This window comes from Bacillus sp. R45, assembly GCF_021729365.1.
In the GTDB taxonomy this organism is placed as follows: Bacteria; Bacillota; Bacilli; order Bacillales; family Bacillaceae; genus Bacillus; species Bacillus velezensis.
On the sequence record NZ_CP091421.1, the window covers coordinates 2,216,104 to 2,329,228 of the forward strand.

Sequence of the window (113,125 nt, forward strand, 5' to 3'; positions counted from 1 at the left end):
CTGTTTATCTTCTAAAACGGCAAGCGCTTTTTCAGATGCCGCCTGAATATCGCCGACTTCCACCAGAAAACCGCTTACTTGATCTTTAATCACTTCCGGGATGCCGCCAATATTTGTTCCGATGCACGGCACGCCGCAGGCCATCGCCTCAAGGAGGACGAGTCCGAAACTTTCTTTTTCAGACAGAAGAAGCTTAAGATCGCTGATGGAATACAGCTCTTCCACCCTGTCCTGATTTCCGAGGAGCAGCACTTGATCCTGCAGTCCGTATTTTTCGACAAGCTGCCAAGCGACGCACTTTTCCGGCCCGTCACCGACAAGCAGGAGCTTCGCCTTTGTGTTGGCTGCGATATTACGGAAAACGCGGATGACATCTTTAACACGTTTTACTTTTCTGAAGTTCGAAACATGGATGACGACCTTTTCATCCGGCAAAATACCATGTTTCTCTTTTATACTCTCTGTATTTTTCTTAAGATAAACACGTTCATCAATAAAGTTGTAGATGGTCTCAATTTTTTTATCCGGCTTGATTAAGTCATATGTTTCTCCGGCAAGCGCGGTTGATACCGCCGTCACTCTGTCGGACGCTTCGATGGCAAAACGGATTAAATCTTTTAATGACGGATCATATCCTAAAACGGTGATGTCCGTACCGTGAAGCGTCGTCACGATCCCGATGTCACGCTTGAGCATCTGTTTGGCTAGATAAGCGCATACCGCATGCGGCAGCGCATAATGCGCGTGAATGATATCAAGATTTTCCCTCGCGGCCACCTCGGCGATTTTGCTCGCCAGCGTAAGGTCATAAGGCGGATGTTTAAATACCGCGTATTGGTTGACTTCCACCTCATGAAAATGAATATTCGGATGATATGTATTTAATCTGAACGGGATGCTTGATGTGATGAAATGAACCTGGTGCCCTTTTTCCGCAAGCAGCTTGCCGAGTTCCGTCGCAATAATACCCGAGCCTCCGACACTCGGGTAGCATGTAATCCCTATTTTTAATGGTCTCATTGTCCGCCCCCAAAAACATCATCATTCAAAACGGGAAGCTGTTTTGAAAAGAAGCCTTCAGCATACCCCGTCCCGGCTTCTTTGCCATACAGTCTTTCCCGCGCTTCCACCATTTCGATATAACCGTTGGTCAGCGGTGTGTTCACTGACTGCGCCGTAGGAATAAACTGGCTTTGATAGGCGTGCAGGCTTTCTTTTTTCAGATCGATGGTTTCCGTTATGTCGATTACAAAGTCCGGACGGTGAAACCCGTTGATCATATAATAGTATACGCGCTGAGCCTTATGAGCCGGCAGTTCCTGATGATCTCTGTATTTATGAATTCCCGCCGAGAACACCGCCTCTTCGACCAAAGCCGCCGCATTGCCGTGGTCAGGATGGCGGTCTTTCGGATAAGGCATGAAAACGGTTTTCGGCCGGCAGGCTCTGATGACACTGACAATCCGGCGGATGCCGTCCTCACTTTTCAAAAGCCCGCGGTCGGGAAGCGTAAGCTGGATTCTCTCTTTTACGCCGAGAATTCGTGCCGCCTCTGCCGCTTCTTCTTTTCTTATCCCTACCGTTCCGTTAGATGATAGTTCGGCCTCGGTCAAATCGCATATCACCGCGGTTTTTCCTTGAGCCGTAAATTTTGCGATCGTGCCGCCCATACCGATCTCGACATCATCACTATGGGCGCCGAACGCCAGGATATCAACGTGTTCAGACATTCGGCTCTCCTCCGCGCACAAGATTGCGGAAATCAAATGCCCCGCCGTCCAGCGTCCGGACGAGGATTTCCGCTGTTCCCATATTTGTGGCGAGCGGGATCGCGTATACGTCACACAGCCGGATCAGCGCGGAGACATCCGGTTCGTGAGGCTGCGCAGTTAACGGATCGCGCAGAAAAATGACGAGATCCAGGGCGTTTGCCGCAATCAATGCGCCGATTTGCTGATCTCCGCCGAGCGGGCCGGATTGAAAACGTTCAACGGACAATCCGGTCGCTTCCTGGATTTTTAAGCCTGTCGTACCCGTCGCGTATAACTCATGATGGCTCAATATATCTTTATATGCGGTCGTAAACTGAACCATATCCTGCTTTTTTTTATCGTGAGCAATCAAAGCAATTTTCATTTGATGTTCTCCCCCTTGCCGATTCAGTCGATAATATTTTCGAGTCCGTATACAAGCTGGTCGATTTTCATCACTTGCTCCACTGACAGCTTCACTCCTGACATAAAGGAAGCCCGGTTATAGGAGTCATGGCGCAGTTTCAGCGTTTGGCCGTCCATGCCGAACATGACTTCCTGGTGGGCGATAAGGCCCGGCAGACGCACGCTGTGAAGGCGGATGCCGTTTAATTCAGCACCGCGGGCGCCCGGCAGAATTTCTTTTTCATCAGGATGGCCCTGCTGCTTTTCTGTACGGACGCTTGAAATCATTTCCGCTGTTTTCAGCGCCGTTCCGCTCGGGGCATCCAGCTTTTGATCATGATGAAGCTCAATGATTTCTACATCTTCAAAATAGTTGGCGGCCATTTGTGAGAACTTCATCATCAGCACCGCGCCCAATGCAAAATTCGGAGCGATGATGGCGCCGATTCCTTTTTCTTCAGTCAAGGCTTGAAGCTCTTCTAAATCCGCTTCAGAAAATCCGGTCGTTCCCACAACGGGGCGGACGCCGTGTTCAAGAGCGGCTTTCGTATGTTTTTTGCCGATTTCAGGCGTTGTCAAATCGATCAGCACATCCGGTTTTGTTTCTTGGAAACATGCGCGGATATCCGTATAAATAAGAGCGTCTGAATCAGCTGACATCACTTCCCGTAATGTTTGCTGATCGTATGTATGGTCAATGGCGCCGACAAGCTCAAAATGAGGCGTGCGGACGGCAAGTTTTACGGCCTCCTGGCCCATTCTGCCTCTCGGTCCGGCAATGACGACTTTAATGGTTTCATTTGACATGGTTTCTCCTACTTTCCTTCTTCTTTTCTAGTCCAGCGGTCTTTATCACGTGTATTAAATTTATGCATGACGCGGTTATGAGCTTCCTCCAATGAAATATCAAGGGAGTTGGCGAGGCAGATCAGAACGAACAGCACATCGCCCATTTCCTCTTCCATGCTTTTCTCATTTTCCGTCGTTTTCTTCGGCTTTTCCCCATAATAATGGTTGACTTCTCTTGCAAGTTCGCCCAGTTCTTCCGTGAGACGGGCCATCATGGCAAGCGGGCTGAAATAGCCTTCTTTGAATTGGCCGATATATTCATCGACCTCAGCTTGTAAGTCTTTCATCGTTTTGTCACTCACTGTGCGAATACCTCCTGTCATCTCTTCCATGTTAGCTAATTCAAGTACATTTGACAAATGTTAAAAACGGCAGTTTGCTGTTTTCTTTTGTATCCACTATAATATTTACGCAATCTTATGGAAGGAAAAGGGGTTTGATGCAATGCTTGGAGAAATCAGAATCAAAAACATTTGCTTTATTTTAATCGGCGCCGCTGTTTTTTCATTCGGACTGGTTCACTTTAATATGCAGAACAATTTGGCGGAAGGCGGATTTACCGGCATTACGCTGCTTTTATATGCGTTATTCCACATCAGCCCTTCTATTTCCAACCTGGTATTAAACATTCCTATCTTTTTCATCGGCTGGCGTATGCTCGGCCGGACGATGTTTGTCTATACCCTGATCGGCACCGTCTCTCTTTCCGTTTTTCTGAGTGTTTTTCAGCGCTACGAAATTCATATGCCGCTGTCGCATGATTTAGCGCTGGCCGCCTTGTTCGCCGGTGTATTTATCGGCGCGGGTCTCGGCATTATTTTTAAATACGGCGGCACGACGGGCGGGGTCGATATCATCGCTCGGCTGATCAACAAATTTTTCGGAATCCCGATGGGCCGGACGATGTTTGCCTTTGACGCCTGTGTCATTCTGCTTTCTTTGTTTACGTATCTTTCTTACAAGGAAGCGATGTACACGCTTGTAGCCGTTTTTGTCGCTGCGAGATTGATTGATTTTATACAGGAAGGCGGCTATGCTGCAAAAGGGGCAACGATTATTTCTTCGAAAAACGATTTGATCCAGCAAAAAATCATTGAAGAGATGGAGCGCGGCGTCACCGTTTTAAAAGGACAGGGATCATATACAAAAGAAGACAGGGACGTTCTTTACTGCGTCGTTCCGAAAAACGAAATTGTGCTTTTGAAAAGCGTCATCACTTCCGTTGACCCGCATGCCTTTGTTGCAGTAAGCGACGTCCATGATGTGCTGGGCGAAGGATTTACGCTTGATGAAAATAAAAATCCGATCAGACGATAATAAAAAGGCGGCTTTTGCCGCCTTTACTGTTCGTGTTTCCATTTGACAACCGGTGATTTTTTCTTTTTCAATCGGCGGGCGAATGCCGGACTGACATTGAGCGTCTGCTCGACGAAGCGCTGCGGCGTCAGTGCCAGCCATTGGTTTAAGGAGACATCTTCGAAACGGTCGCTTTTGAAGATTTCCAGAAAGCGCAGCACGGTGTCACCGGTATTCTGAACATAATGTCCCATTGCAACAGGAACATATCCTACGTCACCCGCTTGATAGTTAAATGTCCGCGCTCTTCCCTCCGCCGCAAACACCGTCATTTTCGCTTCTCCTGAAAGGTAATACTGCCACTCGTCCGTATTCGGGTGCCAATGCAATTCTCTCATGCCTCCGGGTTCGACCTCCACAAGAGCTGCAGCAATCGTTTTTGACACCTTAAACGTTTTTGAATCGACAATCTTTACTCTTCCCCCGCTGGTAACAAGAGGCTCCTGCCGGGAAAGCTTGTAGCTGAACGGCTCTAAAACGGGGCCTTCCGGGGAAGAGACTGCTGCCCGCTCAATTGGGGGCGGCGGTTCCAACTGGAACATATAACGCTCTTTCTTGTGAATGTAAGCCAGCTCATAGCCCGGAACACCGAAGTTCGCCTCCAGCACGCTGCGCGGGGTGTGGGCAAACCAGTCCGTTACTGAAAAGGTGCTGTTTTCTGAAAAAGAGCCGTCATCAAAGACGAGCAAAAACTCACTTCCCTGCTCTAATCCTTGAATGGAATGAGGAATGCCGGAAGGAAAATACCACAGGTCCCCTTCACTTACGTTATCAATAAAATTCCGCCCATTTTGATCGACCGCAGTTAAACGTACTCCTCCGTTAATCACATATCCCCATTCGGCTTCTTTATGCCAATGAAGCTCCCGCACAGCTCCCGGTTTCAGCCTCATGTTCACCGCCGCGATGTTTTTGGATACCGGCAGTTCCCTGACCGTCACCTCTCTGGACCATCCGCCGTCTTCAAGCCTCATATGCGTATCAGAAAATGAGAATTTCAAGTTTTGAACCGTTCCTGCATCCGTTGAAGGCGGAACGAGCATGTCAGGATTCTGGAAGTCACGCGCGAGGTTTCGCGGTCCTTCGTCAGTCGCCCCTTTTCTGCCTCTGATCGGCTGCGGGAGGTGTTTTGAAGCCAATTGCTGGATGAGTTTTTTCACTGACTTAGCTCCTTTACAGCAATTTGTGTTTATTTAGACTTAGGATACTCACGCTTTTTCTCTTTCTTTTTTTCCGCTCTGTATTTTCGGTAGCCGACATATGTCAGCGCAGTAATAATGATACCGCCTGTTGTCAGAATGACCCAGAGCAGCGAAGGGTCAGCGTCATCCCGCTCCACCTTGTCAAAAACCCGCTTTAAATCCTGCTGCAGGAGTGTCAGACGCTCAAGCTTTGTTCCTTTTGTCATCTGCTGAAACCCTTCCTGCTCAATCACCTCGATATGTTTCGCCACCGTATCAAGCTGGCCGGCCGACACATCCATTGTCAGGCTGGGATAAATTAAATCATATAATGATATAAATTCATTCCACTTTTCATTGAAATTTCCACTTCCGTTTCCGCTGACATCTTCTTTTAAGGCGCTGAATGTCGCCATAATCGGTCTTTCAAGCGAACCCCACAGCGGATCGGAGTGGTCTTCCATCGCATCCATTACCAACCTGAACTGGGCGGCTGCCCGGATTTTTTCGGTATCTGAGGCGTCTGCCTGTTTCAGGACGCGCACTAAATCATTGAAGCCCAGAGTCACCTGCCTGACTTCGGCGCCGCTCAGTGAGTTTACGTGTGTCATTTTTTTCTTAAAGTAGCCAAGCACTTGCAGAGCCTCATCATACTGCGAATGCCGCGTCATTTGGAAAACGGTATCCGAAAGGTCGTTCAGTTCCTTGAGACCGCCCTCATCTTCAGCTTTGGCAGTTGTGATGAAACACATAAGAGCAAGTAAAAGACAGATCGTCAGCTTTCGTTTCATAGAGGTCCCTCCCACTCCTTCTCTTTACAGAATATGAGGAGCGGGACAAGGTTAGACCAAGATTCTATCAGTGTAAGTCAAGCTTTATCCGTCTTTTAGAAATCACCAAATAGTATGCAAGGCCGAGTGAAAATATGCTCAGCCAGAATGTAGCATAGCCGATCTCTTGCATATAGTCATTGAGCATTGAGTAGCGGGGCATCATGCCGAAAAGATAATCAATGACGTCATTATGAAGCGTCCAAACAGCAGCAACGGCAAGATGCCATAACCGGAACCGAAAATACGGGCTGTATAAAACGCCTTGAACGGCCATGGCAAAATGTGAAGCAATCAGCATGTACCCTTCCCAAGGCATCTGCCCCATTTTGACCAGCACAAAGACATTCATTCCGACCGCCCACAGCCCGTATTTTACAAGGGTTACAAGAGCCAGCGCTTCAAACAGCGGCGCGTTTCTTCCCATGAGAAATGCCAGAAGCACAAACAGGAAGAAAAACGTCGCCGTCGGGCTGTCAGGCACAAATATCAGAAATCGGAACGGCGTGTCCGCAAGCTGCGGCACATACCAATAATAGCCGTACACCGTACCGATAAAATTAACGGCAAGAACAAGCAGAAGCATGCCGCGCAACCCTAAAAGATAAGAAATCCACCTCATACCATCAACTCTCAGTCCGTAAAAAGTATGTATCATGCAAAAAAAGCTGACATCCGGTCAGCTCTTTTCATAAAGTATATCCTGCTGTTGTCTACTTCACAATACGTTATTTCGCTGTCGTTTCAGAAATGAACTTCGCCAGCTGATCAAGCTGTTTGTCATTCCCTTTAAAAATACCGGCTGGCATCTGCCCTTTCCCTTTGACGGCGATTTTTTTAATTTCTTCCGGGCTCAGCCCGTTATCGACCAGGGACGGACCGGCGCCTCCCCCTTGAAGATTATCCCCGTGACAGGAAATACAGCCTTGTTCTTTAAATACCTTATAACCGTCTGATTCAGTATCAATGGCGGCTTCTTTTTTAATTTTCCCTTGCTCCTCCGCCTTTGCCCAGTCATGTGTCGCGACTGACTGCCACGTTAAAAAGACCGTAGCGCAAAGCGCCAAAAGCATCATCCCGACAGCAACCGGACGCTTCCACGGCCTTCTTTCAGACCCCCTGTCGAGAAACGGAGCCAAAAGCAGCGACCCGAAGGCAAGCCCCGGTATAATCATCGCTCCGATAACGGTGTAGCTCCCTGCGGCATATTCATATTTTAAAAGCTGGTATAAAAATAGAAAATACCAATCCGGCAGCGGAATATACCCTGTATCCGTAGGATCCGCCACCCGTTCCAAAGGCGGCTCGTGCACAATCGTTAAAACGAGAAACCCGACGAGGAAAACGGCCCCGACCATCCATTCTTTCAGCAGAAAGTTCGGCCAAAACGCCTCTGTCTTTCCAGGATACTCTGAATAGTCTTTCGGTATATTCGGTTTTTTTTCAGCCGGTATCCTTGAATCTCCTACAAACTTCATTCCTTTCCCCCGGTGCATGTCATCCCCTCCCTTTTATATCAGATTTGTATTAAAGCGGTCCTGAAATTCCCTGCTTGCGGATCATAACAAAGTGGGCGCCCATGAGCGCAAACAAAGCGGCAGGGAGAAAAAATACGTGAATCGCAAAAAATCTCGTCAGCGTTTGAGCGCCGACAATATCGTGGTGGCCGGCAAGAAGAGTTTTCACCTGCGCTCCGATCAATGGCGTCGCCTCGGCAATCTGAAGACCTACCTTTGTCGCAAACAGCGCCTTCATATCCCACGGAAGCAAATACCCTGTAAATCCGAGACCGAGCATCACAAAAAAGATCAGAACACCGACGATCCAGTTCAATTCCCGAGGCTTTTTATAAGCTCCCTGAAAGAAAACCCGCAGCGTATGTAAAAACATCATCACGATGACTAAACTTGCGCCCCAATGGTGCATACCCCTTACAATCTGCCCGAAAGCGACTTCATTCTGCAAATAATACACAGATTCCCACGCGTTTTTTATATCCGGCACATAATACATCGTTAAAAACATCCCGGAGAGCACTTGGATAACGGTTACAAAAAACGTCAAACCGCCGAAACAATAGACAAAAGCCGAGAAATGGTGAGCGGGATTTACATGTTCCGGCACTTCATGGTCGGCGATATCCCGCCACATCGGGGTAATATCGAGACGTTCATCCACCCAGTCATAAATTTTATTCAGCATGTCACCCTTCCCCCCTAGGCTTTGCTTTTCCAAGATACAAAAAGCCGTCCTTTACTTTTTGCTCATAACGGTCAAGAGGCGCGAGCGGCGGCGTGCCCGGAACGTTCGTGCCGTCTTTTTCATACAGCCCGTAATGGCAGGGACAAAAGAATTTGTTCGGATTTTTAGGATCATTGTTCCAGTTTACGGTGCAGCCCAAATGCTTGCAGATCGGAGAAAGCGCTATAATTTCATCCCCATGCTTGTAAACCCAGGCTGACCTGGATTCTTCCGATTCGTACCAGGCGTCGACTTGATGAATTTTAAAGTCAAACCGCTTCGGCTCCTTCGTCAGCTCATCCACACTGACAACCTGCACCATTTTTTGATCTCCCGTCGGTTTTAATACCGGATCCAGCGCAAAACGAACCATAGGCATAAGCGCACTGGCGGCCATAAATCCCCCCACGCCGGTGAGCGCATAGTTTAAAAATTGTCTTCTTGATATATCTTGTTTTCCGCCCATCTCTTCCCCCCCTAAAGATTGACCAAAAATTAACTAAAATAGAAAATAATTCTGAGATTTGACACCCTCATAATATATGAATCTTTCAGCAAGGTCAACAGAGGCAAAACGGGTGTTTTGCAGGATGCCTGGAGTTTTTAAGAATTGTTCCACTTCTGTAACAAAACGTTCAAAATTTCTCCGCACTTGTCATCCGCAATTTTTCTCTTTAAAGAGTCTTTCATATGTTCAAACGGAACGGCAGGTATGTATATGACATCAGACCCTATTTCAGAATCCTTCCATTTTTCGTCTGCCGTCAGGAACAAGGCGTGCCTGAAGTTGGTCATCACCTCTTCTTTGAGTTTTTGAAGCAGGGCGATTTGTGATTGGTCTATATCAACATATGTATAAGAGGGGAATAAATATACCCGTCCCTTCAATTGGCGCTCAAGCTCTTCAGAAAGCAATTGGGTGCTTTCCCCCTGTTCAACGGCCTCTTTTAAGCCTCCTGAAGACGTTATGGAAATTAACGGAATGACAGCGGTATCAATGTAATCCGCAGATTGTAAATAGGCATCGGCATCAGCGGCCCTCCATCTCATGTCTCGTTCCTCCTCTTTACGCAACAAGCCTTGCATATTCTGCAAGGCTGTCATTTATGTGAGCTGATTCAATTGGCGGGAAAGCTTTTCAAATGTTTCTTTGTCGTGGCGGTCCAGCGCCTCGTCGATATCTTTAAGCAGCTTTTCCCGCTGGAAAGTGGAAATGGCATGTTCTAATATTTTTTCAGCCATCCCCTGATCCTGTTTATTTTCAAACAGGTCTTTCGGCAGATGCGGATTTGATTCAAGAACAGCGGCATATTCCGGTGAGCTGTAGGCCGAACGGAAATTCAGCTGGATAAATAAATCCTGCTGTTTATTTAACCGGATGTCGTGAAAAGATTTTTCCGCGTCCGTAGTCATGACATTTTCTTTGTAAAACCTAAACGGCACCTCATCAACGCAATGAGTAGACATGATAATGCCTCTCGGGCAAAATTCGGCTTGTTCTACAAAATGGACTTTTTCCATTAATGAATCATGACTCATTAAATAATTTAAAATCCAGACGCACTCCCGGCGTTTAAGCTGATAATGATTTAAAAACCAACGGATAAAATCCTTTTTTTCATTGACAGAAACAGGGGTCTGCATGTAATTCCCTCCTCTATCGATCGTATAATCTGACATCACTTATACATTCAGCAAGCATGGTCCAAAATCCTGCTTATCTTAAAAATTCATCCTCTATCCGTAAGATTGTTTCTTCAAGCTCTTCGTTTGTTCCATCCATTGAAAGCACTTGTTTTAAAAGCGGCAGCGCTTCTTTCTGGAGACCCTCTTCCAATAAGAAGTTAGCGTATTCATATAAGAAATCCCGATCATCCTGATAATGGAGATACGCAGCTTCGAAGCTTTTTTTCGCTTCAGCGTATTGCTCCAGGCCTGTATAGGCCCCCGCCAAATACCAATTGTATTTCGGATCTTCTTCTCCGTAGCCGCGGACTTCCTGAATCAGATCAATAATCTCTTCAAAGCTTTCTTCTTTATGATAGACGGCTAAAAGCGTGTGGAGCGCTTCCACGTAACCCGGATCGAGCGCCAGCGCTTCCTGAAGAAGCTTTTTGCCTTCCTCTTCGCTGCCGAGCTTTAACGCCATTTTCGCCGCATAGAGAAAAAGCTCTTTATTGTATTCATCGTAAGTAATACCTTCTTTAGCGGTTTTTAATGCATCTTCATACATGCCTTCTGCCTCGTAGCTTTTTGCAAGCGGCATATAAAGCGATGAATAGGAAGGATCAAGCCCTTTTAAATCAGACAGCTGCTTGATGGCTGTTTTGACCATTCCCGCCTGATAGGCTGTGAACCCGTACCCGAAAATCGTATTCGGTTCTGTATGTTCTGCCGCCGCTTTTTCATACCATGAAATCGCTTCCTCAAATTCACCCGCCGCGCTCAATGACTCAGCCAGCCTCTGATGAACATTTACGCCGCCGATTTCGTGCCGTTCTTTTGCCGTCTCTTCATAGTAAGGAACGGCTTTTGCATATGATCCCTGAGTGAAGTATAATTCCCCCAGAGCGAAATCAATAACAGGTTCATCTTGTAACATCGCTTTCGCCTGTAACAGCTTTTGTTCACTTACTTCAAATAAGCCCTGCATCTGATACAGATCAGCCGTTAAAAGGAGGCTTTCTGCGTAAGACGGGTCTTCCGGAGAAATCGTCTCCAGCACCTCAAGAGCTTTTTCTTCTTCATCAATATCTATTAACAATTCGGCGTAAAAATTCGTCAGCTCAGACTCATCCGGATAGAGGTCATGCAGATCACTGATCAGCGCTAATGCTTTTTCGGCGTTTCCCCATTCATAGTAGAGCTGGGCTGCAATGGCTTTGTCTTCGTCATGAAGTTCTGTTTCAGCTTTTGAAAGCGCTTTGAGTCCCTTTTCGGTTTCACCTGCTTCAACTAATTTTATGGCTTCTTGAATCAATGTATTCAAATCAGACCGGTCCTTTCTTTTCCTATACCTCATCAACCAAATGAAAAGGGTTTTTATTCGGGTTATTCTTATCATAATTCAGACAGGGCCTGCCCGCAAATAAGATGCTTCACCCGGCATTATAGTTTATCAGAAAATGGTTAAGAGGAAAACGGCAAAAAAGGAGACGGCATCTTTATACGCAAACAGCGCAATTTGTTCCGGCTGTTTCTGTAACGAAAACGCATTCCCCCTTTCTTTTAGTTTTCTGTTTAAGACAAGCTATGTCAAAGCCCAAGATTTTATGACACATGAAGAAAAAAGCCCGAAGAATCGTCTTCAGGCTTTTTTGGCTAATTGATCTAAATGCTCAAAGAATGTCGGATATGAGACATGGATCGCCTCTGTATCACGGATGTCGATCGGCTCTTCTGTCAGGCATGAAGCGATACCGAGCATCATGCCGATGCGGTGGTCGCCGTGGCTTGACACATCGGCTCCGCCCGCAAGCGTTTTTTTGCCGTGTATTTTCATGCCGTCTTCAGTCGGTTCAATGTCTGCGCCGATTTTCCGGAGCTCTGATACGACGGTGTCGATCCGGTTCGTTTCCTTCACCTTCAGCTCCGCAGCGTCTTTAATGACAGTTGTGCCTTCAGCCTGCGTTGCCAAAAGGGCGATAATCGGGATCTCGTCAATTAAACGGGGAATGATTTCTCCGCCGATTTCTGCCGCTTTCAGAGCTGAGGTTTCAATAACCAGGTCTCCGTAAGGCTCCGCACTGTCCGCTTCTGAAGGAATCACTTCAAGTGAAGCCCCCATTTGCTTTAAGACATCAATCATTCCCGTGCGTGTCGGGTTCAGGCCGACGTTTTTCAGCACAATCCGGCTTCCGGGAACGACAGCGCCTGCCGCGAGGAAAAAGGCCGCTGAAGAAATATCGCCGGGCACGAAAATATCGGCTCCCCGAAGCTTCTGACCGCCCGTTACGGAAGCGCTCGTCTCCGTTTCCGCAAGCTCGGCGCCAAAAGCGTTCAGCATCCGTTCCGTATGGTCTCTTGATTTATGAGGCTCAGTGACGGTCGTCGTCCCTTCAGCCTGCAATCCGGCAAGCAGCACGGCAGATTTGATCTGCGCGCTTGCAACAGGGGAGACGTAATCTATGCCTTTCAATTGTCCGCCTCTTACGGATAAAGGCGTAAACCCTCCGTCCGCTCTTCCGTCAATCGCGGCTCCCATCTGTTTTAAAGGCTCCGTCACCCTCTTCATCGGGCGCTTTGCAATACTTTCGTCACCCGCTACCGTACTGTGAAATGGGCGTCCGGCTAAAATGCCGAGCATCAGGCGGATGGTCGTGCCGGAATTTCCGACATCAAGAAGGCTGTCAGGCTCACAAAGTGCGTCAATGCCCTTTCCGTATATCGTTACATCACTTCCGTTTTGTTCAATGGAGACACCCATTTTTCTGAAGCAGGCAATGGTGCTCAGACAATCGGCTCCGGGCAAAAAGTTTTTTACCGTTGTCGTTCCTTCCGCAAGCGCTCCGAACATAACAGAACGGTGGGAGATGGATTTATCCCCCGGAATATGAATTTCACCGTTTAAAGACGTCACTTTTTCTCTTTTCAATGTTTTCCACCTCAGTCAGCGTAAAATGTGTCATATTTGGCGCGGGATTGAATGCAGGTTTCCGCGCGCTTCCGGTCATCATCAGTCTGGAAACTGATTCTGAGAATTCCGTTAATATCTTCTCTTGTTTCGATAATGCGGATGTTGGTGATACTGATTTTTTCTTCTGCCAGTATCGCCGTAATTTCCGAAATGACCCCCGGATGATCGGGAACATCGACATAAAGGTCATAAAAGGACGGGATCGCTCCTTTTTGACGGAGCGGCAGGCCGTCGCGATAATCTTTCGCTTTTTTAAAATATCCGAACAGGCTGTCCGCATCTTCATTTTCTACATAAGATTCGATCGTGTCAATCTCCCGTTTCCATTCTTTGAAGCGGTCAAGCAGTTTATCTTTGTTATGAAGAAGTATGTCCCTCCACATCGCCGGACTGCTTGAGGCGATTCTGGTGATGTCCCGAAAACCGCCGGCTGCGAAACGCTTCAAAAACGGATAATTTTCTTCAGAATGATGAGCCTGATGGACGAGGCTTGCAGCAACGATATGAGGGAAATGGCTGATGACGCTCGTTACGCCGTCATGCTCCTCGGGAGTCATCTCCACAAAGTGGGCGTTTGCCGCTTTCAAAAGCTCCTTCAGATGCGTTACTGACTCTTTAGAAGTTGATTTTCCGGGTGTTAAAATGTAAAACGCATTTTCGAATAAAAATTCTTTGGCGGCAGCGGCCCCGGATTTATGAGACCCCGCCATCGGATGGCCGCCGACAAATTGATAATGAGCCGGAAGCACTTTATCGGCGTAGCTGACGACTTTCTGTTTCGTGCTGCCCACATCCGTAATCAGGAGTTCATGGGTGATGTCTGATGCGGCCAGCATATCGAGCATTTTCAGCGTTTGGGCGACAGGCGTGGCGATAATGACAACAGACGCTTGCTGCGCCCCTTCCGTCAATGAGCCGGCCCGCTCGTCAATAATTCCGAGCTTCAGCGCGGCAGTGAGCTGTTCTTCCGAAATATCCACACCGATAATCCGTTTATGCGGATGCTCCTTTTTGATGGCCAATGCGATCGATCCGCCGATCAGCCCGATCCCCGCAAGCAATATAGTATCCTTCATTTCACTCATTTCCTTTTTCAACTATTTTAATAGAGCAAAGAGGTGATGCTTGATCACCTCTTATAATATTTCAGCTAAGATTGTGAGAATTTCCTCATTCTGCTCTTTCGTACCGACCGTAATCCTTAACGCTGTCGGAAATCCGAGCGCCTGTCCTGAACGGACGATATATCCTTTTTCCAACAGGGCTTGGAACAGTTCATCCGCCGGACGGTTAAAATCAATGAGCACAAAGTTGGTTTGTGAAGGATAACAAGTTAATCCGTGAGTTTCCGCAAAATCATAATACTGCTTAAGGCCCGCTTTATTTTTCTCGACGCATTCCTGAATAAATGTGTGGTCGTCAAGCGCTGCCAGTGCCGAAGCCTGACCGATTCTGCTCGTATTGAACGGCTCTCTCGCCGGTTCAATCTGGCGGATCAGCGCTTCGTCCGCAATGCCGTATCCGACACGCAGCGCGGCAAGTCCGTACGCTTTAGAGAAGGTGCGGAGGATCATGACATTCGGATATTGCTTTAAAAGCGGAATGCTTTCAGGGTAATCGTCCGCCGTAACATACTCGTAGTACGCTTCATCAAGTACAACGAGTATATGCTCGGGAACTCTGTTTAAAAAGGCAATTAACTCTTGCTCAGAAGTATATGTCCCCGTCGGATTATTGGGGTTGCATACCCATATGACTTTCGTCTCGCCGTCAATTGCTTCCAGCATCCGGTCTAAATCATGAGCGCCGTCACTGCGGAGCGGCACCTCGCGCACCTCAGCGCCTTCAATCACCGCATTGTGTCTGTATTGCGGGAAAGTCGGGGCGGCGGTAATCGTGTTTGCCTGATCATTTAATAAAGAACGGCAGATAATCTGCACTAGCTCATCAGAGCCGTTGCCGAAAATGATCGAAGATTCACTGACCTGCAGATGCTCACTGAGCCGCGTTCTCAAAGCGGCACTGTAACCGTCGGGATACAGCGCAAGCTGCTCAATCTCCTGATGCAGCGCATCTTTTGCGGCCTGTGAACAGCCGAACGGATTTTCGTTAGAAGCGAGTTTTACTACTTTTTCAAGCCCGTATTCCATTTTCACTTCTTCTATTGGTTTGCCCGGCTGATACGGTTTCAGCTGCCGCAGCTGTTCTTTAATCTGCAAATCCAGTCACCTCATTTTACACTGTACAGTCGTCCGAACGTCTTCGCGTATTCTTCAAATTCAAGAAGCGCATCAGCTCTTGTGCCGGGATTCACAAGCTTTGTTTTAAGCTCTTCAACTTTTTTGACAAGCGCGCTCCCGACAACGACACCGTCAGATATTTCATTCATCCCGTCAACCTGTTTGCGGTTTGAAATGCCAAAACCGACCGCCACCGGAACAGAGCTGAATTCTTTCACCTTACGAATGAAAGAGTATACAGACGGATCGAATTCGCTGCGTACGCCCGTCACTCCTAAAGAGGATACACAATACACAAAGCCGCAGGCCTGTTCAGTAATTATTTTCAAACGGTCTTCACTTGTCGGCGCAACCAGCGAGATATAAGCGATGTTCTCCTTTTTGCATGTCATTTGCAAAAGGGCGCTTTCCTCTAATGGAAGGTCGGGTACAAGCAGGCCGTCTATGTCGTTTTCCCGCAGTAAAGCGAAAAAGTATTCTTTTTCTAATTGTAACACAGGATTATAATACGTAAAGAGGATAATTGGAATATGAACGCCGTTTTTTTTCATTTTGCCGCCAAGTTCAATGGCTTTTACGATATTCATTCCGTTTTCCAGAGCCCGTTTTGAAGCCCGTTGTATGACGGGTCCGTCCGCAAGCGGATCTGTGTAAGGAACGCCGATTTCAAGGGCAGAAGCGCCTGCATTCTGTAATGATATTGCCAGTTCAACAGAAATGTCAGGAAGCGGATCGCCCGCTGTGATAAAAGGGATAAACAATTTTTCAGAATCTCGCAGATTAAACATGTGTCTCCACCCCGTTTTCCAAAACATTCATCAGCGTATGAACATCTTTATCTCCTCTTCCCGACAAACTGACGAGAATGATTTTGTCTTTATCCATGTCCTTTGCCATTTCAAACGCTTTTGCCAGGGCGTGGGCAGATTCAATAGCCGGAAGAATACCTTCTGTTTCAGAAAGCAGACGTAACGCGGCAATCGCTTCATCGTCTGTCACGCTTTCGTACGTTACACGGCCGCTTTTGTGCAGATAGGCGTGCTCAGGGCCGATCCCCGGGTAATCAAGGCCTGCTGAAATGGAATACGGTTCGATAATCTGCCCGTATTCATCTTGTATTAAATAGGTCATTGATCCGTGAATCACCCCGAGCGTCCCTTTTGCGATCGTTGCCGCATGCAGCGGCGTATCAATCCCTTTTCCGGCCGCCTCGGCGCCGATCAGCTCAATGTCTTCGTCTAAAAAGGCCTGAAATATGCCCATCGCATTGCTTCCGCCGCCGACACATGCAACAACCTTGTCCGGGAGCGTTCCTTCAACCCGGCGGAGCTGTTCTTTCGCTTCCTCGCCGATGATTTTCTGAAATTCGCGAACGATATACGGATATGGGTGCGGACCCACTACAGAACCGATAAGATAGAAATGATCTTCACAATGCTGGACCCAATACCTGATTGCCTCATTCGTCGCATCTTTCAGCGTGCCGTTGCCGCTTGTGACCGGCACCACTTCCGCGCCGAGCAGTTTCATCCGGAATACGTTCAGCGACTGGCGCGCAACGTCTTCTTCACCCATAAAAACCGTACATTTAAAACCGAATTTTGCGGCGGCTGTCGCGGCAGCCACACCGTGCTGTCCCGCACCGGTTTCGGCGATGATTTTCGTTTTGCCCATCTTTTTAGCAAGCAGAATCTGGCCTAACGCGTTGTTAATTTTATGAGAACCGGTATGGTTTAAATCTTCTCTTTTCAGATAGATTTTCGCCCCTCCCAAATACTCTGACACCCTGTCTGCGAACGTTAATGCAGTCGGTCTTCCGGAGTAATCAAACAATAGTTTTTTATATTCGGCATGAAAAACAGGATCATTTTTTAATTCTGTGAAAGCCGTTTCGATTTCCTCAAGGGGCCGCATCAATGTTTCAGGGACAAATTTGCCGCCGAATTCGCCGTATCTTCCGATTTCATTTGGATATGGATACATAGTGGTTCATCCTTTCTTCTAAAAGCCGGATCAGTGTTTGATCCTTGTGTCCGTTTTTTTCAATTCCGCTGGCAAGATCTATACCGCACGGACGCGATCTCAGTAAGCCGGTAATCGTTTCAGGATTAACACCGCCCGCAATAAAACAGCGCTTGCTTGCATTTTGAGCCTGCTTTCGGTACAAGGGGACACGGGCCCATGAAAACGCGATTCCCGTCCCGCCTCTCATTCCTGTCACTGAAGAATCAATGACATAGCCGTCGACAGCAGGTGTAAATTGAGCCATCTGACGGAGCGTCCCTTCCCCGTGATGGAGCGCTTTCCATATTTCCGAGCGCACAAGCGGACGGAGGCGAAGGGCATCCTCAGGCGATTCATCACCGTGAAGCTGGATGACGTCAAGTGCCAGATCAGATGCGATTTGCGCGATGTTTTCTATCGTTTCATTTACAAATACTCCGACATGTTTCTTGTCTGTCCGGACCTGCTCTTTCCATTTCCGGACCTCATCCGGCGTTACTCTCCGTTTGCTTGCGGCAAAAATAAATCCCAGATAATCCGCTTCTGAAGCTGCCGCAAGTTCATAATCACGCTTCGATCGTATTCCGCAGTACTTTAACTCAGGCTTTTTCATATCGTCACTCTCCGAACAGTCCGCGGATCGCCTTTTGCTGCGAATCCTCTCTCATTAAGGATTCTCCGACCAATACAGCCTGCGCCCCGTGCTTGTTGACGAATTGCAGGTCAGCCAAAGAACCGATGCCGCTTTCGCTGACCAGCAGGCAGCCGTCCGGCACAAGCTGCGCTATTTTTTCCGTTTGCGAAACAGAAGTACGGAACGTTTTTAAGTCCCGGTTGTTTATGCCGAGAATGTCCGGCTGAAACACTTGTAAAATCCGTTCAAGCACAGTTTCATCATGGACTTCAACGAGAACGTCCATGCCCTTCCCGCGGGCTTCCAGATAAAGCTCATGAAGCTTTGAAGGTTCCAGCGCTTCCCCGATCAGCAAAATGGCATCGGCGCCGATCCTGAACGATTCCTCCACCTGAAGGGAATCAATAATAAAATCTTTTCTCAGCACGGGAAGAGACACGGTTTGTTTAACATCTGTCAGAAATTGATTTCTCCCCTGAAAAAAACGGATATCCGTGAGAACCGAAAGGGCGTCGGCTTTAGCCGCTTCATAATCCGCCGCAATCGTTTCCGGAACAAAATGCTCTTTAATCAATCCTTTAGACGGCGAAGCTTTTTTCACTTCGGCAATCAGCCCGATAAAACGGTTCGGGTTCAGGAGCGCTTCTTTAAAGGATCTCCGTTCAATTTGACAGGTTTCCGGCAGCACGATGGATTTGATTTCTTCTTTTTTCTGCAGAATGATTTGATCAAGCATACATTTCTTCCTCTTTCTGTTTCAGACGTTCGAGCTGCCTTATGGCATCTCCGTTTTGAATCGCTTCTAAGGCTGTTTTCGTTCCTTCTTTCAGATCGTTTGCAAGACCTGCCGTATAAATGGCTGCGCCCGCATTTAAGGCGGTAATATGCAGAGCGGATGACGGAGCTCTATTTGCAAAAATATTCTGAATGAGAAGCGCGCTTTCTTCCGATGAACTCACTTGAATATCCTTCAATGAACCTTCTGCAAAACCGAATTGTTCAGGTGAAACGGAATATTCCAGACGTTCACCGTTTTTCAGCTCAATGATATCTGTCGGTGCTGTGATGGACAGTTCATCTAATCCGTCACGCGCCGACACAAGCATGACGTGTCTGACATCAAATTGTTCCAAAGCGCTTGCCATCAGGCGCGCTTTATCAAATGAATAGACGCCGATCACCTGCCGCTTCACCTGCAGCGGGTTGCTGAGCGGGCCCAGCAGATTAAATACGGTTCGGAAGCCAAGCTCTTTTCTTGCGGCGGCGACGTGCTTCATTGACGAATGAAACAGCGGCGCAAACAAAAACCCCATTTGTTTCATTTCAATGCTGCGTTTGACGCTTTCTGGAGTGGCTTGAATGGAAACCCCCAGCTTTTCCAACACATCCGCGCTGCCGCTTTTAGACGAAACGGAGCGATTTCCGTGCTTGGCAACTTTAGCTCCGGCGGCAGAAGCTGTAATCGCCGCTGCCGTGGATATGTTAAACGTAGAAATCCCGTCTCCGCCTGTTCCGCACGTATCAACGACATCCGCCAAGCCACCCGCCGTCTGTGCCCGCGCCCGCATCACTTTTACAAATCCGGCAAGCTCCTCCGCCGTTTCACCCCGGTGGGCTAATACCGATAAAATCCCTCCGATCTCAGACTGCGACATGGCCCCGTTCATCATCATCTCCATCAGCTTTTCGGCTTCTCCGGTTTTCAGCGTGCGGCCATTAACGCACGATTGCAGAAATTTGTTCATCCGTCTTCTCCTCCCTGCCAGAAAAGATGTCTTCTGCGATTTGAATCGTTTTTAAAAGCGCCCCCGCTTTGTTACAGCTCTCTTCATATTCGGCTTCCGGGACCGAATCAGCGACTATTCCCGCGCCCGCCTGCACCGACGCCGTACCGTTTTTGACACTCATGGTGCGGATGGTGATACACGAATCAATTGACCCGTCAAATCCGATATAAGCGATACATCCGCCGTAGGTTTCTCTGGAAGTCGGTTCTAATTCATTTAAAAGCTGCATCGCGCGGATTTTCGGAGCGCCCGAGAGTGTTCCTGCCGGGAATGCCGACATCAGCGCATCAACCGGATGGACGCCCTGTTTTAAACGGCCGGTTACAACAGAGATGATGTGCATCACATGTGAAAAAGAAACGACCTTTGTGAATTCCGGAACGGCTACGGAACCGTACTCCGCAACTCTGCCGATGTCATTGCGCGCAAGATCGACGAGCATATAATGTTCAGCTTTCTCTTTTTCGTCATTCATCAGCTCTTTTTTGAGGCGATCGTCCTCTTCTTTTCCGGCGCCCCTTCTTCTCGTTCCGGCAATCGGATGAATTTCCAGGTGCCTGTCATCCACGCGGATCAGACGTTCAGGCGAACTCCCGACAATGTCTCTGTCAGGCAGTTTGATATAGTACATATAAGGTGAAGGATTGACGATGCGGAGCACCCTGTACAGCTCAAATGAATGTCTGGATACCGGAATGTCAAACTTTTGCGAAAGCACCCCTTGAAAAATGTCTCCGGCTTTTATATATTCTTTCAGTTTATCGACGCCGGCCATAAACTCTTCTTTTGTATAATTGGATGTCACATCGGCAAAACTTGGCGTTTCAAATGATTCTTTAGAAAAAAACGGCTCTTTCATATCTTTCGGTTCTGTCAAAATACCGATAAGCTTACGAAGCTCCGCGCAATTTTCTTTAAAAACGGCCCGCTTTTCTTCCTCCGTCTCCCGGCCGTTAAGCGCCGCATATTGAATGAAATGCACTTGTTTCGTTTCGTGGTCGTACGCGATGATTTTCCGGCAGACAAACAGCATGCATTTTTCGAAATCTGTTTCTTTCGCGTGGCTCGGCACGGAAGGCTCAATCAAAGGAATCATGTCATAGCTCAGATAACCGACCGCCCCTCCCGAAAACGGGATATCAAGCTCGGGTGTTTTAATGCGGAAGCTTTCATTCATCCAATCAAGCACGGCTTTTAATTCTCCGGCTTCAAACAGCGTATGCCCGTTTGGATCAGCGGCAGTGAATGTGTGATGACTCTCTTTAATCGTGATAAAAGGATCGAGGCCGATAAAAGAGTATCTCGACCAGCTTGACGACTCATCCTTGCTTTCTAAAAGATACGTAATGTTTCTGTCCAGTTTTTCAACCATCTGAATGGGTGTGATCGTGTCGACCGTAAAAGTCTCTGCGATTGGAATGGTGCGGTGTGTCAGACTGTCCTTTAAAAATAAAGAAACATCCGATTGTAAATTCATGATTCTCCTCCTTACGGTAAGGAGAATGAGATGAAGAGTGAGAGGAGTCTTGCGTATAAGAAATAAACCCAAAAGAAAGGCTTCTTTTGGGCAGAATAAAAACGTGTTTATCTCAGCTCAGCTAAACTCATTCTCTGCTACCCTATTCTAAACTCAACTGTTCAATATCTTACTTACCAGCTCTATACACACTCTTGTGTATTTCTAAGCTTTGTTTATCGTATTACATGTCAGTATTTTTTGTCAATGATAAATCCGGCCTTAACACAACGGCTTTTTCTAAATAGACATGCTTGATTTCATCCTGAGGCGTATCCGTCTGAACCGTCATCAGGACACGGATACACTTTTGCAGAGCGCCGGTGACATCCATTTCCTGCATGCACGTCACCGGGACGTACTGCCACCCGGAAAGGCGGCGGACCGCTTTTGCCGGAAATACGGAATGGATATCAGGCGTGGCGGATAACAGGATCTGTACAACGTCTTCCGGCTTGCATCCATTTTGTTCAATGATTTTTTCAAGCAGCTGCTGTGTTTTTTCTAAAATTTCTTGTTCGGTGTCTTGTTCCACCGTTGTTGCTCCGCGAATGCCGCGTATCATCATGCTGTTTCCTCCATTCGCCATTTGTTCAGCAAATTTTCGAGCTCATCTTTTGAAAGCATGCAGTCCCGCGCTTCGCCTAATTCCTTTAACACGATGAACTGTGTCATGCCTCCGCGCGTTTTTTTATCATTCATCATCCGGGCGGAGAGAACCGGCGTTTCAATATCTTGTCTTATACTTCCCGGGTAGCCGAGCCCAATCAGCCATTGTGTGAGTTCTTTCCTGTTCATCTTGCAACCCGCAACCTGTTCACTCACGTAAAGGGCAAACTGCATGCCGAGGGCGACCGCATCGCCATGAGTAATCCGGCCGTAGCCGTATTCCGCCTCAACGGCATGGCCGAGCGTATGGCCGAAATTCAGAAAAGCTCTTATCCCCTCTTCCTTTTCGTCCTCACGCACGACGGCCGATTTGATTGAAATTCCTTTATAAATCATTTCATTCAGCTCAGCGCTTGTCAGTCCTTGCAACGTGTCAAACGTGAGAAGTTTTTCTAAAAAAGCATGATCGGCGATAAACGCGTGTTTGATCACTTCAGCCATGCCCGATCTCAGCTCTTGTTCCGGCAGGGTTTTCAGAAGCTCCGTATCGTAAATCACCGCTTTCGGCTGATAAAACGCGCCGATTAAGTTCTTTCCGAGTTTATGGTTGACGGCCACCTTGCCGCCGACCGCGCTGTCATGGGCAAGCAGTGTCGTCGGCATTTGGATGAAATCAATTCCGCGCATAAAAGTCGCTGCGCAAAAGCCGGCCAAATCACCCGTCACGCCGCCTCCGAAGGCGATCATACATGAAGAGCGGTCCATATGGAAAGCGATCGCTTCCGTTTGAATCCGTTCATACTCTTTTAGAGACTTCGCTTCTTCTCCGCTTGGAACGATTACTTTTTTCACGGGCCATGTTTCGTTTAAAAGCCGGAACATCTCATCGCCGTAAAGCCGGTCAACTTCAGCATCGATGACGAGAAGGATCTTTGTCAGCGGCCTGTTCAGTGAAGACAAAAGAGCAGCGGCCTGTTTCCTTATGCCTTCACCGATATACACGGGATATGCGGAGGAAGCTGTCCGAACCTCAAGCTCTTTCATCAGAATTCCCTCGATAGTTTTTTCATGTTTTCAACATTTTCTTTAATGCGGTCGATCTGGTCAAGCCCGAATTGTTCTACGACGGCATTTGCGATTTCCCAGGCCACTGCAGCTTCAGCCACTACGCTTGCTGCCGGAACCGCGCAGCTGTCTGAACGTTCAATGCTCGCTGTAAACGGTTCTTTCGTTTCAATGTCGACGCTTTTCAGCGGCTTATACAAAGTAGGGATCGGTTTCATGACGCCGCGGACGACAATCGGCATTCCCGTCGTCATACCGCCTTCTAATCCTCCGAGCCTGTTTGTGGCGCGTGTATAGCCTTTCTCTTCATCCCATACGATTTCATCATGAACTTCACTGCCGTTTTTGCCGGCCGCTTCAAAACCGATGCCGAACTCTACGCCTTTAAACGCGTTAATCGACAGAACGGCTGCAGCGAGCTTGCTGTCAAGCTTACGGTCATAATGGACATAGCTTCCGACACCGACCGGCATACCTTCGACGATCACTTCAACAATTCCGCCGATCGAGTCGCCGTTTGCCTTCGCTTCATCAATGGCTGCCATCATTTGACGGCCTGCTTCTTCATCGTAGCATCTCACCGGTGATTCTTCCGTTACCCGTTTGAGATCCTCAATGGATGTGTAATCGGTTTTCTCTGCTTTTACGCTGCCGATTTGCAGGACGTGTCCGGCGACTTTAATGCCAAGCTCCGCTAAAATCTTTTTAGCGACGGCTCCGGCAGCCACGCGAACCGTTGTCTCACGCGCGGAAGATCGTTCTAACACATTTCTCATATCGCGGTGATTATACTTAATAGCCCCGTTCAAATCTGCGTGTCCCGGTCTCGGTCTTGAAATCTGACGTTTCATTTCACTTTCTTCTTCTTCTGTAATCGGTGCTGCGCCCATGATTTTTGTCCAGTGAGTCCAATCTTTATTCTCTACAACGAGCGCGATGGGTGAACCGAGTGTCCGGGCATGCCGCACGCCGCTTGTGATCTTCGCTCTGTCCGTTTCAATCTGCATGCGGCGTCCGCGGCCGTGCCCTTTTTGACGTCTGGCAAGCTCAAAATTAATGTCTTCTTCAGTTATATAAAGCCCCGCAGGCACACCTTCTATAATTGTCGTCAGCTGCGGGCCGTGTGATTCTCCGGCTGTTAAGTATCTCATTTCTTTCTTCTCCCTTCATCGCATTAACGCTTTTAAGTAAAACTATACCACAAGTTTTCATTAAATGTCTTCTATCTTTTTTGATAAAAAAATGTATCAGTGCTCTCAAGGCCGAATTTTTCCGGGCTGAAAATCTGCTCTGTGCTTCCGACAAACAGAATTCCGTTCTTTTTCAGGCTGCCCGCCATTTTTACATACAGCTCTTCTTTTGCTTTTTCAGTAAAATAAATAAAGACGTTGCGGCAGACGATCAGATCAAAATCCTGTTCATAGCTGTCGGCGAGCAGGTTGTGCCGCTTAAACCGGATGTTTTTTTGAATCTCTTGTTTTACTTGATAACTGTTGTCAGCCTGCTTGGTGAAATAACGGCTTTTCACGGAAGCCGGCACCTCTTGCAGCGAGCGTTCCTGATAGATGCCCCGCTTGGCTTTGCCAAGCGCCTTTTCATCAATATCTGTCGCCAATATATCAAATCCGGCCAAACCCGCCTGCTGACTGAGAATCATAGCCAAAGTATAGGGTTCCTCCCCCGTTGAACAGGCCGCACTCCATATTTTTAACGGTTTGTTATGCTTTATTAACGGAAGAATTGAGGTTTCAAGAACTTCCCACCGTTTATAATTTCGGTAAAATTCAGAAACATTGATCGTCATCCTGTCCAATGTTTCATTTAATAAAAGCTTGTCTTTCTCCAAAGCGGCGGCAAATTCCTGAAAATCTTTGAATCCCTTTTTTTCATAAAGGGACGTCAGCCGTCTTTTCATCTGTGCTTCTTTGTATAAAGATAAATCAACGCCGGTTATTTGTTTCCACTTGGTGATAAAAATTTCGTAAGGCTCCATTGCTTCTCTCCCAATCTCGCTGTCTTTTGTCCTAGTATAGCCTGTTTTCTTTCTAATTTGTACGATTTCAATAAAAAAATCAGCCCGCAGGCTGATTTGTGAGAAATGAAAAGACAGGGCAGCGCAGCCTCTGTCTTTTTTAAAATATGTAAACCTTTTCATAACAAGAGAAAAAGAAAGGCTGACGGCTTAGTACACCCAGTCGGCCATTAATTTTTGATACGGTACAAGCTCTTCCTGTTTGAAGAAAATGTCAATTTCCCGCTCAGCGCTTTCTAAGGAGTCTGAACCGTGAATGATATTTTTGCCGACAAACATGCCGTAGTCACCGCGGATCGTGCCCGGCAGTGCATCTTTCGGGTTCGTTTTTCCGATCAGCTGTCTTGTGATCTCTACTACATTTTCCCCTTCCCATACCATTGCAAATACGGGTCCTGATGTAATGAATTCCACAAGCTCGCCGAAAAACGGCTTCCCTTTATGTTCAGCATAATGGTTTTCAGCCATCTGTTCTGAAACTTGCATTAGCTTGGCTCCTGCCAATTGTAAGCCCTTACGCTCAAATCTGGATAAAATCTCTCCGATCAGCTGGCGCTGTACGCCGTCCGGTTTTACCATGATAAAAGTTTTTTCCATAAGATTCTCCACCCCATCATTATGTATAGGCTTTCAAGTTGCACACCGAAATCGTAACATCTTTCTGACAATTAATCAATCCAGGGCGGAGAATGTTCACATCTTGTTCGTAAAAGGAATTTAAAATTTCCGTTTGCCGATATATTTGGCGATGGCGGCCAATGATGAGCGCGCCCGTCCTCTCGGCAGTGTATTCAGTTTTTCAAACGCTTTTTTTAAGTACCTGTCACTGACGGCCATTGATTTTTCAATTGCGTCTGTGCGTTTAATATTTTCAATAATGGGGGCGAGCTGCTCCTGTGTTGTTTCACTGTTAATTAATTTCAGCTGATTTTTCAATTCAGGCTGACGGAGCGCGTACAAAACGGGCAGAGTGACATTTCCTTGCAGCAGATCCCCTCCGACCGGCTTTCCCAGTTCCTCTTCCGTTGAAGTGAAATCAAGAATGTCGTCAATAATCTGGTAGGACATGCCCACGTAATAGCCGAACCAATATAATGCTTTGTGAATCTTCTCATCAGCTCCCGAAGCGATGGCGCCGAGCTGGCAGCTGACGGCAATGAGAAGAGCCGTTTTCCGTTTGATGCGGCGCAAATAGGTTCTGAGGTTTTGTTCCATATTGTATTTATCTCTGATCTGTTCAATTTCTCCGAGGCATACTTCTACGATGGTTTTGGACAGGATCCGGTGGGCTTTCGGCTCATCCAATCTCGTCATCATCTCCAGTGAGCCCGCAAGCATATAATCACCGGTATACATGGCGATACGGTTGTCCCACTTGGCTTTGATGGTCGGTTTTCCCCTCCGCAGCTCGGCGTCATCAATGACGTCGTCATGCACGAGGGACGCCATATGAATCATTTCCAGCGTCACCGCAACATATTTTATTTTATTAATGTCATAGTCGCCGAACATGCCGGAAAGCAATACGAAAACAGGGCGGATCCGCTTGCCTCCCGCCTGGAGCAGATGGAGCCCGGCTTCACTCAGCAAGGGATAGTCTGACCGCACCGTTTGCTCAAGTTCCCTTTCGATCACATCAATATCGTCATTTAAAAAAGAATAGGCCATTTTAAATTTCATATCATTCACCCAAACATCTGTATATTCATCATTTCCAACCGATATGCGTAGCGGCCACTCCGCCGGTAAACGAATGGTATTTGACATTCGTCAGGCCCGCTTCTTCAAACAGACGCGCAAGTTCTTTCATACCGGGAAATTCTCTTGCCGATTCTTGAAGCCAAGAATATTCTTTATAGCTCTTCGCAAACATTTTTCCGAAGAAAGGCATGATGTATTTAAAATATAGAAAATATGCCTGTCTGAATCCGAACATTTCCGGCTGGGATGTTTCCAGACATACGACCTGCCCGCCCGGTTTGACGACCCGCCGCATTTCTTTCAGCACGGTCAGATAGTCGGGAACGTTCCGCAGCCCGAAGCCGATGGTGACAAAATCAAAAGAATCATCAGCGAAAGGAAGCTCCATCGCATTTCCGTGCAAAAGTTCAATTTGGCTGTAACCGCCCTCTTTCACTTTTTTCTCGCCGATGCTCAGCATATTTTTGCTGAAATCCAGTCCTTTGATTTCGCCGCTTTTTCCGGCCGCTTCTGCGAGGGCAATCGTCCAGTCAGCCGTTCCGCAGCAGACATCAAGCGCTTTTGCGCCTTCTTTTACATTCATGATCTGCATCGTTTTATCGCGCCATTTTTTATGCTGCTGAAAACTGATAACAGAGTTCATTTGGTCATAATTTTTATAGATTTTTTCAAACACGCCGTGTACGCGCTGTTCTTTTGACTCCTGCATGTTGATTACCCTTCTTCCACTTTCTGATGATATGTTTTGTCCTGGCTGATCGCTTTAAGCCGGTTCAGCATGAGGTTTTGGATTGGTGAATTGAGCGGCAGCAGCGTTTCAATGCTTTGCTTTGCCTTTCGGAAGCTATCTTCCATTATGTCAGCCTTTGATTTCCCTGACTGTACAATATTGCCGATGACATCGAGAAATATAGCATTGCCGTTCATCAGTCGCTTATATACAAAAAAATCACTCGCCAGCTCTTTCCAGCGCGGAAGATTAAAGTGGTCTGACACTCTGTGAAACAAGGCCGCTTCCACAATCGCCATGCTTTCGATCAATTGATTCAAGTCATTGACAGACCGATCGTACAGACGGATTTTATGCTCATTGATTTCTTTAATTGCCGTAGCGAGCGTCCGAATCATATAGATATCCTTCATTTCAGATAAAAGCGAATAATACAGTCCGCTGAAATAGTCGCCGGCAAGCACGGTGAGCTGCCGGTTTTTATTTTCGTCTCGCTTTAACGCTCTGGCTGTTGTCACTTCATCGTGGGTATCAAGGGCGCTTTGGACAAGCATCGCAGTTACTATGTAATTTTCTCTGTCGTTGTTCTTAATGTCCGCCTCTTCAAACAAAGCGTGAAAAAGAAGAAGCTTATCCTCATCGATTTTAGGCGCGGAAATATGTTTCGCTAAATAAGGATGAGACAGCTTTTGTTTTAATTTCGTATTTAGATTCGCTAAAGTTCCGTAGATGTCTTGCAAAAATATCACCCTTGTCCCCAAATTCACATTTATTCTAATATGTATGAGATTTACTCGTCATTATTATACGCAGGTATCATTATAGCATAAAAAAAAGAAATTGGCTGTATTCTCCCGCCGTTTGCGGGCATTTGGCAAAAGCGGGAAACAGCCGGCTTATTTTTTTTCGCTGTTCATTTCTCCGTAAGCGGTCTGGATGAGGGCGTTGCCTCTCACTTTGATGGCAGAGGTATGCTCAGTAAACTGAGCGATAATCACTTCGCCTTTGTCCAGTTTTTCGGAATGGTGAAATTTCGTATCCGTTCCTCTCGTTAAACCGATGACGTTCACGCCGTCCTCAACCGCTTTAATGACGACAAAATCACTTGAATGCTTTGAATTCATATCTGCACCCTCTATCATTATTAATCCGCACGTTTAATATGTTCTAACACTTCGGAACGCGCCGCTGCGTCATCTTTAAAAATACCTCTTACAGCGGAAGTCACTGTTTTTGCGCCAGGCTTTCTTACGCCCCTCATCGTCATGCACATATGCTCAGCTTCGACGACAACCATGACGCCATGGGGATCTAAGGTCTCTACGATGCTTTCTGCAATCGTTGAAGTAATGCGCTCCTGCAGCTGCGGGCGTTTTGAGACGGCTTCCACCGCCCGCGCCAATTTACTCAGGCCCGTCACTTTGCCGCCGCGCGGAATGTAGGCAATATGCGCTTTTCCGTAAAAAGGAACAAGGTGATGTTCACACATGGAATGAAACGCGATATCTTTTACAAGAACAAGCTCCTCATGGTCTTCTCCGAAAACGGTTTTAAAGTGTTCTTTCGGGTCTTCATTTAATCCCGAGAATACTTCCGCGTACATTTTTGCCACGCGTTTCGGCGTATCTAAAAGCCCTTCCCGGTCCGGATCTTCTCCAATCGCCTCTAAAATCTGGCGAACCGCCTGTTCAATCTGTTCTTTATTAACTTCTTTCATTGTCTGTGTCCTCCACCATTGAATACATTTAATTTCGATTCTAGCACATTTGCCGCGCCAAAAGCAAAACGAAAGTCCTGCCCGGTGACCGGGGCTGCTTAAATATGAAAAGCCCCTTTATCAAGGGGCTTTTCTGTGAAGAAACAAAGTGTATGTATCAGATGCATACACGATCTATATTCACAATTATTTTCCTGCAACAGCGTCTTTAAGAGCTTTACCTGGTTTGAAAGCAGGTACCTTGCTTGCAGGGATTTCGATTTCTTCACCCGTTTGCGGGTTACGTCCTTTACGTGCAGAACGCTCGCGCACCTCAAAGTTACCGAAACCGATCAGTTGGATTTTATCACCGTTTTTAAGTGCATCTAAAATCGTATCAAAAACAGAATCAACTGCTTTTGTAGCGTCTTTTTTAGACAATTCGCTTGCTTCAGCAACCGCATTGATTAGTTCTGTCTTGTTCATGCCTTTCACCTCCTCCCAAAAGGGTATCAAATCAGCAGTTTATTATCATTTCTTCACAGTTCAGCCTGATTCTAAACCTGTCTGATAAAAAATCAAAGCAGGGAAGAACAGACAAGTAAACGGCTTTTCATAAGAAAACAGACACTTTGAGGAATGTTTGTCCAACAAAGTGAAGATTTTCTGTATGTAGAGTAACACATATAAAAAGCCATATCAAGCATTTTAAAGCCTCAATCCCTTGCTCGTCAAGGTTTTCACGTGTTTTACCGAACAAATATTCCTTTTTTTGCTTTTTTCCTCCTAATCCTTGATTGATTTCCAGTATCTAAAAAGAATAAAAAAAGACCCCCCGTTTCAGGAAGAGGTCCTTCAGCTTACAAAATAATGGCGATCAGGCCGCCTGAGCCTTCGTTAATAATTCTCTCCAGCGTTTCTTTCAGTTTGTATCTCGCATTTTCCGGCATGAGTGACAGTTTTGCGGAGATTCCTTCTCTTACGATAGAGCTCAATGATCTGCCGAAAATATCGGAATTCCAGATAGAAAGCGGATCATCTTCAAAGTCCTGCATTAAGTAGCGGACAAGCTCTTCACTTTGTTTTTCTGTCCCGATGATCGGTGCGAATTCACTTTCCACATCCACTTTGATCATATGAATGGACGGAGCGACCGCTTTCAGCCTTACTCCGAACCTTGATCCCTGCCTGATGATTTCCGGTTCATCAAGGCTCATATCGGTTAAGGCCGGGGCGGCAATGCCGTAGCCGGTCTGTTTCACCATTTTCAGCGCATCTGATACCTGATCATATTCTTTTTTCGCGTGGGCGAAGTCCTGCATTAATTCAAGCAGGTGGTCTTTCCCGCGGATTTCAACGCCGACCACTTCTTTTAAAATCTGGTCATATAAATGATCCGGCGCATACAAATCAATTTCTGCGACACCCTGGCCAAGTTCGATTCCGGCCAATCCGGCGCTTTCAATAAACTCAAATTCACTGAAGTGGCCGACAACCCGGTCGACATCGCGCAGGCGTTTAATATCTTTTACGGTTTCTTTCACTGATTCCTGGTAGCTCTCTCTGAGCCAATGATTTTCTTTCAGCACCATGACCCAGCTCGGAAGGTTGACATTGACTTCCAGCACAGGGAACTCGTAAAGCGCTTCTCTGAGGACGCTTAACACATCTGTTTCCCGCATGCTTTCAACACTCATGGCGAGGACGGGAATATCATATTTCGCGCTTAATTCAGCTCTGAGCGCTTCTGTTTCCGGGTGGTACGGTTTTACCGAGTTGATGACCATAATAAACGGTTTGCCGACTTCCTTCAGCTCGTCGATGACTCTTTCTTCCGCTTCCACGTAATCGCCCCGCGCAATATCGCCGATTGAGCCGTCTGTCGTAATGACGACCCCGATTGTGGAGTGTTCCTGGATGACTTTTCTCGTACCGATTTCCGCAGCCTCATGAAAGGGAATCGGTTCTTCATACCAAGGTGTATTGATCATTCTCGGACCGTTTTCATCCTCATATCCCTTCGCCCCGGGAACCGTATATCCCACACAATCCACAAGACGGATGTTGACATCAAGTCCTTCCGCGACATGAACGGACATGGCTTGATTCGGGACAAATTTTGGTTCTGTGGTCATTATCGTTTTTCCTGCTGCGCTTTGCGGAAGCTCATCCTGCGCCCGCGCTCGGTCGGCCTCATTGCTGATATTCGGGAGCACCACAAGCTCCATAAATTTTTTAATGAATGTAGATTTCCCTGTACGGACAGCGCCAACGACTCCTAAGTATATATCGCCTCCTGTTCGTTCAGCGATATCCTTGAAAATATCGACCTTTTCCAAGTGATCCCCTCCCGGACTTCCTATCCTTATCATTTTTCATTCACCATTCTCCAATCAAATACAGGACACTATATGTGTATGACGTTGTCCTATTTCAATATGACATCTTTAGAAAATTTTCAGGCAATCTTTTCTATCAAAATCAAAAAAAACCTTTCTCCCTATTTGTATGCGCGGGAAAAAGGTTCATTCCTGTTTCGTTTGACTTTCTAAAAAAACGGGTTCCTGTTTTTCATTTACGGTGTATGTGACTGAAAAGGCCGGGACGAAAGGAGTCTCTTTCCATAAAATATCCTGAATTTCCGCGCCCGGTTTGATTTTCTTTTTGTTTTCCTTCAAGCAGCGGGCGAGATCGACGCGATAGTCGGCATAGATTTCTCCGTCAGCGCCGATTAAAAGCGGCAGAGACGTGCCTGAAACCGGACTTTTGACTGAAGGAGAGTCTTTCATGCCGAGCTTTTTTTTATTTAAAGTGAACAGGCCTTTTGAAACAGCGTCCTCATAGGGAGGATATGTATGCTTTTCCTGATACATTTTGACACGCAGCTTCATGTCGCGGATTGCTTCCGCCATTTGGAGATCGACCAGCTTGACGGTCGGCTTATTTTCCACATCGACAAGCACGTATTGGTACATTCCTCCGCTTTCATAAGCTGAGGCCGGCGGCTCCTCGATGTATCTGGGCGCGAGCCGCTTAAAATCTATCGGATATTTTTGATAGAGCGGTGTTTTCATATCTTTTGTCTGAATCGGCAGAAGTCCGCCGTTCGCCTTTTTAAATTCATCCACTGCCGCTTGCACCTGCTGAAGCTGATGTTTGTAAGATACTTTATTTTCAGTTTTTTTTGCTTCAGGGTACAGACAGCCCGACAGCAGAAGCACCGCCATTGCCGTTATGACGGCCATTTTTAACTTATGCATTCCGCGCCCCCTTTTGGCTTTATTCATTGACAGGCCCGCTGAAAACGACCATTAACACGATCAATCCCGAGATGACCATGCAGGCATAAGCGAGTGAAGAAACCGCTGCTTTTATCAGTTTGTTTTTCACTTTGTACCTGCTGACATAAATAGAGGCGACCGCAACAAACATTAATCCCATAGCACCAAGCGCAAACCACATTTTCATCAATGCCACACTCAAGTTCGTGCCCCCCATCCCATCATTGTAAGCGTTATATTTCATTTTAATATACAAATGTTGAAAAGATCAACAGGTTTTCCATCTATTGAAAAAACAAAAAAACTGAAGCAAAGAGGGGGACTTTGCTTCAGTCAAGTTGACTATATTCACCTGTACGTCTGAGATACACTCTCTTGGACTTCGATGCTATAGTATGCGTAGATGCGTACGTCTGCATCCTCTTCTGCCTAAATCAGCAAATGTTTTAAGCGATTTCAGCCGGAGAGTTCTGCGTTTTGTACTTTCGTCACTTCAGAATATGCTGACGGCATGTTATTGTCACTTCACCCGGTTTTCGAATGTGTTGACCAAGTCTTCCATCTCATGGGTTTTCACTCTGGCCATTAAGGATTCTACGGCAGTTTCTACCTTCTGCCCATTAAATAATACTTGGTGAAGCGCTTCTGTGATCGGCATTTTCACCTGATATTTTTGAGACAGCTGATACGCAGCTTTCGTCGTCCGCACGCCTTCAACAACCATCCCCATCTTATCCAGGACAGCTTCCAGCTTATATCCTTTGCCGAGCAGGTTGCCGGCGCGCCAGTTTCGGGAATGAACGCTTGTACACGTCACGATTAAATCGCCTACGCCGGTCAGGCCGGAAAAGGTGAGCGGATTTCCGCCCATCTTTGTGCCGAGTCTGGCGATTTCAGCAAGACCTCGGGTGATTAAGGCCGCTTTTGCATTATCTCCGTATCCCAATCCGTCTGTAATCCCCGCTGCAAGAGCGATGATATTTTTTAACGCTCCCCCTATTTCAACACCGATCATATCGGGATTTGTATAGACGCGGAAATGCTGGTTCATGAATAAATCCTGAACCGCTTCTGCAGCCTTGATATTTTTTGAAGATGATGTAACAGTCGTCGGGTGTCTTAATCCGACTTCCTCAGCGTGGCTCGGCCCTGAAAGCACGACGATGTCTTTTCTGTACTCCTCAGGCAGCTCCTCCTCCATTAATTCTGAAATGCGGAGAAGCGAATCCGGCTCAATTCCCTTGCTGACATGAACAAAAATCGATTGTTTCGGGATGTACGGCAGAGCCTTTTTCAGCACTTCCCGAATGGCTTTTGTCGGTACTGCCACAATGATGAAGTCAGCTCCTTTTAAAGCCTCGCTTAAATCGGCTGTCCCGATGATAGAACTTGATAGCTCCACACCCGGCAGGTAATCTTTGTTTTCATGCAGTTCGTTGATTTGATCGATCAATTCGGCACGGTGTCCCCACATCATGACTTGATGTCCGTTATCAGCCAGCACTAAAGAAAGTGCAGTGCCCCAGCTTCCCGCTCCAAGCATTGCCACTTTTTTCATCTCTGTATCACACCTTTTTATTTTCTTGCTCTTGCAAATATTTTAATTGGCGTACCTTCAAATCCGAAAGCGTCCCGGATTCGGTTTTCTAAAAAGCGTTCATAAGAAAAATGCATCAGTTCCGGATCGTTGACAAAAACAACGAAGCTCGGCGGCTTAACAGCGACTTGAGTCGCATAATAAATTTTCAGACGGGAGCCGTTGTGCGTCGGAGTCGGATTCATGGCGACCGCATCCATGATGACATCATTTAAGACATTTGTCTGCACGCGGAGAGAGTGGTTTTCACTCGCTTTAATAATCGCAGGCATGAGTGTATGAATCCGCTTTGTCGTCAGTGCCGACATAAACAGCACCGGCGCATAATCGAGAAATTGGAAATGCTCCCGAATATTCTGTTCAAATTCTTTCATCGTGCGCTCGTCCTTATCAACGGCATCCCATTTGTTTACGATAATGACGACGGCTTTCCCTGCTTCATGGGCGTATCCGGCGATCCGCTTGTCCTGCTCAAGGATGCCTTCTTCTGCATTCAGCACAACGCCGACGACGTCTGAGCGGTCAATGGCTTTTAACGCCCGCAGCACACTGTATTTTTCTGTTGTTTCATATACTTTACCCTTTTTTCTCATTCCCGCCGTGTCAACGATTACAAATTCCTGCTGATTGTAAGTGAACGCCGTATCCACAGCGTCTCTAGTCGTTCCGGCTACGTTGCTCACGATAACCCGCTCTTCGCCGAGCATCGCATTGACAAGGGATGATTTTCCGACATTCGGGCGGCCGATCAGGCAGAATTGAACGACATCATCACTGTACTTCGTCTCCGGAATGTTTTTAAAATGCTCGGCACAAGCATCGAGCAAATCTCCCAATCCTAAACCGTGTGTCCCCGAAATCGGATACGGTTCTCCAAAGCCGAGCGCATAAAAGTCATAAATGTTCGCTCTCATTTCGGTATTATCTAATTTATTAACGGCTAATACGACCGGTTTTTTCGTCCGGTACAGTATTTTTGCCACTTCTTCATCCGCAGACGTCACACCTTCGCGGCCGTTCACCATAAAGATGATCACATCAGCCTCGTCCATGGCGATTTCAGCCTGCTGGCGGATCTGTGTCAGAAACGGCTCGTCTCCGATATCAATTCCGCCCGTATCAATCAGGTTAAAATCATAATTCAGCCATTCCGCCGAACTGTATATCCGGTCCCGCGTCACTCCGGGGGTATCTTCTACTATTGAAATTCTTTCACCCGCAATCCGGTTAAAGATTGTGGATTTTCCCACATTCGGTCTTCCGACAATGGCTACGACAGGTTTACCCATAGTACCCTTCCTTTCAATCCAGCCGCTTACATTTTCACAAAAAATTGTTCAACCGGTTATTAAAAATCATCTTCGCTATGAAAAGAACCCTTCAAACAGAAGGGCTTAACTCATTTATTATATCAGTTTTCACTGAGATCACAATGTATTCTTCAAAATGTTTCGCATTCATGTAACAGTCTCCGTCTGTTTTCAAGACATTTTTGTCGCTCCTTTGCCCTGCTTTTTGCTTTTTTGGCTGATGCGCGCCGCAAGCTGTTCATATGTAGTCAGCCCGACGAGAAGAATCACTCCCGCCGAACAGCCTGAAAGCCATTTATAATCACCGACGGCTGCTGCACCCGCAATGTTGCGGATGACCGCAGCATACAATAACTCCCCCTGGCACATGCCGAGAACAAAAAGACAAAGCCTCTCAGGGAACCGCCCCTCAACAGAAAGCGTAATAACGGTAAGCAGTATAACCGCCGCCCATTCAGGTTTTATGATAAACCAAACAGGGTCATATAATGCAAAAAGAAAAATAAAGCCGTACGCCGCAGCCGCCGTCAGATGAATCACAATATGACGGAGCCGTTTATGCATGCCGAGGCTTCCCGCATAAACAAATGCCGCAGCAAAAAACATGACATATGCCGCGTTCAGCGTAAAATAAGCCGTTATCTGATGTATGCTTGCCATCATATTAGTCAAAATAAAGACTGATACGTAAAAACGGCTTTTTGTTTTGGCAAAAATAAAAGTCGCAAGTATCCATAAAAACCACATTGACCAGTAATAATAAAACGGTTCCATAATCGCTCCTCCTCTGACCAGTATGGAGCGGGAACGCATTTTTTAAACCAATTATGCCTGAAAGGAGCGGATAAAAATGGGAAAAGACAGACAGGAGAAAAAACTGAAAGCCTCCCGCCGGGTGGAATCTGATCGCGATGATTCGATTCACCATAAAGGAGCGACAAGCCTTGAGCAAAACGGTGAATTCCGAAAAAGAAAATCGTAAAAAACAGAAAAAGGCATGCGGGTTCGCATGCCTTTTAACGTCTGCTGAAACGGGATGTGTCAATTCCCCGTTCAGAAAGCCAGTGATGTGTGTCACCTTTTATGACCAAAGGCGCCTTTTGCAATTGGGCAACCGATTGGCATCCGAGGGCGGTCATAATCATTTTCAGCTCTTGTAAAAGCGCCGTCATCTCGTCAAACAGCCCCTCTTCTCCTTTGGAGGTGAGAGCTTTCAGGAAGGTGCCGGCCATTCCCGCGCCAGAAGCGCCGAGGGCAATCGATTTGGCGACATCCAAGGCACTTTGCAGCCCGCCGGATGCGATAATTGATTGATCAGCGGAGAGCGAGTGGATTTCCGCTAAGCTTGCGGCAGTGGAAATTCCCCACGTATTAAAAAATTGAAGCGCCTTCTCTCTGCGCATATTTTCAATCTTAGAGAAATTTGTACCGCCGTATCCGCCGGCATCAACTGCTGCCGCACCGGCATCAAATAACTGCCGTGCCGACTCCCTGCTCATTCCGAAGCCGACTTCTTTGACAAAAACGGGAACTCCCGCTTCCGCCGCAATCCGCTCAATACGGCCGAGAGCGCCGGTAAAGCTTCTGTCTCCCTCCGGCATGACGATCTCCTGAATCACATTTAAATGAATCTGGAGGGCATCCGCTTGAATCATATCAATTGCTCTTTTTGCCTGCTCGGCATCCGCCTCGCTGCCTAAATTGGCAAATATCAGCCCGTCCGGATTCTCTTTTCTGACGATCTCGTAAGAATACCGTTCGGAGGGATCTTTTAAAGCCGACATTTGCGAACCGACAGCCAGCGGCATGCCGGCTTTGCGCGCGGCTCTTGCCAGCGATCTGTTAATTTCGTATGTAAGCTGTCCGCCGCCGCCTGTCATCGCATTGATAAAAATCGGCGAACTGCTTGTGAGTCCGCCGATTTTCGTTGATATATCCACTTTTTCCAATGCTAGGTTCGGTAGGCTGACATGAACAAACGTAATATCATCAAGCCCCGTTTCCCGGTTTTGGCCGGTAGACAGCGCATGATTTATATGTTCTCTTTTTCGTTCTGCTCGTGTCACGTTTTATCACCAATTTATTTTAATTTATTAAGCTTGTCTCCGATTAAATCGCCAAGCTGGAAGCCGGTGCTCGGCTCTTCTTTCGCCTGGTATTGACGGAAGTCCTCCTGATCGGCTTTCGGCGCTTCTTCAAGCTCACGCATGCTTAAGGAAATGCGCTCTTCGCTTTCGTTCACGTCCAGCACTTTCACTTTAACAGTCTGTCCTTCTTCAAGCACTTCATGCGGCGTTCCGATATGTTTATTGGAAATTTGCGAAATGTGCACAAGTCCTTCCACGCCCGGAAGAATTTCAACGAAGGCGCCGAAGCTTACAAGGCGCTGCACTTTTCCTTCAAGCACATCTCCCTGTTTTACCTTTTCGCCGATCTGGCTCCAAGGTCCCGGCAGCGTTTCTTTAATAGATAAAGAAATACGCTCGTTATCGCGGTCTACGGACAGCACTTTCACTTTTACGTCCTGACCTTCTTCCACCACGTCAGACGGTTTTTCGACGTGTGAATGAGACAGCTGCGAAATATGAACAAGCCCGTCAATTCCGCCGATGTCGACAAATGCGCCGAAATCAGTCAGACGCTGCACTTTTCCTTCAAGCACGCTTCCAACCTCAAGCGTTTGGAGAAAATCATGCTTTTTGGCTGTCTGTTCTTTTTCCACTACAGCCCGGTGTGACAGAATCACCCGGTTTTTATCACGGTCGAGTTCAACGACGATAAGAGAGAGGGTTTTCCCTTTATAGTCAGTGAAATCCTCGACGAAATGAGCTTCGACAAGTGATGCGGGAATGAAGCCGCGAACGCCGATATCAACGACGAGACCGCCTTTCACCACATCTTTCACTTCAGCTTCAAACACTTCTTTTGTGTCGAATTTTTTTTCAAGGTCTTCCCAAGCGCGGTCAGCATCAACGGCACGTTTAGATAAAATCAAAGCATCGTCTTCCACTTTTGTTACTTTCAGGTCAAGCTCGTCGTCAACTTTTACGACATCCGATGCTTTCTCTACATGAAGACTTGATAATTCACTGATTGGAATGATTCCGGACTGTTTGACATTGACAATTTCGACATCTACATGCTTGTCCTCTACCTTTGTCACAATCCCTTTTACTACATCTCCAACCTCTGGCACTTGAACATCAATTTGATTCATTTCCTCTGTCATTTGAATAACCTCCTTGGTCCAAACCTACACAGCTTAATTAATACGGTTTGAAAGCTGAACATGTGAATGTCCGCTTTTCAGCCGAATATGTATTAAAGAATCATCCAAAAAAGATTTTGAATGATCAATAAAAAGTTTTATTAGTATTAACTTCTAATAAAAGGACTGGTTTGTCAAGCAATAACATCTTGTCTTTTGAAAAAAATTAAAAAGCGCTCCGCCCGAAGTTAACGTGATTTCTGTTCGACGATCTCCAGAATTTTTCCTGCGACTTCGGCAATGCTGAGTGACGTCGTATCGATTTCAATCGCGTCTTCCGCTTTGCGCAGCGGGGAAACTTCCCTCTCTGAATCGAGTTTGTCGCGTCTGGCAATTTCTTCAATGAGCGTCTCGTAATTCACGTCATAGCCTTTTTTCTTATTCTCTTCATATCGGCGCTTCGCTCTTTCCTCTACGGACGCGAGCAGAAAAATTTTCACTTCGGCATCAGGCAGCACGTGAGTACCGATATCACGGCCGTCCATGACGACACCGCCTTTTTGTCCGAGCTGCTGCTGTCTTTTGACCATTTCTTCTCTGACGCCTTTATGCTTGGCGGCGATGGATACTTGGTTGCTGACTTCGTCTTTTCGGATTTCTTCTGTCACATCTTCTCCGTTTACGAGAACGATTTGTCTTTCCGGAGCGGATACAAGCTCAATTTCCGTACGCTTCAAAAGCTCTGTAAGCGCGGCTTCATCGGTTAAATCGGCATTCTGCTTGAGTGCCGTATATGTAATGGCACGATACATCGCCCCTGTATCAATGTACACATATGATTTTTTCTCAGCTACTATTTTAGCAACGGTGCTTTTTCCGGCAGCGGCCGGCCCGTCGATCGCAATTGATAATTTCTTGTCCATAATCTCTCTCCTTGCTCTTTACTCCTCTATGGATTGTATCATGAACTGCCGGAAAAGGGGCGAAAAAATTGAGCTGATTTACCGCTTTACCGTTTCAATCCATTCTTTTTTCTCCATTTTATCAACTCCCTCATATTTCACAGCTTTCGAAATATAAGGTTCAATAGGCTGATAATGAAGCAAAAACTGCACCGCGCCCAAAATTATAAGCTGAATGCAGACCAATTTGACCAGCAGACGTTCAAATGTTTTCATACACGCGCACCTCCATTAGGATTAGTATGGAAAAGTGCGCTGCTGTTTATTCCGACAGACTGTTTCTTCTCTGCTGCAGCTGCGCGCGCATACAATATTGGAGTAAAAGCTGCTGCGCTGCGGGGCCGATTTCTGTAAATTCAAGCGTCATTTTTTGTTTATCCGCCTTTTCATCATAAAAAATCCGCTGTGTAAGAGCCTCGGCCGTTATATCCGCCTCATTTTCCTTGCCGGGAAGAGAAAATGAGACATACAGCTTTTCACCTGGTTCCGCGGAAATATGCTCAGGCATCACAACAGCGATTCCGCCGGCGCTGATATTAGAGGAAACCGTTTGAAAAGCGGTTTTTTTCGCTTCCATTTTGACGGATACATCCAATACTGCGTCTGCACGGACGTATCGGCGTCTTTGAATCCGCTTCATTTCCTCCTGAGGGGGGATGTCCAATCCGATCATCGGGATGGGTTCTTTTTTCTTTCCTTTAATTATGCTTTTAAATTGATACGGTACTTGGCCATTCCCCATAAATTCCGCTGTTATTTCCAATCCTTTATGCAAAAAGACCGTCCGTCCCGAATCCAGATCGACGGGATATGAGATGTGGAGTTCGCCGTTTTCAACGCTTACTGCTTTACTCCTCGCTTTTTTGGGCTCATTGTTCTCTATGTATTCAATCCAAATATAATCTCCGACAGCTATCATGGGCCTTCACTCTTTCATTATTTATGCTTTTATTAAAGCATGTAATGAAAAAAAGGAAAAGACTTTTGGCCCTTTCCTCCTTTATTTTTATAGGTCTTTATATATAGGCTCTGCACTTTTTAATTTTTCTATTTTTTCCTCTTTTCCATCGTCAGCATTAATGAACATTTGATACGTGTCTTTCCCGATCGTCCCGAGCATTTCGTAGCAAAGCACTTCCTGACCGAGTTCATTCGTGATCAGCGCCTGCCGGGTCTCCCGCACTTCAACATTTTTATTCAGCTTCGCTTTCGCTTCATTAGCTGACAAAGCGGGAGCCGGAATCGTTCTCGTGCGGTGCGCCGCCAGGTAATCACGCGCGGAAAAACCGACGACTTCACCATCATCCAGCGCCACTTTCATTCGGATGGCTTCCGGATAAATGCGGACGTTTTTCTCCACGGGAATAAAAGAAAAGACGCCGATGTTATTATATTGCGCGCTTTCATCAATTTCGAGGCCTTTTGTTTCATATCCGTTTTTCTTTAAAAACGCGACAGCCCGGTTAGATGCTTCATTGAGGCTGATCTTTTGTTTCTTCACGGCCCGTTTTTGAATCAAATAGACAGGATGTCCCCCTTTTTGGGTAATATCCATATAGATAAAAGATTTGTGATCCGCGTCATTCATGCGGATACTGTATACATCCCGATTCGTCTTCCGGCCGCTTTTGACCACTTTAATGGAATAATTATGATCAGGCGCAAACCGTTGTGCGATTTTTACCGCTTCTTTTTCAGTAATTTGTTTTCCTTTCAGATGCGTAAAACCTTTTCGTTCTGTATTTGCTCCCGTAAATGTGGGGCTGATGCTGTCTTCAGAAAAAGCGCCTACATTTTTTTCGACTGTTTTAAAGCTATCGACGATCGTATTATCGCTTTGTTTTTTGTCAGAGGCGAGCGCCATTTCAACATCCATCCACCGTAAATTTTTGCTCATGACGAGATGCTGAACGCTGCGAAGCTGGTTTTGAATGTTCTCCGCCTGTTTGTACAGGCTGTTCAGTGTTGTATATTCTTTCTTATCAAGCGGTTTTTGGTCTAAATCCCGGACGGATGTTTTATAGCTGAAATCTCCTATATTGGATAAAAACTCCTCCGTCTTATTAAAAGGCATGAGAGTCAGGGGCAGCTGGCTCACATTGTTATGTGCTTCAGATGTAATTCTCCATACATCAATGAGCGCCGGAGACAGAGATTTTTTACTGTTCATCGCAAGCGTCGTCCCGATTTTGTCGTGAAGCTGATCAACATGGTACGTCAGTTCATGAAAAGCCCTCTGATAATTATTTTCCGCGTGCAGAAGGACCGCATCTTTTTCCTGATGCTCTTTATATCCCCAGTATCCGGTTGCGGCGATCGCGACACCGAGAACAGCGATAATGATTCCTCTAATCATGTTAACACCTCATTTTGCGTACTTTTACTCACAGAAAATGTGCTTTCCGATTCTTTTAATCTGCGGACGTCCCCAAATCCATTTGCTTGTCGCCGTATCAGGATTGAAATAATAAAGCGCGTTTTCAGAAGGGTCCCATCCGTTAATCGCATCAAGAACCGCTTCTTTTGCTCTTTCATTCGGCTGCATGTATATTTGGCCGTCGGCAACGGCGGTAAACGCGAGCGGTTCGAAAATGACGCCGGCCACCGTATTCGGGAATAACGGGCTTTTAATACGGTTTAAAATAACCGCGGCAATGGCAACCTGTCCTTCAAACGGCTCACCGCGCGCTTCCCCGTACACAGCCTGCGCCAGAAGATTGATGTCGTTGTTTGAGAAACCGCCAGGCATATTGGCTGCTGTCGTATTTTGCTTTTGATTTGACTGACCGCCTGTATTGTTTTGCGGCTTTTGAGCAGGCTTATTCGTTCCCGCCGGCTTCTGCGCTCCGGCTCTCGGTTTTGTTTGGTTTTCCAATGGGACGTTGCCATAATGAGTGAACGTATTCCCTTTTTGGATCTGCTCCATTACATATTCACGGTAATATTTTGATTTTGAAATCAGCACCTGTTTGGTTTTCGCCCCGACGAGGCCGTCAACCGGCTTCATGCCGAATTTCTCCTGAAAATTTCTCACGGCCCAGTATGTGGTCCAGCCGTAAACACCATCGATTTTCCCGTTATAAAATCCGTTATATTGAAGACGGGCCTGCAATTCTATAACATCATCACCCGTCGCGCCTCTTTGAATCACTTGATTTGAAAACGCATGAACCGTTTCATGATGATCGAAGAAAGCGGCGGCGAAAGAAAATAGAATGAGACATGCCATAAAGGCTCCTTTGCACTTCATCTCTTCAAGCCTCCTACTGCAAAATTTAAAGTGTATCCGTATTGTCTGTCACGCGGATATTTTTATACACCGTTTCCTTCTTATCCCTCATCAAGGCATAAAAAAAGAAACCGCACGCGATGCGCGGTTTCTTCACACTTGGATCATATTGACGGAGCGTGCTTTTTTTGCCTTTCGCAGCCCGAACCACCATAAAAACAGCATAAACGGCAGCATATAATATACCCAATGATTGAGGGCGGTAAGAATAAAATCGTAAGAACCGTGCAGACATGAAGGCACGGCCAGCGAAATCACAAGCCATTTGACACGGGCTTTTTTCTGCGAAAAGCGGGCTTTTCCGAGATAAAAGCCCATAATCACTCCGATCAGCGCATGGCAGGAGACCGGCAGAAGCGCTCTTATAAAAGCATGCTCAACGCCGTGGCCGAATAAATACAGAATATTTTCAAGCGTGGCAAAGCCTAAAGACACACTGGCCCCGTAAACGATTCCGTCATAATGCTCATCAAAATGAGCATGCGGGTACACACTGATCATCAGAACGAACCATTTCACCGATTCTTCCAAAAATCCCGAAGACAAAAACGAAACGAAAAAGCTTCCTCCCCCCACATGCTCTTTTTCAAGAACATATTGGATAAACATGGTCGGAAACACAAGGACAACCCCGAGAAAAAAAGACCTCAGCACCATATGTACAGGTTCATTGTCATACTGATCTTTTAAATAAAAATAGCTTAACAGCGCAATGCCGGGAGCAATTCCTGCAGAGATGATTGCAAACATCAGGCAACCTCTTTCCTTTATATTCCTATATCTATGGTACCATGTTGTTCATATTTTTACATCTTTCAATTTTTTTAGAAAAGAGCATATGAATGATCATATGCTCTCTGCACCCAGCCGTTTTGATATTTCGTTTGCGATCAAGCCGCCGTGAAAACGGCCGTTCTCGATAAAAATTTCATTGGCGTTATTTCCAGCCGCAATGACTCCGGCGATAAAAACACCGTCAACATTTGTTTCCATCGTTTCTTCCCGGAAAAACGGCCGGCCTGATTCAGCATCAATCTGCACACCGATTTTTTCGAGGAAACCGTGATCGGGATGGTATCCCGTCATGGCAAATACGAAATCGTTTTTCAGCCGGACCGTCTCATTTCGGCCGGAGCGGAAAATGATTTCATCTTCCGTCACTTCTTCAAGACAAGCGCCGAATTCCATCCGGATTGTGCCGTTTCTGACAAGGGCCTCAAACTCAGGCAGAATCCACGGCTTGATGCTCGGGGAATACTCATGTCCTCTGTAGAGCACCGTGACGCGCGCACCGGACTTCACGAGTTCCAAAGCCGCGTCCACACTTGAGTTTTTCCCGCCGATCACAGCAACATCTTTATCAAAATAAGGATGGCCTTCTTTAAAGTAATGAAATACCTTAGGAAGCCCTTCACCCGGTATGTTCATATAATTCGGATGATCATAATATCCTGTCGCAATGATACAAAACGGAGTGAGGTAGCGGTCTTTTGACGTTTCTACAAGAAAACGGCCGTCTTCCTGTTTCGTTACGCGCTCCACCATTTCAAAGGCGTTTACGCGCAGCTCTTTTCTTCTGACAACCTCTCTGTAGTAAGAGAGAGCCTGTATTCGGACCGGTTTTCTGTTTTCCGTAATAAAGGCGACATCGCCGATCTCCAATTTTTCACTTGAACTGAAAAAAGTTTGGTGGGTCGGATAGTTATAAATGCTGTTTACGACATTCCCTTTTTCGATCACAAGCGCGTTCACGCCAATTTGCTTCAGATGTATAGCCGCCGATAATCCGCAAGGACCTCCGCCTATTATAATTGCTTTTTCTTCTGTCATGTCCTTCAACTCCTGCGATTGGCATTTCCATCATAAGTTTCCACTCATATAAAAAATCTCCTATATTATCATAGGAGATTTTTTTTGTTTATGCAAACGATTGGTTTATATCCAGCCTCTGAAACGCGAAGCCTCAGCCATTTTCCGCACGCCGACCATGTAAGCCGCAAGCCTCATGTCAATCCGGCGGTTTTGGGACATTTCATAAATATTATTAAACGATTTTATCATCATATTTTCCAGTTTTTCCTCGACTTCTTCTTCACTCCAGTAGAAGCCCTGGTTGTTTTGAACCCATTCGAAATAAGAAACCGTTACACCGCCGGCGCTCGCCAGAACATCGGGAACCAGCAGCGTTCCTTTGTCTGTCAGGATTTTCGTTCCTTCCAGTGTCGTCGGTCCGTTTGCCGCTTCTACCACGATTTTCGCTTTGATGCGGTCAGCGTTTTCTTCTGTAATTTGGTTTTCGATCGCCGCCGGGACAAGTATATCACAGTCCAGCTCAAGCAGCTCCTGATTCGTAATGGTGTCATTGAAAAGCTTCGTCACCGTTCCGAAGCTGTCTCTGCGGTCAAGCAGATAATCAATATCAAGACCGTCCGGATCGTAAAGGCCTCCGTACGCGTCAGAAATTCCGACAACTTTCGCGCCGGCGTCATGCATAAACTTGGCCAGATAGCTGCCCGCATTTCCGAAACCTTGTACGACGACGCGCGCGTTCTGAATATCGAGACCTTTTTTCTTGGCCGCTTCTTTTATGCAGATGGTGACGCCTTTTGCCGTCGCTGATTCCCTGCCGTGGGATCCGCCGAGTACAAGCGGTTTTCCCGTAATAAAGCCGGGTGAGTTAAATTCATCAATTCTTGAATATTCATCCATCATCCAAGCCATAATCTGTGAGTTTGTAAATACGTCAGGTGCCGGGACGTCTTTAGTCGGTCCGACAATCTGACTGATTGCTCTTACATATCCCCTGCTCAGCCTTTCAAGCTCTCTGAATGACATATTTCTCGGATCACAAACAATTCCGCCTTTACCACCGCCATAAGGAAGATCAATAATTCCGCATTTTAAACTCATCCAGATGGAAAGTGCTTTCACCTCTTTTTCAGTTACATTCGGGTGAAAACGAATGCCGCCTTTTGTCGGACCTACGGAATCATTGTGCTGCGCACGATAGCCTGTAAATATTTTCACAGACCCGTCATCCATCCGAACAGGAATTTTAACCGTTAATAATCTGAGCGGCTCTTTCAGCAGTTCATACACTTCTTCTGGATACCCCAATTTTTCCAGAGCTTTATGTATTACGGTTTGGGTTGATTTTAATACATCATGTTTGTCTTCTTCATTATGACCGGTGAATCGATCGGCTGCCATTTGAGTTAACCTCCTAAAATCTTCTGTTTCTCTCATGCTCCCTTTCAGTGACTAGTATACACCTTCAATATCTCCGTGCATAGAAGAAAGACAATGATTTTTCCATTATTTCGCTTAAAAAAAGACGGCCGCTGAAAACAGCTGCCGTTTCAAATCTTTTTTATGAAAAATGTTTCTGGATGGTTTCCACAGCATTGCCGTCCATGATGAGTTTTCCGTACTCATGGAGCCTGTAAATCGTAATTGTCGCCGGGTGTCCGTATTCAGCCAGCACCGCGATGACGCCTTCGGCGGAACGGGAGCCGAGGTCTTCAAGGCTTACATAGTATTGGTTCTCATAATGGTAGACGGTGCCGCCGGTAATCCCGATTCGGTGAAGGCTTCCGGCAAGCTGAATGATATCTTCAAACGAATGGAACTGATAAATAATATCCGGGCTTTCGTCAAGTTTGACCTGCATCTCGATATAATCATCGTCATATTCGTCATCTTCTGCGTCCGCGTCATGATTTTTCGTTACAATCACAACCATACCTTGTGCCTGAAGAGAATATACTTCCACCGCGATCGGACCATTCGCTTCAAAGCCGAGCTCTGTATTTGCTTCATTCATCATATCTTTAAATAACTGGTGGACTTTAAACGAGTCCTTCCAGAGGTCTTCTTTTGTCAGTCCCCGATCAGTCAGATCGTCGAGGGTTAAAAAGATTTTAATCTTATTATAGTTCAGACGCTCAAGCCGCATAATGTTCCCTCCTGCCTCTTCTTGCACACAAATCATATAACACAGTATATGAATAAATGAGTCATAGGTTCTTAATTTGTTATCAGTTTACACCGTGTACAGCGGGAAGACAAGCAGAATGCCGTTTTTTATCACCGCGGCCGGATTTGTTTCAAGAAAACGGCTCATCCGGTCCGCACAGCGTAATCATATGCGTCTCCGGCTTCGCCCCGAGCCTCAGCGGAACTTTTGTCGTCCCGTAGCCGTTGCTGATCAGATAATGCGCTTTTTTTACCGTTCCCGTCCCGCCCAATTCGTACGGCCCGAACCGGCCGAAACGGATTTGGCCGCCATGCGTATGGCCGCTGAACACAGCGTCAATCCCGTCTGACTCCCTCATCTGCTCATGGATGTCGGGGTTATGGCAAAGCAGGAGGTTTACTTTGTCAGCATCCGTATATCTGATTGCAGATTCGTAATCATCCATCATCATCCTGATATCATCCACCCCGCAGATTGTAACGGTTTCCCCTTTATAAGCAAACTGAACCGATTCATTTCTCAGCGGAATCACTTTGTATGCCCGTAAAAGTGAGAGCAATTTTTGCTGGCTGACCTCGTAATCATTATTTCCCCACACATAAATGACAGGCGCGAGAGCCGTCAGACGTTTGATGTTTTCTTCAATTCTGGCGTAAGGAACTCCGCCCTCCGCCAAATCACCGCCGAGCAAAACGGCATCCGGCTTATAAACTGCCGCTTCGCGGAGAAGCTTTTCATCAATTAAACGGCGGTGCACGTCAGATATAAAGAAGATGGTGAGCGGCTTCATCCCTTTCATTTTATCAAGCGTAAATGTATGTGTTTTCAGATGGCTGCCGTTTGCCGTTTTGTACATGACGGCCGCCATAACCGCAGCCGCTCCCGCCAATGAGCCGAGAATTCCCGCTGTTAGCTTCATAAACGCACTCTCCATTCTGTCATTGTCTTACATTAGACGGACAAACAAAAAAAGACGTTTCTATCCTTTCCGGAAAACGCCTCATTTTATTTGCTTTCAAAATAAAGATTGATATCATACCGATGTTTCATCAAGTGAAAAACAGATTCTCTCGCCCTCCATTTTTCAGGCTGGGGCCATAAATCCGTGCTTTTTTGGATAATTTCACATCTCAGTTTATGAAATTCACCCTCAGCTTTTTCTTCCTTTTTTTTAAAATAATAAGAAATGCAATACGCAAAAGCGGAAGCCATAATCCAGCACAAATAAACCGTATGGCCTAATATTTCCTGCAGAATCAGCTGCGGAGAGGCTTGGGGGGCGTTAAAGCTTTTAAACATCAGCAGTATGCACATCAGGGAAAAACAAACGAGGGACGCCCACTGCCATCTTCGGCATTGTGCGGCATAATTTTCGTATTTTAATTTCCGTTTCACCAGCGCCTGAAGCATTTGTTTCGTCGGTCCGTCAGCAAATCGGTCTAATTGCTTCCATAAAGAATCCATGCGCTTCACACCTTGTCCGTTTTCATTAGTACACTATATGAAAAACGCGGTGAAAACATGCATTTATTTTAATCAGACAGCGGAATGTTCAGAACCTGGCCGGTGTACACGTCGTTTCCGTTTAATCCGTTGTAGCTGCGGATTTTTTCTTCGCCCGCCCGGCTTTTATAATATTTCATTGAAATGCGGTAAAGCGTTTCTTTCGGCTGTACAGTATGCTGTACGGTCCGCACTTTTTTCGGGACAGTCCCAGCTTGATCACTTGCGGCAGCCGGAGCCGCTTTTTCACGGACAGCCGGCGGAGACTGCTGTTTTGTCTCCGCGTATTCGGTGTCTGTCGGCTTTACTTGTTTTTCTGAGGACGTTTCCGTTTTTTCAGGTGTTTTTTCACTTGGTTTTTCTTTTGTTTTTTCAGATGCAGCCGCTTCTTTCTTATCTTTGTCGTCAGACTTTTTTTTCGGTTGTTCTAAAAGAGCGGTTTCTGACGTATCTTTCTGAGCGCCTTTCGGAATAACGGCAGGCGCGCTTTCACTGTGGTCTATGAAGACATCTTCATAGTCCTTCGGGTCAAATCTGCTGCTGTTCGTCATATAAAGAAGACCGAAAAAGACACCGATTGTTACGATAATGAACAGGACGGTCAGAAAAGTGAACAGCGGCGTTTTTGTTTTGGTTTTTTCCTTCACCTGCTCTTCCTTTTTTTTACGCTCCTCTTTTACAGATTGTCTTGTCGGGAGGCTGTCTTCAAGATATTCAATTTGTTCATCCGCGGCCGCGGCAACCTGCTGCTCGGCACGCAGCTGAGCTTTTCTTCTTTCAACTCTTGACATTTCCGTCATGCAAACCCCTCCTAACATATTGAAAACGGATCTGACAGGCAAATACCGCATCAATAATAAAATGCGCTGTAACCGGAACGAATAAATTGCCGGTCCATTCATAGATAAGCCCCAGCAAAAGACTGATGCCCGCAACCATCATAAACAGAAGCCACTTCGCCAAGTATCTGAAATGAAGCACGGTAAAAATGAAGCTGGCGGCCCATAAGCCGATATGTGTCTGCAGAACGCCTCTGAACAAAATCTCTTCGCTGAACGAAATGAGAAGCGTCAAAAACAAAATGTGCAGAACCGGCCTGTTCTTAAAAAGCAATACATTAATGCCGCCGTCATCATATAAATGTGAAGGACACCACTTCATCACCGCCAGATCGGCAAAAATGACAAGGACGGCAAGAGTTACACCGTACCATATGATATTATCGTCACGTATATGCCACAGCTTTAAAAAATCGTGAATGTCGGTGAAAAAGAAAAAGCCGATAACAGCTGAAACCGCCAATATGAGCAATTGGGTGGCATACAGCTGTATCACAATCTCCCGGTCTGAGAGCTGCTGGATCAATTCGCTTTGCCGTCTCAGCTGAACTCACCCGCAGACTCTGAACCGAAAATCCGGCCTAATTCCAGCTTCCAATCTTCAAACCGTTCCATGTTTTTCCGTTCTCCTTTTTGCTCGTACGGAGCCAGATCAAGTCCGCAGCTGCTGCAGCATTGTCCGGTTTGGCCTTCAGGCTCATACGATTCATCAAAATAAGACAGCAGCGCTTTTCTTATACATTCTTTCCGCTCTAATAACGCCGAAAAACGGTTCATTTTACGCAGCTTCTTTTCCACGCGGTATGTCAGTTCTTCCTGCAGCTGCTCTTTTGTGGTTTTTCCTTGCAGATACAGATGGACGGCCGTTCGCGCCTGTGTTTCCTGGACGCCTTTATTGATCAGAACGTCCCGAAGCTTTCGCTCATCATCCGTACCGGCATCCCGTATGACGGCCAAAATGCCTTCCAGATCATAATCAGACAGGCTTTCTGTCTGAATAATCTGCTGCTGAAGCTCGGTATCGCCGGGCGCCCTCAGCAAAATACTGACACTCGGGCTGCCGTCGCGTCCCGCTCTGCCGATTTCCTGCATAAAGGCCTCAGCCGTTTGGGGAGGATAAAAGTGAATGACAAAGCGGATATCTGACTTATCCACACCCATGCCGAACGCATTGGTACAGCAGATGCAATCAAGCTGGTTATGGATAAATTGCTGCTGGATCAAGATTCTGTCCCCTGTATCCATTCCGCCGTGATAATGATCCGTCCGCTTTCCCGTTTTTTCATTCAGCTCAGCCGCAAGCTCTTCCGCCCATTTTCTGGTCGGACAATATATGATACCGGGGCCTTCAAGCTTTTCGGCAAGCTCCGTGAGCCTGCTTATTTTTTCGGCATTATCAGCCAAATGTTCTGCCGCCAGGAGAATATTCGGCCGGTTGACTGAATAAAGATGACGCACCGCATGCTCAAGTCCGAGCACATCCGTCACGTCTCTGAGCGTTTCTTTTGTCGCTGTTGCAGTCAGCGCCAATACAGGCGGCTTTCCGAGTGCCTGTCTGAAAGGCCCGAGCTTCGAATAATCAGGCCTGAAATCATGTCCCCATTCCGATATGCAATGAGCTTCATCAATAACAAATAAACTGACCGGAACGTTTTTCAAACGGTTCAGTACATAAGGTGAAGAAAGGGCTTCAGGAGACATATAGAGAAATTTATACCGGCTGATGTTGCTGAGAATAAAATGCCGCTCTGCGGAATTCAGCATGCTGTTTAATGCCGCAACCCGCTTTTCTCCTTTTGCTTTCAGCTGCTGCACCTGATCTTCCATTAATGAAAGAAGCGGTGAAATAATCAGCACCAGCCCGTCCATCATGTAACCCGGGAGCTGATAGCATAATGATTTCCCCCCGCCGGTCGGAAGCATAGCGATCGTATCCTTTTTTTGGAGCACGCTAGTCATAATCTCTTCCTGCCCTTTTTTAAAGGAATGCAAACCAAAATACCTGGATAAAGCTTTATGCAGCTCAGTCATGCTGATTCACCGTCTTTGCCAGCGCCAGCCTGATCTGGAAATAGCTGAAGCGCATCTGCATTCCTTCGCGAATCCGTTTAATTTTATTTGTTTGATGCTGTTTTGCAAATGCCGTTATCATACGCTGTTCCTCTTCAGAAAGATACTGTTCTATAAAAAATGCAGGCTGATGCAATGATATTTCTACGATATGATCTTCGATTGTGGCGGTTTTTAAATTTCTGACCGCGGCGATCCGTTCAATCGGAAACCCTTTTTCCAACAGCTCAAAGGTTTTTCTGGCAGACTGTGTCAGCGCGCTTTCCGCCTGCAGATCGGACAACAGCTCGCGCAGAGCGGGATATGCACATTGCGGAAGCGATTGAATAACATAATGTACCGCTCCCCAAAACTGGACGGACACATACCATTCATCTTCGTTCAGCTGGAGAGCGAGCTGCTTATTCGTTTTGCCGATTCTGTTGAATGAAGTTAAAGAATAGACAAAAATAAGCGCCTGCCTTTCACTTACGCCTTGCAGAAGCTGAAACAGCGCGTCGTGCATTTGGACGGAAAGCTCTTTAGCATCTCTGTTTTTCCGCATGAACCATTTGACCCATCTCAGCGTCTGCACATCGTTGGTAACCGGGATATATTGACTGCATTGATGCTCTTTGTTTGACAGGACTTGAATGAGCAGGGAAAGCCGCCTCCACAGGATGACGGCAGGCGTTTGATAATTTGCGCCGTGGCAGTGCTTCGGCCAAGGCCGCTCAGCAAACGCCCGTTCAAGCCTTTGAACGCCGCGCGCAGTCACTTTCCGCGTTCCCTCTTCTTTTCCGGCTGTGATGTATGAGTTCTCGGTGAGTCTATGCATAGAAGCCGCAATATCGCCGCGTTCACACTGTGAAGCCATGCCGAAATATTTAGCGATCTGAAATAAGCCGGCATCCTGAATGGTTTGAGACGACTTTTTTCCTTTTAATAAATGAAACACAGCACTCGGAGTCCGTTCGCCGTCTATTTTGTCCAGACAGTCGAGAACCACGGTATCAAAGTAGTTTATCGCCAATCTAAACACACCTACATTTCTTTTGTGACAAGTTTCGTTTTTTGGTTCTTTTTATTTTAACAGATTTTCATATAAATTTGACGTTTAAAGTCATCTTTTAGGGGGAAGTGCTAAAGAGAATCCCTTATGTGATAAGCATTCTCAATCATTTTTCTGTTGAAATTTGACACTAACATCATTACAATAAGTAAGAGGAATAGGTGTTATATTTAAAAATATATAAGGTAAACCATTTGTTCCAACACGAACAATCTGGGAGGTTTTATTCATGGCAAAGTACACAATTGTAGATAAAGATACGTGTATTGCATGCGGCGCCTGCGGAGCTGCGGCACCAGACATTTATGATTATGATGATGAAGGCATTGCGTTCGTTACGCTTGACGAAAATAAAGGTGTCGTCGAAGTTCCGGAAGTTCTGGAAGAAGATATGATTGACGCATTTGAAGGATGCCCTACTGATTCAATCAAAGTTGCGGATGAACCGTTCGAAGGCGACCCGCTGAAATACGAATAAAAAAGCCCTCCCCGTGAGAGGAGCTTTTTCGTCCTGAATAAGACTCCGGCTGTTATCGGCCGGAGTCTTATTTTTTTGCCGATCAGCACAAACAAAAAAAGCGTCCGGCTGTTCTTCACAGAGCGGACGCTTTAAGCCTTTATTGTGTTTGGATGCTGCGTTTTTGTTCAATCCAAGGTTTCAGCTTCGTAAAGATGAACGTAAAGACGATGGTGATGATAATGCCTTTTACAATGTTAAACGGCAGAATTCCTGCGACAACCGCCGTTTTCAACTGGCTGTTTGACAATGCCGGTGAATGTAAAAACCAAGTATACGCGGGCAGGATAAGAATATAGTTCAAAATACTCATCAGCACGGTCATCGCCGCGGTTCCGGCCAGCAGGCTCACTGCAAGCCCTTTTGCAGAATTGAGCTTTTTAAACATAAACGCCGTCGGCAGAATAAACAGCGTCCCCGCGATAAAATTGGCTGCCTGCCCGACAGGCACGCCGGCCATGCTTCCTTGAATGATATACTGCAGAATATTTTTAATCGCTTCAACCGCAATCCCCGCCGCAGGCCCGTAAACCAAAATAGCGATAATTGCAGGAACGTCACTGAAATCAATTTTCAAGTAATCCGGCAGCCCCGGAAACGGGAAATTTAACAGCATAAGCACAAACGCAATACTGCTAAGCATACTGATGACAACTAATTTTTTTACTTTCACAATGCTCTCTCCTTTTCGATCAAATCTCTCGAAAAGAGGAAAGGTTCTTTTGCGCCCCAATAAAAAAACCGCTTTTGTTAAAAAGCGGGAGCTTACTAAGGCTTGGCAAAGAAACGTTTGATATAAGCATCAAAACGTCTGCTGAACCTCCATCTTCTCCCATCCAGACTATACTGTCGGCTCCGGAATCTCACCGGATCCTGCCGCCGAAGCAGCTCGCGGGCTTAGAGCGTGATGCTCATCACCGCCGGTAGGGAATTTCACCCTGCCCCGAAGATTGATCTTATGAATTTATTCACATTATATATGATCAAATTGTAATTGTATAGAGAACTGCTCAAATTTAAATAAAATATTGGGGAAGCCCAATTTCAGCTGATTCAGCGGTTTCCTTTTCTCCTTTACTGCGTCAATACACATTGACACTCTATTGAGAATATGATAAATTATCAGATATTTAGTCAGCTAAACTAGGAGGAAATCTAACAATGTTTCGAGTTTTGGTCTCAGATAAGATGAGCAATGACGGCTTAAAGCCGCTGATGGAATCAGACTTTATAGAAATTGTTCAAAAAAACGTCACGGATGCAGAAGATGAATTACATACCTTTGATGCCCTGTTAGTCCGCAGTGCCACAAAAGTAACCGAAGAATTGTTTAAAAAGATGACTTCTTTAAAAATCGTCGGCAGAGCCGGTGTCGGCGTAGACAACATCGACATTGATGAGGCCACAAAACATGGAGTTATCGTGATAAACGCGCCGAATGGAAACACCATTTCAACGGCAGAGCATACATTCGCGATGATTTCTTCATTAATGAGACACATCCCGCAAGCCAATATCTCAGTAAAATCAAGAGAATGGAACCGGACGGCTTTTGTCGGGGCGGAGCTCTACGGAAAGACTTTAGGCATTGTCGGTCTGGGCCGGATCGGAAGCGAGATTGCCCAGCGCGCCAGAGCGTTCGGTATGACGGTTCATGTATTCGATCCTTTCTTAACCGAAGAGAGAGCCGGCAAAATCGGCGTAAACAGCCGGACATTCGAAGAAGTGCTTGAAAGCGCGGATATCATTACCGTCCACACGCCTTTAACAAAGGAAACAAAAGGATTGCTTAACAGAGAAACCATTGCCAAAACGAAAAAAGGCGTCCGTCTTATCAACTGCGCAAGAGGCGGCATTATTGATGAATCGGCGCTTTTGGAAGCGCTGGAAAGCGGCCATGTCGCAGGCGCTGCCCTTGACGTGTTTGAAGTGGAACCGCCAGTTGAATCAAAGCTTCCCGACCATCCGCTGGTGATCGCCACACCTCACTTAGGCGCTTCAACGAAAGAAGCACAGCTGAATGTCGCGGCACAGGTTTCTGAAGAAGTGCTGCAGTTTGCAAAAGGTCTGCCTGTCATGTCAGCGATCAACCTGCCTGCGATGACAAAAGATGAATTCAAAAAAATCCAGCCTTATCACCAAATTGCCGATAAAATCGGAAGTCTCGTGTCACAATGTATGAAGGAACCCGTCAAAGATGTTGCGATTCAATATGAAGGCACCATCGCCAAACTTGAAACATCATTTATTACAAAAAGCCTGCTGTCCGGTTTCTTAAAACCGCGTGTAGACTCAACGGTCAATGAAGTAAACGCCGGCGGTGTAGCAAAAGAACGCGGTATCAGCTTCAGCGAGAAGATTTCCTCCAATGAATCAGGATATGATAACTGCATCAGCGTAAAAGTAACCGGAGACCGGAGCACATTTACGTTAACGGCTACGTATATCCCTCACTTCGGTGAACGAATCGTTGAACTGAACGGCTTTAATATTGACTTAAATCCTGCCGGCCACCTCGTTTATATCCAGCACCAGGATACGACTGGTGTAATCGGACGCGTCGGACGCATCCTCGGCGATAACGATATCAATATCGCTACCATGCAGGTGGGCCGTAAAGAAAAAGGCGGAGAAGCCATTATGATGCTTTCTTTTGATAAACATTTAGATGATAAAGTCGTCAATGAGCTGACTTCGGTTCAGGATATTGTTTCCGTTAAACTGATTGACCTTCCTTAACCAACAGAAAACCCAAAACATATGTTTTGGGTTTTTTTACGTTTAATGGGTCGGAAGCGGATTAGGCGCGGCAGGCACAGCAATCGGTTTTGTCACATCATAATTACCGATTTTCTTTGCGTGCGCATGTGTGAACAGCACCTCAGAATAACCGAATTCCTTTGCGGTTAACAAAAGCCCTTCGATCATTAAAATGCCTTCCAGCGAATCTTCAACTTTATGTTTTTCGGACAATTGGATCCGCAGCTGCTCGCCGTCTTCCCTTTCCGATACCGATGCAATCGCATCTGCTTCTATAATGCTCGCGGTCTGTGAGCCTCCGTCTGTTGTCTTCATCCCGTCAATAGCCTGATATACTGAATAATAGGTTTGTTCAGACGGGATGAGATACTCTTGTCCCAGGCTGTCGCTGTAAGAAAAATACGCCCGGTTTGTCTGTTTATGTACGGACATCTCAGCGGAAATGCCGTAAGATTTATAAAAATCCTGTCCGGCTCCGTTTTGAACCTTTTTCAATTTAATCCGCTCGTAAGGACTCCATGTCAAAGTCTCTTTCAGCATCTTTTTCAATAAGTCAGCATCGGCAGCTGATTCGATAGAAAGACGTCCGTTTACCTGCACAAGCAAATCCTTCTTATCCGCCGTTACCTGCACACCGTCCAAAAGGTTCGGCACAGAAAGGAAAGATTCGGGCACTTCTAAGTTTTCTGCATCAGATAATGCCTCTGAAACCGATTCGTCAGGCTTCTTTTTTTCAAAACTGACCGGAATGACGGCGGATGTATCTGAATCGGCAAACGCCAAAGTAATGTAATTGTTTTTGTTTTCGTTAGAAACGACAAACGTCTTCTGATCCGGCTTGACAGCAGCTGACTGACTGGCTTTTTCAGCTTGACCGCTGTCAGCTGTAAGATCACCGGCAGATTTGTTTGTCATCAGGTGAGGAGAAATAATCAGAGCGATGCACAGTGCGCAGATGCCGGCTGCGGCGGGGCCGATCCAGCTTCGGGCCGGTTTTTTCCTGTACGGTTTACCCGTTTCAATATTCCGGTAAATGGCCTCGGGTGAACGATGATCTCTAACCGCCGGAAGTTGTCTTAACAACTCCTCTACTCTTTCTTCGTTCCAATATGACTTCATCATCCATTAGCTCCTCCCTCAAAAGCTCCATCTGTTTCCGAAGTATTTTGAGCCCTCTGTGTTGGGTCGTTTTGACTTTGCTTTCCGAGAAGCGGAGAGCGGCGGCTGTTTCCTGAATGGAATATCCCTGAATAAATCTCAAGATAATAACAGCTCTTTGATCAATGGTGCAATGATCAAGCGCGGTATAAATTTCCCGGACATTTTCATGCTGTACGGCGAGTTCGTCCGGAAGCAAATGCTGATCTCTGACATCTTGTGTATCCCAATCAAACGTACCCATAATACGCTGTCTGATCGTCTGCTGCTTGCGGAACCAGTCAATCGCCACATGGCGTGCGATGGACAACAGCCATGTTTTTTCACTGCTTCTTCCTTCAAATGTATGATAGGAATTCAAGACGCGGATATACACTTCCTGCGTCAAATCTTCAGCCTGCGACTTATCTTTTACCATATAAAATAAAAATTGATATAAATCTTGATGGTATGCATCGTATAATATCTGAAAGGTTTCTTCCATGGGAAACCCCTCCGTTCACTTTTTTGTCGTAAAAATGCGTTGAAAAGTTACATTACAACTATATTACGAGAAACTGGAATTTGGAAGGGAATTTATATTAACATATTCTTAAATTTTTAAAGGAGAAAAAAACAAAAAACACCCGCATGTTCTGCGGGTGTTTCGTATGGAACAAGATTGTTCGTCAATTTCAGACGTCATCCTGCGCTTTTGTCGGAATATAAAATGTAAACGTCGTCCCTTTGTCGATGCTGCTGTGAACCGCAATTGAGCCGCCGTGGGCTTCCACGATATTTTTTACGATGGCGAGTCCGAGTCCGGTCCCTGCCCTGCCTCTTGTTCTTGCTTTGTCCGCTTTATAAAAACGTTCAAAAATAAAAGGCAGATCCTCTTCCGGTATTCCCGAGCCGGAATCTTTGATATCGATTTTCAGTCCGTCTTTTACGGTATGAGCCGCGATATGAACGTTTCCGCCTGACTCCGTATGGCGCAGCGCATTATCTATAAGGTTGGTAAACACCTGTTCCATTTTGTCTTCGTCAAAGACACACTCCGGCTGAGACACCGAGATGTCCTCTGTGAGCGAAACGCCTTTTTCCTTCGCTACACCGGAAAATTTGCGGGAGATCTTCTCCAGAAATTCATGCAGGTTTACCGTTTCATAGCGCAGACCCGTATGTCCGGATTCCATTCTGGCCAAATCCAGTAAATCATTGACGAGCCGGCCCATACGAAGAGATTCATCATAAATGATCTGCGCGATTTCTTTTTTCTCCTCTTCGGTGCTTGCAATGTCGTCCACTATCGCTTCACTGTATCCTTGCAGCATAGAAATCGGGGTTCTGAGCTCATGACTGACATTGGCAATGAAGTCTTCACGCAATTTATCCAGCCTGCGCTCTTCGGTCATATCACGGAGCACGGCCACGGCGCCGCGGACGTGTGATTCCGCATAAAGAGGCGACATCAATAAAACCCATGACCTTCCTTGAAGCGTCATTTCAATCATTTGCTCTTTTTCCGTGTTCACTGCATTTTGAAAAAGCTCTTTTGCTTCAGGGGGAAGGTTGTCTCCTTCTTTAATGTTCATGTTCTGCTCATAATACCATGCCTGCAGAAAACGTTCGGCCGGCGGGTTGGTCACCAAAATGGTGCCGTCGATATTAATGGTGATGACCCCGTCTGCCATACTGCTTAAAATATTGGACAGCTGTTCTTTTTCCTGATTCAGCGCGTTAATATGGAAATTGAGCTGCCGTCCCATCTGATTAAAGGCAATGGCCAGTTCCCCGATTTCATCTTGGGTCAGAATCGGAATTTTTGTATCAAACTTTCCTTTCGCCAAGTCTTGGGCGCCTTCCCGCATTTTCCGAAGGGGATATGTCACCCTGCTGGATAAAAAGAATGCGAAAAACGTTGTCAAGACGATGGCAATGCCCGCCGCAAGAAAAATATAGCGTGTCGTATGTTTCGTCGTATCTTTGACGGCAAGCAGCGATTGGGATAAAAAAACCATGCCTTTTTTGCCGTCTTTTTCATAGGGCACTCCGACGATCAGCCGTTCGTTATCCGAACCGGCATTTTTGGGGACCGCGCGTTTGCTTACTTTATTGCGGTCTGTCAGCGCCTTGTGCAGATCCCGGTCATGTTTAATCTGCTCTAATGTAATAGAGGATAAATGATTATCGTCATTGGGCGAATACCAGACATGCTTATCATCCTGAATGATCGCGATGCTCGTTAAATTGTCCGCCAGTTCCCACGTGATGGATCTGGCAAGCGGCTGGTCTTCATGATTTTCTATTATGACCGCGATTTTATCGGCAAGCTGCGTTAAATCTTTTTCCGCTTCTTCAACGTGGTAATTTTCTATAAATTCCAGAAGCAGCACCGTTAAAATAAATAAAACAATTAACACGAGTGAAAGAATGGTAAACCAAAGCTTTCCTACTACGCTTTTCCAAAACTTCATTCAGCGCCTACCTCAAATTTGTATCCGACTCCCCAGACGGTGACGATTTTTTTCGCCGCTCCCGGGGACACTTTATTTAATTTTTCACGGAGCCGTTTGACATGAGTATCCACCGTTCTGAGGTCTCCGAAAAATTCATACTGCCACACTTCTTTTAAAAGCTTTTCCCTGTCGTACACTTTGTCCGGTGTTTTCGCCAGGAAGTACAGCAGTTCATATTCCTTCGGCGTCAGGCTCACCTCCGTGCCGTCCGCAGTCACCCTGTGAGCATCATGATCAATGGATAGATGCGAGAAGACGAGCACATTTTTTGTCGGGGTATTGGCTGTCAGATAAGATGTTTGGGAAGCCCTTCTTAAAAGCGCCTTTACCCGAAGCACCACTTCTCTCGGGCTGAAAGGCTTGACGATATAATCGTCCGTACCCGCTTCAAACCCTTGGACGCGGTTGGCTTCTTCCCCTTTTGCCGTCAGCATGATAATCGGGGTCGCTTTTTTTTCTCTGAGCTGCCGGCATACTTCTATTCCGTCCGTTCCCGGCATCATTAAATCCAAGAGCACCAGATCATAATCTGATGCCAGCCCCATTTTAATGGCCTCGTCTCCGTTTTCCGCTTCTTCAATCACATAGTTTTCCCGTTCAAGGTACATTCTTAAAAGGCGTCGAATTCTGGCTTCATCATCTACTACTAATATTTTAGTTTCATTTGTTTGATCCATCGTTTTCCCCCTGCTTTCCTTCTGTTACTTTCATTTTAACAAACTGTGCGGCAGCTTGAGAACTGTATCGGCTTTTTGCATCTATGCGTACGAATGAAGTCCGGCAAGCACAAGATTCACAAAAATTAAGTTAAACATAATAATGGCGAAGCCGATGACGGCAAGCCACGCGGACTTTTCGCCATGCCAGCCTCTTGACAGCCGCAAGTGCAAATACGCTGCGTAAAATAGAAAAGTGATCAGCGCCCACACTTCCTTCGGGTCCCAGCCCCAAAAACGCGTCCATGCAAGCTGCGCCCAAATCATCGCAAACACAAGCGCGCCGAGTGTGAATACCGGAAAACCGATGGAAACAGCGCGGTAGCCGACTTCATCGACCAAGTCCAGATTCACATTTTTGACGAGCGGGCTTATAAGAGCGCTGATTCTCTTTCTGAATATCAGCCTGAGCGCCCCGTATAAAACGAGACCTGCGCCAAACGACCAGATCACCGTATTGACCTTTCTGCCTGAAAAAATGGCCGGAAGCTCAATAAGCGGCTTCATTGCGCCTTCCGTAAGCAGTTCTCCGTCATGCGGGCCGACAAGCGCAGGCATATCATATATCATCACGCTTTTAGCCTCTTTTTTATCCACCCAATTAAATTCTGCTTTGTAGTCCGCCAGCCGGAATGCCGACGTGACGGCGATAAATGCCACGGTCGTCACGAGTATAAACATGATGACTTCAAGCCAGAACGTTTTTTTGCCCGGTCTGGATTGGTCGACATGTTTTAACAGGAAAATGACGCCGGCTACAAAACTGATCGCAAGAATCGCCTGCCCGAGCGCCGCAGTCGTGACGTGAATGTACAGCCAATTGCTCTGCAGTGACGGAATAAGCGGCGTGATGTCTGTCGGAAACATGCTTGCATATGCGATAAGCAAAAGCGCGATAGACAATGTGAACATGCCTAATGAAGGCAGTCTGTAAATAAAGTAAATAATAATAAAAGCGAGAACAAGCATCATGCCGAATGACGTCGTAAATTCAAACATATTGCTGACAGGCGCATGTCCGCTTGCCGACCATCTCGCAATGAAGTAGCCGAGATGACAAAGAAATCCGAAAATGGTTAACGTGATTCCGATAGCCGACCAGCGGCCCTTACCGTCCTTCGCACCTTTTGTTCCCCGGATGGCGCCGCCGAAAACCGGGACGGCAATTAAATAAATCAAAAAGGCAGCATAAAGAAAATTTGCGCTCAGCTCCGCCATGACACCACTCCTTTTTCACTAGGCCTGATTTTTGGCCAATTCTTTTTGATCGGCCGGCTCTTGAATCCCGGTCCCGCTAAGAACAAATTCGATATCCTTTTTCAGACCGAACCAGTTTTTGTTCGTATGTCCCGCCACAAGCACTTCATGATCACCTGTTTTGATCCAGATCCTTCTGTGCTGCCAGTACATCCCTTGAATGACGCCGATCATAAAGATCGCGCCGCCGACGGCAAGCACCCATAAGGTTAAGTCTTTTCTGACGGTGAGTCCTGTAATGTTTTTCGTTTCCACATGGTCGAATTTTAATTTGTACTTGTTACTTTCGGAACCTTCAACAGTCTGCTGAATCGCAACAAAACTTTTCTCCCCTTTCGGCTTGTCGGGAGCCGTGATTTTAAAGACAAAAGCCGGATTGTTAGGAACCTTGGTTTTCGTGCTCGGTTCTCCGTCTTGGTTAAAATAAAAATCAGGAAGATAACTGGCGATCTGCACTTTGTAACCGTTACCAAGATCGTAGTCCGTGTCGGGATCAAGAAGATTGATCTTCAGTTTGCCGAATGACTGTTTTGTTTTTTGGTCGATCAGCTGAAATACCATCTGATCGAGCTGGTTTTCTTTATAGTCCACCTGATACACAGAATAGGAGTCAAAGCGCAGCGGTTCATTGACGCGAATATTGTTTTCTTTGACTCTTTTAAGCTTCGGCTTTTCACCGAATACAATGTCGCCTTCCCTCTTGTACAGAACCGCGTCCGTAGTGAAGGATTTGGCGACTTTGCCGTTTCCGGCTCTGTCAATGGCGTCGGCGAATACTTTTTTCTCAGTGTCTTTGTTATATGTCTGCATCGTGAACCGGTTGTTTTTTAAGTAATATTTGCCGTCAGTACCGGGGATCTGGGCGGTTTCGCCTTCACGGACCCAGAGCGTTTCATCGACATACATACCGGGTACAAATCTCAGCATGGCTCCGATCAGAAAAATGATCAGGCCGATATGATTGACATAGGGTCCCCACCTTGAAAAACGGCCTTTTTCCGCCAGGATGCTTCCCTCTTGTTCTCGCACTCTATAATGCTTTTTTTTCAATCGTGTTCTGAGGCTATCAGCCGCATCCCCGCTCAGCTCGGTTTCTGTCCGGCTGTATAGACGCTGCCTCTTCAAAAAGACCGGATTCCGCCGAACTCCTTGATTTTTAAGCGCCCTGTACAAAGGAATCACCCGATCCAGGCTGCAGATGACCAGTGATATGCCAATGGATGCGATCAGGAGCATATACCACCATGAGCCGTACAGGTGATGAAACCCCAGCAAATAATACAGTTGGCCGATTATGCCGTACTGCTGTTCATAATATGTATCCGGCTGGGCGCCCGGCGGCAGATAAGCTTCCTGCGGAAAAACCGTGCCGAAAGCAGACGCCGCCAGAGTAATGACGATCAGCCATATTCCGACTTTTACGGAAGAAAAGAAGTTCCATACCTTATCTACGATTGTTTTGTTATATGTTTGCGAACGCCTTGCGCTGCCGTCGTACCGCATATCGGCAAGCGGCGATTTTTGATCATCAAGCGGCTTCCCGCACGACTCGCACAAAACCGTCCCGGCTGGATTCACGTGCCCGCACTCACATTTGACCTTTTTCATGAAGACGCCTCCGGCTTAATTAAATTCATATAGTCATGAACCATGCGTTCTGTCATCGTGCCGGTCACCACTTTCACGACCTTTCCGTCGGGATTGATCAAAAATGTCGTCGGAATAGGTGATACGCCGTACGCGTCCAGCACTTGCCGGTCAGTATCGAGCGCAACCGGGAAATTGACGCCGTATGTTTTCATAAAATTATGTACTGCAATTTTTGATTCGCCGACATTTACCGCAACCACCTCGACACCGAGGTCTTTAAAATGCTTGTATTGATTCTCCATGTAGGGAAATTCCTGCTTGCACGGCTCACACCACGTTCCCCAGAAATTCAGAAAAACACCTTTCCCTTTTAACTGACTCAGTTCTATGAGTCTGCCCTCTGTATCTTTCAGCGCGAAATTCGGGGCTTTGGACCCCTCAGATATACGCTCTCCGTTTGTGTAAACGGCATTATAGATGGTATATCCGAGCGCGCAGAGTAAGATGAGAAGGATGCCGGTCCGAATGAATAAACGCCGCCGTTTTTTGTTCATTGTACACTGCTCCCCTCCCCTGTCTGCAAATCCATTCAATTATATCATCTACACGTTTTGTAATTTTTGAAGGTTATGTGAAAATTAGAAAGCGTTTTTACCGTGTTCAGCTAAAGCCCGCAGCCTTTTCACCTCATGCGGCGACAATTCTCTTGCGTCTCCTGTGCGCAGACCTCTTAAATCTAAAAATGCGTATTCTTCACGTTTGAGTTTCAGCACGTCATGACCGATCGCCTCAAACATGCGGCGGACCTGTCTGTTTCGGCCTTCATGAATCGTCAGCTGAATAATGCTCGTCTGCTTTCTTTTGTCCAGGGAAAGCATTTTCGCTCTGGCCGGCGCCGTCTTGCCTTCTTCAAGCTGAATGCCGCGCTCAAGCTTTCTCAGAAGTTCCTTGGAAGGAATCCCCTTCACTTTGGCGACGTACGTCTTATCAATTTCGTATTTCGGATGCATGAGTTTGTTGGCAAACTCGCCGTCATTTGTCAGCAATAAAAGTCCGCTCGTATCATAATCAAGCCTGCCGATCGGATAAATGCGCTGCGGCACTTCTTTGAAAAAGTCGGTCACCACTTTCCGCCCTTTGTCGTCATCAGCTGCTGAGATCACTCCTCTCGGTTTATAAAGCAGAAAGTACACGGGTTCTTCCCGCTCCACCTTTAATCCGTTTACTTCAATCTGATCAGAACCGGTCACTTTTACGCCGAGCTCTTTTATTACTTTTCCATTCACCTTTACTTTTCCTTCTTTTATCAGCTCTTCCGCCTTTCTGCGTGATGCCACGCCGGCATGAGCAATAACTTTTTGCAGTCTTTCCATGTCGTTCACCTCAAGTATAATCTTACTTTTTTCCCCTTGAACAAACAAGCTTTTTCAAGGAGAGTTATTCTGATATATAAAAAGCGCCTGATTTCAGGCGCTTCCAAATAATAACGTAACTATGATGATTGATGCAACCACCCCGATCAGATCAGCAAGAAGACCGACCTTTAAAGCATCCCCCATTTTTTTGATGCCGACCGCCCCGAAATACACCGTCAGGACATACAGCGTCGTGTCAGTCGATCCCTGCATGACCGAGGCCAGTCTGCCGATAAATGAATCAGGCCCGTACACGGCGATCAGATCTGTCGTCATGCCGAGCGCCGCCGTCCCCGAAATCGGGCGGATCAGAGCAAGCGGCACGACTTCTGCGGGAATGCCGAGCGCTGTAAAGAAAGGCTTGCACAGCCCCATGACAAAATCCAGCGCGCCTGAGGCCCGGAATACGGTAATCGCCACCAGCATCCCGACCAAATACGGAATGATGGAAAACGCAATCTCAATTCCTTCTTTTCCGCCTTCAACGAATGATTCATACGTCGGCACTTTTTTGATCGTGCCGTATATCAATATACCGGCGATAATAATCGGAATCATGGCTAAAGACAGCCAATTCACCATTTCCATTCGCTTACCTCCCTTTTCTTTTGCGGCGGTACCAGAAGTAGCGGTCAATGAAAATCGCGCCGATTCCCGAAATTAAAGTCGCTAAGATGGTCGGCCCGACGATATCGGTCGGTGATTTCGCCGAATAAGCCATGCGCACGGCAATGACGGTTGTCGGTATCAATGTAATACTCGATGTATTTACCGCCAAAAAGGTAATCATGGAACGGCTGGCCTCAGACTTACCTCCATTCAGCTTTTTCATCTGCTCCATGGCTTTAATGCCGAGCGGTGTCGCCGCATTTCCCAGTCCGAAAAAGTTTGCCATGAGATTTGATAAGATGTACCCCATGGCCGGATGATCAGGGGGAATATCGGGAAACAGCTTAGAGATAAACGGGCGGCACATTCTGCTGAATATATCCAAAAGGCCGGACTGCTCGGCTATTTTCATCAGGCCGAGCCAGAAGACGAGCACGCTCATTAATCCGAACGAGATCGTAACCGCTTCTTTTGCTCCTTTAAAAACAGCTTCATTCACATCCTGCAAGGTACCGTTAAACATCGCAAAGACAAGTCCGATTACCGTCAGACATACCCAGATTAAATTGACCATGACGAACCGCCCGCCGCGCTCATAAACAGGCTCGTAAACGTCTCAATGAAATGCTTTTTCGGTTTTTTATGGCGCTCGTTTTCATAATAGACGGGAATCTTGGCGATCACTTTCCCATCATGCATAACAGTCATCCGGCCGACGACATCAGGAATGAGAGAGGCGTCCTTTTTCCAGGCTTTTTTCGGTTTTATTAAGGTTGTGCGGATTTTTACATCGTCGATTTCATCCTCTTTTAATAAATATTTGACATCCCGGGCAATAAAAGCGTGTTTTCCGTAAAACGTCTTTTTCAGCTTCGGAATGCCGCCTTTTTTAGCGACGACATAGGTTTTATAGTGTTCAAAGACATAATTAAACATATTCATATGGTCATCCCAGTCATCCGGATCATTTATGGTGACCGCGATGAGATCCGTTCCGTCTTTTGAAGCCGTCGAAACGAGCGTCCGTTTCGCGATTTTTGTGTAACCCGTTTTTCCGCCTGTGCTGTAACGGTAGAGCCCAGTCAGAAGCTTGTTTTTATTTTTCCATACCCGGTCCATCGTTTCCGCCTTATACACTTTTGTGCCTGAAACGGTCCGGTATTCCTTGATTTTCATTGCGTATTTAGTCAAAAGCGCCATGTCATACGCCGTTGAATATAAATTTTCATGGTCGTCCAGTCCGTGCGGATTTTGAAATTTTGTATTTTCCATCCCGATTTGCTCGGCTTTTTTGTTCATCATAAATACAAAACCGTCAAGGCTTCCGCCGACATATTCAGCTATTGCCGCAGCGGCGTCATTTCCTGATCTCAGCATAAGCCCGTATACAAGATCTTTCAGCTTTACTTTTTGTCCCGGCTGAAGATAAATGGCTGAGCCTTCCGTTTTTACGGCATTCGGGGAAACCGTCACGGTCTCTTCCATCTTCCCTGATTCAATCGCCAGCACCGCCGTCATGATTTTCGTAATGCTTGCAATCCGCCGCTTATGATGTTCATCCTTGGCGAATAACACCCTGCCAGATGCTCCGTCGATAATAATCGCGCTTTTTGCGCTGACATGTATTTGGGCATGTGCCGTATTGCCGTCTGTAATGGAAAAAAGAATAACAAAAGTCAAAAGAAATACGGCAGCTTTTTTGAGAAAGCGCATGAATGCTCACGTCCTTGTTGTGGGTTTGTACAAGTTTATGCGCCTGTCCATGACTTATGAATACCAATTGCATCACTTTCACATAAAAAAACTCTCCCAAAAGGAAGAGTTTTTATCTGACTGATGCCATATTTGAGCCTGATGCTTCATATTGCGCCAATTCTTCCCGCATCCGCAGAAATTCACTGCTGAGCGAAAGCAGAAGGCTCCGCAGCGAGTCCGGCACTTGCTGGTAGAATTCAATCGCGCTTTGGCCTGTATAAGCGGCGCGGCTGTTTTCGTACCATGTATCCTTTTTTGGCATGAAAAATTCTTCCACGCACTGATGATACACTTTATACAGCGTTTTTTCCGCTCTCACCTCATGAAACGGCTCCTGCATTAAGAGCCGCCGGCAGGCTTCCTGGGCGCCTTCGCAAAAGACGGTCATCCTCCTCAGCACACTGAGCACGTCGCGGCAGTATGCCTCATCCGCCTCTCCTTGAGCCCGCATCTCCGGCAATGTTGTATGATTTAAATAGCTGCTGACCATCGTGACAACCTCGGCTAAAAATTCACCAGTTTCTTCAGTATGGGCCCTCACAATCGAATTTCCCATTTCCGTCCGTTTCCTTCCTCTCTTGTACGTCGTCATTTGCGTCATTCATCAATGGCCTTTCCCTACTATCGTATGATGAAAAACGATTATTATTTAATATCCTCAAAAGTTTGGTTGAAGTTTTCAAAGAATAAATCGGCTTCCTCCTGGAGAACGTCTTCCTCCGCATTTTCAGGAAGCGGCGGGAGCTCCTCCAATGTTTTTAAGCCGAATTGTTCAAGAAATACCGGTGTCGTGCCGTATAAAATCGCCCGGCCGGGACCGTCGGCGCGGCCCACCTCACACAGCAGCGCTTTTGACACGAGGCTGTGCAGAATCCGCTCAGACTTCACGCCCCGGATATCTTCAATTTCCGCCCGTGTGATCGGCTGCTTGTACGAAACGATCGCCAACACTTCCAAAGAAGCCTGCGACAGCCCTTTTGACGGCACTTCGATTAGTTTTTTCAAATAAGGCACGAATTCTTTTTTCGTTCCAAGCATATACGTATCCGCATATTCGGTAAGCTCGATGCCTCTGTCGTCTTCCTTGTACTGAGCGGCCACTTCTTCCATGATTCCGGCCAGTTCCGCTTCTTCTATTTCAAGCACCGTCACCAATTGCTTTTTGGTCAGTCCTTCATCACCCGCCGCATACAGCAGGGCTTCCACAATCGCTTTCCAATTCACGATATCAAACGCCATGAATGGATTCACTCCCCGTAATGTATATATCTGAAAAGTTTTCTTCCTGTTCAATGATAATCTGCTGATTTTTCATCAGTTCCAGGACTGCTAAAAACGTCACGACGAGATGGTCCCTTTGCCGAGAAGGAAAAAGCTCCGTGAAGTTTATTCTTCTCCCCGCCGTTTTTAAGCTTTTTACGATTTCTTTCATTCTGTCTTCAATCGGTATTTCCTGTCTTGTAATGGTCGTTTCTTTCGGCCGCGTGATTTTTTTACGCTGAAGCACCTTTTGAAACGCGCCGATCATGTCATAAACGGTCACCGACAGTTTCTGCTCGGTCTGTTTGATTTCTTTTGCATACTCACTTAAATCACTCGGCGGCTTTGTAAATGACTTTTGTCTTTCTTCTTCCCGCTCTTTTAAATCCTTCGCAGCGGTTTTATACTTTCTATACTCAATCAGCTTTTCAATCAGCTCGTCCCGAGGGTCTTCTTCTTCAAGCATTTCGTCTTCAAACAGCTCTTCCTCTTGTTTCGGAAGCAGCATTCTGCTTTTAATGCTGAGAAGCGTCGCCGCCATGACCAGATATTCACTGGCGACATCAAGTTCAAGCTCTTGCATTGTATGTACATATAATAAATATTGTTCAGTAATGGTTGCCACGGGTATGTCATATATGTCGATTTCAAGACGGTTAATCAGATGAAGCAGCAGGTCCAATGGGCCTTCAAACGTATCAATTTTCACTTGATATTCTACCATTATCTCACCATTTTCAATATCACTCTCATTGCCGGAAAAACTGGCTACCCTTTAGTATAATCCACCGAAATGCTCTCGTCCAATACTTTTATACACGTCCTCCGTTATTTAGAAAATACTGAAAAAGAAGATATACGCCTATACCTTTAAAGGCGGATGCACATAGGATAGCCGTGTAAACTTGAAACAAAGGGAGGCTGATTTCACATGAGCGGAGCTTGTTTCGGCGGAGGTTTTGCATTAATTGTCGTTCTGTTTATTTTGCTCGTTGTCGTAGGAGCATCTTACATCTGCTAGTTCCTCAGGCTTCAGACACCAAGCCGCTCTTTTTTCCTTTTCAAAGCGCTGTGGTACACTGGTTTTAGCATAAAAGGAGGAAGCGGCTTGTATCCTAAAGCTTATATCGGCTTTTTGGCCGAATTTCACGCATCAAGAGATTATTTTGAGTGTCATGAACTGTTAGAGGAATATTGGAAAGAAAGCCCGGCTGAAAAGCGGAGCATTCATTGGGTCGGCCTGATTCAGCTTGCCGTCGCTCTGTATCACCAGCGCAGGGGAAATGAAGCCGGGGCGAAACGGCTGATTGCCAACAGCTTACGTATTCTCCGGTCTGAAAAGCAGGCGGTCTGTTCTCTCGGTCTCAGCCATCCAAAGCTGATTGAGCTGATAGAAACGCTGTCAGACGATATAGAAGCGGGCCTGCCTTACAGAAGTGTTATGCTTCCGATTACAGATGAAGCCCTGAAAGAAGCATGTCTTGCCGAATGCCGCCGAAAGGGCTATACATGGGGGCAAGACGGCGTATCAGATACCTTTCTTATTCATAAACACCGCCTGCGGGACAGGACGGATGTCATTAAGGAACGCGAACGGGAAATTGAGAGAAGAAAAAAAAGCAGAGGCTGACGGTCAGCCCTGCTTTTTCTATATCAAAACAGCTCCCGAAACCGTGAAGATTCCGGGAGCATTTGTCAGTTATTATATGAGATATCCTGATCTTTTTGATGTTGACAGCGTTCAAAAAAGCTTTGCGTTAATTCATTCGGAACGAGTGCCTCCGTTTTGAACAGACGTTTTAAGGCGTCCATCATTTGCTTTCCGATTCCTTGATGGCGGTGAGAAGGATTCACGCTGATATGCCGGATTTCAACCTCTGAGTCCTTTTTTTCGACTCCGATCGCTCCGACGATATCTTCATCCTCTTTCCAAAGAAAGAGCTGGCGGCCAGTATCCGTTTCATAGTCCTTTATTGTCTGCTGAAGCTGCTTGAGATCTTTTTCATTCGGCATAAATGACAGAAGACCCATCGCAATCTTTTCAAACGATTTTTTATAACGAATTAACATAAAAACCCCTCTATATCCAAAATGTCCATTCATGTCCTATCAAACGGATACATAAAGGCGATCCGTTTTCTCACATTATATCATTTTCGCCGCGGTTTTAAACGCTTTTCAACAAATTATTCAAATGAACGGTTTAAATTTGCCATTTCAATGGCAGATACTGCGCAATCCGCTCCCTTATTTCCGGCTTTTGTTCCGGCTCGTTCGATGGCCTGCTCAATGGTTTCAGTCGTCACGATGCCGAAGATAACCGGGACGCCCGTCGCCGTTCCCGCCTGGGCGATGCCTTTTGCCGCTTCATTGCAGACATAGTCATAATGCGTTGTCGCTCCTCTGATAACCGTGCCGAGCGTAATGACGGCATCGTATTTTTTCGTTTCCGCCATTTTCTTTGCCGCAAACGGGATTTCAAACGCTCCCGGCACCCAAGCGACGTCAATGTCGTTTGATTCTACACCGTGGCGAAGCAGCGTGTCTTCCGCTCCGCTTAACAGCTTGCTCGTTATAAATTCATTAAATCTGCCGACGACGATTCCGATTTTAAGTCCTGTTCCTACTAGGTTTCCTTGTATGATATTCATATGTTATCCATCCTTTTTTGTGAGATTTGTTTTTAGAAATGAAGCAGATGTCCAAGTTTTTTCATTTTGGTCTGTAAATACTGCTTGTTATGCTCACTCGCTTCCATTTGAAGCGGCACCCGTTCCGAAATGCTGAGACCGTATCCTTCGAGGCCGGCGATTTTCCGGGGGTTATTGGTTAAAAGTTTCATATGCTGAACCCCTAAGTCGCGGAGAATCTGGGCGCCGATGCCGTAGTTGCGCAGATCAGGCAGAAAGCCGAGCGCTTCGTTCGCTTCAACCGTGTCGTATCCTTGTTCCTGCAATCGGTACGCCTTCAGCTTATTGATTAAACCGATTCCTCTGCCTTCCTGACGCAAATACAATAGAACGCCGCGGCCTTCTTCAGCAATTTGCGCAAGCGCGGCATGAAGCTGAGGTCCGCAATCACAGCGATGGGATGCAAACACATCACCCGTCAGGCATTCTGAGTGCACTCTGACAAGAACGGGTTCGCTGTTAAACGGGACATCCCCCATGACAAAGGCGAGATGTTCTTTTCCGTCAACCTCGTTTGTATATCCGTAAACTCTAAACGTGCCGAAGTCAGTCGGCAGCGTAATATCAACTTCTCTGTTCACAAGTGTCGTAATGTTGTAACGGTACTCTATTAAGTCTTTTATCGTAATCATTTTCAGCTGGTGGCGTTCGGCGATTTCGGCTAACTCCGGCACTCTGGCCATTGTGCCGTCTTCATTCATAATTTCACAAATGACGCCCGCTCCCTGAGATCCGCAGGCTTTTGCAAGGTCAACGGCTGCTTCCGTATGGCCCGCCCGCTTCAGGACGCCTCCTTTTTTTGCAATTAAGGGGAAAATGTGGCCCGGACGCTGAAAATCGTCAGACACAGATTCCTCGTTCAACAGCGCCTGAATGGTAATAGAACGTTCTTGAGCGCTGATGCCCGTTTTTGTCAGCCTGTGGTCAATACTGACCGTAAAGGCGGTCTCATGTGAGTCCGTATTATGATCGACCATCGGGTGAAGATCCAGCCGGCCGGCGATGTCTTCAGACAGCGGCGTGCAGATCAGGCCTCTCCCATGGGTCGCCATAAAATTCACCACTTCAGGCGTGGCATGCTCAGCCAACGCTACGAAATCTCCTTCGTTTTCTCTGTCTTCATCATCGACAACAATGATGACTTCACCTTTTTTCAGCGCCTCTAACGCCTCTTCTATCGGATGAAACATATCGATCTTCCTTTCTAAAAGCCGTTCTCGCTTAAAAAGGCTTCCGTGATAGTTTGATTGCTTTTCGTTTGTTCTGTTTTGTGCAAAAAGCGGTATAAGTATTTGCCGATCATGTCACACTCAATATTTACGGTCGATCCGACTGTTTTCGTCTGAAAAATCGTTTCTGAGATGGTATGCGGAATGATGGATACCGTCACGCTTTCATCTGATAGACCGAAAATCGTCAGGCTCACGCCGTCTACCGTAATTGAACCTTTCAATACGAGCGTTTTTGTCAATTCCGGCGAAAGTTTTAAATCGTAATAGACCGCGTTGCTTTTTTTCTCAATCCGCGTAATTTCCGCCGTTCCGTCCACATGCCCTGATACAAAGTGGCCGCCGAACCGTCCGTTGGCGGACATCGCTCTTTCCAGGTTTACTTTACTGCCTTTTGACAAGCCGTTCAGCGAAGTGGATTTCACTGTTTCCGGCATGACATCAACCGTAAATTGATTGTCAGAAAATCCGGTTACGGTCAGGCAGATGCCGTTTACCGCAATGCTGTCGCCAAGTTTCACATCGCTAGTCACTTTTGAAGCGGCGATGGTTAATGCCATGGAAAGGCCTGTCTTTTTGATTGCTTGGATCGTGCCTGTTTCTTCAACGATTCCTGTAAACATCGTCACCATCCTTTCCATCTTTAGGTATGGCCGTCAGTTTTATATCCGGCCCGATTTGGGTGATTTGTGTGAATTGCAAATGGGGGACATCTTTCATTGATTGAAAACCTTCACCGGAGATCAAGCTGGGAGCAAGCGTTCCTCCGATTAATTTAGGGGCGAAATAGAAATGAAGCTCTTGGAAACAGCCTTCCTTGACAAAACTTCCGTGTACGGATGCTCCGCCTTCCACATAAACGGACATTATTCCGTTTTCAGCGAGAATACTGAGCACCTCAGGGATGTGAATGCGGTCTGTTTCCAGCGGAAAAACTTTTATTCCGAGTGCGGTCAGCCGGTCTTGCTTTTGCACGTCTGCACCTTTGGCCGTAAATATCCATGTCGGCGCAGCGCCGTCAGTGAGCACATTTGCCGTTTCAGGAATGGTCAGCTTTGTATCGAGAATCACTCTGACCGGCTGCTTCACCGCATCAGGAAGCCTGCAGGTCAGGCTCGGATTATCGGCTTTGACTGTGCCTGCTCCGACAAGAATGCTTTGATGCGATTTCCTGTATTGCTGGGCATCAAGCCTTGCCGCCTCTGATGTAATCCACTTGCTGTCACCGGTTTCGGTCGCTGTTTTCCCGTCAAGGCTCGCGGCCGCTTTCAAGGTGACATACGGAAGTCCGGTCCGCATGAAGTGAAGAAACATTTTATTCAGCTCTTCTGCCTGCTGCCTGAGAAGTCCGGTTTTCACTTCGATGCCCGCTGCTTCCAGCATTCCGATGCCTTTTCCGGCTACAAGCGGATTCGGATCTTTCACAGCAATGAACACCCTTTTTATCCCCGACTTTATTATCAGTTCGGCGCATGGCGGTGTTTTTCCGTAATGGCTGCAAGGCTCCAGCGTCACATACAAATCGGCGCCTTTTGCGTGTCTGCCGGCCATATTAATCGCGTGAACCTCGGCATGCGCTTCTCCGTATTGCAAATGGGCGCCCATTCCGACGATCTGTCCGTTTTTGACGACGACAGCGCCGACAAGAGGATTGGACTGTGTCTGTCCTTCACCGCGTCTGGCAAGTTCTATTGCCGTATTCATATAATATTCATCCATTGTTATCCCTCCCTTCTTCCACGCAATTTGGCGTCAAAAAAGCCCCGAATGTTTACACAGTTCGGGGCTTTGCCAGTTTTAATCCATAGGAAATAAGACTATACAGTAAGTTTATTTTTTGCATAGCTTCTCTCATCCTTCTCCCATCCAGACTTTCACTGTCGGCTTCAGCTTTTCACTGAATCCACCGTATACAGATGCATACGGGTCACGGGCTGTAAAGCGCAAAGCGCCTTATTACCGCCGGTCGGGATTTTCACCCAGCCCCGAAGGATACAATCAATATTTTTTTGTCCTTATCCGCTATTATAACATCCTTTGCGGCAGGCGCAATGAATTTGCACCTCATTATTCAGAAAAATAAAAAGCGCCCTTTTCCCATAAAAGGCGTCTTTATTTATTCGTTCACTTTGACGACCTTCAATAAGCCGTCAATCCGGTTTGATTTGCTGAAATACGCTTTAATCTTATCACCTTTTTGCACATCGGAGAGATCCTGCTTCAGCTTGTCGCCGTTAAAAATAATTTTTGTGCCGTTCGCTGCCGTACCGTGGTACTCAGTTCCTTCGATTTTCGTAATTTTATATGTTTTGACTGTATATTCTTCTTTTTCCTGGGACAGGGTTTGTCCGATTGCAGTCGGCACGTCTTTCAGTTCAATATCGTTTATGACCATATAACCGCCCGCTAATAACAGCAGCAGTACAAGTAAAATGGCTGCTTTTGTTTTAATTCTTCCCATTTTTCTACCTCCAGCCCGTATCAATCTATTCATTACTATGTTATATTCCTTTTTTTCATGAATAGAAAACCGTTCTTCCCTGCGTGAGTTATTCATATAACGTTTCATAAAGGGAAGATGTTTCATGTATCTGTAAAACTTTCTATCTATTAAATAGATATACGAATTTATGTTCTGTTTTTGAGGGTGGAGAGATAAATTTATATAAAAAAAGCAGTTTTCTCATGAAGAAAACTGCCTGTACGGTTTATTTCGTCTTGCGAATTTCGTTAAACGGGAAGAAGACGAATTTTGATGTGCCCGCTATTTGTTTTTTCGTAAAAAGACCGAGGCCGTTGCGGCTGTCCATAGATTCTCTGCGGTTATCACCCATGACGAAATATTTGTCGTCCGGCACTTTCACCGGGCCGAAGTCTTCTGTCAGCCGGTCATAGCCGTCTTGCTTCGCCTTGTGCTTGTTTGCCGCTAAATACGGTTCGGACACTTTTTTGCCGTTGATATACAGCTGATCGTTTTTCATTTGCACCGTGTCGCCGGGAAGTCCGATAATCCGTTTGACATAGTGCTCATTTTCTCCGTTCAGCACGACGATCTGGCCGCGTTTGAAGTCGCTTATGTATTTGACCGTCATATTGACAAAGATTCTCTCGCGGTCATGCAGCGTCGGATCCATTGATCTTCCATCAACGAGATAAGGGGCAAATAAAAAGTTTCGGATGAGCAGTGCCAGAACGACAGCGATGATAATGGCTTTCGCCCAATCAAGTACGGCGCTTTTTTTAGAAGTTTTTTCTTTTTCTGATTTCAAGTGATTTCCTCCCATTAGCCATGGTCATTTTTATTTTACCATGAATCCCTGCACAGAGGGCAAATAAGCCCCGCACCCCATCCATTTTTTTCATTTTATAAGCCGGATCTGCTGATTTTACGGTATTTCACGAAGCTTCCGATCCGCCAAATGCACAAATACACAAAAGCAAGCTCCATCGTTAAAACGGCGAATTCCGCCGCGTCAATGCTTTTGAAATATTGGCTGAGCGCGATACGGATCGCAATAATCGCGATAATGACATATTTAAAGTTTTTATTCCGCTTGGAGTAGACAAAGCCGTCTTCCCGGATTTCATAGGCGGTTTGCGACAGCATGATGATACCGAATACCGCGCCTAACAGTCCGGCGATGGCGAGCTCCCAAAGAGCGGGAAAATGAAACGGCTTTCCCGGGATATTCATGAGCTGGCTGATACTGAATGTGAAAATGACGGCGATAATCAAAAGCGGGAGAATGATGCCTAAGCCGCCGCCTTTAATCGGCCTGTTTCCCTTTTTCACCCTGAACCAAATCATAAGTGCAAGAATGATAATGACAAATAAAACGGTTGCCAATTGAACCAACGTTTCTACCTCTTTTCATTGTTGTAATCGGTCTTTTTCACTATACCAGAATGATCACCGATGTTCATATATGTATTTTTTCATGATTTACACATGAGAATTTTCATATACATAAAAAAACCCGCCTGAAAAAGGCGGGTTTTCCGTCATTATCCTTCTACACGGATTTCTTTCATTTTGTCTCCGTTAGACATGTTTTTCGCATGCTCTAAACCGCTTGTCACTTTTCCGAATACAGTATGAACGCCGTTTAAATGCGGCTGCGGCTCATGTACGATGAAGAATTGGCTTGAACCCGTGTCTTTACCGGCATGCGCCATTGATAAAGAACCGGCTTCGTGTTTATGCGGATTGCCTTCTGTTTCACATTTGATCGTTTTTCCGCTTCCGCCCATGCCTGTCCCAGTCGGATCTCCGCCTTGGCTGACAAAGCCCGGAATCACGCGGTGGAAAATAACGCCGTCATAAAAGCCCGTATTCGCCAGATTTTCAAAGTTAGCGACTGTATTAGGCGCTTCATTCGGATAAAGTTCAAATTCGATTCTGCTGCCGTTTTCCATTTCGATGTAACCAGTTTTCATTCTCATTCCTACTTCCGTATTGTTTTTTGTCAAAGCCTTCTTTAATATGAATTTCAATTGTAAGCCGGCTTTCTTTTTGATATTCTTTTGAAGGAAGAGGCCTCTGCTCTTCTTTTCGCGGCTATTATACCACACCTTCAGCCGGAAAACGAATCTCCCCGCTTCCGCAGAAAGAAAATGAAACCAGAACAGCTTCACAGCCGTCTATGTATCGGAACTGCTTCACGCAGGTCCTCACAAACCGCTTCAAAACGGCATTTGTGAAAAGAAGGAGGTTAACCGCTTTGAAAAAAATGTGGATTGGATTGCTGGCGGCGGCCGTTGTATTGTGCACAATACCGAAAATCAGCCTGGCCGATGCCGCAGTCGGAGATGTCATCGTCACACTGGGGGCGGATCTGTCAAACGAAAACCGTCAGAAAGTGCTTGACGAATTAAATGTCCCTGATAACGCGACAAAAGTGACGGTCACTAATAAAGAAGAACATGAATATCTGGGAAAATATATATCGAATGCCCAAATCGGCACAAGAGCCATCTCTTCGTCATCCATTACGGTGGCAAAGAAAGGGTCCGGGCTTGACGTTAAGACCCACAATATCGATTCCATTACGGATGAAATGTACTTAAACGCCCTGATGACAGCAGGAGTGAAAGATGCGAAAGTATACGTGACGGCGCCGTTTGAGGTATCAGGCACCGCAGCATTAACGGGAATCATCAAGGCATATGAAGTCTCATCAGACAAAGCGATTTCAGAAGATGTAAAACAGGTCGCCAACCAAGAGCTTGTCACCACTTCAAATCTCGGGGATAAAATCGGGGATAAAAACGCCTCCGCGCTTATCGCAAACATTAAAGATGATTTCGCGAAAAACGGTGTGCCCGATACAAAAGAAGGAATCGAGAAAAAGGTCGATGATGCGGCTTCAAACCTTAACATTACACTGACTGACGCTCAAAAAGACCAGCTCGTTTCATTGTTTAATAAAATGAAAAATGCAAAGATTGATTGGGGCCAAGTCGGCAGCCAGCTCGATAAGGCAAAAGACAAAATCACGAAGTTCATTCAATCCGATGAAGGCAAAAGCTTTGTTCAAAAAGTTATTGATTTCTTCGCTTCGATTTGGAATGCGATCGTGTCTGTATTTACAGGAGACAGCGGATCAAGTTCTGACAGCTGAACGCAAAAAGAGACCGGACGCCATTGTTCCGGTCTCTTTTTTATTTATTGTTTGACCCCCGTCTTAAACGGCAGATCCAGTTTTACAATGTCTTCATAAGTTTCTCTTCTAATGACAAGATGCGCTTCGCCGTCTTCCACAAAAACGACGGCGGGACGCGGAATACGGTTGTAGTTGTTAGCCATGCTGTATCCGTACGCTCCCGTGCAGAAAACGGCGAGAAGATCGCCTTCTTTCACTTCCGGAAGGTCTATATCCCAAATGAGCATATCCCCGCTTTCACAGCACTTACCCGCGATGGATATCGTTTTGTCGTGGTGTTCTCCGATTCTGTTTGCCGATACGGCTTCATATTTCGCCTGATACAGCGCAGGACGGATATTATCGCTCATGCCCCCGTCAACCGCTGCATATTTACGGGTGCCGGGCACTTCTTTTTGCGAACCGATGGTATAAAGCGTCGTTCCGGCATCTCCGACGAGCGAGCGTCCCGGTTCAATCCAGATCTCCGGAATGTCAAAAGCGTGCAGCGCTGCGTTTTCTTTTACCGCTTCGATAATTTTTTCCACATAAACGGCGGGATGAAGGGGTTCATCCTCTTCCGTGTAGCGGATGCCGAAGCCGCCCCCTAAATTCAGCACTTCAGAGACAAAGCCGAATGATTCTCTCCATTCATTGAGTTTTGCAAAGATTTTTTCTGCGGCCAGCACAAAGCCCGCCGTATCAAAAATTTGCGATCCGATGTGGCAGTGAACGCCGAGAAGGCGGATATGGTCTGACTGCAATACTTGTTCAATCGCCTTTTCTATTTGCCCGTTATGCAGATCAAAACCGAATTTGGAATCTTCCTGCCCCGTTGTAATATAATCATGCGTATGGGCCTCTACCCCCGGAGTGATCCGGAGAAGCACATCCATTGTGCGCCCTGATTTGCGGCACAGTTCTGCGAGTAAGGATATTTCATAAAAATTATCAACGACGATGCAGCCGATTTGATGATCGAGCGCCATTTTCAACTCTTCTTTGCTTTTGTTGTTGCCGTGAAAATGAATCCTGTCAGCCGGAAAACCAGCCGCAACCGCCGTAAACAGCTCTCCGCCGGATACAACGTCCAATGAGAGCCCCTCCTGCTCAGCGAGCTGTATCATCGCAACGGAAGAAAACGCCTTGCTCGCGTACGCGACCTGCGCCTTTAAATCCGCGTCAATGAATGCCTGTTTAAAGCTTTTAGCGCGCTCACGTATTAAAGCCACATCGTAAACATAAAGAGGCGTGCCGTAATGCTCCGCTAAATACAGCGCGTCCACACCTCCGATTTCCAAATGACCTAGTTTGTTTTGTCTGCTTGTGCCATGTAAGAACAATGCTCATTCCCTCTTTCTGATCCGCCTATGGGTGAAAAGGACAGCTTCTTTTGAGCTGTCCTTATACAAGTCCCGTATAAGTTAAGACATACAATATCATAATCTTCTGTCGGTTTCAATGCGATTATGAACCGCTTGGCTGTCTTTGACGGTCTTTCGGGTGAACAATGCTCGGTCTGACTTTCGCTCCCGGCACTGTCGTCCGGACGAGCACCTGCCACAGCGCCTTGCCGTTAAACGGTAAAAACGGCCATAAATACGGCGTATGAAACGAGCGGATATTCGCCATTATGATCAGCAGCAATGTAAAGCCTATCACAAAGCCTTTCACTTGGAAAATGGCCACGAGCACCATTAAGATGAGGCGTATCATTTTATTGGCGAGGCTGAGCTCATAGCTCGGCGTGGTAAATGATCCGATGGCGGCGATCGATACGTACAGAATCACTTCTGCTGAAAACAGCCCCACCGCTATGGCGATTTGACCGATCAGCACCGCCGCAATCAGACCCATGGCGGTGGATAAAGCGGTCGGCGTATGGATCGCGGCCATCCTGAGAAACTCAATCCCCAAATCGGCTAAAAAGATTTGCAGAATGATCGGGATGTGCGTATTTTTATTTAAACCGATAAAATCCAATCTTTCAGGCAGAAGAGACGGTTCGAGAACAAAGAGAAACCAGATCGGAAGCAGAACCGTTGAAGCGATAATACCGAAGAACCTGATCCATCTTAAAAATGTTCCCACTGAAGGCGCCTGCCTGTATTCTTCCGCATGCTGAACATGGTGAAAAATCGTTGTCGGCGTTATGATCACGCTCGGCGACGTATCAACGACGATGATGACGTGCCCTTCCAAAATGTGATTGGCGGCCACATCCGGCCGCTCCGTGTATCTGACCATCGGAAACGGGTTGTAGCCCTGTTTGACGATGAATTCTTCCACTGTTTTATCAGACATCGTCAATCCGTCAATGTCAATCGCATTCACTTCGTTTTCGACGATGCTGACAAGGTCCGGGTCCGCGATGTCTTCTATATACACAATGGCAAGATCGGTCTTAGAGCGCTCGCCGACTTTCGTAATTTTGACGCGGAGCCTTTCGTCCCTGATTCGTCTTCTGATCAATGCTGTATTAATGACGATATTTTCGATAAAACCGTCTCTTGCCCCGCGGACGACCTTTTCCGTATCCGGTTCTTCCGGTGTGCGTCCGGGGTAACTTCTGACGTCAACGATAAAGGCGAAGCCCGCGTCTTCAACGATAACGGCCACAAGTCCGGAAAGCACTTGATCTGTTGCTTCGTCGAGCGTTTTGACTTTTTGGACCTGCTGATTGACAAGCCTGTTTTCAACAACGTCAATCGCTTCATCCGCATTCTCATCATAATTATTGACGTCGACGAGCTGTTCCATTAAATGAATGATAAACAAAGTATCGGTTAATCCGTTGACAAAGTAAATCTGGACTTCCCGGTCTAATACTCGAACTTTGCGGACGCCGACATCATAGCTCGTTCCCATACCGACGCGGTCTTTAAAAAATTGTTCATTTTTTCTAGGATCCCGGTATACCTTGATCATGTTTTCCGGTTTTTCCGGCATGACTTTCGCTCCTTTCTAAAATGAATTCGACCGCCTTCATCGTAATCGGCGAGCCTTTGGATATGTCATCTTTTCTCCCCATCTTTCCTATGTCGCCGATGCCCACAATGAGAGGAACGTCCAATTTATCCAGACAATACACCGTATCTCCGTTCATTCTGTGCTCGTCCATTTCTCTCATTCCGGTTTTATCGACGCCATACTCCGTCACTTCTCCATCACGGTCAATGGAGACATCGACTTTCGTCCATTCAGCCTGATGGGTCTTAGAAGCGACCGCAATCACCCCCAGCACTTCAATGTCCTGATGTGAGGCGACATATTTCAGCGCCGTTTCGCCCGGCCCTTCCCCTTGCAGGCCTGAATCGTCAAACATGATAAACACCGGGTCATTCGGCGCGGCTTTAATCAGCTGAACAAGTTCGGGGCCGCTTCTGGTTGACGGATTGCCCTTTGATTGGGAAATACACCGCCCGCCTGCTTTTTCCGCGGCATATTCAATTGTTTTGGCGGCGTATACGTCCCCGTCTGTCACAAGAATGACCTTCCGTTTCGTCATCAGGCATTATCCTTTCGGTTTAAAAATAATGGCTACAAGAAATGCGAATAAAATCGCTGAAGATATACCGGCGGAAGTAAGTTCAAAAATCCCCATGGCGATCCCGATAAATCCATGCTCGTGAGCTTGATGCATGGCGCCGTGCAATAAGCTGTGACCGAAGCTGACGATGGGAACCGTCGCTCCCGCACCTGCGAATTCGATAAATTTGTCATATATTCCGAACCCATCCAACAAGGCGCCGATGACGACAAAAGTTGTCATCACATGGGCGGGTGTCAGTTTAAAAATGTCGAGCAGCAGCTGACCGATAATGCATATGATTCCCCCGCAAACAAAAGCCAACAGATATTCCATTTATGATGCACCTCCCGCCCGCTCAAATACCACACCGTGCGCGATGGTCGGAATGGTTTCTTTCTGCTGGATCATTGTCGGACTTAAAAGCGCTCCTGTCGCGACAACGAGCACCCTGTTCAGAGCCCCTGATTTTAATTGATTAAAAATATGTGTGTACGTAACAAGCGCGGAGCAGGCGCAGCCGCTTCCGCCCGCAAACACCTGCTGGTCCGGCGTATAGATGAGAAGACCGCAGTCATCGTGTTTCGTTCCGGCGGGATAGCCTTCTTCTTTGAGCAAATCTTTCACGATCGGCGAGCCGACGCCTGAAAGGTCTCCCGTTAAAATCAGATCATAATCATCCGCCGTGCGGTTTAAGTCCTGCAGGTGCTGTTTGATTGTGTCGGCGGCAGCGGGCGCCATGGCGGATCCCATATCGAACGGGTCCGTAATCCCGAGGTCGCTTACTTTTCCCACTGTTGCGCTTGTAATCTTGATATCAGAAGGGTTTTGGCTGATGATGACCGCCCCGCCCCCCGTGACCGTTGAAGTGGCGGTATCCGGTTTTTGCCCGCCATACTCCGTCGGATTGCGGAATTGCCGTTCTGCCGTCGCGTTATGGCTGCTCGTGGCTGCGATCGCCCGGTTCGCAAAACCGCCGTCAATGAGCGCGGATGCGACGGCAATCGTTTCCATTGATGTCGAACAGGCGCCGAACAGACAGAGGAACGGAATTTTCAGATGTCTGGCGACGTAGTTGGCGGTCACATTTTGATTTAAAAGATCCCCCGCGAGTAACAAATCAATATCGCTCTTTTTCAAATTCTGTTTTTGCAAAGCTGAGTTGATGGCATCTTCCATTAACTGACGCTCCGCCATTTCCCAGTTTTTCTGATTGCAATGCATTTCATCGTATGTCTTATCAAACAGCGAACCGAGCGGGCCGTCTTTTTCTTTCGGTCCGGCTGCCGTCCCCGCCGCATTTACAAATAACGGGTTTTCAAACACCCAGGTTTGCTTTCCGGTTAATTTCATTTTTTCTCCTCCTACGAAAACAGTTTTTCACAAGCAAACCGTATCAAGCCTACGATATAGGCTGCCACGACGCCGAATACAATGACGTTTCCCGCCAATTTAAACATGTTTGTCGCTACTCCGAGCACGAGTCCTTCACTTCTGTGTTCCAGAGCCGCGCTTGTCATACTGTTTGCAAAACCCGTCACCGGCACGGCTGAACCCGCTCCGGCAAACTGCCCGAGTCTGTCATAAATGCCGAATCCGGTCAAAAGGGCGGAAATTAAAATAAGAGTGGCGGCCGTCGGGTTGCCCGCTGTTTTTTCATTAAAATTAAAAAAGTGGATGTAAAAGTCTTGAAGAGCCTGCCCGATCAGACAGATCAAACCGCCGATCAGAAAGGCTTTGACGCAATTCCAAACATATGGCGGTTTCGGCTGATAGTCTTTCACTTTTGTTTTGTAATTTTCTTTTAAGTTTGTCACATCGGTTCCTCCTTATGAATGATGGATAAAATACAGCCAATGAAATAAAGAGCCGGCTATTTTGCCGAACACAATGGCCATCAGCAATATAATGATTTTGCTGCCGAAGCCGATCCGTTTGGCAAGAATGGGAAGCACATTCAGCACTTCTGTAAGCGCGGCGGCCAGCATGCCGATAAACATGCCGGCCAAAAGCCCGACCGGAACGGCCAGCCATTCAGATAAAAAAAAATGATTCATATTTAAGGTTTCCCAGCCGCCGAACACAGCTCCTGAAATAACAGCTCCTTCGTAGGCCTGTACAAAGCGCATTGTTTTTGTCAGCTGCATAAGGCGGGGAACGATTCCCATAACGGTTAAAAAAGCCACAAAGCCCGCGCCCACGGTCAGCCCTCCGCCAAGCCCGACAAATACAACGAAAAGAATGCTAACGATCATGCAGATCTTTCATCGTCTCTTCATTTTCGTGCATTGCGACATAATGATCGAGATCAAGCTGATAATTAAACATCTCGACTTCCAGCGGGCTTGGCTCTTCATTCAGGCGTTTTTTGAAGATGTGATTAAAAAAGACGATCATACCGAGACCGAGGCCGATGCTGTATGGAATCTGAAGCAGATACGGGTATTCATTCCGTTCGCCCGTTATGATTTCATATAAGGCGATATGAACTTCTCTCATACTGACATCTTCATGAAAATTCATAATGGCAAGACATGAACCGATAAAAAGCAGGAGCCAGACACCGACGAATAAAACGGCTGACAGCTGCTTTTTCTGGTAATGGATTTCCACTATCGTTTCAGCGCCGCCGACGGCCTGTACATCAAGCGCGGGAAAAGCGGTATGAATGGTTTTCAGCACTTTTATGATGTCCAGCACGACGATATTTTTGTCTTTTTTCGTGACCTTATACAGCGGCAGTGCCGACAGTTTTTTTTTCAGCTTTTGCTGTCCCGCAATCTGCGCGGCGTCGCCGACTGTGATGATATCTCCGGTATGAGCCTTCACGCGGTGGCGAAGTCTGAGAAATATTCGTCTTTCCATCTTGCATCACCATCTTTCGGGTGGTTATATATGTAGTATGTGGTTCACTTTTGTTCTCATTCATCAGCGGCAAAAGACCATAAATTACCACCGATGCACAAATAAAAAAAGCCGGCCCGTAAAAGGTCAGCTTTCCGTATGATCCATCTGCACTTTAATCTGCTTTAATATTTTTTTCTCCAGCCTCGATACCTGGACTTGGGAAATCCCGAGCCGTTCGGCTACTTCCGACTGTGTCTGATCTTTATAATATCTCAGATAGACAATGAGTTTTTCACGTTCTTCCAAATCACTGATCGCTTCCTTGAGGGCGATTTTGTCAAACCACTTCTCTTCTGAATGATCGGCGATCTGATCAAGCAGGGTGATCGGGTCTCCGTCATTTTCATACACGGTCTCATGAATGGATGAAGGCGCCCGCACCGCTTCCTGCGCAAGCACCACATCCTCCGCATCAATTTCTAAATGATCCGCGATTTCCTGGACGGTCGGCACTCTTCCGTATGTTTTTGACAGTTCATCTTTCGCCCGGCGTATTTTATTGCCGAGCTCTTTTAAAGATCTTGATACTTTGACGGTTCCGTCATCACGGATGAAGCGCTGGATTTCTCCGATAATCATCGGCACGGCATAAGTTGAAAAACGGACATCATAGGACAAATCGAATTTATCAACGGATTTTAATAATCCGATACAGCCGATCTGAAACAGATCGTCCGGCTCATAGCCTCTGTTTAAAAACCTTTGAACGACGGACCACACAAGACGCATGTTTTTTTCTATGAGGAGGTCTCTTGCCTGCTGGTCGCCCTCTTGGCTCTTTTTGATTAATTCTTTGACTTCATGGTCCTTGAGCTGCGCGTTTTTGCTGTTTTTCTTAACCTCCACATCCATAACAAATCTCCTTAATTACAAAGCGCTTTGCTTTTTGATAGGTGTTTTGTTAAGCGTATCGTCGTTCCCATCTCCGGCGAGGAATCAATCGTGACATCATCCATAAAGTTTTCCATAATGGTAAAGCCCATTCCGGAGCGCTCAAGCTCGGGTTTTGTCGTAAAGAGCGGCTGGCGCGCTTCCTCAAGATCCGTGATCCCGAGGCCTTCGTCACGTATGGTCAGATAGACGACATGATCCTCCAGTGTAACGGAGATGTACACCTTTCCGTCGCAGTTTTCTTCATAGCCGTGGATGATTGCGTTTGTTACCGCTTCTGAGACGACGGTCTTGATTTCCGTCAGCTCATCCATCGTCGGGTCGAGCTGCGCGATAAAAGAAGCAACCGTTACGCGCGCAAACGATTCGTTCTGACTGAGGGCTGAAAATTCAAGATGCATCTCGTTTTTCATGATGCCACCCCCAACGTTAAAAGCGCTTTTTGTTCCGATTGTTCGAACCTGATGATTTTAAACAGGCCGGACATGTCAAACAGACGTCTCACCGCTGGCGAAATCGCGCACACGACCATTTCTCCGCCGAGCTGTTTAATTTGTTTATAACGCCCTAAAATCACGCCGAGGCCGGAGCTGTCCATGAAGGTAAGATCTTCAAGGTTCAGCACAATGTGACGGATGCTGTCAGCCTCCAGCGATTCAGTAACCTTTTGTTTTAATGATTCTGCCGTATGATGGTCGAGTTCACCTGTTAATCGAATACAAAGCACGGATTCTTTGACATGAAAGTCAATTCCAAGGCTCATGCTCATTCCTCCTTGATATGATCGGATAATGAGTGTTTCGATTTTCGGGAAAGCAATTCCTTCACTATGACAAAACTAGTGCCCGTTCGCCACGATTATTTAAATTTTGTCCAATCTCCCATCGTCCGCTTCAGAAAAGTGAGAAAACCCGCTTTTTCCATGTCGTCTTTTGCCGTGACCGGGCTTTCAACGAGCACCTTTCCGTCTTTTTTCAGAACGAGGCTGCCGAGCACCTCTCCTTTTTTAACCGGAGCCGTTACATTGCCGTTGATTTTCACTTCTTTTTTTACTTTGTCCATGTTCTCTCCCTTTTTGGCCAGAAGAGAAATCTGCTCAGATGTGGTCAGCTTGATCAGTTTCTGTTTTCCTTTTTTCACTTTTACCGTTCCGACGATTTGATTCCGTTTGTACAGCGGGTGTGTTTTGAACTGGCTGAAGGCGTAATCAAGCATTTTGGTCACTTGGGCGTTTCTTTCTTTCGGGGTGCTGGCTCCGAAAACGACAGCGATGACCCTCATATTCCCTTTTTTAGCGGTGGCGGTTAAACAATACTTCGCTTCGCCTGTAAAGCCCGTCTTCACGCCGTCTACACCCGGGTAAAATTTGATCAGCCGGTTTGTATTGACGAGCCAGAACTTTTTGTCTGTATTTTCTCTTAAATAATCCTCATACGTTCCCGTAAATTGAGTGATTTTATCGTACTTTAATAATTCCTTCGCCATTTTCGCCATGTCATAAGCAGAGCTGTAATGGTCTTTTTCAGGCAGTCCCGTCGGGTTTTTGAAGGAGGTATCTTTCAATCCCAATTCTTTTGCTTTTTTGTTCATCCGGCTGACGAAATCCTCTTCTGAACCGGCGATATACTCCGCCATTGCGACAGATGCGTCATTTCCGGAAGCTATCGCAATTCCTTTGAGCATTTCTTTTACCGTCATTTCTTCTCCGGGTTCAAGGAAAATCTGTGATCCGCCCATCGACGCGGCGTGTTCACTCGTCCTGACTTTATCACTCATCTTTATTTTCCCTTTGTCAAGCGCTTCCATGATTAAAAGCATGGTCATGATTTTTGTCATGCTTGCCGGCGCCAGACGCTCCCGGCTGTTCTTGTTATAAAGAATGCTTCCCGTATCGCGTTCAATCAGCACGGCGCTTTTGGCTTCATGAGCGAGCTCCGATGTATGTTTTCCGTCCGGCTTTGCAAAAGCGGACGGTGCTGATGCCGTTAATAAAATGCCAATCAACAAAGTGGATATAAGACGTTTCATCTCCAAAGCCCTCCATTTCATAATCCTTTTTATTTTTTCCAAATCCGGTGGTTTTATACGCCTCATCTGGAAAATGTTTCGTGTTGAGGGCACAAAAAAACAGCTGCTTCCGAAGAAACAGCTGACTTATGCTGACTTATTTTTGAGATCGTGCGACTACGGCTTTGACAAGCTTCAAAAAGCCGCCTTTTACTTTTTCCGTCATTTCCATTACTTCTTCATGAGATAACGGCTGGTCAAGAATACCCGCCGCCGCGTTGGAAATGCATGAGATGCCGAGCACGCGCATCCCCGCGTGGTTGGCGACGATGACTTCCGGCACGGTCGACATGCCGACAGCGTCAGACCCCATCGTTCTTAAAAACCGAACCTCAGCAGGCGTTTCGTAAGACGGCCCCGTAACAGCTGTATACACACCTTTTTGAACTGGAATGCCCAGCTCATCGGCCGTTTTTTCAGCCAAGCTTGACAGCTCTTTGTCATAGGCTTCTGACATGTCCGGGAATCTCGCTCCGAATTCAGCTTCGTTCGGCCCGATTAACGGGTTGGTGCCTGTAAAGTTGATATGGTCTGTAATAATCATCAGATCGCCAGCGCGGAATTCAGTGTTGATACCGCCGGCTGCATTCGTCACGACGAGAGATTCAACGCCGAGCGCTTTCATCACGCGGACTGGAAATGTGACCTGATCCATTGAGTAGCCTTCATAGTAATGAAAGCGGCCCTGCATCGCGATGACCTGCACGCCTTCAAGCGTTCCCATCACAAGCTGGCCGGCATGGCCTTCTACCGTTGAGACCGGAAAATCAGGAATCGTTTCATATGTAAGCTTGACGGCTCCTTCAATTTCATCGGCCAATACGCCGAGCCCTGACCCTAAAATCAGACCGATCTTTGGTGTTTCTTTCACGTGTTCTTTAATAAATGCAGCAGCACGTTCGATCTTTTGTTTCAAAAAAAGTCCCCCTACTGTAATCTTGATAAAAAGCTTTTTCCGTATTCCGGCTTTTCCGTTTTAAAATTATCGGCAATGGTTGCGCCGATATCGGCAAATGTATCCGCAAGCGGCAGCTGTTCTGTGTGTTTGTGCTTTTTGCTGTAAACAAGAAGCGGCACATACTCCCGCGTGTGATCCGTGCCATGATGGACAGGATCATTGCCGTGATCCGCAGTGATGATCAAAAGATCGTCTTCTTTCATTTTTTCAAACACTTCCGGAAGCCTCGCGTCGAATTCCTCAAGCGCTTTTCCGTACCCTTCCGGATCGCGGCGGTGTCCGTACAGCGCGTCAAAATCAACGAGGTTGGCAAAGCTCAGGCCCGTAAACTCTTCACCGAGCGTTTCAATCACTTTGTCCATGCCATCCATATTAGATACCGTGCGGCGGGAAGATGTAATGCCTTCTCCGTCATAAATATCAGAAATTTTGCCGATGGAAATGACGTCTAATCCGTTGTCTTTCATTCCATTCATTACCGTGCGGCCGAACGGTTTGAGCGCATAATCATGACGGTTCGGCGTGCGTTTGAAGCTGCCCGGTTCTCCGACGAACGGTCTTGCGATAATCCGGCCGACCATGTACTTCGGATCAAGCGTCAGTTCTCTGGCCGTTTCACAGATGCTGTACAGCTCTTCCAGCGGAACGACATCTTCGTGAGCCGCAATCTGCAGCACGGAATCTGCTGATGTGTAAACGATCAGCGCACCCGTTTCCATATGTTCTTTTCCGAGCTCGTCCAGAATCGCCGTGCCTGAAGCCGGCTTATTTCCGATGATTTTCCGTCCTGAACGCCGCTCAAGTTCCTGAAGAAGTTCATCCGGGAATCCTTCCGGGAACACTTTAAACGGTTTTTCAATGTAGAGGCCCATAATCTCCCAGTGCCCCGTCATCGTATCTTTCCCGTTTGACGCCTCCTGCATTTTTCCGTAGTACGCAAGAGGGTGCTCCGTTTTTTCCACGCCCTTAATGTCTCCGATCAGTCCGAGACCGAGCTGCGCCATATGGGGCATATGTAAGCCGTTCATGTGCTCTGCGATATGTCCGAGCGTATTTGCGCCTGTATCATTAAAATCGGCGGCGTCCGGCGCTTCACCGATTCCGACAGAATCCATTACAATTAAAAATACCCGGTTATATTTGTATTCAGACATCATAAAAGCCTCCTTTTCTTCCATCTGTCCATTGTAGCTTACAGAGGTCAGACAACTCAAGTATAAACCGTTTACATTCTTGTTGACAATGCCGATTCAAATAATTAGAACCTTCTCTGTATTCCGCCAATCCGGCAAAAAAAGCCGCGGCCCCTCTGGCAGCGGCTCCTAAGCGCGCGGATGATACTGTTTGTACACGTCCTTCAGCCTTGTTTTCGTCACATGCGTATAAATTTGTGTCGTGGAAATATCGGCATGTCCGAGCATCTCCTGCACGGCGCGCAGATCCGCGCCGTTTTCGAGCAGGTGCGTTGCAAAAGAGTGCCGGAGCGTGTGCGGTGTCAGCTCTTTTTTAATCCCCGCTTCAAGGGCGATTTTTTTCAGGTTTTTCCAGAATCCCTGACGGCTGATCTGCCTGCCGTGATGATTCAGAAAAAGCGCTTCGGTTACGTTTTTCTTTAATAATTTCCCTCTGGCTTTTTCAATGTATGCTTCTATCGCATGGGAAGCGGCTTCACCAATCGGCACAATCCGCTCTTTCCGCCCTTTTCCGAAGCAGCGGACAAATCCCATCGTCAAATGGACGTCGGATAATTTCAGCTCGATCATCTCGCTGACCCGGATGCCGGTTGCGTACAGCAGTTCAAGCATGGCTTTATCCCTGAGACCGAACGGGCTGTCAAGCTTAGGCGTGTCCAATAACCGCTCAACTTCGTGAAGCGCCAATACTTTCGGAAGCGTCCGCTCTGTTTTTTGTGTTTCAATATGTACCGAAGGATCTTTATCCGCGGCTTTTTCCCTTAACAGAAATTGATGAAAAGACCGGATCGACGCCAAATGCCTGGCAGACGTCTTGCCGGATTTCCCGGAGTCCTTTATATGCTTTAAATATTGAATAATATGAAGACGGGTCACATCATTCCATGAAGTGATCTGAAGGGTTTCAGTTAAGAAGAGAGAATAACTTTTCAGATCACGCTCATAGGACATCATCGTATTTTGGGCCAGCCCTCTTTCAACCCTCACATAATGGATGAAATCCTTAATTTGATCCTTCACTCTTGATCTACTCCCCGTTTTGGTAAAAAAAGATCAATCGGCCGAACCAGCCGTCTTTCTCCTCATGTTCCGTTTTGGCCACTTTGACGGCGGAGCCTTCCGGTTTATCGTACCGATGATAGTTTTCATACTCTGAATTCACCCATATCATAGCATAATAGAACAGCGCGGTAAAACCTGTGAACAGAATAAACACTTTGATCGTATCCGCGGCTGTTTTCAGGAATCTGCCCATCTTTCGATCGACCCTTTCTTTTGGCGGCTGTTAGTACACCTTATGCCAATTTCAAAGGCTTTTATACATAAAAACAGCAAAAAACCCTTTCCTGGCAGAAAAGGTTCATAGGCTTTTACTCTGTTTCATCCCCGCGGCAGCGGTGGCAGATTCCGTGAAAAGTCAATCTATGATCTTTAATTTTAAATTTCCAATCACGTTCAATCACTTCTTCAACGTCTTCAAGCAGATCTTCTTCAATTTCATCGACGGCTCCGCACTCCATGCACACCAAATGGTGATGAAAGTGAGCCGCGCCTTCTTTGCGAAGGTCGTAGCGGGATACGCCGTCCCCGAAGTTAATTTTATCAACGACTTTTAATTCTGTTAATAATTCTAATGTACGGTATACTGTAGCGAGACCAATTTCAGGAGATTTCTCTTTTACGAGGAGGTATACATCTTCTGCGCTTAAATGGTCTTCTTCGTTTTCAAGCAGCACTCTTACCGTTGCTTCCCGCTGTGGCGTAAGCTTGTAGCTTGACGAGTGCAGCTGCTTTTTAATTCGATCAATACGGTTTTCCATGTCTTTCCCTCCTACGCCGCATTCCATGACTCATTATAACAAAATACGCGCAGAGTTCCAACTATAATTATTATAAACTGATAAATAAAAGTATTATTTTGTGATAATAATTCTAAAATATGCGTGATGACAGCTTTTCCATAAACAGCGGAGACATGTACGCCTCGAGCAGCGAGGCGATGACCGAGAAGAAAACGATGAGAATCAGCACGAAGGCGTAGCGTCCGAACCATTGGATCGGCGCGTCATGAAGGCTGCGTTTGACAAACAGCTGCCGGATCAGTTTCAGTGAAAAAGCGATGGAGCATGTCCCCATGATAAGATATGCCGGAATGAGAACGATGTTTTGCGGCAGAACCGAAATAAATGACAGGAAAAACCCGTTCATTCCCATTTGATTCACTAAAAAACCGACCGTGAAGCCGACGACGATTCCTTTTAAAAACACCATAATGAAAATAACCGGAAGACCGATTACGGAAATACCGAGAATCCACATCAGCCCCAAATATTTTACATCATGAAAGACGGCCTGCCAAAACATTTCTGAAGCGCCGGCATGTTTTCCGTCAGACAGCTGTCCGAAAAACTTGCTTAAATAGTAATACAAATCTTCTTTCTGCGTGATGGTCATGCTGTTGACGATGATCGCCCCGAAAATGACCCCCATCAAAAACAAGACGAACACAAATATATAAAGTGACAGATGATCCTTTACATGGCGAAAAAACAGTTCTTTGTACGATTGTTTTCTCATACCGCTTTCCTCCCGCTAATCTATTGACTTGATTTAGTAGATTGTATGAAAGAAAAGAGAAAACATGACAGAGAAATCATAGAAAGGCGCGAGATTCGGGCATAAAAAAAGAACCCCCGTCATCACTCCGGTGATCATAGGGGTTCCTTTTTTTATGCTTTATTCTTTCAAGCCTGTCTTTTTTAGTTTTCGTCACTCTTTCATGGGTGCTGAAAGGCGGCGCCGTCCCCCTTGACAAGACTGCGTCACGCATCCCGTTTCTTCTGAGATGCTCCCGCATTTTTTTCGTTTTGCTCTTCGCCATGTGCCAATCGCTCCTTTTTGCCTTTTCTTTATCATAACAAAAAAATCCCGATGTGTTCATGAATACGGCTCATGTTTCGACCGGTAAGCGCGCAGAGACGTTTTGGCAGATGAATAGCTCCCCATAGCGGCGTATCCGTAAAAAAATCCCATGAAAATCCCCGCATACACGTGTTCATGGTGACCGAAAACGATAGACACAACATTTCCGGCAGCAAGGGCAATCGTGGGAACGAATATGCCCGGAACCCGGCAGAACACTTTGATCAGCTGTGTAACGCATAAGACGACCGGCACGCCGATCACAGCATCCCAAATATTTGTATGGATCAGCGGAAAATAATCCACATTGACACCTCTTTATTCCGTCTTTTGCTATCTGTTAGCCTGCCTAAGAATTCCGTTTCCTATTCATCTAAAAAAACAGCACCGGCACATGTCCGGTACTGTAAGAGTTGTTTATTTTCCTGCCGCGGCCCGTTCTACGGCTGCTGATACAGCCTGATGCACGTCCGCATCCAAAGGCTGAGGCACGAGATCGCCGTGTTTTGTGCAAGAGGCGATGGCTTCTGCGGCCGCCACAAGCATTTCATGGTCGATTTTCTTGCTTTTGGCGTTCAGCGCGCCGCGGAAAATCCCCGGGAAGCCGAGAACATTATTGACCGAGCGGCCGTCGGCTGCATAAGCGGCTCCGGCTTGTAATGCGTCTTCCGGTTCAATCTCCGGCTTCGGATTAGATAAGGCCAGAATGACATGTCCTTTTCTGACATCCTCTTTTTTAATGAGACCCGGAACTCCGGTGGTGCTGATCACAATGTCACACGTGTCCATTAAATCTTTGATGCTTCCAAGCGGCTGACCTCCGTACTGAGCGAGGCGGTTCATTGCGTCTTCTGACTTGTCCGTTCCGCAGACCGCTTTGACTCCGTATGCCATAAACATCCGGCAGATGGCGACGCCTGCCGCGCCGAGACCGATCTGTCCGACCTTCGCTTCTTTTAAATCAAGACCGGCGCTTTTACAAGCGGAAATGGCGGCGGCGAGCGTGACGACCGCCGTGCCGTGCTGATCATCGTGCATAACCGGAATATCCAGTTCTTCTTTCAGGCGGTCTTCAATGTCAAAGCAGTGAGGCGAACCGATATCTTCAAGCAGTATTCCGCTGAACCCCGGAGAAATATGTTTTACCGTGCGAATAATTTCTTCCGGATCAGAGGTATCAAGCAAAATCGGAATTCCGCTGATACCCGCCAGCTGGTCAAAAAGCGCGGCTTTCCCTTCCATTACAGGCATTCCGGCGACAGAACCGATATTGCCGAGGCCGAGAATCGCCGTGCCGTCGGTGACAATGGCGACAGAATTGCTGATTGTCGTATAGATGGACGCTTTTTCAGGCTCGTTTTCAATCAGTCGGCACACATCGGCGACGCCCGGTGTATAAACACGGCCAAGCTCAGCCAATGTCCGGATCGGCATTTTGCTTTTCATTTGAATTTTGCCGCCTTCATGAGCAGAGAGCACTTCATCTGAGACTGTATGAAGCCGGATGCCTTCACCGAGAGCTTCAATGGCTTGAATGATTTCCTGCAGCTGCTCCTCATTTTCGGCCTGCACCGTGATGTTGCGCATTGTGTAGTTCGGGCCGACTTTAACGGTTTCAACTTCCCCGATATCTCCGCCCATCACTCCGATGGCGGTTGCCACTTTTCCGAGATTTCCGGGAACAGTCGGCGTTTCAATCATTAACGTCCGAATCATATGCTTTGTAATCATGAAATGAACCTCCTAACCCAATTTTTGAGATTGCAAGGATTTTTCTTTCGTGTACCAAATGAATTTCCCCGTGTATCCGTACAATATTGCCAGTCCGATAGATACAAAACTGAGCCACATGAACGGCAGATATGAAAATGTGGATACGCCGAGAATGCCGGCCATATAGATGCCGTTATCAGACCACGGCACCATCCCTGAAGTAAGCGTTCCGCCCACCTCTGCGTTCCGGGATAAAACTCTTCTGTCAAGTTTCAGTTTATCATAACTGTTCTCCATGATTTTCGGCGTCAGGATCAATGACACGTACATCGCACAGCCGAAAATGTTTCCTAAAAGGGCGACGATCAATGTCGAAAGCGTCACATTTCCCGGTGTGGTCAGCTTTTTCTCAAAAGTTGAGACAATCACTTTTAATACGCCGAGCTTCTCAAGAATTCCTCCAAAACCGAGACCGAACAGGATAACGACTAACGTATCCAGCATACCGGTAATGCCTCCGCGGTTTAACAGGCCGTTTAAAAATTCGACGTCCGTTTTAATAGAAAAACCATTATAAGCAGTCGCGATGGCACTGGCAAAATTCATTCCCTGAAAGACGGAAGCCCAGATTGCGCCAAGCAAAGCACCGATGATAATAACGGGCATAGACGGCTTTTTCAAAATCAGAAGGACAACGACGACAACAGCCGGAATGAGCATCCATATATGAATATCAAACGTTTTCTGCAATGAAGATTTTAAAAATTCCACTTTGTCGAGATCAATATTTTTTCCGCCGTATATAAATCCCGTTACGGTAAATAGAATGGCCGTAATAATATAGGACGGAATTGACAGATACATCATCGCTCTGACGTGCGACAGCACATCCACCTTAGAAAGCGTGGAGGCAAGCACCGTACTGTCAGACAGCGGTGAAAGCTTGTCTCCGAAGTAAGCGCCGGACAAAACGGCTCCCGCTACGATCGGAAGCGGTATACCCATTCCCTCTCCGATGGCAATCATGGCGATCCCCGCGGTTCCCACGGTTCCCCACGATGTTCCGGTCGCAACGGACATAACGGAACAAATAACCAGTGTAGCCAGAAGGAAAATATGAGGATTAATAAACTCTAAACCATAATAAATTAACGTCGGCACAACACCGCCGGCAATCCATGTCCCGATGAGCGCACCGACCGAAACGAGAATCAACACCGCTTCAAGACCGTTTGATATCCCGGTGACAATCGAATCCTGCAAGTCTTTATATGAATATCCCAGCCTGACTCCGAGAATAATAGCGAAAAACCAGGATATTAATAGAGCTAGCTGGATCGGCAGGTCTAAAAACACTGTGAACGATAAGACAAGTGCTAAAAACCCGAATAATAAGATAATAATTTCCAATAAATTTGGCAATCTGACCTCTTTCACAAGAAAATCCCCCTAGAAGAAAAAAGCTAAAACGCTTTCATCAAATGATATAACAAATTATACTATACTGCCTCATCCCTTTGTATGGCAACCGCCTATTCACTGAAAAACGTGAAAAGGCGGCTGTTGTTGCTTTAAAATTTATTTTTCTAATAGATCTTTTCCGGCAATCCCCGGTTTTGTCATTTCATACGGATTCAAAATGATATCCAATTCTTCTTCTGTCAGTACATCATTTTGAAGGCAGAGATCTCTTACAGATTGCCCCGTCATGATGGCTTCACGGGCAATTCGCGCAGCCGCTTCATAGCCGAGGTGCGGATTGACCGCTGTAATGACGCCGACGCTTTTTTCCACGTATTGCTTCAGACGTTTTTCGTTGGCTTCAATTCCCGCCAGACAATGATCGGTAAATGAACGGAACCCGTTATTCATGATGCTGATGGATTGAAGCAGGTTAAATACGAGTACCGGCTCCATTACGTTAAGCTCCAGCTGGCCCGCTTCTGAAGCGAGGCAGATCGTATTGTCATTCCCGATGACCTGGAAGGCGATTTGGTTGATCAGCTCTGCCATTACAGGGTTGACTTTCCCAGGCATAATGGATGATCCCGGCTGACGGGCGGGCAGTGAAATTTCCGCAAGTCCCGCGCGCGGACCTGAAGCCATTAAGCGCAGATCGTTGGCGATTTTAGACATGTTCATCATGCATACTTTCAACGCGGCTGAAACTTCCGTATACGCATCAGTGTTTTGTGTGGCGTCAACCAAATGGCCGGCGCCGACAAGCGGCAGTCCGCTGATGTCAGCCAGGTGCTTTACAACCTGTTCTATGTAGCGCGGATCGGCATTAAGCCCCGTCCCTACGGCCGTTGCCCCCATGTTGACTTCATACAGATGCTGGCGGGATTGTTTAATTCGCTTTATGTCACGCTCGAGCACGCGGCTGTATGCTTCAAATTCCTGTCCGAGACGGATCGGCACAGCGTCCTGAAGGTGTGTGCGCCCCATTTTAATGACAGAATCAAATTGTTTCGCTTTATCCTTAAAGACACTCAGCATATGCGCCATCGTATCAAGGAGCTTATCCAAAAGTTTTAAGGTGGAAATATGGATTGCCGTCGGGAACACGTCGTTCGTCGATTGGGACATGTTGACGTGTGTGTTCGGGCTGAGGTGAATGTATTCACCTTTTTTATGGCCCATGATTTCAAGGGCTCTGTTGCCGATTACTTCGTTGGCATTCATGTTCATGGACGTTCCGGCTCCCCCTTGGATCGGATCGACGATGAATTGGTCATGCCATTTCCCCTCAAGAATCTCGTCTGCGGCCTGGACAATCGCATTTCCGATTCCTTCATACAGCCGTTTTACATCCATGTTGGCAAGCGCCGCCGCTTTTTTGACGATGGCGAGCGCATTAATCATCTCTTCGTGGATGCGGTAGCCGGTAATCGGAAAGTTTTCTTTCGCGCGCAGCGTTTGGATTCCGTAATACACATCAGCTTCAATTTGTTTTTCTCCGAGGAAATCTTTTTCCTGACGATATTCTTTTTGCGCGTTTGTCATGCTAAAACCCTACTTTCTCTTTGTGGTAGTCATGTTTTTACAGTACAACGTCGTCTGCGATCGGTGTCTCCATAATGTTTTTGACTTCAGCCAAGTTGTGAGACTGGCCGAGCGCCCACATTAATTTCGGCACGATGGCTTCCGTGTTCATATTTCTGGAGCGGATAATGAGATCTTGATTGACTCTTCGGCCGACTTCATAGACGCTCATGTCCTCTCCTTCTTCAAGACATTGTGTCGTAATGACGACGACAATGCCGCTTTCAATCATTTCATTGACTTTGGCGAGAATGTCTCTTCCTTCAAACGGCACGCCGCCGCTGCCGTAGCTTTCAATGACGATCCCTTTGTACATGCCCTTTAATGCGTCAAACATTTCCGGTTTCAGCCCCGGGTGGAGCTTGAGCAGGCACACGTCCGTGCAAAGTGAGGTATTGACCGTAAAGGCATCGTCTTTTGGCATGTGCACTTGTTTGTTGTATTCAATTCCGTTTTCGGTAATAAACGCGATATACGGATAGTTAATGCTCTCAAATGCATCATAGCTTTTCGTTCTTAATTTAATGGCGCGTGTGCCTTGAATGACTCTGCCGTCAAATACGACGTATACGCCGCCCACCCCTTCACATGCGAAGCGAATCGCGTCCGTGATATTTTTTTTGGCATCGGTTTTTTGAAATGTAATCGGAATTTGCGAACCCGTAATGACGATCGGTTTATCAGCATGCTGAAGCATATAAGACAGTGCCGCTGATGTATACGCCATTGTGTCTGTCCCGTGCGTAATGACGAACCCGTCATATGCGTCATATTTTTCTTTGACAGCATTTGCGATTTCGGCCCAGTATTCAGGCTGCATATTTGTGCTGTCGATGTTCATTAACGAATGGGTTTCCATCGTGTAATCGTTATCAAGTTTTGATACGTAGGTTAACAATTCGTCTGCTTTCACCCCGGGTGCAAGCCCGTTTTCTCCTTCGACTGAGGCGATTGTTCCTCCGGTTGTTAACAGCAATAATTTTTTCATACCCTGCACCTCTTCATCCATTTCTCAAGATGTGTTAAGCATTCGCTTTTCGCATACTTTTAATCAAATTATAGACAGACGATTGAAATTAATCAAGTGATTATTATTCAATTCGCGTACACTTTTGCATATCGATATGATATAATTTGCTCAAGTGAAAAGGAGCGGTTTTGAATATGAATTTAGATCGTTTAACTGAACTGAGAAAAAAGAAAAATTGGTCTCTTCAATATACGGCTGACCGTCTCGGCATCGCCAAAAGCACGTACGCCGGGTATGAATCAGGATACCGGCGTCCGTCATTCGAGGCGCTGGGCACGCTTGCCGATCTGTTTGACACGACGTGCGACGATTTACTGGGGCGCGCTGAAAAAAAGGCGGAGCCGTTTACCCAGACCATCGAATTAACAAACGCCGCACAAGGCCGCGGCACACTGACCGTTGACGGACAGCCGCTGAATCAGGATGAAATCATCGAATTGATTGCGTTTGTCCGCACGAAAAAGAAGGTGCAGGAGGAGCTCCGCTAAAATCCGGCTTTTACGGCTTGATTCTGCCGTACGTCCCTCCGCCCCCGGCCTCAAGGACGAGCTGCCCGGTGCGCGCTTTATGAATGACAGCCGCTATTTTAGGCTGGACGACATGCGCCAATTCCTCTTCTTGCGCCTGATGAAGAATCGCCATCTCCGTCCCGAAAGCCCGCTTCAGTTTGTCTAACGTTTTCGGCCCGACCCCCGGAATGAACTGCAGCGGGATTTGATGAATATACGGCGGCCGTAGCACGCGGCTTTTTTTCGGGCCGCTCAGTTCCTCCAGCCGTTCACTGACCCCTTTTGTCATTGTTTTCCCCCCGCACTCCGGACAGGCGGAAGCTCCTTTTTCAACCGGGCTGCCGCAGCGGTCGCAAGCCGTCCGGTAATACTTCCCGAGCTTCGGGTTCAGCCCGTAATTCGCCGTGATTTTTCTTCCGTCCTTCCCTTTTAAAGCCAGCGAAAATTCCGTGAAATTCGCTTCTTTAAGAAGCATTTCATTATATTCTCTGCCGATTTTTCCTAAGGAATGCGCATCAGAATTTGTTAAAAATGTATACGGATCAAGTTCCGTTACCCGCGAAGCCATGTCGGTGTCGCAGCTTAATCCGAGTTCCGCCGCATCAATGAGCGCCGGGTCGAAAACTTCTGTCAAAGAAGATATGACCCCTTTTCCGTACAGGCTTTTATGCGGGGTGAACATATGGGCGGGAATAAACAGCCCGCCCAATTCCTTTGTTTTCCTTTGAAGATTCAAACCGGTTTCATAAATACGCTGGGAACTGAGATGGATATTTTTAAGCCTTTTTGCGAGCCACTCAGAAAACATCTTCATTTCGGCAAGAGACGGCATAAAGACGAGAACGTGAATCGGCCCGCGGCATGTGTGATCATAGATTTCAAGCTCACTGCCCAACAGAAGCGTCGTATTCCGATACCGGATGCCGCCTTCTTTCAGCTCACGGTATCTGCCTTCATCAATTCCGCGCTCGATTTCTTCTATGACTTCCGGGGAATGGCAGTCGATGATGCCCAATAGTTCAATTCCCTTCCCCTCACTGGCCTCTTCTAAAATCCGATGCAGCGTCAACGTTTTGGCCCCGGTGATTTTGACCGGTTTTCCCGTATAGGTGCGGCCGATATGAATATGCAGATCCGCATAGATGGTTTTCATCATTTTTCCTTCAGCGCTTCTTTCAGCTGGAGATACTGAATCGCGTACGCCGTTTTTGCGTCATACACCCTGCGGGATTCAATCAGCTTCACGGCCTCTTCAAGCGTGACCTGCATGACTTCGACAAATTCATCCTCATCCAGCTCTCGTTTTTCTTCCAGCGGCGAAAGCCCTTCCGCAAGAAAGAGATGCACGATTTCATCAGCAAACCCGGGTGATGTATAAAAAGCGGTGATTTTCGTCAAGGTTTCCGCCGTATATCCCGTTTCTTCCTCGAGCTCTCTTAACGCCGTATGTTCCGGCTCTTCCCCCTTTTCAAGCTTCCCGGCCGGAATTTCAACGATTGTCCGTTCCAGCGGCTTTCTGAACTGGTTCACCAAAATGATTTTTCCTTCTTCTGTCACCGCAAGTACGGCCACCGCTCCCGGATGTTTGACGATTTCCCGCTTGCTTGTTTTTCCGTTCGGGAGCTCTACATCCTCTAAGTAAAGATCTATGACTTTCCCGTCATACAGCTTTTTTTTCGCAAGTGTTTTTTCTTCTAAATGTTTCATCATGTCATCTCCCGTTCTGTCTCTCTATTATGCCTCATATATTTTATCATACATGCATGAGAGGGAGGTGCTTTTCGATTGAAGGTGTACCGGAAGGATAAAAGTATCGTATTGGTCGGAAAGGCGTGGGAAGTGCGGGCTAAACTGAAAGAATACGGACGGACATTCCGCTATGTCGGAGATTGGATCACTGGGCCTTAACAGTTGAAAACTTCGCGCCTTTATATTACGGTCAATAAAAGACTATAAAAAGGAGCGAAACGATGAGAAAACGCACACTGGGACATTCTGATTTAGAAATAAGCGAAATCGGGCTCGGCTGTATGTCGCTGGGCACGGATAAAGCTGAAGCGCTGTCTATTTTGGATGAAGCGATCGAGCTCGGAATCAATTATTTAGATACCGCTGATCTTTATGATTTCGGCAGAAATGAGGAAATTGTCGGGGAGGCCGTCAAAAACCGCAGGGACGACATCATTTTAGCCACGAAAGCCGGAAACCGCTGGAATGATGATAAAGACGGCTGGCATTGGGACGCCTCCAAAGGATACATAAAAGAAGCGGTCAAAAACAGTCTGCGCCGGCTGAAAACGGACTATATCGACCTTTATCAGCTGCATGGCGGCACGATGGAAGATCATATTGACGAAACGATCGAAGCGTTTGAGGACTTAAAACAGGAAGGTGTCATCCGGTATTACGGCATTTCCTCGATTCGTCCGAATGTCATTAAAGAATATGTAAAAAAATCAAATATCTCAAGCGTTATGATGCAATACAGCCTGCTGGACCGGCGTCCTGAGGAGTGGCTTCCCCTTTTAGAGGAGAACGGAATCAGCGTAGTCGCCAGAGGGCCTGTCGCTAAAGGGCTTCTTACGGAAAAACCGCTTGATCAAGCAGCCGCAAGCGTAAAAGAGAACGGCTATTTAACATATTCTTTTGCAGAACTGGAAGAAACCAAAAAAGCGATCGGCGCTGCCGCACCTGACTTGAGCATGACGGAGCTTTCCCTTCAATACTTACTGTCACAGCCGGCCGTCGCTTCTGTCATCACCGGAGCCAGCTCACTTGAGCAGCTGAGAGAAAATTGTTCGGCTGCAGAGGCCCGGCGTTTAAGCAGCCAGGAAATCAAAGCCCTGCAATACCATACAAAACGGGACGTATACGAAGCCCATCGTTCTTAAACAATAAAACCGGCACCTTGTCAGATGCCGGTTTATTTATATTTGTGCCAATCGAGACTGCTTTCATTCAGCAGCTCTTCAAAGCTTTTATGTTTTTCTTTTTCTTTTCGCTTTCTGATTTGTTCCGCTTTTTGCTGCGCCTGTTTTTTCTCGTCTTCTTCCTTCAGCTCACTTTTCATTTGCAAAAGCCTGGCCTTCAGATCTTCCCCCAGATCGTCTTTTAAGCTGTGTTTTTCTTTAGACAGCTGCTTTTTCATCATTACACCCCCCGTATCTGAATATGGTGAAGCAAGTGTACCACGGAGCGCCGGCGGCCGGCAACGTTCACGGTCCCAAAAAGCCGGAGGAAGGATTTTTCATATGAAAGGAGGGTGCCTGTGTGAAAAAATGGCTGGCGGTGTTCGGTTCGGCTTGCGCAGTCTTTTTGGCTGCCGGATTCGCTTTTACGAATCTCATTATGTTTATGAAGAAAAAGACGGATGAAGATATCATGAAAAAAGAAACGGCGGACGGGCATGATAGATTTGATTCCTTTCAGGCCATGGAAAAAGAAGAGGCCGTCATCCTGTCACGCCACGGGTATGAGATCAAAGGCTTTTACGTCGCCCCGCATCATACTGCAAACACCATGATTATTTGTCACGGCGTTACCGTAAATTCGTTCAATTCATTGAAATACATGGATTTATTTTTAGATTCAGGCTGGAATGTGCTCGTATATGACCACCGCGGGCACGGAAAAAGCGGCGGCAGAACGACGAGCTACGGCTATTTTGAAAAAGATGATTTGGAAGAAGCCGTGAATTGGGTGAGACACAAAACGGGAGACGGCGGTCAAATCGGCATCCACGGGGAATCGATGGGAGCGGTGACGGCCTTATTATACGCGGGCGGGCATCAGGATGAAAAAGGCGCTGATTTTTATATTGCGGACTGTCCGTTCGCAAGCTTTCGCGATCAGCTCGCCTACAGACTGAAGCGGGAGTTCCGGCTGCCTCCGTGGCCGCTTCTGCCTTTGGCTGATTTCTTTTTGCGGATGAGAGAAGGATACCGTATCCGTGATGTATCGCCTCTATCGGTTATCAGCCGAATCCGGCAGCCCGTGCTGTTTATTCACAGTAAGGAAGATGATTATATACCTCCCGCTTCTTCCGAATTGCTGCACCGCAGAAAACGCGGCCCGAAGATGCTCTATCTGGCCGAATCGGGCGGGCATGCCATGTCGTACACCAAAAATCCGGAGAGCTACCGCAAAGCCGTTCAAACCTTTTTAGATACCATGACGCAAACGTAAAAAAGCGAAAGAACGTATGCTGGTTCTTTCGCTTTCCCGTCATAAAACGTCGGTAATCCCGTCCATATTTTCTCCGATCCAGTCAATGGCGAGGTCGATTGTCGTAAACTCCTGCGCTTTGAAGGTCATCTCATCCTGAAGCAGCCAGACATCCTTCTGAACGGATTCAGCGCCTCCGATGGACCAGTGCAGCAGACTGTACGGGTGGTTGTTGTTCAGAAAGGATACCCACGTTTTATGCTGTGCCGTCTGTTTAATGGCTTTCAGCTTTTGATTCACTTTCCGTTTCTCCCTGCTTTACTAATATGCTCATTCTCGGGCTCAGCATCTCTGCCGGGCTTTTTAAGACGAGCGTTTTTGCCTTTTCATTGTAATCGATTGTCATTTCCTCGTCAAAAAACACTTTTTGTGAGGTCTGGATGTAAAGCGGAAGTCCGTTGGTTTCAATGGCTTCGCATTGTCCCGTTAATTCGTCCGCCAGCCAGATGGTCGGCACGCCGCTCACCGCACACCCGCAGCCTTCTGCGTCATAGCGGAGCTGCGCTTTTTTCCCCGGGTTGGCGTCCATCGCCTGCTGAAGTGTGTGTTTCGCCGCATCCGTCACATGTATTTGCATAGATGATCCTCCGTTTTTCATTTTCGCCATTGTAGCATACCGAGCCGCTGTATGCATTGTTTCTGCTTTCTTTACAGCAGCCCGCTCTCCCAGTCCTTTGCCTCTTGTTCAGCCGCCTTGATCCAGTCATTTTTCCCTTCACTATACTTTGCCGTATCGTACGGGTATGCCTTAGCGAGCCGCCGTTTCAGTTCCATGTATTGAGCCGCTTTTTCAGGCTTTTCAGTGAGGTAATCCCGGAACAGCAGATGGCGCTTCACATCCGGATGGCCTGTTTCGTATATGTGGACGTGGTGTGTGCGCTTGCTGCCGCCTTTTTGAAAGAAACGCCGGCCCTCTATCCCGTTTTCCCCTTGCGCCTCATAGCCGAGTGCTTCCAGCTGCGGGCTGAATCGGTCAGCATCTGAAATATCTTTGACCTCCGCCAGTATATCGATAACGGGTTTTGCGGCCATTCCCGGGATGGAGGTGCTGCCGATATGGCTGACAGAATGAAGTGCGGGGCCGAAGATTCGGATCAAGTCCGCCTTCTCTCTTTCAAACATCTCTTTCCATTCCGGCTTGTACGGAACAACTTCCGCTTTCCTCTTCGGATAAAGATGAAAAAACGAGAGGGTCAGCCCTTCCGGCGTCTCTGTCTGTCCGGCTTCTGTAAAGCCGGTTTTTAAATAGAGAGAGACTGCCGGAACGTTTTGACTGGCGGTAGCCGCCTCTATTTTTTGGGCGTCCCGGTTTTGGTCTATCACAAATTGAATAAGCGCCCGTCCGATTCCTTTCCGAAAGCCGGACGGGTGCACCGTCAGCCTGCATATGACAAGGTCATATCCCTTTTTTTCATACGAAATGACGCCTGCAAGCTGATCTTTCTCCTTGAAACCGGCAAACGTCTCCCGTGACCGCTGTATGTCACCGGGTGTTTCATGCAGGGCTGGAATGCCGAAAAAGCCGATCAGCTCGGCTTCTTTTTGATAAGAGCAGCGTTGAACCGCCGCAATTTCCCGCGCCGTCTGTTCTTGTGTATGCCGTAAAAATGTAATCAATCTTCCGCCCCTTTTGACGCAAACATCCGCTGTGACTCCGTCTTCGTAATGCGGACCGCGTACGCTTCATACCAGGCGCTTTTTCCTTTTTGTTTTGCCGCCCGGTGATCAGTATGGTCTTTCCACCTTTTAATCGACTCCAGGCTGTCCCAGTAGGAAACCGTGATGCCGCAGCCGTTTTCCTCCCGAACGCTTTCCGCGCCTAAAAAGCCCGGCTGTCCGCCTGCCAAATTCATCATGCGCTCTGCCGTATGCTCATATTCCTCATCATATTTTCCCTTTATTGATGAAAAAATGACCGCATAATAGGGCGGTTTGGGCGTGTCAGCTAAAAAACCCATATTCATCCCCCTCTACATATATTTCACAAACAGAATCCGGTCTTCTCCCGGACCGTCATAATTCGCAAAAACAGGGATTCCGTTTACGGTTTTGGTTCCTTTTTCAACTTCAAAGCCTAATTTTGTATGATAAGCGATTGATACTTTATTGACGGGCGCCGTCACGCAATTGACTTTTGTGCAGCCCCTTTTTTTCACCGTCTCCATAAATCGATCGTAGAGCTGTTTTCCAATTTGCATTTTTCTGAAATCCGGATGCACACCGGAAAAATGAATGTAGGCTGTCTCAGGGTCTGATTGTGACTGAAAACCGATTAAAAAACCGGTCATTCCCTCCGGCCCGTACGTGATAAAGCTCGTGTCCTGAAAATGTTCAAAAAACAAGCGCGGCAGTTTGTCTTTCATCTGCCTGCCGCCCCACCATTCATTCAAAACAGACGTAACCATTTCATAGTCTTCAGAGGTAATTGTTCGAATATCCATTATCGATTGACTCTCCTTTTCGTCCGGCAAAATGAATGTCAGCTCTTCTCATTGGAATATAAAAAATTATATGTGGGTTGTTTGCAATTGTAAATGATTTCTTTTCAAGCAAACGAATCAGCACGTCTTCCAGCCGGGGAATGATTTACCAGTATAAACGTGATCATTGTTCGGGTACAATGAAAAACAGAACAAACGTTCTCGGAGGTTTTTTTATGGCTGATATTCTTCTTGTTGATATGCAATCGTTTTATGCGTCTGTGGAAAAAGCGGAAGCGCCTCATCTCAAAAGCCGGCCCGTGATTGTCTCGGGAGATCCCGAAAGACGCAGCGGCGTCGTGCTTGCGGCTTGTCCGCTCGCCAAACGATACGGCGTAAAAAATGCCGAACGGCTGTGGGAAGCGCAGGCCAAATGTCCCGACGCCGTTATTGTCCGTCCGCGGATGCAGCGGTATATTGATGTATCCGTCATGATTACCGAACTGTTTGAACGGTATACCGATCTTGTAGAACCCTACTCCATCGATGAGCAGTTTCTCGACGTGACCGGAAGCAGGCGGCTGTTCGGTGATCCTTTTACAATTGCCGAAAGCATTCAGCAAGCGATTATGCGTGAATTCGGAATTTATGCCCGTGTCGGCATCGGGCCGAATAAGGCGCTCGCGAAAATGGCTTGCGACCATTTTGCCAAAAAAAACGCATCCGGCATCCACAGATTGGATATGTCAAATATCAGGGAGGATCTGTGGCCGCTGCCGGTCGGAAAATTATTCGGCATCGGAAAACGGATGGAGCATCATTTAAGACGGATGGGCATCAGCACAATCGGCGGGCTTGCCGGGCACCCCGCCGAACTGCTGAAAAAACGCTGGGGCATTAACGGCGAATTGCTTCAGCGGACAGCCCGCGGCATCGATCCCTCTCCGGTCACCGTCAACACGCACAGCCGGCAAAAAGCGATCGGCCATAACATGACCCTCCCGAGAGACTACAGCCGCTTTGAGGATATCAAAGTCGTGCTGTTGGAGTTAAGCGAAGAAGTGGCCCGCCGCGCCCGTTTCAAACAATACATCGGCCATACGGTTTCGGTCAGCATCAGAGGCGCTGATTTTGAATTCCCTTCAGGTTTTCACAGACAGAGAAAGCTGGTGTCTCCGACTAATTTCGGAATGGATATTTTTAAAGCGGCGGTCAAGCTCTTCAAAGAGCATTGGAACGGTGAGCCCGTCCGCAGCGCCGGCGTCTCCCTTTCCCAGCTGGAGCCCTGTGATTATGTTCAGCTGAGCCTGTTTGATGCTCAGGAAAAAAAGATCAGTCTCGGCAAAGTATTGGATGATATTCATGAGCGGTACGGCCCTGCGTCGCTCCTCCATGCCGCTTCACTGACAGAGGCCGGCCAAGCCTTTCACCGGGCTGAAAAAATCGGCGGGCATTACAAATAATTGAGGTGATATACATGAATCCGAACAAATTAACACCCGGGTATAATGTCATGTGGGAATCAAGCCGGATGATGCTGCCCGAACATCGGGAGCAGCTGCTTGCGAAAAAACGAAAAGAACGGGAATTCCGGCCTCCGGAACTGAGCGCAGAGCAACTGAACGACATGAACCGCATCATTGCGGCGTCGATTGAAGAAGACAGAGCCATCTCGGTCACCTATGCTTCAGCACGCGGCCCCCGCCGCTTTTGGGGATGGGTGAAACAAGTGAGGCATGACGAAAAACGTTTAAAAATCATAAACGATGAAGATGCGTTAACGCTGCCGTTTCATCTTATTCTCTCGGCTGAACTGGAATAAAAGCCTAAATCGTCCTGACAGAAAATATGATAGAAGAGTGGGAGGATCACATGATATTTAGTAGAATAAAGATGAATGACAAGAATAGGAGAATATATGATGGATCAATTTATAGAAAAAATGCTGGGACAAGCCCTCCGCCAGTATGGACGGAATGTGTCGACAGATCCGCTGAGCCCCTATGAAAAACAGAGTTTAAAAAAAGCTTTAGAAGAAAGAAGGAATGAAGAACCCGATGAGGATCTCCATGCCCATGTAGAAGATATTATCTATGATTACGTCACCAATCAGGGGCAGTTTTCCTGACACGGACGTTTATGCACCGGGCGATAAGGGAAACGTCCGAGAGTAAACCCTTAAAGATTGCGTGGTGCAGGATATGCCTGTCGGGCCTTATTTCAAGATCGGCTATGCCGTTCTTCTGTTATTTCTCATCATTTATCTTGGAACATTAATAGACTTTTTGTTCCAGCCTGTTGTGATTACGGTTAAAACCTTGTTTCCGCCCATTGTATTATCGGGCGTCCTTTACTATTTGTGCCGCCCGCTCGTCAGAGTGCTGCATGCGAAATTAAAGCTGCCCCAAGGAATCGCGATTTTAGCGATTTATGCGGGAACAGCCGGCCTTTTTGTCCTCTTCCTGTATACGGCGGGCCCTGCCGTTCAAAAACAGTTTACAGCCTTCACAGATCATATTCCGGAGCTTTCCGCAAAAGCTGAAAATTGGATCGGACACCTTCAGGACAGCAAATGGTTTTCCAGGCTTCAGCATGGGGATTCCTTTAAAAAATTAGCGGACAAAGCCGCAAATTATTCCGGTTCAATCGCTGATTCTCTCAGCAGTCTGGCCGGTACGGCTGCCAATGCCGTCATCACCGCAGCCATTATTCCGTTTGCGCTGTATTACATGTTAAAAGAAGGAAATAAAGCCCCCCGGCGACTGCTGCGGCTTCTTCCGGAAAAACATCAAAAAGAAGGAAAACAAATCCTTCGGGACATGGATGAAGCTCTCAGTTCATACATACAAGGACAGCTGCTCGTCAGTTTCTGTGTCGGCGTTCTCGTCACAATCGGCTATTTTATCATCGGGCTCGATTATCCGCTCGTTCTGGGCGCGTTCGCCATGGTGACAAATCTGATTCCGTTTATCGGGCCTTGGATCGGCACATTTCCCGGAGTCATTGTCGGATTGTTCGATTCACCGACCGAGGCGGTGCTGGTGATTACGGTCGTCGTCATTGTCCAGCAGCTTGAAAGCCAGCTGATTTCCCCGCAAATTATGGGACGGAAGCTGGACATTCACCCGCTGACCATTATTTTTCTTCTGCTTGCCGCCGGCAAATTCTCAGGAATTGCCGGGATGCTGCTGGCCATTCCGGGATATGCGGCCGCAAAAGTGGTCATAAGCCACATGCAGAAACTATTCATTCTCAGAAAAAAACAAAGCTAGGAGAGAAATGATTCATCCCCCATGTCTTCACATTGGTTAAAATGAAAAAACGGCGGGCTGAAGAAGCCCGCCGCACACGGAGGTAAAAAAGATGAACATCGGTGATGTCATTTTTCAATTGATTTCATTTATTGCAGCCGCATTTTTCCTGCTTGCCGTGATATACGTATTCAGAAGCTTGAAGCAGCGCCGCATACAATTGGACAGAATCGAAAAGAAACTCGACGCGCTGCGCGAAGAAAAAAACGAGAAGTTATAGTTCATTCAGAAGCAGGCGCAGCCAGCTCCACCTTTATCCGATCCGGGTCCTCCGTGTATACGGCGTAATGCGTGCTTCCGCCTGCATATGGATGGCGGTCCCTGTAAAGCACGGGGCATCCTCTGGCAAGCAGCTTTTCCGTCATCTCGTCAACCTGCTCTCTTGACGCAGCATGAAAAGCCAGATGGTTCAGCCCGACCCGGCATCTGTGGTACTCCGGTGTTAAAAAACGCTCCTCTGTCTGTACAAGCACAACATAAAATCCTGCGTTTTTCCAGCTGATGCCGGCGTCCCAATTTTGAAACTCCCTATAACCGAGCTCACCTAAAAACCATCCCCAAAACCGGGCGGAGGCTTTCAAGTCAGATACATACAATTCAATATGATGCATCATAATATTCGCTTCCTCCTCACATCACACCCGCCTTACCAGCACCTCTTCAACTTTATGGCCGTCACCTTTCCTCAAAATCAAATCCGATCTGAATTTTGTCGGCAGGATATTTTCATACAGATTCGGACGGTTGACGCTCTCCCAGATGGAGGCGGCCATGGTATCCGCTTCTGCATCAGACAAATCCTTAAATTTATGAAAATAAGAAGCCGGATCTTGAAAAGCGGTTTCTCTTAAGAGGCGGAAACGCTCCAAATACCACGTGAAAATCCGGCTTTCTTCGGCATCCACATAGATCGAAAAATCAAAGAAATCCGATACAAAAATCCGCGGATCTTCCCTGTCGTCCTCTAAGGTCGGCGACTGCAGGACATTGATTCCTTCGATAATAACGATATCCGCACCTTCGACAACCTCGACGGCACCCTCTTCCCTGTCATAGGTAAGGTGGGAGTATACGGGCGCCTCCACTCTCTCTTTCCCTGACTTTATATCGTTCAGAAACTCAAGCAGCGCTTTCACGTCGTAGCTTTCCGGGAATCCCTTTCTGGACAGAAGGTTTTTCTTTTTTAATTCCGCCGTCGGATACAAGAAACCGTCGGTTGTCACCAGGCTCACCTTCGGCCTGTCCGGCAGACGGGAAAGAAGCTTTTGCAAAATTCTCGCCGTCGTGCTTTTGCCGACGGCGACGCTGCCCGCGATTCCGATGATAAACGGGATTTTCGCTGAATGCGGATGTTTCAGAAACACGTTGACATGCTGATTCCGTCTTGCGGCAGACGTGACATGAAGATGGAGCAGTCGCACAAGCGGAATATAAATCGTTTCTACTTCTTCCACCGACAGGTAGTCATTCAGCCCCTCTACGGCCTTGGCTTCTTCCTCCGAAACGGCAATGGAAAGATGGCCGCCGAATCCGGCCCACGACTCGCGGCTGTGCTGCGTATACAATGTATGTAAGTTCAATTCTTTACTTTTCACAATTCACACCAATCTCTCTGTATGGCTTTCCGATTAAAAAACAAACGCTTACAAAGATTGTAACGGAAAACCGCCTCACTGTCTGCCCATTTTTTTCACAAATGAGGAACCGATCCGGCTGTACTCTTCCATTTCCTCCTTGGGAACCATGCTTCCGCCGGTACCCCACACAAGGTGCACGGCATTTTCCATCTCAAGCCCCCGCTCTTTTATATAACGGTTACCGGCTTCGGTCTGAACGAACTTGACGGCTCCGGCCATACCGGCGAGTGCAGAGGGTTCAAGGCTCTTATTCTCGGCCGCTCTTAATTGATAAAGCAGTGAAAAAAGCGTGCCGTCATCAGCGGTATAACAGCCGCTGAGTACAGGCTCCATCAGAGGGCCGGCCAGTCCGGACGGCCTTCCTACCGCAAGTCCGTCGGCGGCTGTTTGATTATCAAGGCCGATATCCTGCACGCTGATTCCGTCATGCAAGCCGGAAAACAGTCCTAACAGCATACAGGGTGAATGCGTCGGCTCACCGAAAAAAATATGGACATGCCCGCCATAGATCAGCTTTAGCGCAAGCGCGACGCCGCCCGGGCCTCCTCCGACCCCGCACGGCAAATAAACGAAAAGCGGTTCATCTGCACCCGGCTTTATGTTCATTTGATCGAGCTGCTTTTTCACACGGCTTCCCGCAACGGCATACCCCAGAAACAGATCCCGGGAATGCTCATCATCAATAAAATAACAATAAGGGTCCTGCTTCGCCTGCATGCGCCCCTCTTTGACAGCCAGACTGTAGTCTGCTTCATATTCGATGACGCGAACCCCCTTTTCCCGGAGCAGCTCCTTTTTCCACTGCTTTGCGTCACTGGACATATGAACGGTCACACAAAAGCCGAGCTTCGCGCCGATTATGCCGATACTCAGACCTAAATTGCCCGTAGAACCGACGGCTATAGAGTATTTTGAGAAAAAAGCGGTAAACCGTTCCTCAGTCAATATGCTGTAATCATCGTCTGTTGAGAGCATTCCCGCTTTTAAAGCGAGATCTTCAGCATGCTTCAGCACTTCATAAATCCCGCCGCGCGCTTTAATAGAACCGGAAATCGGAAGTTCATTGTCGCATTTCAAAAGCAGACGCCCGGGGAAAGCCTGAGCGGCGCTTTGTTCCAGACGCTTTTTCATTTCATTGATGAAGACAAGCGGAGACTCAATGAGGCCTCCCGCCGCTTCCGTCTCCGGAAAAGCCGACGCGATATAAGGCGCAAACCGGCGCAGCCTTTCTTCCGCTTCGGCAATCTCCTTTCTCCATTCAGCGCCATTCTTTACTGGATCATCGGTTTTATGCGGGTTGATCCAAAATACTTCACGCGCCTCTGCCATTTGCCTGACTAAAGGCTCTGTCATCAATGCCTTGTGTATATCCAGGTCGGACATTCCTTTCTCCCCCTTGTTACTTTTTCTTTAATGCGCGGCCGGCCAGTTTTTCTGTAAACGAAGGGAAAAGCTGATACAGCTTCGTCCCGAGGCTCATCCATCGCGGAAGATTCATTTCCCGTTTATCCGTCAGAATTACGGATGTAATACGCTCTGCCACATGGTCGGCATCAAGCATCCATCTGCCGACGCTTTTCACATAACCGCCCTCTTTATCTGCAATTGTAAAGAAGTCTGTTTTGATCGGACCGGGATTAACCGTTGTCACGGCTACACCCGTACCGGCCAGCTCAAGCCGCAGCGCATTGGAATACCCTAAAACGGCGTGTTTCGTAGCGGAATAAAGGCTTGATTTCGGCGTCGCCAATTTGCCGGCCTGTGAGGCGATATTGATAATATGGCCGCTTTTCGCATGAAGCATCACCGGAAGACAGGCCTTCGTACAGGCGATTAATCCGAAGACGTTCACTTCAAACATCGCCTTCATATCCTCCAAAGATGAATCAGCGGCCGTTTCAAAAATACCGAAGCCGGCGTTGTTGATTAATACGTCAACATGACCGATCAAACGCCTTACGTTTTCAGCCTCTTCTGCATGCCGGACGTCAAACGGAATGACATCACACTGTCCGCCGCGCGCGGTAATCGTTTTTTTCACTTCCTGCAAGCGGTCCTCCCGCCTGGCGGATAAAAAAACATGAGCCCCTTCTGCCGCACAGGAATATGCAAGCCGTTCTCCGAGTCCGCCGGATGCTCCGGTGATCCAAATCCGCTTATCCGTTAATCTGCCCATTTCCTTCACCCCTTCACAGCTTTAAACATCAGAGTTTTTCCCGACTGAAAGGATTCAGCCTCCCCTTTTGCAGCCAGTACGTCAAGATGGCCGATCGTTTCTGACATCGTTAAAAACAATTCATTTTCATACACAGCCGGAAACAGCCGCCGGCATACCTGGAAAGCCGTCAGCGTTTCCTCTGACAACAGGCGCAGCACATATTCCGACCGGTTTCTCTGTTTTTCAAGCCGCCTGTCAAAAGCAGGCTTTACGTCCGTCAGCAGATCGCCGTGTCCCGGATATAAAAGGGACGGGTTTACGTCATACAGCCGCTTCATTGAGTTCAAGTAGTCGAGCATCGGGGCCGCGCGCACGCCCCCCTTTTCCGGAGCTTCCAGAATCGGATTGGTGGAGCTGTTGGACAAAAGCAGATCGCCGCTGAACATTTCACCGCTTTTTTCATGGTAGAGCGCAATGTGAGAAGCGGCATGACCCGGGATTTCGAGCACCGTCCAGCCGTTAAGCCCGTCGATTTTCCCGCCTTCTTCCACTGTTTTCGTTAACGGACGGTTTGCAGAAAATAAGTACGACAGCTTAACTGTTTTATGTATGTCTTCAGGCGTCAGGGGAACGCCCATTTCAGTCATAAGCGACAGAAAAAAGTCCTCCTGCCGGGCGATATACGACTGATCCTGAGTAATGTACCTGTCATTCAGCGGATGCCCGATCACTTCCGTATCCTCGGAAAAAAGGTGCAGCAGACCTGAATGATCTGCGTGATGATGAGTGAGCACCACCTGTTCTATATCCGCCGCAGAAACGCCGTGTTCCTTAAGCTGAAATGAGAGCGATTCAGCCGCTTCCTTTGTATTCGGGCCGCAGTCAATAAGGGTTAAGGCTTCATCTTTTATTAAATAAACGATAACGTCGCCGACTGCAAACGGAGTCGGCACACGTATCGGAATGATCTTTCTCGCTGCCATGTTTACGCTCCTTCGTTCTTTTCATTCCTGAATAATCATATTTTAGCGTTTTCTTTTCACTGTGTCATTATTGCCGCATATCGGAAAAAAAGATTGACATCCCGCTCTTTCGCATAGCATAATGAACAACAAACTAGAAAACACGGAACGCGATGACGAGGAACTAGTATATAAACAACGGCA

At 46.9% G+C, this 113,125-nt stretch carries 134 protein-coding genes and 2 riboswitches (1 of these 136 cut by a window edge); of the genes, 16 read left to right on the forward strand and 118 right to left on the reverse strand.

The genetic code is table 11. The features are described 5' to 3' along the window. The 5 genes in view from bshA to L3V45_RS10870 are tightly spaced (at most 23 nt apart) and all read right to left on the reverse strand, a layout consistent with a single transcriptional unit that may run on beyond the window. Positions 1–1,020 carry the 5' portion of an N-acetyl-alpha-D-glucosaminyl L-malate synthase BshA gene (gene bshA / locus L3V45_RS10850; protein WP_014305295.1) on the reverse strand. It extends 114 nt beyond the left edge of the window, so only the first 1,020 of its 1,134 coding nucleotides appear in the window; the start codon lies at positions 1,018–1,020; the stop codon falls past the left edge of the window. Beyond that, on the reverse strand, positions 1,017–1,730 hold the full coding sequence (gene bshB1 / locus L3V45_RS10855; protein WP_003153501.1) for a bacillithiol biosynthesis deacetylase BshB1: 714 nt from the start codon (positions 1,728–1,730) through the stop codon (positions 1,017–1,019). Before bshB1 ends, bshA begins: the two co-directional genes overlap by 4 nt. Next, positions 1,723–2,136: a methylglyoxal synthase gene (gene mgsA, locus L3V45_RS10860; RefSeq protein WP_003153499.1), complete on the reverse strand. Its 414-nt coding sequence runs from the start codon at positions 2,134–2,136 to the stop codon at positions 1,723–1,725. The genes bshB1 and mgsA overlap by 8 nt, the downstream gene beginning before the upstream one ends. 23 nt (positions 2,137–2,159) lie before the next feature. Beyond that, positions 2,160–2,963 (reverse strand): 4-hydroxy-tetrahydrodipicolinate reductase, encoded by an 804-nt coding sequence (gene dapB / locus L3V45_RS10865; protein ID WP_003153497.1) that lies wholly within the window; start codon positions 2,961–2,963, stop codon positions 2,160–2,162. Between the two features lie 8 nt (positions 2,964–2,971). After that, on the reverse strand, positions 2,972–3,307 hold the full coding sequence (locus tag L3V45_RS10870) for a nucleotide pyrophosphohydrolase (RefSeq protein WP_003153495.1): 336 nt from the start codon (positions 3,305–3,307) through the stop codon (positions 2,972–2,974). A gap of 142 nt (positions 3,308–3,449) precedes the next feature. Here L3V45_RS10870 and L3V45_RS10875 point away from each other — a divergent pair, with 142 nt between their 5' ends. Then, positions 3,450–4,322, forward strand: coding sequence for a YitT family protein (locus L3V45_RS10875; protein ID WP_003153493.1), 873 nt, complete (start codon positions 3,450–3,452; stop codon positions 4,320–4,322). A 23-nt stretch (positions 4,323–4,345) separates the two neighbouring features. On the opposite strand, the gene L3V45_RS10880 is transcribed toward L3V45_RS10875, so the two are convergent. The 35 genes from L3V45_RS10880 to L3V45_RS11050 all read right to left on the reverse strand — a co-directional run bounded on the left by L3V45_RS10880 (position 4,346) and on the right by L3V45_RS11050 (position 36,225). After that, complete coding sequence (locus L3V45_RS10880; protein WP_015388073.1) at positions 4,346–5,521, reverse strand: oxalate decarboxylase family bicupin; 1,176 nt, start codon at positions 5,519–5,521, stop codon at positions 4,346–4,348. 29 nt (positions 5,522–5,550) lie between these two features. Further along, entirely contained in the window at positions 5,551–6,333 is a 783-nt protein-coding gene (ypjB, locus tag L3V45_RS10885; protein WP_014305298.1) for a sporulation protein YpjB, read from the reverse strand. A gap of 67 nt (positions 6,334–6,400) precedes the next feature. Further along, entirely contained in the window at positions 6,401–6,994 is a 594-nt protein-coding gene (locus tag L3V45_RS10890) for a lipoprotein heptaprenylglyceryl N-acetyltransferase LhaT (protein WP_021734183.1), read from the reverse strand. A 106-nt stretch (positions 6,995–7,100) separates the two neighbouring features. Then, positions 7,101–7,868, reverse strand: coding sequence for a menaquinol-cytochrome c reductase cytochrome b/c subunit (locus tag L3V45_RS10895; protein WP_003153486.1), 768 nt, complete (start codon positions 7,866–7,868; stop codon positions 7,101–7,103). A 31-nt stretch (positions 7,869–7,899) separates the two neighbouring features. Beyond that, positions 7,900–8,574, reverse strand: coding sequence for a menaquinol-cytochrome c reductase cytochrome b subunit (gene qcrB / locus L3V45_RS10900; RefSeq protein WP_003153485.1), 675 nt, complete (start codon positions 8,572–8,574; stop codon positions 7,900–7,902). Between the two features lies 1 nt (position 8,575). Further along, positions 8,576–9,079 carry a Rieske (2Fe-2S) protein gene (locus L3V45_RS10905; RefSeq protein ID WP_003153484.1) on the reverse strand — a complete coding sequence of 168 codons (504 nt, stop codon included), beginning with the start codon at positions 9,077–9,079 and terminating at the stop codon, positions 8,576–8,578. Between the two features lie 137 nt (positions 9,080–9,216). After that, entirely contained in the window at positions 9,217–9,663 is a 447-nt protein-coding gene (locus L3V45_RS10910) for a YpiF family protein (RefSeq protein WP_003153483.1), read from the reverse strand. Between the two features lie 54 nt (positions 9,664–9,717). Next, entirely contained in the window at positions 9,718–10,257 is a 540-nt protein-coding gene (locus tag L3V45_RS10915) for a ReoY family proteolytic degradation factor (RefSeq protein ID WP_003153482.1), read from the reverse strand. A gap of 73 nt (positions 10,258–10,330) precedes the next feature. Continuing rightward, positions 10,331–11,602 (reverse strand): tetratricopeptide repeat protein, encoded by a 1,272-nt coding sequence (locus tag L3V45_RS10920; RefSeq protein WP_069013353.1) that lies wholly within the window; start codon positions 11,600–11,602, stop codon positions 10,331–10,333. A 318-nt stretch (positions 11,603–11,920) separates the two neighbouring features. Next, the gene (aroA, locus tag L3V45_RS10925; RefSeq protein ID WP_003153479.1) at positions 11,921–13,207 is read right to left on the reverse strand and encodes a 3-phosphoshikimate 1-carboxyvinyltransferase; all 1,287 of its coding nucleotides are present in this window, start codon (positions 13,205–13,207) and stop codon (positions 11,921–11,923) included. Between the two features lie 11 nt (positions 13,208–13,218). After that, a complete protein-coding gene (locus L3V45_RS10930) occupies positions 13,219–14,334 on the reverse strand; it encodes a prephenate dehydrogenase (RefSeq protein ID WP_024085534.1) in 1,116 nt (371 codons plus the stop codon). Between the two features lie 51 nt (positions 14,335–14,385). Continuing rightward, entirely contained in the window at positions 14,386–15,468 is a 1,083-nt protein-coding gene (hisC, locus tag L3V45_RS10935) for a histidinol-phosphate transaminase (protein ID WP_003153476.1), read from the reverse strand. Between the two features lie 11 nt (positions 15,469–15,479). Continuing rightward, the gene (gene trpA / locus L3V45_RS10940) at positions 15,480–16,277 is read right to left on the reverse strand and encodes a tryptophan synthase subunit alpha (protein ID WP_007612229.1); all 798 of its coding nucleotides are present in this window, start codon (positions 16,275–16,277) and stop codon (positions 15,480–15,482) included. Continuing rightward, on the reverse strand, positions 16,270–17,472 hold the full coding sequence (trpB, locus tag L3V45_RS10945) for a tryptophan synthase subunit beta (RefSeq protein WP_014305305.1): 1,203 nt from the start codon (positions 17,470–17,472) through the stop codon (positions 16,270–16,272). Before trpB ends, trpA begins: the two co-directional genes overlap by 8 nt. Then, on the reverse strand, positions 17,453–18,106 hold the full coding sequence (locus L3V45_RS10950) for a phosphoribosylanthranilate isomerase (RefSeq protein WP_014305306.1): 654 nt from the start codon (positions 18,104–18,106) through the stop codon (positions 17,453–17,455). Before L3V45_RS10950 ends, trpB begins: the two co-directional genes overlap by 20 nt. Before the next feature lie 4 nt (positions 18,107–18,110). Further along, positions 18,111–18,863, reverse strand: coding sequence for an indole-3-glycerol phosphate synthase TrpC (gene trpC / locus L3V45_RS10955; RefSeq protein WP_234949380.1), 753 nt, complete (start codon positions 18,861–18,863; stop codon positions 18,111–18,113). After that, positions 18,856–19,872, reverse strand: a complete 1,017-nt coding sequence (gene trpD, locus L3V45_RS10960) for an anthranilate phosphoribosyltransferase (protein WP_052586205.1) — start codon at positions 19,870–19,872, stop codon at positions 18,856–18,858. Before trpD ends, trpC begins: the two co-directional genes overlap by 8 nt. Next, positions 19,844–21,391, reverse strand: a complete 1,548-nt coding sequence (trpE, locus tag L3V45_RS10965; protein WP_025852693.1) for an anthranilate synthase component I — start codon at positions 21,389–21,391, stop codon at positions 19,844–19,846. The genes trpD and trpE overlap by 29 nt, the downstream gene beginning before the upstream one ends. Positions 21,392–21,614: 223 nt before the next feature. Further along, positions 21,615–21,998 carry a chorismate mutase gene (gene aroH / locus L3V45_RS10970; protein ID WP_003153463.1) on the reverse strand — a complete coding sequence of 128 codons (384 nt, stop codon included), beginning with the start codon at positions 21,996–21,998 and terminating at the stop codon, positions 21,615–21,617. Beyond that, complete coding sequence (gene aroB, locus L3V45_RS10975) at positions 21,995–23,083, reverse strand: 3-dehydroquinate synthase (protein ID WP_014305310.1); 1,089 nt, start codon at positions 23,081–23,083, stop codon at positions 21,995–21,997. Before aroB ends, aroH begins: the two co-directional genes overlap by 4 nt. Continuing rightward, on the reverse strand, positions 23,083–24,255 hold the full coding sequence (gene aroC, locus L3V45_RS10980; protein WP_003153459.1) for a chorismate synthase: 1,173 nt from the start codon (positions 24,253–24,255) through the stop codon (positions 23,083–23,085). The genes aroB and aroC overlap by 1 nt, the downstream gene beginning before the upstream one ends. Before the next feature lie 71 nt (positions 24,256–24,326). Beyond that, the gene (locus tag L3V45_RS10985) at positions 24,327–25,097 is read right to left on the reverse strand and encodes a protein-glutamate O-methyltransferase (protein ID WP_015388067.1); all 771 of its coding nucleotides are present in this window, start codon (positions 25,095–25,097) and stop codon (positions 24,327–24,329) included. Between the two features lie 189 nt (positions 25,098–25,286). Continuing rightward, positions 25,287–25,733, reverse strand: coding sequence for a nucleoside-diphosphate kinase (ndk, locus tag L3V45_RS10990; protein ID WP_003153455.1), 447 nt, complete (start codon positions 25,731–25,733; stop codon positions 25,287–25,289). 120 nt (positions 25,734–25,853) lie between these two features. Beyond that, positions 25,854–26,816 (reverse strand): heptaprenyl diphosphate synthase component II, encoded by a 963-nt coding sequence (hepT, locus tag L3V45_RS10995; RefSeq protein WP_003153454.1) that lies wholly within the window; start codon positions 26,814–26,816, stop codon positions 25,854–25,856. 28 nt (positions 26,817–26,844) lie between these two features. Next, complete coding sequence (menG, locus tag L3V45_RS11000) at positions 26,845–27,546, reverse strand: demethylmenaquinone methyltransferase (protein ID WP_003153453.1); 702 nt, start codon at positions 27,544–27,546, stop codon at positions 26,845–26,847. A 5-nt stretch (positions 27,547–27,551) separates the two neighbouring features. Further along, on the reverse strand, positions 27,552–28,307 hold the full coding sequence (gene hepS / locus L3V45_RS11005; protein ID WP_003153451.1) for a heptaprenyl diphosphate synthase component 1: 756 nt from the start codon (positions 28,305–28,307) through the stop codon (positions 27,552–27,554). 156 nt (positions 28,308–28,463) lie between these two features. Continuing rightward, the gene (mtrB, locus tag L3V45_RS11010; RefSeq protein WP_003153449.1) at positions 28,464–28,691 is read right to left on the reverse strand and encodes a trp RNA-binding attenuation protein MtrB; all 228 of its coding nucleotides are present in this window, start codon (positions 28,689–28,691) and stop codon (positions 28,464–28,466) included. Between the two features lie 20 nt (positions 28,692–28,711). Beyond that, positions 28,712–29,284: a GTP cyclohydrolase I FolE gene (gene folE / locus L3V45_RS11015; RefSeq protein ID WP_003153448.1), complete on the reverse strand. Its 573-nt coding sequence runs from the start codon at positions 29,282–29,284 to the stop codon at positions 28,712–28,714. A gap of 186 nt (positions 29,285–29,470) precedes the next feature. Continuing rightward, complete coding sequence (gene hbs / locus L3V45_RS11020; protein WP_003153447.1) at positions 29,471–29,749, reverse strand: non-specific DNA-binding protein Hbs; 279 nt, start codon at positions 29,747–29,749, stop codon at positions 29,471–29,473. 374 nt (positions 29,750–30,123) lie between these two features. Continuing rightward, the gene (gene spoIVA, locus L3V45_RS11025; protein ID WP_003153438.1) at positions 30,124–31,602 is read right to left on the reverse strand and encodes a stage IV sporulation protein A; all 1,479 of its coding nucleotides are present in this window, start codon (positions 31,600–31,602) and stop codon (positions 30,124–30,126) included. A gap of 186 nt (positions 31,603–31,788) precedes the next feature. Beyond that, entirely contained in the window at positions 31,789–32,523 is a 735-nt protein-coding gene (locus L3V45_RS11030) for a hypothetical protein (protein WP_003153436.1), read from the reverse strand. 19 nt (positions 32,524–32,542) lie between these two features. Continuing rightward, positions 32,543–32,746, reverse strand: a complete 204-nt coding sequence (locus tag L3V45_RS11035) for a DUF2768 domain-containing protein (protein ID WP_003153435.1) — start codon at positions 32,744–32,746, stop codon at positions 32,543–32,545. 318 nt (positions 32,747–33,064) lie between these two features. Continuing rightward, positions 33,065–34,102 (reverse strand): NAD(P)H-dependent glycerol-3-phosphate dehydrogenase, encoded by a 1,038-nt coding sequence (locus L3V45_RS11040; protein WP_003153434.1) that lies wholly within the window; start codon positions 34,100–34,102, stop codon positions 33,065–33,067. 17 nt (positions 34,103–34,119) lie between these two features. Next, entirely contained in the window at positions 34,120–35,430 is a 1,311-nt protein-coding gene (gene der, locus L3V45_RS11045) for a ribosome biogenesis GTPase Der (RefSeq protein ID WP_003153433.1), read from the reverse strand. Positions 35,431–35,622: 192 nt separating this feature from the next. Next, on the reverse strand, positions 35,623–36,225 hold the full coding sequence (locus L3V45_RS11050) for a YphA family membrane protein (protein WP_003153431.1): 603 nt from the start codon (positions 36,223–36,225) through the stop codon (positions 35,623–35,625). Between the two features lie 76 nt (positions 36,226–36,301). Between L3V45_RS11050 and L3V45_RS11055 the strand changes: the two genes are divergently transcribed. Beyond that, positions 36,302–36,433, forward strand: coding sequence for a YpzI family protein (locus L3V45_RS11055; protein WP_003153429.1), 132 nt, complete (start codon positions 36,302–36,304; stop codon positions 36,431–36,433). Between the two features lie 34 nt (positions 36,434–36,467). On the opposite strand, the gene fni is transcribed toward L3V45_RS11055, so the two are convergent. From fni to L3V45_RS11140, 17 genes are all read right to left on the reverse strand, one after another. Further along, positions 36,468–37,517 (reverse strand): type 2 isopentenyl-diphosphate Delta-isomerase, encoded by a 1,050-nt coding sequence (gene fni / locus L3V45_RS11060; protein ID WP_015388064.1) that lies wholly within the window; start codon positions 37,515–37,517, stop codon positions 36,468–36,470. A 14-nt stretch (positions 37,518–37,531) separates the two neighbouring features. Then, complete coding sequence (gene rpsA / locus L3V45_RS11065) at positions 37,532–38,680, reverse strand: 30S ribosomal protein S1 (protein ID WP_003153426.1); 1,149 nt, start codon at positions 38,678–38,680, stop codon at positions 37,532–37,534. A 227-nt stretch (positions 38,681–38,907) separates the two neighbouring features. After that, positions 38,908–39,582 (reverse strand): (d)CMP kinase, encoded by a 675-nt coding sequence (gene cmk, locus L3V45_RS11070; RefSeq protein ID WP_044053377.1) that lies wholly within the window; start codon positions 39,580–39,582, stop codon positions 38,908–38,910. Between the two features lie 78 nt (positions 39,583–39,660). Beyond that, positions 39,661–39,837, reverse strand: a complete 177-nt coding sequence (locus tag L3V45_RS11075) for a YpfB family protein (protein ID WP_003153420.1) — start codon at positions 39,835–39,837, stop codon at positions 39,661–39,663. A 46-nt stretch (positions 39,838–39,883) separates the two neighbouring features. After that, complete coding sequence (locus tag L3V45_RS11080; protein ID WP_015388063.1) at positions 39,884–40,540, reverse strand: flagellar brake protein; 657 nt, start codon at positions 40,538–40,540, stop codon at positions 39,884–39,886. A gap of 87 nt (positions 40,541–40,627) precedes the next feature. Next, entirely contained in the window at positions 40,628–41,977 is a 1,350-nt protein-coding gene (gene ypeB, locus L3V45_RS11085; protein WP_236836999.1) for a germination protein YpeB, read from the reverse strand. Positions 41,978–42,001: 24 nt separating this feature from the next. Beyond that, on the reverse strand, positions 42,002–42,871 hold the full coding sequence (sleB, locus tag L3V45_RS11090; RefSeq protein ID WP_015388061.1) for a spore cortex-lytic enzyme: 870 nt from the start codon (positions 42,869–42,871) through the stop codon (positions 42,002–42,004). 132 nt (positions 42,872–43,003) lie between these two features. Then, a complete protein-coding gene (gene prsW / locus L3V45_RS11095) occupies positions 43,004–43,660 on the reverse strand; it encodes a glutamic-type intramembrane protease PrsW (protein WP_003153415.1) in 657 nt (218 codons plus the stop codon). Positions 43,661–43,756: 96 nt separating this feature from the next. Then, positions 43,757–44,740, reverse strand: a complete 984-nt coding sequence (locus tag L3V45_RS11100; protein ID WP_003153414.1) for a YpdA family putative bacillithiol disulfide reductase — start codon at positions 44,738–44,740, stop codon at positions 43,757–43,759. 105 nt (positions 44,741–44,845) lie between these two features. Beyond that, positions 44,846–46,120: an NAD-specific glutamate dehydrogenase gene (gene gudB / locus L3V45_RS11105; protein ID WP_003153413.1), complete on the reverse strand. Its 1,275-nt coding sequence runs from the start codon at positions 46,118–46,120 to the stop codon at positions 44,846–44,848. Between the two features lie 160 nt (positions 46,121–46,280). Next, entirely contained in the window at positions 46,281–46,865 is a 585-nt protein-coding gene (locus L3V45_RS11110; protein ID WP_003153412.1) for a genetic competence negative regulator, read from the reverse strand. 151 nt (positions 46,866–47,016) lie between these two features. Next, entirely contained in the window at positions 47,017–47,805 is a 789-nt protein-coding gene (locus tag L3V45_RS11115) for a metallophosphoesterase (RefSeq protein ID WP_044053380.1), read from the reverse strand. 86 nt (positions 47,806–47,891) lie between these two features. Further along, the gene (locus L3V45_RS11120; protein WP_069013356.1) at positions 47,892–48,350 is read right to left on the reverse strand and encodes a YpbF family protein; all 459 of its coding nucleotides are present in this window, start codon (positions 48,348–48,350) and stop codon (positions 47,892–47,894) included. 68 nt (positions 48,351–48,418) lie between these two features. Beyond that, positions 48,419–49,189, reverse strand: a complete 771-nt coding sequence (locus L3V45_RS11125) for a LysM peptidoglycan-binding domain-containing protein (protein WP_069013357.1) — start codon at positions 49,187–49,189, stop codon at positions 48,419–48,421. Next, entirely contained in the window at positions 49,167–49,754 is a 588-nt protein-coding gene (locus L3V45_RS11130; RefSeq protein WP_014305323.1) for a CPBP family intramembrane glutamic endopeptidase, read from the reverse strand. The genes L3V45_RS11125 and L3V45_RS11130 overlap by 23 nt, the downstream gene beginning before the upstream one ends. A 14-nt stretch (positions 49,755–49,768) precedes the next feature. Further along, positions 49,769–51,259, reverse strand: a complete 1,491-nt coding sequence (locus tag L3V45_RS11135; RefSeq protein ID WP_236837000.1) for a RecQ family ATP-dependent DNA helicase — start codon at positions 51,257–51,259, stop codon at positions 49,769–49,771. Continuing rightward, complete coding sequence (locus L3V45_RS11140; RefSeq protein ID WP_014305325.1) at positions 51,252–52,310, reverse strand: YpbB family protein; 1,059 nt, start codon at positions 52,308–52,310, stop codon at positions 51,252–51,254. The genes L3V45_RS11135 and L3V45_RS11140 overlap by 8 nt, the downstream gene beginning before the upstream one ends. 268 nt (positions 52,311–52,578) lie before the next feature. Between L3V45_RS11140 and L3V45_RS11145 the strand changes: the two genes are divergently transcribed. Beyond that, positions 52,579–52,827, forward strand: a complete 249-nt coding sequence (locus tag L3V45_RS11145) for a ferredoxin (RefSeq protein ID WP_003153403.1) — start codon at positions 52,579–52,581, stop codon at positions 52,825–52,827. A 139-nt stretch (positions 52,828–52,966) separates the two neighbouring features. Here the strand turns inward: L3V45_RS11145 and L3V45_RS11150 are convergent, their stop codons facing one another. Then, positions 52,967–53,539 (reverse strand): riboflavin transporter FmnP, encoded by a 573-nt coding sequence (locus L3V45_RS11150; protein WP_003153402.1) that lies wholly within the window; start codon positions 53,537–53,539, stop codon positions 52,967–52,969. Between the two features lie 147 nt (positions 53,540–53,686). After that, positions 53,687–53,821, reverse strand: a riboswitch (FMN riboswitch). Between the two features lie 206 nt (positions 53,822–54,027). Here L3V45_RS11150 and serA point away from each other — a divergent pair. Further along, positions 54,028–55,605 carry a phosphoglycerate dehydrogenase gene (gene serA, locus L3V45_RS11155; protein ID WP_044053383.1) on the forward strand — a complete coding sequence of 526 codons (1,578 nt, stop codon included), beginning with the start codon at positions 54,028–54,030 and terminating at the stop codon, positions 55,603–55,605. Between the two features lie 42 nt (positions 55,606–55,647). On the opposite strand, the gene L3V45_RS11160 is transcribed toward serA, so the two are convergent. The 14 genes from L3V45_RS11160 to L3V45_RS11225 all read right to left on the reverse strand — a co-directional run bounded on the left by L3V45_RS11160 (position 55,648) and on the right by L3V45_RS11225 (position 68,608). Beyond that, entirely contained in the window at positions 55,648–56,709 is a 1,062-nt protein-coding gene (locus tag L3V45_RS11160) for a sugar dehydratase (protein WP_103695076.1), read from the reverse strand. After that, the gene (sigX, locus tag L3V45_RS11165; RefSeq protein ID WP_003153399.1) at positions 56,684–57,268 is read right to left on the reverse strand and encodes an RNA polymerase sigma factor SigX; all 585 of its coding nucleotides are present in this window, start codon (positions 57,266–57,268) and stop codon (positions 56,684–56,686) included. The genes L3V45_RS11160 and sigX overlap by 26 nt, the downstream gene beginning before the upstream one ends. Before the next feature lie 190 nt (positions 57,269–57,458). Next, complete coding sequence (locus tag L3V45_RS11170) at positions 57,459–59,240, reverse strand: ATP-binding protein (RefSeq protein WP_003153398.1); 1,782 nt, start codon at positions 59,238–59,240, stop codon at positions 57,459–57,461. Then, the gene (gene resD / locus L3V45_RS11175; RefSeq protein WP_003153397.1) at positions 59,237–59,959 is read right to left on the reverse strand and encodes a DNA-binding response regulator ResD; all 723 of its coding nucleotides are present in this window, start codon (positions 59,957–59,959) and stop codon (positions 59,237–59,239) included. The genes L3V45_RS11170 and resD overlap by 4 nt, the downstream gene beginning before the upstream one ends. Positions 59,960–60,040: 81 nt before the next feature. After that, positions 60,041–61,216 (reverse strand): c-type cytochrome biogenesis protein CcsB, encoded by a 1,176-nt coding sequence (gene ccsB, locus L3V45_RS11180; protein WP_003153395.1) that lies wholly within the window; start codon positions 61,214–61,216, stop codon positions 60,041–60,043. A gap of 18 nt (positions 61,217–61,234) precedes the next feature. Beyond that, positions 61,235–62,863 carry a cytochrome c biogenesis protein ResB gene (gene resB, locus L3V45_RS11185; RefSeq protein ID WP_060387025.1) on the reverse strand — a complete coding sequence of 543 codons (1,629 nt, stop codon included), beginning with the start codon at positions 62,861–62,863 and terminating at the stop codon, positions 61,235–61,237. Further along, positions 62,860–63,399 (reverse strand): thiol-disulfide oxidoreductase ResA, encoded by a 540-nt coding sequence (resA, locus tag L3V45_RS11190; protein WP_003153391.1) that lies wholly within the window; start codon positions 63,397–63,399, stop codon positions 62,860–62,862. The genes resB and resA overlap by 4 nt, the downstream gene beginning before the upstream one ends. Positions 63,400–63,483: 84 nt before the next feature. After that, positions 63,484–64,218: a 23S rRNA pseudouridine(2605) synthase RluB gene (gene rluB, locus L3V45_RS11195; protein WP_060387026.1), complete on the reverse strand. Its 735-nt coding sequence runs from the start codon at positions 64,216–64,218 to the stop codon at positions 63,484–63,486. 93 nt (positions 64,219–64,311) lie between these two features. After that, the gene (gene spmB / locus L3V45_RS11200; RefSeq protein ID WP_003153387.1) at positions 64,312–64,848 is read right to left on the reverse strand and encodes a spore maturation protein SpmB; all 537 of its coding nucleotides are present in this window, start codon (positions 64,846–64,848) and stop codon (positions 64,312–64,314) included. A gap of 4 nt (positions 64,849–64,852) precedes the next feature. Beyond that, positions 64,853–65,443, reverse strand: coding sequence for a nucleoside recognition domain-containing protein (locus L3V45_RS11205; RefSeq protein ID WP_003153385.1), 591 nt, complete (start codon positions 65,441–65,443; stop codon positions 64,853–64,855). Next, positions 65,431–66,582, reverse strand: a complete 1,152-nt coding sequence (locus L3V45_RS11210) for a D-alanyl-D-alanine carboxypeptidase family protein (protein WP_003153383.1) — start codon at positions 66,580–66,582, stop codon at positions 65,431–65,433. The genes L3V45_RS11205 and L3V45_RS11210 overlap by 13 nt, the downstream gene beginning before the upstream one ends. 112 nt (positions 66,583–66,694) lie before the next feature. After that, a complete protein-coding gene (locus tag L3V45_RS11215) occupies positions 66,695–67,180 on the reverse strand; it encodes a DUF3907 family protein (protein ID WP_003153380.1) in 486 nt (161 codons plus the stop codon). An 89-nt stretch (positions 67,181–67,269) separates the two neighbouring features. Continuing rightward, positions 67,270–67,863: an SMC-Scp complex subunit ScpB gene (scpB, locus tag L3V45_RS11220; protein WP_003153378.1), complete on the reverse strand. Its 594-nt coding sequence runs from the start codon at positions 67,861–67,863 to the stop codon at positions 67,270–67,272. Beyond that, positions 67,853–68,608: a segregation/condensation protein A gene (locus L3V45_RS11225; RefSeq protein WP_003153377.1), complete on the reverse strand. Its 756-nt coding sequence runs from the start codon at positions 68,606–68,608 to the stop codon at positions 67,853–67,855. Before L3V45_RS11225 ends, scpB begins: the two co-directional genes overlap by 11 nt. 207 nt (positions 68,609–68,815) lie before the next feature. On the opposite strand from L3V45_RS11225, the gene L3V45_RS11230 reads away from it, so the two are divergent. Both L3V45_RS11230 and L3V45_RS11235 read left to right on the forward strand, forming a co-directional pair. Further along, complete coding sequence (locus tag L3V45_RS11230; protein ID WP_003153376.1) at positions 68,816–68,905, forward strand: YjcZ family sporulation protein; 90 nt, start codon at positions 68,816–68,818, stop codon at positions 68,903–68,905. 87 nt (positions 68,906–68,992) lie between these two features. Then, positions 68,993–69,514 carry a DUF309 domain-containing protein gene (locus tag L3V45_RS11235; RefSeq protein ID WP_003153375.1) on the forward strand — a complete coding sequence of 174 codons (522 nt, stop codon included), beginning with the start codon at positions 68,993–68,995 and terminating at the stop codon, positions 69,512–69,514. 65 nt (positions 69,515–69,579) lie between these two features. Here the strand turns inward: L3V45_RS11235 and ribT are convergent, their stop codons facing one another. The 9 genes from ribT to L3V45_RS11280 all read right to left on the reverse strand — a co-directional run bounded on the left by ribT (position 69,580) and on the right by L3V45_RS11280 (position 76,240). After that, positions 69,580–69,954: a GNAT family N-acetyltransferase RibT gene (ribT, locus tag L3V45_RS11240; protein ID WP_003153373.1), complete on the reverse strand. Its 375-nt coding sequence runs from the start codon at positions 69,952–69,954 to the stop codon at positions 69,580–69,582. A gap of 116 nt (positions 69,955–70,070) precedes the next feature. Further along, positions 70,071–70,535, reverse strand: coding sequence for a 6,7-dimethyl-8-ribityllumazine synthase (gene ribH / locus L3V45_RS11245; protein ID WP_003153372.1), 465 nt, complete (start codon positions 70,533–70,535; stop codon positions 70,071–70,073). Between the two features lie 32 nt (positions 70,536–70,567). Beyond that, positions 70,568–71,764, reverse strand: coding sequence for a bifunctional 3,4-dihydroxy-2-butanone-4-phosphate synthase/GTP cyclohydrolase II (locus L3V45_RS11250; protein ID WP_058906157.1), 1,197 nt, complete (start codon positions 71,762–71,764; stop codon positions 70,568–70,570). A gap of 14 nt (positions 71,765–71,778) precedes the next feature. Next, positions 71,779–72,426 (reverse strand): riboflavin synthase, encoded by a 648-nt coding sequence (ribE, locus tag L3V45_RS11255; RefSeq protein WP_003153370.1) that lies wholly within the window; start codon positions 72,424–72,426, stop codon positions 71,779–71,781. After that, positions 72,407–73,522, reverse strand: coding sequence for a bifunctional diaminohydroxyphosphoribosylaminopyrimidine deaminase/5-amino-6-(5-phosphoribosylamino)uracil reductase RibD (ribD, locus tag L3V45_RS11260; RefSeq protein WP_024085544.1), 1,116 nt, complete (start codon positions 73,520–73,522; stop codon positions 72,407–72,409). The genes ribE and ribD overlap by 20 nt, the downstream gene beginning before the upstream one ends. 131 nt (positions 73,523–73,653) lie before the next feature. Next, positions 73,654–73,800: riboswitch (FMN riboswitch) on the reverse strand. A 119-nt stretch (positions 73,801–73,919) separates the two neighbouring features. Then, positions 73,920–74,264, reverse strand: a complete 345-nt coding sequence (locus tag L3V45_RS11265; RefSeq protein ID WP_057080508.1) for a hypothetical protein — start codon at positions 74,262–74,264, stop codon at positions 73,920–73,922. 247 nt (positions 74,265–74,511) lie between these two features. Continuing rightward, the gene (gene lepB / locus L3V45_RS11270) at positions 74,512–75,087 is read right to left on the reverse strand and encodes a signal peptidase I (protein WP_032861567.1); all 576 of its coding nucleotides are present in this window, start codon (positions 75,085–75,087) and stop codon (positions 74,512–74,514) included. Positions 75,088–75,167: 80 nt separating this feature from the next. Beyond that, complete coding sequence (locus L3V45_RS11275; protein ID WP_014305331.1) at positions 75,168–75,659, reverse strand: CcdC protein domain-containing protein; 492 nt, start codon at positions 75,657–75,659, stop codon at positions 75,168–75,170. 149 nt (positions 75,660–75,808) lie between these two features. Continuing rightward, entirely contained in the window at positions 75,809–76,240 is a 432-nt protein-coding gene (locus L3V45_RS11280; protein WP_003153363.1) for a peptidylprolyl isomerase, read from the reverse strand. A 284-nt stretch (positions 76,241–76,524) separates the two neighbouring features. Here L3V45_RS11280 and L3V45_RS11285 point away from each other — a divergent pair, with 284 nt between their 5' ends. Further along, positions 76,525–77,424 (forward strand): DUF1002 domain-containing protein, encoded by a 900-nt coding sequence (locus L3V45_RS11285; protein WP_003153362.1) that lies wholly within the window; start codon positions 76,525–76,527, stop codon positions 77,422–77,424. A gap of 44 nt (positions 77,425–77,468) precedes the next feature. Here L3V45_RS11285 and lysA read toward each other — a convergent pair whose 3' ends face one another. From lysA to L3V45_RS11405, 24 genes are all read right to left on the reverse strand, one after another. Further along, positions 77,469–78,788 (reverse strand): diaminopimelate decarboxylase, encoded by a 1,320-nt coding sequence (gene lysA, locus L3V45_RS11290; RefSeq protein ID WP_003153361.1) that lies wholly within the window; start codon positions 78,786–78,788, stop codon positions 77,469–77,471. A gap of 124 nt (positions 78,789–78,912) precedes the next feature. Further along, positions 78,913–80,394 carry a spore germination protein gene (locus L3V45_RS11295; protein ID WP_003153360.1) on the reverse strand — a complete coding sequence of 494 codons (1,482 nt, stop codon included), beginning with the start codon at positions 80,392–80,394 and terminating at the stop codon, positions 78,913–78,915. Beyond that, complete coding sequence (locus tag L3V45_RS11300; protein ID WP_025852761.1) at positions 80,348–80,956, reverse strand: stage V sporulation protein SpoVABEA; 609 nt, start codon at positions 80,954–80,956, stop codon at positions 80,348–80,350. Before L3V45_RS11300 ends, L3V45_RS11295 begins: the two co-directional genes overlap by 47 nt. Before the next feature lie 3 nt (positions 80,957–80,959). Further along, positions 80,960–81,310: a stage V sporulation protein AE gene (spoVAE, locus tag L3V45_RS11305; RefSeq protein WP_003153356.1), complete on the reverse strand. Its 351-nt coding sequence runs from the start codon at positions 81,308–81,310 to the stop codon at positions 80,960–80,962. Next, positions 81,311–82,327 carry a stage V sporulation protein AD gene (gene spoVAD, locus L3V45_RS11310; protein ID WP_003153355.1) on the reverse strand — a complete coding sequence of 339 codons (1,017 nt, stop codon included), beginning with the start codon at positions 82,325–82,327 and terminating at the stop codon, positions 81,311–81,313. A gap of 11 nt (positions 82,328–82,338) precedes the next feature. Further along, positions 82,339–82,791, reverse strand: a complete 453-nt coding sequence (gene spoVAC, locus L3V45_RS11315; RefSeq protein WP_003153353.1) for a stage V sporulation protein AC — start codon at positions 82,789–82,791, stop codon at positions 82,339–82,341. A gap of 12 nt (positions 82,792–82,803) precedes the next feature. Beyond that, positions 82,804–83,229 carry a stage V sporulation protein AB gene (locus L3V45_RS11320; protein WP_014305336.1) on the reverse strand — a complete coding sequence of 142 codons (426 nt, stop codon included), beginning with the start codon at positions 83,227–83,229 and terminating at the stop codon, positions 82,804–82,806. Next, positions 83,219–83,839 (reverse strand): stage V sporulation protein AA, encoded by a 621-nt coding sequence (locus L3V45_RS11325; RefSeq protein ID WP_014305337.1) that lies wholly within the window; start codon positions 83,837–83,839, stop codon positions 83,219–83,221. Before L3V45_RS11325 ends, L3V45_RS11320 begins: the two co-directional genes overlap by 11 nt. 126 nt (positions 83,840–83,965) lie before the next feature. Then, positions 83,966–84,733: an RNA polymerase sporulation sigma factor SigF gene (gene sigF, locus L3V45_RS11330; RefSeq protein WP_003153348.1), complete on the reverse strand. Its 768-nt coding sequence runs from the start codon at positions 84,731–84,733 to the stop codon at positions 83,966–83,968. An 11-nt stretch (positions 84,734–84,744) separates the two neighbouring features. Next, positions 84,745–85,185, reverse strand: coding sequence for an anti-sigma F factor (spoIIAB, locus tag L3V45_RS11335; protein WP_003153347.1), 441 nt, complete (start codon positions 85,183–85,185; stop codon positions 84,745–84,747). Continuing rightward, positions 85,182–85,535, reverse strand: a complete 354-nt coding sequence (gene spoIIAA / locus L3V45_RS11340; RefSeq protein WP_003153343.1) for an anti-sigma F factor antagonist — start codon at positions 85,533–85,535, stop codon at positions 85,182–85,184. The genes spoIIAB and spoIIAA overlap by 4 nt, the downstream gene beginning before the upstream one ends. Before the next feature lie 95 nt (positions 85,536–85,630). Continuing rightward, on the reverse strand, positions 85,631–86,800 hold the full coding sequence (locus L3V45_RS11345; RefSeq protein ID WP_236837001.1) for a D-alanyl-D-alanine carboxypeptidase family protein: 1,170 nt from the start codon (positions 86,798–86,800) through the stop codon (positions 85,631–85,633). 136 nt (positions 86,801–86,936) lie between these two features. After that, positions 86,937–87,755, reverse strand: coding sequence for a purine-nucleoside phosphorylase (locus L3V45_RS11350; RefSeq protein WP_003153340.1), 819 nt, complete (start codon positions 87,753–87,755; stop codon positions 86,937–86,939). An 11-nt stretch (positions 87,756–87,766) separates the two neighbouring features. Continuing rightward, positions 87,767–88,951 carry a phosphopentomutase gene (deoB, locus tag L3V45_RS11355; RefSeq protein ID WP_095315690.1) on the reverse strand — a complete coding sequence of 395 codons (1,185 nt, stop codon included), beginning with the start codon at positions 88,949–88,951 and terminating at the stop codon, positions 87,767–87,769. A gap of 168 nt (positions 88,952–89,119) precedes the next feature. Next, positions 89,120–90,010, reverse strand: a complete 891-nt coding sequence (gene xerD / locus L3V45_RS11360; RefSeq protein ID WP_003153334.1) for a site-specific tyrosine recombinase XerD — start codon at positions 90,008–90,010, stop codon at positions 89,120–89,122. A 7-nt stretch (positions 90,011–90,017) separates the two neighbouring features. Then, a complete protein-coding gene (locus L3V45_RS11365) occupies positions 90,018–90,245 on the reverse strand; it encodes a YqzK family protein (RefSeq protein WP_003153331.1) in 228 nt (75 codons plus the stop codon). Between the two features lie 115 nt (positions 90,246–90,360). Next, the gene (gene fur / locus L3V45_RS11370) at positions 90,361–90,810 is read right to left on the reverse strand and encodes a ferric iron uptake transcriptional regulator (RefSeq protein WP_003153330.1); all 450 of its coding nucleotides are present in this window, start codon (positions 90,808–90,810) and stop codon (positions 90,361–90,363) included. A gap of 112 nt (positions 90,811–90,922) precedes the next feature. Continuing rightward, positions 90,923–91,567, reverse strand: coding sequence for a stage II sporulation protein M (gene spoIIM, locus L3V45_RS11375; protein WP_024085550.1), 645 nt, complete (start codon positions 91,565–91,567; stop codon positions 90,923–90,925). A 76-nt stretch (positions 91,568–91,643) separates the two neighbouring features. After that, positions 91,644–91,871 carry a hypothetical protein gene (locus L3V45_RS11380; protein WP_024085551.1) on the reverse strand — a complete coding sequence of 76 codons (228 nt, stop codon included), beginning with the start codon at positions 91,869–91,871 and terminating at the stop codon, positions 91,644–91,646. Positions 91,872–91,927: 56 nt separating this feature from the next. Further along, positions 91,928–92,218 carry a hypothetical protein gene (locus L3V45_RS11385; RefSeq protein WP_003153325.1) on the reverse strand — a complete coding sequence of 97 codons (291 nt, stop codon included), beginning with the start codon at positions 92,216–92,218 and terminating at the stop codon, positions 91,928–91,930. Between the two features lie 111 nt (positions 92,219–92,329). Next, positions 92,330–93,643: an NAD-dependent malic enzyme gene (locus L3V45_RS11390; RefSeq protein WP_014305342.1), complete on the reverse strand. Its 1,314-nt coding sequence runs from the start codon at positions 93,641–93,643 to the stop codon at positions 92,330–92,332. 12 nt (positions 93,644–93,655) lie between these two features. Continuing rightward, on the reverse strand, positions 93,656–95,062 hold the full coding sequence (nhaC, locus tag L3V45_RS11395; protein ID WP_003153323.1) for a Na+/H+ antiporter NhaC: 1,407 nt from the start codon (positions 95,060–95,062) through the stop codon (positions 93,656–93,658). 141 nt (positions 95,063–95,203) lie between these two features. Next, a complete protein-coding gene (gene aspA / locus L3V45_RS11400) occupies positions 95,204–96,631 on the reverse strand; it encodes an aspartate ammonia-lyase (RefSeq protein WP_003153322.1) in 1,428 nt (475 codons plus the stop codon). A gap of 37 nt (positions 96,632–96,668) precedes the next feature. Continuing rightward, complete coding sequence (locus L3V45_RS11405) at positions 96,669–97,658, reverse strand: type I asparaginase (RefSeq protein WP_003153321.1); 990 nt, start codon at positions 97,656–97,658, stop codon at positions 96,669–96,671. A 176-nt stretch (positions 97,659–97,834) separates the two neighbouring features. Here L3V45_RS11405 and L3V45_RS11410 point away from each other — a divergent pair, with 176 nt between their 5' ends. Next, positions 97,835–98,188, forward strand: a complete 354-nt coding sequence (locus tag L3V45_RS11410) for a helix-turn-helix domain-containing protein (RefSeq protein WP_015388050.1) — start codon at positions 97,835–97,837, stop codon at positions 98,186–98,188. 10 nt (positions 98,189–98,198) lie between these two features. On the opposite strand, the gene L3V45_RS11415 is transcribed toward L3V45_RS11410, so the two are convergent. Both L3V45_RS11415 and L3V45_RS11420 read right to left on the reverse strand, forming a co-directional pair. Further along, the gene (locus tag L3V45_RS11415) at positions 98,199–99,362 is read right to left on the reverse strand and encodes a TIGR00375 family protein (RefSeq protein WP_234949383.1); all 1,164 of its coding nucleotides are present in this window, start codon (positions 99,360–99,362) and stop codon (positions 98,199–98,201) included. Continuing rightward, on the reverse strand, positions 99,362–99,916 hold the full coding sequence (locus L3V45_RS11420; protein WP_003153317.1) for an NUDIX hydrolase: 555 nt from the start codon (positions 99,914–99,916) through the stop codon (positions 99,362–99,364). Before L3V45_RS11420 ends, L3V45_RS11415 begins: the two co-directional genes overlap by 1 nt. Before the next feature lie 78 nt (positions 99,917–99,994). Here L3V45_RS11420 and mciZ point away from each other — a divergent pair, with 78 nt between their 5' ends. Next, positions 99,995–100,117, forward strand: coding sequence for a Z-ring formation inhibitor MciZ (mciZ, locus tag L3V45_RS11425; protein ID WP_003153315.1), 123 nt, complete (start codon positions 99,995–99,997; stop codon positions 100,115–100,117). A gap of 62 nt (positions 100,118–100,179) precedes the next feature. Continuing rightward, a complete protein-coding gene (locus L3V45_RS11430; RefSeq protein WP_003153313.1) occupies positions 100,180–101,100 on the forward strand; it encodes an aldo/keto reductase in 921 nt (306 codons plus the stop codon). A gap of 32 nt (positions 101,101–101,132) precedes the next feature. Here the strand turns inward: L3V45_RS11430 and L3V45_RS11435 are convergent, their stop codons facing one another. Next, positions 101,133–101,357, reverse strand: a complete 225-nt coding sequence (locus L3V45_RS11435; protein ID WP_003153311.1) for a YqkE family protein — start codon at positions 101,355–101,357, stop codon at positions 101,133–101,135. A 122-nt stretch (positions 101,358–101,479) separates the two neighbouring features. Between L3V45_RS11435 and L3V45_RS11440 the strand changes: the two genes are divergently transcribed. After that, complete coding sequence (locus L3V45_RS11440) at positions 101,480–102,394, forward strand: alpha/beta hydrolase (protein WP_003153309.1); 915 nt, start codon at positions 101,480–101,482, stop codon at positions 102,392–102,394. Between the two features lie 39 nt (positions 102,395–102,433). Here the strand turns inward: L3V45_RS11440 and L3V45_RS11445 are convergent, their stop codons facing one another. The 5 genes from L3V45_RS11445 to L3V45_RS11465 all read right to left on the reverse strand — a co-directional run bounded on the left by L3V45_RS11445 (position 102,434) and on the right by L3V45_RS11465 (position 104,874). Next, positions 102,434–102,673 (reverse strand): DUF2552 family protein, encoded by a 240-nt coding sequence (locus L3V45_RS11445; RefSeq protein WP_003153307.1) that lies wholly within the window; start codon positions 102,671–102,673, stop codon positions 102,434–102,436. Continuing rightward, on the reverse strand, positions 102,648–103,010 hold the full coding sequence (locus tag L3V45_RS11450; RefSeq protein ID WP_014305346.1) for an iron-sulfur cluster biosynthesis family protein: 363 nt from the start codon (positions 103,008–103,010) through the stop codon (positions 102,648–102,650). Before L3V45_RS11450 ends, L3V45_RS11445 begins: the two co-directional genes overlap by 26 nt. Positions 103,011–103,081: 71 nt before the next feature. Continuing rightward, complete coding sequence (locus tag L3V45_RS11455; RefSeq protein ID WP_014305347.1) at positions 103,082–104,050, reverse strand: GNAT family N-acetyltransferase; 969 nt, start codon at positions 104,048–104,050, stop codon at positions 103,082–103,084. Then, positions 104,047–104,391: an antibiotic biosynthesis monooxygenase family protein gene (locus L3V45_RS11460; RefSeq protein ID WP_043867257.1), complete on the reverse strand. Its 345-nt coding sequence runs from the start codon at positions 104,389–104,391 to the stop codon at positions 104,047–104,049. Before L3V45_RS11460 ends, L3V45_RS11455 begins: the two co-directional genes overlap by 4 nt. A gap of 12 nt (positions 104,392–104,403) precedes the next feature. Next, the gene (locus L3V45_RS11465) at positions 104,404–104,874 is read right to left on the reverse strand and encodes a GNAT family N-acetyltransferase (RefSeq protein ID WP_003153297.1); all 471 of its coding nucleotides are present in this window, start codon (positions 104,872–104,874) and stop codon (positions 104,404–104,406) included. 215 nt (positions 104,875–105,089) lie between these two features. On the opposite strand from L3V45_RS11465, the gene L3V45_RS11470 reads away from it, so the two are divergent. From L3V45_RS11470 to L3V45_RS11490, 5 genes are all read left to right on the forward strand, one after another. After that, positions 105,090–106,316: a DNA polymerase IV gene (locus tag L3V45_RS11470; protein ID WP_003153296.1), complete on the forward strand. Its 1,227-nt coding sequence runs from the start codon at positions 105,090–105,092 to the stop codon at positions 106,314–106,316. A 14-nt stretch (positions 106,317–106,330) separates the two neighbouring features. Further along, positions 106,331–106,675, forward strand: a complete 345-nt coding sequence (locus L3V45_RS11475; RefSeq protein WP_003153295.1) for a YolD-like family protein — start codon at positions 106,331–106,333, stop codon at positions 106,673–106,675. 99 nt (positions 106,676–106,774) lie between these two features. Then, entirely contained in the window at positions 106,775–106,981 is a 207-nt protein-coding gene (locus tag L3V45_RS11480) for a YqzH family protein (protein WP_003153294.1), read from the forward strand. A gap of 73 nt (positions 106,982–107,054) precedes the next feature. Continuing rightward, entirely contained in the window at positions 107,055–108,125 is a 1,071-nt protein-coding gene (locus L3V45_RS11485) for an AI-2E family transporter (RefSeq protein WP_025852785.1), read from the forward strand. A 91-nt stretch (positions 108,126–108,216) separates the two neighbouring features. After that, complete coding sequence (locus tag L3V45_RS11490; protein ID WP_095324145.1) at positions 108,217–108,384, forward strand: DUF4083 family protein; 168 nt, start codon at positions 108,217–108,219, stop codon at positions 108,382–108,384. Position 108,385: 1 nt separating this feature from the next. On the opposite strand, the gene L3V45_RS11495 is transcribed toward L3V45_RS11490, so the two are convergent. The 5 genes from L3V45_RS11495 to L3V45_RS11515 form a co-directional block, all read right to left on the reverse strand. Further along, the gene (locus L3V45_RS11495; RefSeq protein ID WP_015388045.1) at positions 108,386–108,778 is read right to left on the reverse strand and encodes a VOC family protein; all 393 of its coding nucleotides are present in this window, start codon (positions 108,776–108,778) and stop codon (positions 108,386–108,388) included. Positions 108,779–108,799: 21 nt separating this feature from the next. Next, positions 108,800–109,759, reverse strand: coding sequence for a type I pantothenate kinase (gene coaA, locus L3V45_RS11500; protein ID WP_014305351.1), 960 nt, complete (start codon positions 109,757–109,759; stop codon positions 108,800–108,802). Between the two features lie 75 nt (positions 109,760–109,834). After that, entirely contained in the window at positions 109,835–111,184 is a 1,350-nt protein-coding gene (gene dsdA, locus L3V45_RS11505) for a D-serine ammonia-lyase (RefSeq protein WP_079005015.1), read from the reverse strand. Between the two features lie 16 nt (positions 111,185–111,200). Further along, positions 111,201–111,977, reverse strand: a complete 777-nt coding sequence (locus L3V45_RS11510; RefSeq protein WP_025852789.1) for an SDR family NAD(P)-dependent oxidoreductase — start codon at positions 111,975–111,977, stop codon at positions 111,201–111,203. 5 nt (positions 111,978–111,982) lie between these two features. Then, positions 111,983–112,942 (reverse strand): MBL fold metallo-hydrolase, encoded by a 960-nt coding sequence (locus L3V45_RS11515; protein WP_194468763.1) that lies wholly within the window; start codon positions 112,940–112,942, stop codon positions 111,983–111,985. Positions 112,943–113,125 lie beyond the last annotated feature (183 nt).

Coding starts and splice junctions, on each gene's coding strand:
- bshB1 (WP_003153501.1), bottom strand. CDS start 1,730: ATGTCTGAACACGTTGATATCCTGGCGTTCGGCGCCCATAGTGATGAT.
- mgsA (WP_003153499.1), bottom strand. CDS start 2,136: ATGAAAATTGCTTTGATTGCTCACGATAAAAAAAAGCAGGATATGGTT.
- dapB (WP_003153497.1), bottom strand. CDS start 2,963: ATGTCAAATGAAACCATTAAAGTCGTCATTGCCGGACCGAGAGGCAGA.
- L3V45_RS10875 (WP_003153493.1), top strand. CDS start 3,450: ATGCTTGGAGAAATCAGAATCAAAAACATTTGCTTTATTTTAATCGGC.
- ypjB (WP_014305298.1), bottom strand. CDS start 6,333: ATGAAACGAAAGCTGACGATCTGTCTTTTACTTGCTCTTATGTGTTTC.
- L3V45_RS10890 (WP_021734183.1), bottom strand. CDS start 6,994: ATGAGGTGGATTTCTTATCTTTTAGGGTTGCGCGGCATGCTTCTGCTT.
- L3V45_RS10895 (WP_003153486.1), bottom strand. CDS start 7,868: ATGCACCGGGGGAAAGGAATGAAGTTTGTAGGAGATTCAAGGATACCG.
- qcrB (WP_003153485.1), bottom strand. CDS start 8,574: ATGCTGAATAAAATTTATGACTGGGTGGATGAACGTCTCGATATTACC.
- L3V45_RS10905 (WP_003153484.1), bottom strand. CDS start 9,079: ATGGGCGGAAAACAAGATATATCAAGAAGACAATTTTTAAACTATGCG.
- L3V45_RS10910 (WP_003153483.1), bottom strand. CDS start 9,663: ATGAGATGGAGGGCCGCTGATGCCGATGCCTATTTACAATCTGCGGAT.
- L3V45_RS10915 (WP_003153482.1), bottom strand. CDS start 10,257: ATGCAGACCCCTGTTTCTGTCAATGAAAAAAAGGATTTTATCCGTTGG.
- L3V45_RS10930 (WP_024085534.1), bottom strand. CDS start 14,334: ATGAGTGAAATGAAGGATACTATATTGCTTGCGGGGATCGGGCTGATC.
- trpA (WP_007612229.1), bottom strand. CDS start 16,277: ATGTTTAATCTGCGAGATTCTGAAAAATTGTTTATCCCTTTTATCACA.
- trpB (WP_014305305.1), bottom strand. CDS start 17,472: ATGTATCCATATCCAAATGAAATCGGAAGATACGGCGAATTCGGCGGC.
- L3V45_RS10950 (WP_014305306.1), bottom strand. CDS start 18,106: ATGAAAAAGCCTGAGTTAAAGTACTGCGGAATACGATCGAAGCGTGAT.
- trpC (WP_234949380.1), bottom strand. CDS start 18,863: ATGCTTGATCAAATCATTCTGCAGAAAAAAGAAGAAATCAAATCCATC.
- trpD (WP_052586205.1), bottom strand. CDS start 19,872: ATGAACAAATTTCTGCAATCGTGCGTTAATGGCCGCACGCTGAAAACC.
- trpE (WP_025852693.1), bottom strand. CDS start 21,391: ATGAATTTACAATCGGATGTTTCTTTATTTTTAAAGGACAGTCTGACA.
- aroH (WP_003153463.1), bottom strand. CDS start 21,998: ATGATGATACGCGGCATTCGCGGAGCAACAACGGTGGAACAAGACACC.
- aroB (WP_014305310.1), bottom strand. CDS start 23,083: ATGAAAGAGCTTGAGGTTCGGACAGCTTCCTCCGCATATCCCGTGTAT.
- aroC (WP_003153459.1), bottom strand. CDS start 24,255: ATGAGATACTTAACAGCCGGAGAATCACACGGCCCGCAGCTGACGACA.
- L3V45_RS10985 (WP_015388067.1), bottom strand. CDS start 25,097: ATGGAGCCTTACGAAATTTTTATCACCAAGTGGAAACAAATAACCGGC.
- ndk (WP_003153455.1), bottom strand. CDS start 25,733: ATGGAAAAAACTTTTATCATGGTAAAACCGGACGGCGTACAGCGCCAG.
- hepT (WP_003153454.1), bottom strand. CDS start 26,816: ATGAAATTTAAAATGGCCTATTCTTTTTTAAATGACGATATTGATGTG.
- menG (WP_003153453.1), bottom strand. CDS start 27,546: ATGCAGGAGTCAAAAGAACAGCGCGTACACGGCGTGTTTGAAAAAATC.
- mtrB (WP_003153449.1), bottom strand. CDS start 28,691: ATGAATTCAAAGCATTCAAGTGATTTTGTCGTCATTAAAGCGGTTGAG.
- folE (WP_003153448.1), bottom strand. CDS start 29,284: ATGAAAGAAGTTAATAAAGAACAGATTGAACAGGCGGTTCGCCAGATT.
- hbs (WP_003153447.1), bottom strand. CDS start 29,749: ATGAACAAGACAGAACTAATCAATGCGGTTGCTGAAGCAAGCGAATTG.
- L3V45_RS11030 (WP_003153436.1), bottom strand. CDS start 32,523: ATGCATAAGTTAAAAATGGCCGTCATAACGGCAATGGCGGTGCTTCTG.
- L3V45_RS11040 (WP_003153434.1), bottom strand. CDS start 34,102: ATGAAAAAAGTGGCAATGCTTGGAGCGGGAAGCTGGGGCACTGCACTT.
- der (WP_003153433.1), bottom strand. CDS start 35,430: ATGGGTAAACCTGTCGTAGCCATTGTCGGAAGACCGAATGTGGGAAAA.
- L3V45_RS11050 (WP_003153431.1), bottom strand. CDS start 36,225: ATGGAACCGTTTTATTATTACTGGTCAATGTGGTTTTTATGGATACTT.
- L3V45_RS11055 (WP_003153429.1), top strand. CDS start 36,302: ATGGGAAAAGACAGACAGGAGAAAAAACTGAAAGCCTCCCGCCGGGTG.
- rpsA (WP_003153426.1), bottom strand. CDS start 38,680: ATGACAGAGGAAATGAATCAAATTGATGTTCAAGTGCCAGAGGTTGGA.
- cmk (WP_044053377.1), bottom strand. CDS start 39,582: ATGGACAAGAAATTATCAATTGCGATCGACGGGCCGGCCGCTGCCGGA.
- L3V45_RS11075 (WP_003153420.1), bottom strand. CDS start 39,837: ATGAAAACATTTGAACGTCTGCTGGTCAAATTGGTCTGCATTCAGCTT.
- L3V45_RS11080 (WP_015388063.1), bottom strand. CDS start 40,540: ATGATAGCTGTCGGAGATTATATTTGGATTGAATACATAGAGAACAAT.
- ypeB (WP_236836999.1), bottom strand. CDS start 41,977: ATGATTAGAGGAATCATTATCGCTGTTCTCGGTGTCGCGATCGCCGCA.
- sleB (WP_015388061.1), bottom strand. CDS start 42,871: ATGAAGTGCAAAGGAGCCTTTATGGCATGTCTCATTCTATTTTCTTTC.
- prsW (WP_003153415.1), bottom strand. CDS start 43,660: ATGTTTGCAATCATCTCTGCAGGAATTGCTCCCGGCATTGCGCTGTTA.
- L3V45_RS11100 (WP_003153414.1), bottom strand. CDS start 44,740: ATGACAGAAGAAAAAGCAATTATAATAGGCGGAGGTCCTTGCGGATTA.
- gudB (WP_003153413.1), bottom strand. CDS start 46,120: ATGGCAGCCGATCGATTCACCGGTCATAATGAAGAAGACAAACATGAT.
- L3V45_RS11110 (WP_003153412.1), bottom strand. CDS start 46,865: ATGCGGCTTGAGCGTCTGAACTATAATAAGATTAAAATCTTTTTAACC.
- L3V45_RS11115 (WP_044053380.1), bottom strand. CDS start 47,805: ATGAAGCTAACAGCGGGAATTCTCGGCTCATTGGCGGGAGCGGCTGCG.
- L3V45_RS11120 (WP_069013356.1), bottom strand. CDS start 48,350: ATGGATTCTTTATGGAAGCAATTAGACCGATTTGCTGACGGACCGACG.
- L3V45_RS11125 (WP_069013357.1), bottom strand. CDS start 49,189: ATGACGGAAATGTCAAGAGTTGAAAGAAGAAAAGCTCAGCTGCGTGCC.
- L3V45_RS11135 (WP_236837000.1), bottom strand. CDS start 51,259: ATGACTGAGCTGCATAAAGCTTTATCCAGGTATTTTGGTTTGCATTCC.
- L3V45_RS11145 (WP_003153403.1), top strand. CDS start 52,579: ATGGCAAAGTACACAATTGTAGATAAAGATACGTGTATTGCATGCGGC.
- serA (WP_044053383.1), top strand. CDS start 54,028: ATGTTTCGAGTTTTGGTCTCAGATAAGATGAGCAATGACGGCTTAAAG.
- sigX (WP_003153399.1), bottom strand. CDS start 57,268: ATGGAAGAAACCTTTCAGATATTATACGATGCATACCATCAAGATTTA.
- L3V45_RS11170 (WP_003153398.1), bottom strand. CDS start 59,240: ATGAAGTTTTGGAAAAGCGTAGTAGGAAAGCTTTGGTTTACCATTCTT.
- resD (WP_003153397.1), bottom strand. CDS start 59,959: ATGGATCAAACAAATGAAACTAAAATATTAGTAGTAGATGATGAAGCC.
- ccsB (WP_003153395.1), bottom strand. CDS start 61,216: ATGGCGGAGCTGAGCGCAAATTTTCTTTATGCTGCCTTTTTGATTTAT.
- resB (WP_060387025.1), bottom strand. CDS start 62,863: ATGAAAAAGGTCAAATGTGAGTGCGGGCACGTGAATCCAGCCGGGACG.
- resA (WP_003153391.1), bottom strand. CDS start 63,399: ATGAACAAAAAACGGCGGCGTTTATTCATTCGGACCGGCATCCTTCTC.
- rluB (WP_060387026.1), bottom strand. CDS start 64,218: ATGGAAAGACTGCAAAAAGTTATTGCTCATGCCGGCGTGGCATCACGC.
- spmB (WP_003153387.1), bottom strand. CDS start 64,848: ATGGAAATGGTGAATTGGCTGTCTTTAGCCATGATTCCGATTATTATC.
- L3V45_RS11205 (WP_003153385.1), bottom strand. CDS start 65,443: ATGGTCAATTTAATCTGGGTATGTCTGACGGTAATCGGACTTGTCTTT.
- L3V45_RS11210 (WP_003153383.1), bottom strand. CDS start 66,582: ATGCGCTTTCTCAAAAAAGCTGCCGTATTTCTTTTGACTTTTGTTATT.
- L3V45_RS11215 (WP_003153380.1), bottom strand. CDS start 67,180: ATGGGAAATTCGATTGTGAGGGCCCATACTGAAGAAACTGGTGAATTT.
- scpB (WP_003153378.1), bottom strand. CDS start 67,863: ATGGCGTTTGATATCGTGAATTGGAAAGCGATTGTGGAAGCCCTGCTG.
- L3V45_RS11225 (WP_003153377.1), bottom strand. CDS start 68,608: ATGGTAGAATATCAAGTGAAAATTGATACGTTTGAAGGCCCATTGGAC.
- L3V45_RS11230 (WP_003153376.1), top strand. CDS start 68,816: ATGAGCGGAGCTTGTTTCGGCGGAGGTTTTGCATTAATTGTCGTTCTG.
- ribT (WP_003153373.1), bottom strand. CDS start 69,954: ATGTTAATTCGTTATAAAAAATCGTTTGAAAAGATTGCGATGGGTCTT.
- ribH (WP_003153372.1), bottom strand. CDS start 70,535: ATGAATATCATACAAGGAAACCTAGTAGGAACAGGACTTAAAATCGGA.
- L3V45_RS11250 (WP_058906157.1), bottom strand. CDS start 71,764: ATGTTTCATCCGATAGAAGAGGCGTTAGAGGCGCTGAAAAAAGGTGAA.
- ribE (WP_003153370.1), bottom strand. CDS start 72,426: ATGTTTACAGGAATCGTTGAAGAAACAGGCACGATCCAAGCAATCAAA.
- ribD (WP_024085544.1), bottom strand. CDS start 73,522: ATGGATGAATATTATATGAATACGGCAATAGAACTTGCCAGACGCGGT.
- L3V45_RS11265 (WP_057080508.1), bottom strand. CDS start 74,264: ATGGGAAGAATTAAAACAAAAGCAGCCATTTTACTTGTACTGCTGCTG.
- lepB (WP_032861567.1), bottom strand. CDS start 75,087: ATGGGAGGAAATCACTTGAAATCAGAAAAAGAAAAAACTTCTAAAAAA.
- L3V45_RS11280 (WP_003153363.1), bottom strand. CDS start 76,240: ATGAAAACTGGTTACATCGAAATGGAAAACGGCAGCAGAATCGAATTT.
- L3V45_RS11295 (WP_003153360.1), bottom strand. CDS start 80,394: ATGCCGGAAAAACCGGAAAACATGATCAAGGTATACCGGGATCCTAGA.
- spoVAE (WP_003153356.1), bottom strand. CDS start 81,310: ATGGAATATCTGTTGGCTTTTGTTTGCGGGGGAATCATATGCATTATC.
- spoVAD (WP_003153355.1), bottom strand. CDS start 82,327: ATGAAATTAACCGGAAAGCAAACCTGGGTGTTTGAAAACCCGTTATTT.
- L3V45_RS11320 (WP_014305336.1), bottom strand. CDS start 83,229: ATGATCGTTAGCATTCTTTTCGTTGTATTTGTCGGGCTTGGCGGAGGG.
- L3V45_RS11325 (WP_014305337.1), bottom strand. CDS start 83,839: ATGGAAAGACGAATATTTCTCAGACTTCGCCACCGCGTGAAGGCTCAT.
- sigF (WP_003153348.1), bottom strand. CDS start 84,733: ATGGATGTGGAGGTTAAGAAAAACAGCAAAAACGCGCAGCTCAAGGAC.
- spoIIAB (WP_003153347.1), bottom strand. CDS start 85,185: ATGAAAAACGAGATGCATCTTGAATTTTCAGCCCTCAGTCAGAACGAA.
- spoIIAA (WP_003153343.1), bottom strand. CDS start 85,535: ATGAGCCTTGGAATTGACTTTCATGTCAAAGAATCCGTGCTTTGTATT.
- L3V45_RS11345 (WP_236837001.1), bottom strand. CDS start 86,800: ATGAAACGTCTTATATCCACTTTGTTGATTGGCATTTTATTAACGGCA.
- deoB (WP_095315690.1), bottom strand. CDS start 88,951: ATGTCTGAATACAAATATAACCGGGTATTTTTAATTGTAATGGATTCT.
- L3V45_RS11365 (WP_003153331.1), bottom strand. CDS start 90,245: ATGGGCAGATTCCTGAAAACAGCCGCGGATACGATCAAAGTGTTTATT.
- fur (WP_003153330.1), bottom strand. CDS start 90,810: ATGGAAAACCGTATTGATCGAATTAAAAAGCAGCTGCACTCGTCAAGC.
- spoIIM (WP_024085550.1), bottom strand. CDS start 91,567: ATGAGAAAACAATCGTACAAAGAACTGTTTTTTCGCCATGTAAAGGAT.
- L3V45_RS11380 (WP_024085551.1), bottom strand. CDS start 91,871: ATGGCGAAGAGCAAAACGAAAAAAATGCGGGAGCATCTCAGAAGAAAC.
- L3V45_RS11390 (WP_014305342.1), bottom strand. CDS start 93,643: ATGATTACAAAGCATATGATTCGGACGTTAATGATTGAAACGCCGACT.
- aspA (WP_003153322.1), bottom strand. CDS start 96,631: ATGACAAACGCGCAAAAAGAATATCGTCAGGAAAAAGATTTCCTCGGA.
- L3V45_RS11405 (WP_003153321.1), bottom strand. CDS start 97,658: ATGAAAAAATTATTGCTGTTAACAACCGGAGGAACAATCGCCTCAGTC.
- L3V45_RS11410 (WP_015388050.1), top strand. CDS start 97,835: ATGAATTTAGATCGTTTAACTGAACTGAGAAAAAAGAAAAATTGGTCT.
- L3V45_RS11415 (WP_234949383.1), bottom strand. CDS start 99,362: ATGAAAACCATCTATGCGGATCTGCATATTCATATCGGCCGCACCTAT.
- L3V45_RS11420 (WP_003153317.1), bottom strand. CDS start 99,916: ATGAAACATTTAGAAGAAAAAACACTTGCGAAAAAAAAGCTGTATGAC.
- L3V45_RS11430 (WP_003153313.1), top strand. CDS start 100,180: ATGAGAAAACGCACACTGGGACATTCTGATTTAGAAATAAGCGAAATC.
- L3V45_RS11435 (WP_003153311.1), bottom strand. CDS start 101,357: ATGAAAAAGCAGCTGTCTAAAGAAAAACACAGCTTAAAAGACGATCTG.
- L3V45_RS11450 (WP_014305346.1), bottom strand. CDS start 103,010: ATGCAAATACATGTGACGGATGCGGCGAAACACACACTTCAGCAGGCG.
- L3V45_RS11460 (WP_043867257.1), bottom strand. CDS start 104,391: ATGGGTTTTTTAGCTGACACGCCCAAACCGCCCTATTATGCGGTCATT.
- L3V45_RS11465 (WP_003153297.1), bottom strand. CDS start 104,874: ATGGATATTCGAACAATTACCTCTGAAGACTATGAAATGGTTACGTCT.
- L3V45_RS11470 (WP_003153296.1), top strand. CDS start 105,090: ATGGCTGATATTCTTCTTGTTGATATGCAATCGTTTTATGCGTCTGTG.
- L3V45_RS11475 (WP_003153295.1), top strand. CDS start 106,331: ATGAATCCGAACAAATTAACACCCGGGTATAATGTCATGTGGGAATCA.
- L3V45_RS11480 (WP_003153294.1), top strand. CDS start 106,775: ATGGATCAATTTATAGAAAAAATGCTGGGACAAGCCCTCCGCCAGTAT.
- L3V45_RS11485 (WP_025852785.1), top strand. CDS start 107,055: ATGCCTGTCGGGCCTTATTTCAAGATCGGCTATGCCGTTCTTCTGTTA.
- L3V45_RS11490 (WP_095324145.1), top strand. CDS start 108,217: ATGAACATCGGTGATGTCATTTTTCAATTGATTTCATTTATTGCAGCC.
- L3V45_RS11495 (WP_015388045.1), bottom strand. CDS start 108,778: ATGATGCATCATATTGAATTGTATGTATCTGACTTGAAAGCCTCCGCC.
- dsdA (WP_079005015.1), bottom strand. CDS start 111,184: ATGTCCGACCTGGATATACACAAGGCATTGATGACAGAGCCTTTAGTC.
- L3V45_RS11510 (WP_025852789.1), bottom strand. CDS start 111,977: ATGGGCAGATTAACGGATAAGCGGATTTGGATCACCGGAGCATCCGGC.
- L3V45_RS11515 (WP_194468763.1), bottom strand. CDS start 112,942: ATGGCAGCGAGAAAGATCATTCCGATACGTGTGCCGACTCCGTTTGCA.